Below are 115343 nucleotides of genomic sequence, written 5' to 3' on the forward strand. Positions count from 1 at the left end.
TATTGAGCGTATTGGTCATATGAGAATGCACCCCACTCGCTCCGTGATGGTGATGACCAGCCCCCATGCCTCCGCCCAGCGTTTCATAATAAGCAAAGGTTCGTTGGCGTTCTGGGTCCCATCCCCCGATGGTCACATTGTTCATGGTCCCCTGACTGGCTGCCGGAACGCGATCGGGACAGGCCTGCGCCAGTGCACCAATGAGCACATCGACAATCCGTTGTGCGGTTTCGACATTGCCTGCGGCCACGGCCGCTGGACGTATGGCCTTGATGACCGAACCTTCGGGAGCCAGTACGGTCACCGGTGCCATGCACCCACTATTTCCTGGAATATCCAATCCCAATAAACAACGAAGGACATAGGCGGTTGCGGACACCGTAATCGCATACACGGCATTCACGCTCCCTTTGCATTGTGGAGCAGACCCCTCAAAATCAACCACCATTTCTTCGCCCTGAATTGTGATGGCAACAGCAATCTTAATAGGGTCGGAGTCGATCCCATCATTATCCAGATAGTCCTCATAGCGATACGTTCCATCAGGCAATGTGACAATTAATTTTCTGGTCATTCGTTCACTGTACGTAAGGAGACCTTCCATGTGCATTGAGACAACCTCTTGGCCGTACCGTTCGACAAGGGATTGAAGCCGTTCGATCCCCGTGCGATTGGCAGCTAATTGCGCGTGCAAATCTCCAGCACGCTCAATTGGAGTGCGTACATTCGCCAAAAAGAAGTCCCACAAGCCTTGATTACGTTGTCCCGCTGAAACAAGTTTGACCGCCGGAATGATGATCCCTTCCTGATAGAGTTCTCGAGACAACGGCATAGACCCTGGCGACATGCCGCCAACATCGGAATGATGCGCACGATTCGCAACAAATCCAAGCAGAACCTCCTGCCCATCGGAAACAGAAAACACCGGCGACACCAGCGTGATATCCGGCAAATGGGTCCCACCTTCATACGGATCATTAACAATGGCGACATCCCCTGAGGCAAACGTCAATCGCTTTAAGCAGGCCTGAACTGATAAGGGCATGGCCCCCAGATGCACAGGAATATGCTCAGCCTGGGCAATGAGGACCCCCTGGGCGTTAAACACGGCACAGGAGTAATCACAACGTTCTTTGATATTGGGAGAAAAAGCCGATCGTTTGAGCCGAACTCCCATTTCCTCAGCCACGGAGGCAAAGAGATGCTTAAACACCTCGAGTTGGATGGCATCGTTGCTCATGATGCTCCTGGTCCTATTTCAATGTGGACATTGCCATATTCATCTATTCGTGCCTGGTCTTTCATGCCCACCATGAGGGTCGTGTCATCTTGAATGAGCAAGGCTGGCCCTTTGATTTCATGGCCCGGCTGCAACTGCGCCCTGGCAAAATGCGGCGCAGTGACCGGCCCATCGGACAAGATAAATCGATGGGATCCAATGATCGCCTGAGAGGCATCTGAAGTTAGCACAAGGGGAAGGCGGGAAGGCGTAGGCGACTTGGTTCGACTGATTCCACGCACGCGCAGATTCACGATTTCTATGGCGGCATGATCTTGATGATATCCATAGCGTTGCTGGTGCAATGCTTCAAAGCTGGCGCAGTAGGAGGCTGAAAAGGGAACGGTCAATTCAAACGACTGCCCCAAATACCGAACATCCAGCTCACAGTTTATCTCTATATCCTCAGGTTTGACATGCTGAGACTTCAGGTCAGCCTCACATTTCTGAATCATTGGCGAAAATGATTTGTGCAATTCCTCATGAGACGGTTCATCGTCTCTCATTATAGTTTGAACGGCATCCACCCGCACATGGGCCGTCAGCATGCCATACGCGGATAACGTTGAGGCCGAAGGAGGGACCAGCACTCGACGAATTCCTATGCCTCTAGCCAAGTCACAGGCATGTACCCCACCAGCACCGCCGAACGAGACCAACACATAGTCTCTAGGATCATGCCCGCGTTCCATGGAGATGACGCGAATGGCTCGTTCCATCTGAGTATTCACCACCTGCACGATGCCCAAAGCCGCAACTTCCAACTCAGAACATCCGGCAATGGGGTTTATCGCCAGGCCTACCGTCAATCCTTTCATCGCATTGATTGAAGCTTGAACATCAAGCGGTAACTCGCCACCCAACAACCCTGTGGGTGGCAATCGACCTAATAGCAGATTAGCGTCAGTCACTGTTGGAATCTGTCCTCTTCGCCCATAACATGCTGGACCGGGATCTGCTCCTGCACTTTCAGGTCCCACACGAAGCGCACCCCCCTCATCAATTCGCGCCAAGGATCCACCGCCGGCTCCGACGGTATGAATATCAATCACGGGAACCCGAATGGGAAATCCCCCAACTTCCGTTTCCGATGTAGTTTCCAAATCTCCATCCACGAGAGATACATCCGTAGAGGTGCCGCCCATATCAAAGGTGATCAATTTGTCATGTCCAGCCAATTTGGCCACATGCAGGGCTCCTACAACACCACCGGCCGGACCGGAAAGAATCGAGCGTACACCTTGTTCACGGGCTTGGGCAGCCTGAATCCGCCCGCCATTGGATTGCATAATGTGAAACGAATGGACACTCAATTTGTCCTCAAGCTCGCCGAGGTACTGATCCAGCACCGGAGAAACATAGGCATTAACGACCGTAGTCGAGGCCCGTTCGTATTCGCGAAACTCCGGAAGCAATTCGTGCGAGGGCGTCACAAAAAATCCGGCTCGCCGAAGCCGTTCAGCGACTTGTTGCTCATGAATAGGATGCGCAAAAGAAAACAGACAACTGACGGCAACAGATTGGATATGGTTGACGTTGAGAAACTCTACAAGGGGAGGAATTTCGGTTTCATTGAGTGGAATGAGAACGTGGCCTTGATGGTCCACTCGCTCTGAAATTTCAAAACACTGCTCCGAAGGAACGAGTGGTTCTACCCCTCCACTGAACCAATCATATAAGGCTCGCCGATTTTGACGTCCCAAACGAAGCATATCTCGAAATCCCTTGGTCGTCACAAAGGCCGTCCTTGCGCCCTTTCGTTCGAGTAACGCGTTGGTCGCCACGGTGGATCCATGGATAATCGTCAGTGGCAACTCACTGGTAATTCGTGCTAAGCCTTGCAACACCGAAGTTGCGGGATTCGAAGGAGTCGAAAGAATTTTAAAGGTGGCGACCTGGTCCACGGTTTGGTCGAACACCACAAAATCCGTAAATGTTCCGCCGATGTCGATACCGATATATAATCGCTGTGGGTGATTGCCTGCAGGCATGATTCGTTCTTCCTAACGAAATTCGCAGACAAGAGCAAGAAGGGACGGACTCGCAGGCACTTTAGTTTTGAACAAATTTACAGGAAGTTCAGGTGTGGAGTCGAGGGGAAAATGGCTAACCCTTTACCTCTCCACTAAGGGAAACGATGCGAGGGCCACCAGGCGCATTGTCCCAAATGGTCAATTGGGCATGATGGGGGCGAGATTCAGATCCGGCAAAACGAATATGCAGGGAACACAGATTTCCCGTGGCTAAGGTCATTCCCGAACATGCGCCATCTTGGATGGAGAACGATTGAGAATCCGGGCCTTCGAGTACCACATCATAAATCTTTAAGGCACCTAACCCCACATTGGAAACGGTAAGTAGTTTTTCGGATTCATCAGAGGATAGCACAGTACTCGCAAATTGCACGGCATCCGTACTCAGATTGATCGAAGGAATCATCGCCTTCCCACTGAGGAGCACAGACACATCATCGGAATCACCATTGGTGGTCACGACATCGGGCAGACCATCGCCATTGAAATCTTCCACGCCCACCGAAGTGGGGGTTGCCCCAACGGCAAAATGGCCGGCTGACTGAAAAGAACCATCCCCTCTTCCCAAAAATATGGATGCGCTATTGGATGCGCGATTCGAGGCGATTAAATCCCAGTTCCCGTCGGCATTGAGATCATGAAAGGCGAGGGACATGGGACTAAATCCAACATCCAAATTTGCCGGCTTTGTGTATTTCCCTGGGGCTTCCTGTAGGAGTACTTTCAAACTGTCGGTAAACAAGCTCGCGGCTATCAGATCGAGATGCCCATCAGCGTCAAGATCTACCTGCGTCACAGCACTCAGGGTAAACCCTACTTCAATATCTTGACTGCGGACGAAATCTCCCTGGCCTTGGTTTTTCAAGACCGACACCATACCATTTGGTGTGCGCCAACTCGGTTGGCTCCAAGTCACCGTTAATTCAGGAAGACCATCGCCATCTAGATCAGCAATCGACACGCCGGTTGGAAACAATCCATGCTGATCTTGGACTTCATACTGTTTCGCCGCACTCAATCGCCCCTGCCCATCGTTCAACATCACGGATAGACTATACGGTGGATAATTCCCAAATCGGCCACTATTTGTGGCCACCACATCAGCATCGCCATCACCATCGACATCCCCAACACTCACAAAGGTGGGACCTTTGCCTGAGGGATAAAACACAGGTGGCTCGAAAAATCCATTGCCTTTTCCAAACAACACCAGAATTCCATCAGACCCAGTCTCAGCAACGATCAAATCTAATTTTCCATCTTGATTGAACTCACCTGAGGTGAGAAACATGGGACTCCGACCCACACCAAAGGAAATGCCTGAGCGAAACGTGCCATTGCCATTGCCAAACAACATGGTGACATCATCCGACCCACTATTGACCGTGGCGATATCCTGCCACCCATCGGTATTAAAATCTCCGACAGTCAAGGCCTCTGGATTCTTGCCAACATCTGCCGGCAATACGGGAGTCAATACCAGGTTTTGTGCACCCGCCGGCCCTGAAACCAAAAGAGCGACACTGACCCACAACGTCAATCTCAATCTTTGTCGGAGTTGGTCCAAACTGTGTTTCATTCAATTTCCTCTAACTTCCGTTGAGTGTCTGATCATCTCCAAACACCTTCGTCATGGCGATTTCTACTTCATCCAGGGCCGACATTCCCCGGTTTCGAATATGGGCCGACCAAGAGGGAGCATTTCGCAAGGCATTGAACACGGCCTTGATGATTTCTGGCTTAATACGGGTTTCCCAATCATTTTCCCAAGCATGGGCATCTTCTTCCCCATTATACTCCTCAGGGAATTGGGCTTCTAATTGGAACCGAAGATTGAACGTTTTTTCTTCTTGGTACATAGGGAACCTTTCCGTAAATTTTTGTTCACGTCCCACTCACGAACATATATTGTCAGATGAAGACGTACTTTTTTATAATGGGGCACGCTGATTAAGAAAGAATTCTGCTACTTAAAGGAGCACATCCACCATGCCACTATACGAATACATTTGTAAGGAATGTTCGCATCATTTTGAACTGATTGTCCATGGGTCTACGATTCCCGCCTGTCCACAATGCCAAACACAAAACCTCGACAAACAACTCTCGGCGTTTGCCGTCAGTGGGGGGGATGGAAATTTTGGGTTTGAGGGAGATCCAGGAGGCTGTGGAACCTGTGGCGACCCCAGAGGACCTGGAGCCTGCTCAATGGATTAGGAGAATACAGGATACCTAGTAATGGGTCAGTAGCGAAGGCAGGGACCTTTTCCTAAAAATGGTCAAAGGCTTTGCCTGGAGTAGCCCCTACTGACTAATATCTTTAGCGCGACGCTGAAAATATCCTGACCGTACAGCACCATACAAATCAACTGTTGACTCTTCAACCCCTTCAAACGTTTCGAGATTGAGAGACCGCTCATTTACGGTATCTTCCACGTTTAACCCAAGGTTTGGGAAAAACGGAATAAAGTAATTGAGGGGGTTTACTGCGATATCTCCGGCATAACCTACCGCATCACGAACCGTTAATGGCGGCAAAAACGGAAGTACCAGAAAGGGACCGGAGTTCATACCATATATCGCCAACGTTTGCCCTGTATCCTCGCTCGGAGGCGCCTCCGTATCAAAGACATATTTCGCGACATCAAACAGACCGGCGACCCCGATGGTCGAGTTAATCAAAAACCGTTTTGTTTCAATACCCGCACGGCCATACTTCCCTTGAAACAGGCTGTTTAAAAATCTCGTCATATAGCCCATGTTGTGAAAGGCATTTGCCATGGACCCCTGAACGTCCGGGGGCACGATGGCATTATATCCCCGAGCGACCGGCTTGAGGAAATAACGATCTACATCATAGTTGAATTGAAAAACATTGGCATTGAAGGATTCCCAGGGATCATGCACCACTATTTGAGGCCCCTCATCAAAGGGGTCCCTGTAGGTTTCAACGGAAGAACCTTCCACCACCGTCTCTGCCATTACCGGAATTCCTTCGTCTCCAACATATGGGGTGTCAGTCGAGGAGCTTGAAGGAGAGGGTTTTTCTTGGCTTGTCACTGAGGGGGAACTAGAATCCATGACTTCATTGTCCGTCCCAAAATATTGCAGGTTCGAATCGAGACTGGGGCTGGGAGGCAACGGAGGCTGCCCAATTGGAAAGGTCCCTGCAGTTCCGATCTGCGCACTCACGTTGGCCACAGGCAACCAACCCTGAATCGAAAAGAACACCCCGATGACAAGAAAGGTCCTCATCGAGAAAGACAGGGATCTCCAAAATTTCTGGTGAAACGTGGCCATGAATTCCTCCCTCATTCCATACAACCAGTTGGGCAAATTCGAGTGCTAGAAGGCAAAAACGCCGAAAACCGGACGAACTTTACCAAAAACAGATAGGTCTGGCTACTGTAGATGTTTCAGGAAGGTAATAGCAAAAACGGGCTACTCTGAGCTACCGAGCATATCATCTACCAAGGGCCGATTGAGATCTTCACACCCGATACAAATCGTATCAAAGAGAGCCTCGTGGTCGGCAACATAATTCTTTTCATCAACTAAGTTTTCCTCGTGAACTTCTTGATAGCAGGTCTCACACAATATCATGAGGCCTCGCATCACAGAAACAGTTTTCCGGCTTTGACTTCCCGCCATAAGTCACCTCTCATTTTCAATATACGTAAGTTTAGATACGTAAATATGAAAAAACCTGTCGATCTCATGAAACATGTCTCCCCGATACGTTTTTCTCGTCCCGCATTACGTTTTACGACCACCCCCGTTGTTGGGCCAGTAAAAAATCCTCGGTTTCGAGGTCAATACCACAATCTGGACATTCATAGGGCTGGTCGGGGGGAGGAATCGATAATTCCGTATTCTGGATACGTCCCTGGCAAACATGGTAATAATGTCCTCCAGAATGCTCGGAATCCAGTGGATCATTTTCAAACTTTAATATCATAATGACACTCCCTACGGTTAGTCTCTTAACAAGACCGTTTATAACAAGCGAAAGAAATCTTTCGCAATCTCGGCAAAGCACCAATTCATGAAACCCTTCAACCTCAAAGCCCCAGGACTCAATGAATTGGGGTTAGTCCTATTGTTCCTTATGGCCTTAGACAATACAGCCTTCTCATTTGCGACTCTCCCTTCTCCTTTAACGCCGATCAACCTCACTCCTGTTGTGACCAAGAACCTGGAGCAACCCGTCTTTCTCACCCATGATGGAGATCATAGCCACCGCCTGTTCATTGTGGAACAAGCCGGCAAAATTCTCATTCTCCAGAATGGAACGCTTCTGCCTACTCCGTTTCTCGATATCACTGACCGCGTGAATTTTGGTGGAGAACGTGGACTTCTCGGGCTAGCCTTTCACCCACACTTTCAAAAAAATGGTCGTTTTTTTGTGAACTATTCCAGATCCGCTGACGGAGCCACCGTCATCTCGGAATTCCACACTATCGACAAACCCAATCAGGTAAATTCCACGGAACGAGTTCTTTTAACCATCCCACAACCCTACAGTAACCATAATGGTGGAATGATTGACTTTGGTCCTGATAAATTTCTCTATATCGCCACCGGAGATGGAGGCGCCGGTGGAGACCCGGAAAATCGAGGACAAAATTTTCAAACCTTATTAGGGAAAATCCTTCGAATCGATATATCCCCCGAAGGGTCCTATTCCATCCCCAAAGACAACCCGTTCGTCGACCAGCCTAAGGGGAAGGAAATTTTTGCTTTGGGATTTCGGAATCCCTGGCGGTTTTCGTTTGACCGCACCACAGGAGATCTCTGGGTCGCGGATGTTGGGCAGAATCGTTGGGAAGAAATTGACCGTGTGGAAAAAGGAAAAAACTACGGATGGCGAATCATGGAGGGCGCCCATTGCTTCAACCCCTCGCAAGGCTGCTCCCAACGAGGACTCGTTCTTCCGGTAGCCGAATATGCCCATGAATCTGGGAGATGCTCGATCACTGGCGGGTACGTCTACCGTGGCCAGAAAATTCCAACCTTAGCAGGCACCTATATTTTTGGGGACTATTGTAGCGGGGAAATCTTGGGCTTGGTGGATCACCAAGTCACCGTCTTACTTTCGACGGGACTCAACATTTCTTCATTTGGAGAAGATGCAGAAGGAGAATTATATGCCGTTGACCACCGGGGAGGTATATATCAGATTACTCCCAGACTACTCACGAAGTAATTCGGTGCTCATGCAGAAACGGCCAGTTATGAATATGCGTTATCCCTCTCCGATGAGAGTAAAGCGACCTTCTTGAAAAGCTCGATTTCATCCAGAACTTTTCCTACCCCTAATACCACCGACGTCAGGGGATCATCCACCGTAATAATAGGCAGATTCGTTTCTTCTTGAAATCGTGTTGCCAAGCCCGGAAGCAAAGATCCACCGCCGGTAATCACCACCCCCCGATCGATAATATCTCCCGCCAATTCTGGCGGGGTATTTTCCAACGACGTTCGAAGCGCGTTGATAATTGCGTGAATCGGTTCTTCTAACGCCTCGCGAATTTCCGAATCGTTCACGACAACCGTGCGAGGGATTCCGGAAATCATATCACGCCCCTTCACCATCATGGTTTTTCGTTCTTCCAGGGGATAAGCCGACCCGACTTCCATTTTGACTTTCTCGGCCATATGATCGCCAATCAATAAATTATATCGACGTTTGATATACCCCATAATGGCGTCATCCATTTGGTCGCCGGCCACTTTGACGGATTCACTACACACGATACCGCCCAAGGAAATAACAGCGATATCCGTCGTCCCGCCACCAATATCCACCACCATGTTCCCCGACGGCTCCGTAATCGGCAGTCCCGCGCCAATGGCGGCAGCCACAGGTTCTTCAATCAAATAGACTTCGCGAGCCCCGGCATGGGTCGCGGATTCTCGAACGGCTCGTTGCTCGACCTCGGTAATTCGCGAGGGCACGCCAATAATACATCGTGGCCGGACAAACGAATTACGATTGTGTGCCTTGGTAATAAAATACTTCAGCATCTTTTCGGTCATGGCAAAGTCGGCAATCACCCCTTCTTTAATTGGGCGAATCGCGACAATATTTCCTGGAGTTCGGCCAACCATCCGCTTGGCTTCAACCCCAACCGCTAAGACAGAATTGGTTTGTTTTTCTATGGCGACCACCGAAGGTTCGCTTAAGATAATCCCTCGCCCACGAACGTACACGAGCGTCGTCGCGGTTCCGAGATCAATGGCCAAATCACTTGAAAACCAGCCTAACAGGTCACCAGCAAAGCCCACGGTTGCTCCTTTGGAAAATGGGGTTCGTTTTTTTTCCTAGTTGTATTGAAAGCCGACAAATTCGAAAAAGACTCAAGAAAAATACCGGGTTCATAGCCTCTGGCGCCTTCGGGCACCATGAAACCCATTCTCGCCGAATTTCCAATTAAGTCAAGGAGGAAATTCGGGATTGAGGGAATTCTCCTCCTCGTACCTTGTCGTCAACCTCGGGAATTGACTTCCTGTTCCTCGTATAAAAAAAGAGGACGAATGATTTTCTGTTGACGGAATTATCATATCTTGATATTCCCCATACACGTGAATAAAAAAATCGTATTTTATCTGTTAGCACTGGCCATCGTCGCGGCCTACCTCGCGCTGGTTGGCTCTATTCGGTGGGGAGATGACATTCCTCCCACCATTACCCTAGAGCGTCCTCTGGAACTTGTCGGTCCCACCACACCCCTGAAGATACACATTGAAGATGAGGGAACCGGGCTTCAAGAGATTTCCGTTCGGCTTGTTCAAAATCTGGAAACTTTCACGTTAGCCGAAGAACGCTTTCCTTCCCATGGCGCCTTGTCTTTGGAGGGTGGCACGCAGCATAGTTACAACCTGGATATTATCCCATTTGGTGATGACCGCCTTCCTAAACGCCGTGGCGTGGCTTCACTGGTTATTACCGCAAGAGATTATTCTTGGCGTGGATTCTTTGAGGGAAACTGGACACAGGTTAATCAAGACTTTACCGTTAAATTTACGCCTCCAAAATTAGGGGTACTCTCCCCACCATTACCCATTGCCCAAGGTGGAGCTGGCGTAGTGTTCTTCCGGGTTTCCGACGATGCCAAACATTTTGGGGTCCAAATCGGGGAGGCCTTTTTTCCTGGCTATTCCATACCTGGGGATGAATTTAATTATTTTTCGCTGATCGTCTTTCCCCACGACCTTCCAGCCAAAACACCCGTTCAGCTTATCGCAGATGATGGGCTCGGGAACAATGCCACCCAAGACATTGCCATCAAGATCCTGCCGAAAAAATGGCGGTCCCGAAATATCAACATTTCCGATCGATTTATTCAACAGACCGTCCTCCCGATAATTGCCAACACCGAGGGACTAGAGGACCGTGGCGACCCCCTTGAAAACTTCCTGCAAGTGAATAATGGTTTACGGACCACCAATGCGAACCAGCTTAAAGAGTTGGCCACTTCCAGCAAACCTGAATTCATGTGGAATGGGGGGTTTGTGCAATTGTCCAACTCCCAAGTCGAGGCCGCATTCGCCGATCATCGCAGGTATGTGTATCAAGGAAAAGTCGTGGACACCCAATACCATTTGGGATTTGACCTTGCCGTCACCAGGCAATATCCCGTCGAAGCCGCCAATGATGGCATGGTCGTCATGGCCGACTACTTCGGCATTTATGGCAACACCATTGTCATTGACCACGGGTATGGACTGCAATCATTGTATGCCCATTTGTCCTCATTTGATGTCAAAAAGGGAGATTATGTCCGCAAAGGACAAATGATTGCCCGCTCAGGAATGACCGGATTGGCAGCCGGCGATCACCTGCATTTCAGCTTGCTAGTACATGGCATCCAGACCAATCCTATTGAGTGGTGGGACCCGGCCTGGGTGCAATCACACATCAGTGAACATCTGCGAAAAAATGATCCTGTCGATCCCGCGAAGTTACTCCCAGGGCAGCTTCCCCCTTCGCCCTTTCCCTATGCGCCCCCGCCCAAATTTTAGAAAAGCCGGGTCATGGCACGAAAACCTCGCACACCCAAAGATGGAAACACCGTGAGTGAACACGTCACCACGGTCCCGCTCGACGAAACCACGCGACAGCGATACCTGAACTATGCCCTGTCCGTCATCACCTCACGCGCGCTGCCTGACGTGAGGGATGGCCTCAAGCCCGTCCAACGCCGAATTTTATTTTCGATGTTTCACAACCATCGGCTTGTGCCGGAACGCCCGCCGATCAAAAGCGCCAAAGTGGTCGGATCGGTCATCGGTGAATGGCATCCCCATGGCGACTCGGCAGTCTACGATGCCATGGCGCGAATGGCTCAATGGTGGTCACTTCGCGCTCCACTGGTTGATGGACATGGCAACTTCGGAAGTTTGGATGGCGATCCTCCAGCCGCCTATCGTTACACCGAGGCTAAACTCACACCAATTGCCATTGAACTCCTGAGCGAACTCAACAAAGACACAGTTAATTTTCAGGCTAACTATGATGGCAAGGATGAAGAGCCGCTTGTCCTGCCGTCTCGATTTCCCAATCTCCTAGTCAACGGCTCCACCGGCATTGCCGTGGGCATGGCCACCAACATTCCCCCACATAATCTAAGCGAAGTCATTGAAGGCGCCATTGCCTTGATAGATGATCGCAACCTTTCAGTTTCTGATTTAATGAAATCGATCAAAGGTCCAGACTTTCCCACGGGCGGCGAAATCCTTAACAATCGCACCGAGCTACGGGAGATTTATGAAACCGGCCAAGGATCCATCCGCTTGCGTGGAGAATATACAGTTCAAGAAAAAGCCAATGGCCAAGCTGAGATATTGCTGACATCGATACCCTTTGCCGTGGATAAATCCACCATCCTTGAACGCATCGGCGAACTCATCGTAACCAGAAAAGTGCCGCAACTGGTCGATGTCCGAGATGAATCCACCACCGATGTCCGCATTGTCCTCGAAGTTCAAAAAGGGGCAGACCCACAATTGGCCATGGCCTATTTGTTTAAGAATACGCCGCTTCAAAATAATTTCTCCGTCAACCTTACCTGTTTGATCCCCACGACAGGAACGACGACCACCCGTCCACAATGTTTGAACCTGAAAGATTTCCTCGAACAATTCATCGACTTTCGCTTTGAAACCGTCAAGCGTCGATTTTCGTATGACCTGCGCATTTTGGAACAACGCATTCATATTCTGGCAGGCTTCAAAACTATCTTTGATGCGTTAGACCAAGTTCTTAAAATTATTCGGCAAAGCGAGGGCAAGGCAGACTCGGCGGAAAAACTCAAACGCCGGTTTAATCTTGATGACATCCAAACGAACGCCATTTTGGAAACGCCGATTTACAAACTCTCCCGCACCGAAATCAAAAAAATGTTGAATGAATTGGCAGACAAAAAGAAACAAGCCAAAGATCTGCAAACGCTTCTGGCTTCAAAAACCAAACTCTGGAACGAAGTCAAAAAAGAATTGGAAGAGGTGTCCAGTACATATGGCGACAAACGGAGGAGCAAAATCGGTCGCCGCCAAACCGAGGAATTGGAATTTGATCCCGAAGCCTATATCGTCAAGGAAGATGCGGTCATTACCATTTCTACCGACGGCTGGATTCGTCGCGTGGGCATGGTGAAGGATTTATCCAAAGCCCGGCTTCGCGAAGGCGACGCTCTCTTAGCCGCCCTCATCGGCAGCACGGTCGATACCATCGTCTGCTTTTCGAATTTTGGGAGCGCGTACACCCTTCGTATCGGAGACATCCCCCCTGCGCGAAGCGGCTACGGTGACCCCGCACAAAAACTGTTTAAGTTTAAGGACGGGGAACGTATCATCGCCGCCCTGAGCTTAGATCCTCGGTTCTATATCATTCCCCAAGAACTCAAGAAAAAGAAAGCCCCAGTCCTCCCACTCTTTGATGGCGCGGCTACAGGACCAGACGAACCGGTATCCCTGGGGCAAGTCATCGGCGTTTCCTCTACCGGAATGGGTGTGCGTTTCGACTTGGCACCCTTCAAGGAGCCGTCCACACGACTCGGCCGAAAATTCATGAAGGTGCGTGAGAGGGAAGAAGTCGTGCATGTCGAAGCCATCAGCCTCACCTCAAAAACACCCATCCTCAGTGTGGTGTCGCAAAAAGGCCGCGTGCTGTTGTGCAAGGCCGAGGAAGTAGGCGTGCTCTCCGGCCCGGGCCGGGGCGTGACTGTGATGAAACTCGATTCTTCCGATCGTCTCTTGGCATCTCGCCTGCTTTATGAAAAAGACGATCAACTCATCGCCCTTAAACAAGAAGGCGCAAAACTCCCCATTTCCATCAGAAAGTATCAACCTGTGGGCCGCGGCGGGAAAGGGCATGCCCTGTTCAAACGCGGCAGCCTCAAAGGCGTCCAAACCTTACCCGTCGAACTTCCCGTCCTTGACTCAGAGAATGGTAAGAACGGCAAATGAGTCAGTATCCGACTTTTAATTTTCCCGATATTTCTATTTTTGATTCTTGATTTGGTTTAGCGGGGCCAAAACCCGCATAAATACACCCTCTCCTTGACAACCATCACAAAGTCGCTACATTACCTCCCCGGGAAACAGCCGCTTGAAAAAAAATTCTCATGAAACATTTTCAAAGACCTGTAAGGAACGTACATGGCCAAGAAGTATGACGCGAGTGACATAGTTGTTCTCGAAGGCATTGAGCCGGTGCGGAAGCGGCCGGCGATGTATATCGGCGGGACGGACAAGACTGGACTGCACCACCTCGTGTGGGAAATTTTGGATAACGGAATCGATGAGGTCATTAACGGATACGCCACCACCATTATGGTTGAACTCGATAAAAATCGGAATGGGATTCGCCTCACGGATAATGGGCGCGGCATCCCCGTCGACCTGCACAAGAAACACAAAAAGTCTGCTTTGGAAATTATTATGACTACGCTGCACGCGGGCGGGAAATTTGAAACCGGTAGCTATATTCATTCCGGTGGATTACATGGAGTCGGCGCATCAGTGGTGAATGCCCTCTCGGTCCACCTAGAGGTTACTGTGAAACGCGACGGTCGGGAATGGACACAATCCTACAAGGCGGGCAAACCTCAAGGCTCGGTGAAAAAGGGAGCCGCCGTGCGTGGTACCGGCACATCGGTATATTTTCGTCCTGACCCCGCCATTTTTGGAAAGCACACGGCGTTTGACCCAACACTTTTAAAAGATACCCTCGAAGCCAAATCCTATCTGCACAAAGGTCTCAAAATTACGTTTAAAGATGGGACCACTGGAGAAACTCACCACTTCGTGCATGAACAAGGCATTGAGGAATACCTGACCAAACTCGTCAAAGACCGTGGCAAACGACCGACGGCGGACTTTGTGTTTTATTTGGATAAAAAATTACAAAACAACGTGGGTAATGGAGACGGCTTTGCCATGGAAGTCGCTTTGCAATGGACGGATGAACCGGCGGAATTCATTCGGAGCTATGTGAATGGTGTGGCCACGGTAAGCGGCGGAACCCATGAGTTGGGGTTGCGCGCAGGAATCGTCAAAGCGGTACGCAATTATATGGACACGCACAATCTCACGCCAAAGGGCCTCAGCATCCAAGCGGAAGATATTCGTGAAGGCTTGGCTGTCGTCTTGAGTGTGCTGATTTTGAATCCTCAATTCCAGGGCCAAACCAAAGAACGCCTCAATAACCCTGAAGTACAGAGCCTCGTGGACAATACGATTCGACCGGCGTTAGAAAATTTTTTAAACGTGAATAAAACGATTGCTGAAACACTCGTCGGACGCATGATTCTTGCGGCGCGCGCGCGCGAGGCCTCACGGGAAGCGTCAAAAGCCGTGATGCGGAAGTCTGCCGTGAGCCATCGACTAAACTTGCCAGGAAAACTCACCGATTGCCAAAGCACAGACCCCGGCATCAGCGAATTGTTTGTGGTCGAAGGAGACTCCGCCGGAGGCACCGCCAAACAAGGCCGCGATTTAAAAACCCAAGCGATTTTCCCCATCAGAGGAAAAGTCCTGAACACTGAAGAACTCACACTCGGCAAAGTCGTCGAAAATAAAGAACTCGCGGATTTGGTCAAAGTCCTGGGCTGTGGGATTGGGAAAGACTTTGATCTGAAGAAACTACGCTATCACAAAATAGTGTTGCTCATGGATGCGGATATCGATGGCTATCACATCAGCACCTTACTCCTCACGTTCTTTTTCCGGCATATGTCAGAATTGATCAAACATGGCCACGTGTTTATTGCCCAACCACCGTTGTATCGCATCGACATCGGCAAGGAAGTGCTTTGGGCAGGGTCGGATGAAGAAAAGGAACGTGTTCTTTCTGAGGCTCGCTCCAACGCCAAACCAACTATTAGTCGATTCAAAGGACTCGGTGAAATGTTCCCTCAACAATTGAAAGAAACCACACTCAACCCCGCTACCCGCCGACTCCTCAAAGTTGAGCTTCAAGATGAACTCCACACTGACCGCACCTTCCACGACCTCATGGGCAAACGCACAGAGGCACGCTACGAATTTTTGATGGCCAATGCCACGCTCGCGGACAACCTCGACGTATAGTCTCCGTCAGTGTTCAATTGGTTTTATAGTTAATTTTATATGCAAGGGGCACCCCCCTAAGTTAATCTTGGATTCTCGATTAAAAATGTCGGGAATGACAAACCTCACCTACTTCTCTCTTTGTCAGCCTAGCCTATGGCCTGTAGAATCTCACATCTATGGAACCCATTGAAATTGTCAAACAGTATCATGAGCAAACCAAGCATGAGTTTAATCGCTATGCGAGATCTCTTGGCTACATGGATTGGGCAAACCAGCCTGACCCCTTCCGACGATATGAAGGCGCAGCACTTTTTAAGCTCCCATTGCTCACTGCGGATGACGCCCCAGTGGCTCCTTCTTATGAATCGCTCTATTCACCAGAAACGATTTCTCCTCAGCCTTTAAATCTGAACAGCCTTTCCCGATTGTTTGAATACAGCCTCTCGCTTACGGCATGGAAAGAATATGGTGGAAATCGCTGGGCCTTACGCAGCAATCCTTCCAGCGGTAATTTGCATCCGACGGAAGGCTATCTACTGATTCGAGACGAGAAAAATCTTTCGTTGGAACCAGGGCTGTATCACTATGCACCCAAAGAACATGGCCTTGAATATCGAATGCGGGCATCGAATGAGTGTCTTGAGGAATTGCTCCAGCCGTTTCCACCGCAAACCTTTCTCATCGGGCTCAGTTCAATTCATTGGCGTGAAGCCTGGAAGTATGGCGAGCGCGCGTTTCGTTACTGCCAACATGACATCGGCCATGCCATTGGAACACTGCGCATCGCCGCAGCTACATTAGGCTGGCGCGTCTTTTTGCTTTCTGGTCTTGATGATCCTACGGTCGGGAGGCTTCTCGGATTGAATCGGTTGGATGAATTTGAGCGAGCCGAACCGGAACTGCCTGAACTGATTTGTGTGGTCTGCCCTACACTCGATCCTCATCTAGAATTAATGCCGCTGACCCTTAATGAATCCGCTGTCGAGAACTGTGTGCAAGACGACTGGCAGGGCAAAGCCAATCGGTTGAGTCGTGACAATCCGATTCCGTGGGAAATTATTGATGAGGTCACGAAGGCTTCGTGGAAATATGCTTCAGAACAAAGCCTTCTCCCTCTCCCCCCCTCCTTTCACACCACAGAGCCTACTAGCAATACTGAGCGCCCCCAAGTTTCGGCACACCAAATCGTTCATCAGCGACGCAGTGCTGTAGCATTTGATGGCGTGACATCGATTTCTGCGGACCAGTTTTTTTCGATGCTCGACCGAGTATTTCCCAACTCAGACCGACTCATTTCTCAACGACCCATGCCGTGGGATTCAATTCCTTGGGATCCCACCATTCACCTTGCCCTCTTTGTGCATCGAGTGGATGGCTTGGCTCCAGGAATGTACTTGTTTCTTCGACATGCCAATCCGACACTCAAAGATACCTTTCGGGAATCCATGCACGAGCAGTTCGAATGGACCACTCCAGAAAATTGTCCAACCCATCTTCCGCTCTATTTGTTAGAAGAAGGCAATGCCCAACGCATCGCCATCCAATTGAGCTGCACGCAAGAGATTGCTGGCGCCAGCGCGTTTTCTTTGGGCATGATTGCTGAGTTCGATCCTTCATTAGAAAAACATGGACCGTGGTTTTATAAACGCTTGTTTTGGGAATCCGGGCTTATTGGACAAGTGCTCTACTTAGAGGCCGAAGCTGTGGGTGTTCGTGCCACCGGCATCGGCTGTTTTTTTGACGATCCCGTCCATCGAGTCCTTGGGTGGTATCCCAAAACCCAATTTCAATCCTTGTACCACTTTACCGTTGGTGGCCCTGTAGAGGATCATCGTCTCACAACATTGCCACCCTATGACGATCAAGACCCCTAATTACCCTTGCCGCTCTGTTCAAATGGGCATTTCTAGGCCATTCCAAAAATTCGAAATCCGAATATCGAAATCCTAAAATAGTAGGAATGACCAAAATTGAAAATTTGAATTTAGAATTTTGGATTTGTTTCGAAATTCGACATTCGAGTTTCCAATTGACTCTGCCCAGGGTTTAGGAATCTCTTGCAGTCACCCCCTGGAATAGGATAGGGTATTTTCCTAACCAGTTTGAGTGGGCGTGTCCACGTCATTTCCAAGACGACCCTAGGCCGGTCAATCGGAACGCTCAATACCAGAACACAATGATGCATGCTGTACAACATAAAAGGAGGCAACCATGAATCCACTCGACTCGATCCCTGGAACGATCACGGCAGGGTTCGTGCTAACGGTCGTGTTATATTTTGTCGTCAAAATGCTCGTCTGATTCACGACGCTATATTATTGATTTGATTCCAACGAAAGAGGATACGATATGGAAAGCTTGTTAGCATGGGGACACTATCTCACGGGCATCACGTGGATCGGAATTTTGTACTATTTTAATTTTATCCAAGTGCCATTTCTGGGGAAGGTCACCCCAGAAACGAAAGGCGAAGCCTTCAAACATTTAGTTCCTAACGCACTTTGGTGGTTTCGTTGGGGGGCTCTGGGGACCTGGCTATTTGGCGCGATTCTTTTAATGAACCAAGGCCGCTTTGGGTCCGCCTTTGCATTACAAGGCCAAGATGCTGTGATTGGCATGGGCGCGTGGTTAGGAACCATTATGCTTTTCAATGTTTGGGGAATTATTTGGCCCAATCAGAAAAAAGTGCTGGGTATCAAAGAAGCCACAGCCGATGAGAAAAAAGCCGCTGGACGCGTCGCGCTGATGGCGTCTCGCACCAACACCATGCTCTCCATTCCTATGCTGTTTTTCATGGCCAACTCTGGGCATGCTTCAGGGCTATTTTAACTAAGCCATACCGCTGAAAGGGGCCGGAGCAATTCCGGCCCCTTTTCTTCTTTTTATTTTTTAACAGCCTCACCAATGTCGTTGCGTTCCCACACCAAACCCTTGACCTTTTTTAGGCTGCCTGTTAAATAGTAATTATTCCTAACAAGGAACATTATGACTATTTCGCAGGAAGACATTCGGACACGATTTAAATCGCATGGCTTGAAGGTGACCCCGCAACGGGCTGCGATTTACAAGGCTCTCGCTGAGACCACAAGCCATCCGACTGCCGAAACTCTTTTTCAGCAGGTCTCCAAAGACTATCCGATGATTTCGCCAAATACCGTGTACTATACCCTCTCCACGTTAAAAGGCGCGGGATTAGTCAAAGAGGTAAATTATTGGCACGACGGCGCTCGATTCGATGCCAACGTCACGCCTCACCATCATTTGATTTGCTTGGGTTGCCGCGCCATTTTCGACATTGAGGATCGAGTGTTAAATCAAATCCAACACAAAGCGAAGCTTCCCAAACACTTTCAGGTTTTGAGTCATCAAGTGGAATTTTATGGATACTGTGCCTCATGCCAAAAGGCACAGCTCCCACACAAGAAGTAAGTTCACTCGTTATCGTCACTATCTTTTACAAGGAGGATCCTATGGGCGGTCTTAAAGGAACCAAAAGCCATGACAATCTCAAAGCGGCATTTGCCGGTGAATCTCAAGCGAACCGACGGTATCTGTATTTCGCGCGTCGGGCGGACATCGAAGGTTACCCTGATGTCGGCGGATTATTTCGTGATACATCAGAAGCCGAAACTGGCCATGCGTTTGGCCATTTAGATTTTCTTAAGGAAGTCGGTGATCCCGCCACTGATGTTCCGATTGGCAACACCGAAGCCAACCTTAAAGCGGCGATTGAAGGGGAAACCTACGAATACACGCAGATGTATCCTGGAATGGCTAAAACCGCACGGGAAGAAGGATTCGAGGAATTAGCCGAATGGTTTGAAACCTTGGCCAAGGCCGAGCGGTCCCATGCCAACCGGTTCACCAAAGGATTGGACTCGTTGAAAAACGCGTAATCGTTTTTGTTAGGTGAAGCGGAGCAGCGATGCTGCTCCGCTTCTCTTTTTTCCTTTTCTTCACTTAAAGCTTGAAGGCATTGTGAAAGGCATACATCTTATCTCTACGGATTGGACGCGTTCGGACCTCGAACAAGAAACCAATCGTATTTTTGACATCTGCGATGGATGCCGCCGATGTTTTAACCTGTGCCCATCATTCAATACGCTCCTTGATCGGATTGACGAATACCAGAGTGACATTTCGAAAATCACTGCGGCTGACTACGAACAAGTTGAGAAGGAATGCTATTACTGCAAGCTCTGCTTTAATCATTGTCCGTATACGCCCCCTCATGAATATGAGATCGACTTTCCCCGCCTGATGGCAGCCTGGAAAAAGCAACGGGTTCAGGAGCAGGGCGCTTCCTGGCGCGATCGACTGCTAATCAAGACCGACTTGATTGGCCGACTCGGGGGAATGACCGCCTCGCTCACGAATTGGGCACTTTCAACCCCCTGGCTGCGCGGATTGATCGAAACCATGATCGGGCTTCATCGTGAGCGACAGGTTCTATTTTTTTCCAAGGAAAGTTTCCCTCAATGGTGGAGAAAACGGACTGCCACTACCTCCCAATCTTCAGCCGCACGTAAAGTCGTCCTCTTTCCCAGTTGCATGGTGAATTACCAAGCCACCGATATTGGGAAAGCCACTGTGCAGGTCTTAGAAAAAAATGGCGTAGAAGTCGTAGTCCCCGAAGGACAACGGTGCTGCAGCATGCCCTCCTTCGATATCGGCGACACCGATACCATGGTGCAGACGGCTCAACACCACTTAAAGATTTTTCAACCGTATCTTGAGCAGGGCTATGACTTGGTAGTTCCCACCCCCAGTTGCAGCTTAATGTTTAAACGGGAATATCCCTATTTGGTCTCGTCCCCAGCGATGACCAAGCTTGCGGAACGGACCTTTGATATCTGTGAGTATTTGATGTTTCTCAAAAAAGATGGGACCCTTTCGCTTGAATTCACGCAAACCAAGCAACGTATCGCGTATCAAGTACCTTGCCATTTGCGCGATCAAAACATCGGGTTTAAATCCAAAGAACTCATGGAGCTCACCGGGGCTCAGGTTGAACTCATTGAGAAATGTTCAGGACATGACGGCTCCTGGGGAGCCAAAACAGAATTTTTTGACCTGTCCATGAAAATCGCGAAAAAAGCAGTCCGGCCTATTCTCAACAGCGAACCAAATCTGGTAGCTTCGGATTGCCCGCTTTCGGCGCTCCAGCTTGATCAGGCCGGCGCAACACCTCCCAGTATCAAAAGCCCAACCCAACATCCCATTCAGATCGTTCGGGATGCCTACGGGTTACCCTCATGAAACCGCTGACTCAATCCGACCTTCTATCCCATGCTGACTATGAGGCTCAGCGCCCGACTTATCGGCAACAAATTATTGCTTTGAAGAAGCGGCGGCGCATTGAAGTTGGCCCCCTCGTGACGTTGCTTTTTGAAAACCGGGAAACTCTCAAATCTCAGATTCAAGAGATGGTGCGTGCGGAACGTATCTTTGAGGAGTCCAAAATTCAGGATGAACTGGATGTATACAACGCCATTCTGCCTCAACCTGGAGAATTGAGTGCCACGCTTATGATTGAAATTACCGAGGACGATCGTATCAAGACCGTTCTCGATTCCTTTCAAGGATTCGACCGCTCAGAGAGCCTCTCCATCAGAGTAGACAATGAAGCAGTGTATGCACAATTTGAAGCCGGGCATAGCAAAGAGGACAAAATCAGCGCGGTTCATTTTATTCGTTTTTCAGTTCCTCCAGCCTTTACCCAACTCCTTCAAAACCCTAGGGCGAATGTCTCCATTCAGGTCGCCCATGAGCACTACGTCGCTGAGGCCAAAGTACCGGAGGAAATGAAAGACGAATGGCTAAAAGACCTTGCGTCCTGATTTTTCTACGTTTTTTCACGAATTTTCCTATAAAAAATTGACAACCACCCAGGGGGTGGTTATCATTGATTCTCATAGGGGTTTTCCCTCGATTTGACTTGAAAAGAGGGAAAGAGACTGAGGAATTCACTCACACATATTGAGCGGAGGAAATTATGGTTACCATCACACCCACAGCTGAAGAAAAGATTAAAGAATTGGTGTCTGAAGAGTCGGAAGAAGAAATTATTGGGCTGCGGATCTACGTGAAAGGCGGAGGTTGCAGTGGCTATCAATATGGCATGTCATTCGAATCAAAAATGGATGAGGACGACACGGTCATTGAAAAAGGCGGCGTGAAAGTCATTGTCGATTCTCAAAGCGCTCCCATGCTCAATGGCGCGGAAGTGGATTATGTAGACAGCCTTCAGGGTTCCGGCTTTGCGATTAAAAACCCCCAAGCCAAAAGCACCTGCGGTTGCGGCAGTTCATTCAGCACCTAAACGAACCACATCGATTATATTCGAAAAGGGCCGGGTCTCTTGCCGTCAAATTGGCAAAATTCCTGGCCCTTTTTCTTTGACACCCATTTCTTCTCATGACCACATCCACACTGACCAAACGGATAGAGTTTTCCGCCTCCCATTTTTATCGGAATCCCGCATGGGACACCGAAAAGAATTTGAAAACGTTTGGCCCATGCTATCAAGAACATGGCCATAATTATCTTCTTGAAGTCACCGTCGGCGGGCGGGTCGATTCCGTCACCGGGATGATTATTAACCTGTACGACTTGAAACAAATTGTAACTGACGTCTTGGAAGAATTCGATCACAAACACCTTAACCTCGACACCCCCTACTTTGATCATGTTATACCAACTACAGAAAATTTAGCCCTCGTGCTATGGCGAAAATTTCGTGCTCGCAAGGAAACACAAGATTTACGCTCGATTCGTCTTTTCGAAGGGGAAGATTTGTGGGCAGAACTCACGACACCAATGAATTCAGACGCTCCCACTTCCCTCGAGGATTATTCAGAGCCATCGGAAGCACAAATTAGCCGCCGCTATTCCTTGAATATCAATTCCTCAAATGATGTCATGCACACCCTAGGATCTCATCTCCTCATCGATTTGTCAGTCAGTGGAACGATTGATTCATCCACAGGAAGGGTCACTGATATTACCGTCATGGACAAATTGGTCAACACTCATCTCTTGCAACGTTTCAATGGGAAAGACGTATCCCAAGATCCAGCCTTTGAATCCAACCCAATCACACTTTCCACCCTGGCACAAACACTTTGGCCTTTGCTTGAACCAGTAGCTGGAGGCCAACTGACCAAAATTACCATTCAAAATCAACAGGACACCCGTGTGGAGTATACAGGGACTCCTGTCGTCGTATCCTAACCCTCCTTTACCTTCACTCATTTCGACCCTTGGGAAAAATCTGTAGTTTTAAGAAATATTGTATGCAGGGTTTCGCCCCTGCATGACGAGTCCCATTTGTTTCGGCAAAAGGGACCAAAACCATATTCGCCCGTGCGCGACCCTGCGGGTAAACTCCGCCCCCTTCCCAAATCAGGATGGCTCGGAAACTCGCTACGAGGTGCAAGGCCACCTCTCCACTCAAACAGTCTTCGCCAAAGAGGTAGGATTCGGCAAGCCGGCTCCGCCGCGCCCGAAGGCGGAGAAATATCTAAGAAAAAAATTAAGTAAACTAGATCCGTGAAAGGCAAATCCAATTAAAACTCAATAGCCAATGCGTAAGAGGCTATTACGAGGAAATGTCAGATTCCATTTAACACTATTGGGTGGGTATTCGTTTACATTTTCTGGCTTGATCTCACAGTTTTTGGTCTATCACCTAACGACAAAGCTAACCTGCCCGGCAGCACCGGGCCAGGTTGAATGCCTTGTTAGCGCGCGATTCTCGGTTTGAGTTCCCCTAAACGGAGTCGCTCCAAGTGTGACAAACGACCCTGAAGGTCGTCGGCGTTGAGGTAACCATCTCGGTACAGGGCGCGCAAGAAGTCGTCAGCAACAGAAGCACCTTTGCGATTATTGCAACGGCAACAAGCAGCGACGACATTGCGGTACGTGCTGTCGCCCTCTGGACGCGAGACAACATGCTCTACAACCCAGTTCTTGTCGTTGAGCCCAGCTAAACAGTAGAAGCAACGATTGTTTTCCCGCTCACGAAGGAGTGGACGGTTCTGAACAACATTGAAGAAATCCAATTCCTCGAGCGGAAGGGTTGTGGGATCGGGCTCAATCGAAAGAAGTCCTGGTATTTCACTCGGCAAAGAAGCTCGGACGCGAGTCCCCTCCCACTCAGTGCCTAGGACGCTGATGAATTGCTTGTCTTGGAGAGATTGCAGCTTTGTGTAGCAGACTTTGTCCGAGATGTACCTGCTCTTCCCTTGTCCCATGGCGATTACTTTACGCGCGGATTTAAAGCCGATTGTGACTTCCTCACGGCCCTCGAGGCGGCTATGGCGCACGATGTAAAGGTAGATCGACTGTTCGTAGGTGTCCAAGAGCAGTGCGGCATGATCATGGAACTCCTTCAGAAATTGCGCGGCGTCCATTCTGTCCTGGCCTTTTGTGTGGGATAACAATGTTTAGATGGATCCGCATAAGATGCGGATCTTTGTGTTCCTGTCCGAATAACACGCCTCGGGATTTCTCGTCGAGGGTTTGTGAATTCTCGTAATACTCAACGACTTTTACCGGACAATAATACTTGCTAATCTATGAGAAATGCCACTGTACCATTTATTGATATTAGTTTTTTAGGGGTTTGCATTTCACTGCGTTGGGCGCGGCTGGGCCAGCGGCCCGAATCCGACTATTCGGCGAGGACTGTTTGAGTGGAGAGGTGGCCTTGCACCTCGTAGCGAGTTTCCGAGCCATCCTGATTCGGGGCGGTGGACCAGGGACCCCGGAGAGCTTGCTTCTGAGCAGGATCGGAGGGGCCGAGCACAGGCAAGAATGGTTTTGGTCACTTTTGCCGAAACAAAAGTGACTCGCCGCGCGGGCGCGAAAGCCCGCATAATATAGACAATTCATCTTTGGCTAAAAGTCTGGGATTTAAAGAAGGCACGATAAGGTCGTGCAGCCAAATGGGAGGAAGAACCGTTACGGATTAGGAAAGTGCTCTTCAAAAAGAGCCGCAAGTTCCGACTCTTCAATCTTCCCTTCTCGCGTCAAGAGCAATTGACCATTGGAAAAGAAATGAGTGGTGGGATAGGTCTCAAAGGTGTGCTGTTTTTTTATTCCTCGACAACGGCCAGGAACGTGCATTTTGGCCTTGCCAATTTTAATATGCTCATGCTTGGCCGCTGCTGACTCTAAGATCGGATCATACTCAGCACAGGGCTGACACGACCCAATGCCATAGGCCACCATGGCCGCTGGGGCTTGAGTCATTTCTTCATAATTCTCATCAGAAACATTGATTACCGTTCCAGCCATTCTGCTTTACTCCATCGGAAGAAAGGGGATTCCCGTTTTCCAGGAATCCCCTTTTTCTGTTCAAATCATCGGATAGTTTAGTTCAATTTTTTCAGGGCTTCCAGGATTTCCTTGTCATCCCGTGCCGTCTTAATTTCTTGCACTTTCGCATAGGCCACCTTGCCATCTTTACCCACAATCACCGTGGCTCGTTTGGCACAATTAAGGGCATCGAAATAGAGGCCATAAGATTTACACACCGTACGATGCATATCCGCCAACAACCGGTGTTTCAAATCCAACGCATCGGCCCAGGCTTTATGCGAAAAAAAGCTATCCGTGCTAATTCCAAAAATTTCTGCATTGGCATCAGAAAAATTTGGAAAATCATCCGTCAGACATTTATTTTCCCCTTCACACACGGGGCTCCAGTCTAAAGGGTAAAACGCGAGCACAACGTTTTTCTTCCCTTTAAAAGAACTGAGGGTGACATCTTTTTGGTCCTGATCTTTTAACGTAAAATCTGGGGCAACATCACCTACTTTTATTTCTGGTGCAACATCGGACATGAAACGGCCTCCTTATGGAAAAATGGTTTAAATAATCTAACCTCGCTGATTTCAAGGGTTTTTTCGTATCATGCGGTCGGAATCTTTGTCAACCGGCAAAATGGTCGGAACCACACCGCACAACGAAACGAAACTACTCACATCAAGGTAAAGGAAAAATAAACTTTCCTCAAATTCCTTTCTTGTGTTTGTGGCAATCCAGGGTTATCGTATTCCTTAATAGGGTCAATTCATTACACGAAAATCCTCACAGATGTACAAAAGCCAACAGCTTTAACCCTGTAATCCATGAAACCATCGGAAATCCTGTCCCTCAACCCCCAATCCCGACGTTGGCCTCGGTTTCTCCTGATTGCCGTCCTTTCGATCACGGGACTTGGCATTGGAGGAACAATTGCCCTGGCGTGGTATGCGGCAACAGGCTTGCCGACGCTGGCGATCCTTCATGAATACCAACCCAGTCTCATCACGAAGGTGCATGCTGACAATGGCCAGGTCATGGGACAGTTTTATGTTGAACGGAGAATTTTGGCTCCCCTCAACGAAGTCCCTCAACATTTAATAAATGCCGTGATTGCGGTGGAAGATACCCGGTTTTTCGAACATCCAGGACTGGATATCTGGGGCATCTTTCGCGCCACCTGGACCAATCTCAAACGTGGGGGGAAATTCGAAGGGGCCAGTACTATTACCCAGCAATTGGCCCGTACTTTGTTTCTTTCTTCCGAGCGCACCTTTCGTCGAAAAATTCGGGAGTTAATCCTGGCCTTAAAAATGGAAGTGGTGTTGACGAAAGACCAAATTCTGGAAATGTATCTGAATCAAATTTACTTTGGGCATGGGGCGTACGGTATTGGGAGTGCGGCTCTTACCTATTTTGGGAAAGGCCTCTCGGAGCTGAACCTTCCGGAATCTGCTTTTTTGGCTGGATTGCCCAAAGCCCCAAGTACGTATTCCCCATATAAAAATTATGACCTCGCCAAAAAACGTCAAGAACATGTGCTGGGACGCATGGCCCAGGCCAATTTTATCTCCGCAGAAGTTGCTCAAGAAGCCATCGAAACCAAACTGACGTTTCAACGCCGATCCATCGAACGAGTCGCCCCGTATTTCTTGGAAGATGTCCGGCAACACCTGGTCAATGAGTATGGAGAATCCATGGTCTACAAGGGGGGGCTCCAAGTGTTCACCACCTTGAACATTGATATGCAACGCATGGCAGAAAATGCCATTCAGACCGGCTTACGGCAACTAGATAAACGCCAAGGATGGAGAGGTCCTCTTCGCCATGAAGATCCCCTGGCCATGCTTCCTGAAGATCCTCCCGACGAACTTCCTGAACCAGGCGAAATCCTTGAAGGTATTGTCACGAAGGTCGCCAAGGAAGAAGTCACGATTTTGGCCCGTGGCCTCGTTGGTAAAATCTTATTAAAAGATATGTTATGGGCGAAACGCCGCCTCGCTCAAGATGACCTCGTCACGGAAGCCAAAAATATCCCCATTACCTCGGCTAAGCAATTGTTGCGACCTGGAGATGTAATTGAAGTCACCATCAAATCCACGAAAAAAGACCAGCTGCAATTCAGCCTTGAACAAACTCCACTGGTCGAAGGCGCGATCATGGCTATCGACCCACGAACAGGAGCTATTCGTGCCATGGTGGGGGGATATGATTTTGAACGGAGCCAATTTAACCGAGCCCTCCTCTCGGTACGCCAACCTGGATCCGCCTTTAAGCCCATTATTTATGCCACCGCGCTCGATAGTGGAATGACCCCAGCGACGCTCGTGCTCGATGCCCCAGTGGTCTATGAACAGGAAGACCCTGGAAAAACCTGGAAGCCCGAAAATTATGAAAAACGATTCTTTGGCCCTATCACCTTGCGCGAGGCCTTGCGGCATTCCCGTAATGCAGCCACGGTACGGCTCCTCGAACAACTAGGCGTCCGTCGAGTGACGGAATTTTCGCGTAGCCTCGGAATCCGCAGCCCGCTGAGCCAAGACCTCTCCTTAGCCCTTGGATCTTCCGGCATCACCTTAGAAGAAATCACCGCTGCCTATGGCGTATTCGCCAATCAAGGACTAGCGCTCAAGCCCTACACCATTTCCATGGTTAAAGACCAGGACGAAAAAATTATTGAGCAGCATTTATTTAACCCTCAACAAGTGGTCTCTCCAGAAACGGCTTATTTGATTACTCACATGATGATGGATGTCATTCAAAGTGGCACAGGAAAACGCGCACGATCCATAGGCCGCCCCTTGGCTGGAAAAACCGGCACAACCAACAGCTACCGCGATGCCTGGTTTGTCGGATATGCGCCGAATTTGACTGTGGGGGTTTGGGTGGGATTCGATGGAGTGGAAACGTTAGGAAAAATAGAATCAGGTGCACATGCCGCCTTGCCTATTTGGACTCAATTTGTCGGGGAGGCGCTTCAATCCTTACCGGTTCAAACCTTTGCCATTCCCGATGGCATTCAATTTGCCGAAATAGACCAAGCCACGGGCACTTTGGTCAGTGAACCCACAAAAACCACGACGACCGAAGTATTTGCCGAAGGAACGGTGCCTCAACGTCCTGCACGCACCACAGCCGATCCATTAGATTTCTATGAGTTTGATCAACTCGATGAAGGTGGGGCCACCCAATAAGCGGAATTTCTACACTCAACTACTATGAGTCCTGGTACTCCTCGTGCCACGCCATTTGTATCGCTTCAAGTTTTTTTTCGTTTGACCCCTTGGGGTCGTCCTTGAATTCTGGCCAAGCCACAATCCACGTATGCATGTCCGTAAATCGAACCGTCAGAGGGTCCAAGTCTGGATGCTCTTCATGTAACCGAATCGCGATATCTTCCACCGAATCCCACATTAAATCTTCGGTCATCACAGTCTCCTAAAAACAGGATAATTCCCTTAATCCGTCACTTCAGAAAGTTTTTTGCTTTGCAGCGCTTCTTTGAGCGTGGAATCCATTAACTCTTCAGCAAGATGATGTGTGACTTTTTCCACCTCAGCGATCTTGGCTCGAATCACTCGGTGGTCATCTTGGTCTTTGACCTTCCGAAGCTCATCAAGCACTTGGTGAATAGTTTGAACCTCTTCTAATTTAATGAGATCCGTTCCTCGTTTTAATGCTTTTTCCGTGGCAACAAGGATGGCGTCAGCCTCGGTTCTTGCCTCAATGACCTGTCGAGCTTTGATATCCTCGGCAGCAAACTGGAATGATTCTCGAATCATTCCTTCAACTTCATTATCGGTCAGGCCATGGGAGGGTTTCACTTGCACGGTTTGCGATTCTCTTGTGCGAATATCCGCTGCCGTCACATTCAGAATACCGTTGGCATCAATGAGAAACGTCACCTCAACTCGGGGAACAGCCGCAGGCAAGGGAGGCACCTTGAGTTGAAACCGAGCCAGGCTCCGGTTATCTTTCACCAGTTCGCGTTCGCCCTGCAAAATATGGATGTCCACGGAGGTTTGACCATCCACATAGGTGGTAAACATTTCCTTCGCACTCGTAGGAATAGTCGTATTCCTTCGAATTAACGTGCTCATCACCCCGCCCATAGTTTCAATACCCAAAGACAATGGGGTGACATCAAGCAAGAGCATGTCCTTGTTGTCCCCAGCGAGAATACCTGCTTGGACCGCCGCTCCCAGCGCCACTACCTCATCGGGATTCATTTCGCAATGCGGGGTAGTCCCAAACAGGTCTTCGACTAAGCGGCTCACCAGAGGCATGCGCGTACTGCCACCCACTAACACCACTTCATCCACATCCTGAGCTTGTAATCCAGCATCTTGCAACGCCAATCGACAAGGAGTCAGCGTTTGCTGCACCAAATCCAGCACAAGAGCTTCCAATTCATCTCGAGACCATTCCCGAGTATAGGCTCCCTTTCCCTCAGGGAGGGGAAGGGACATCGCGACCCTATCTTCCGTCGACAAAAGAATCTTGACACGCTCGGACTCAAGACGAACGGTCTGCATGAGATCTGGAAACTCTTCAACCTTCAGCCCATACTTAGCTTCAATATCCTTCATCACACCTTCGACAATCCGTCGATCTATATCATCCCCACCGAGATGGGTATTCCCGTTCGTGGCCAGAACTTCAAATATGCCGTCTTTGAGTTTAAGAAGTGAAATGTCAAAGGTTCCACCGCCAAGATCGTAGACCGCAATCACTCCTTGAGTTTTCTTTTGCAACCCATAAGCAAGAGACGCGGCGGTCGGCTCATTAATTATTCTCAGCACTTCAAGTCCGGCAATGAGCCCCGCATCCTTCGTCGCTTGGCGCTGGCTATCATTGAAATACGCTGGAACCGTAATGACGGCTTTGGTAATGTCCTCGCCCAAATGGGCTTCCGCACGCAATTTTAATTCCTTCAAAATCATGGCAGAAACTTGAGGAGGAGAATAGGTCTTGTCTCCCACCTGAATACGAATTACTCCGCCTTTTTCTTGAAGCTTATAAGGAAAATATTTTAGCTCCTCCGATACATCCGCCAATGCCTTGCCCATGAAACGTTTCACGGAATAAATCGTCCTGGAAGGGTCGCGAACTAAATGTTCCTTGGCCGGCTCTCCCACAAGTATGCCGTTATCCGTCAGGCCCACAATTGAAGGGACTTTGACGCCACCATGCTTCCCTGAAATTACGCGGGGCACATCTCCATCCATATAAGCCACCAATGAATTGGTGGTTCCCAGGTCTATTCCGACAATTGTTGCCATAGGTTTCCTATCAATGTCTTAATGGTCGTTAACTCGTGGCAGAAACAAGATCATTTACGATATTGCGAATATATGTACGATTGGAAAGAATTTCCTGCATCTCTTTGAGTACCGCGGATTTCTTGTCACGAATTTCGGCTGAATCCTCCGAAAGGCCCTGCAGCTTATCCCAGTCATCAAATTTTTCGAACAGCCGAGCCTTGAGTTGCTGCTGCCGAGTTTCCAACGTCTCCCGTTCGGCCTGAAGTTTTACCCGCAATTCACGCCCTCGCTCCGACTCGGCACCTTCGGACATCGAACGGTATTCTTCCAAGTCTTCCTGGAGTTCCAGAATCTCATCAAATAAATCAGCTGGTGGGGCGGAGCGAATATCCTTGGCCGAACCGGCTTCTAATCGGATCAGATATTCTGCACGCTGAAGTGGATCTTTGAGAGTGCGATACGCCGTATTGAGCAAGGCGGTATTTCCAAGGCTGACGGCTTTCTCGGCTTCATCTTTATTGGCATAGAAATCAGGATGAAAGGTGCGACTCAAGGAATAAAACATTTCCTCTAAGGATTTTTCATCAATGTTGAGTAAACGAGGAAGATTCATGCAGGTAAAATAGTCCAACTCTTTTGACAGAGGCTGCACTTTGACACAACGTCCACAAAAATATTCTCCGCACACTTCAGACTGGCAATGCCAGCACATACTACGCGCCATAGGCAGTTCGCGGGACGCTGGCTTCAATGTGGTCGGTTCCATACTCATGAGCGGCTCTCGCAAAACGGGCACGGTCCGACTGCACCATGCCCGTTCCATCGAATCGTTGTTATTTTCCCCTTACTTGGGGATTGACGTTACGCCGAGAAAGATTCTCCACATCCACAGGTTTTGGTTGCATTCGGATTGATGAATTTAAAACCTCCACTGACCAAATCTTTTTGATAATCGAGTTGCATGCCTTCAAGGTAAATCGCACTTTTGGCATCCACAATAATTTTCACACCATCCTTTTCGCAAATGGTATCGAATTCACCAATTTTGTCATCGAAGTTAATGGTGTAACTGAGGCCAGAACATCCGCCACCTTTCACACCCAAACGAAGACCTCCTTCCGTGAGATCTTGAACATCCATCAGGCGTCTAACCTCTTGAACGGCGGCATCCGTCAAGGTGATGATCGGGGTTTCAGTGGTTTGTGTCGTTTCAGTGGTTTGTGTCGAATCCATATTTCTGCTCCCTTACTCCAAACTCAGGCATTCATGAACCCGAAGAGGTTGCTGCTTCCTCGGGTGCGGTTTCCGTACCTGTTTTCTTCTTGTAGTCATTTAAGGCGGCCTTAATCGCATCTTCCGCCAACACAGAACAGTGGATTTTCACTGGCGGTAGATTAAGTTCCTGCACAATTTCCGTATTCTTGATTTGACCGGCCTGATCAACCGTTTTCCCTTTTAACCATTCCGTGGCCAGACTCGAACTCGCAATCGCCGACCCACAACCAAAGGTTTTAAACTTTGCATCGACAATGGTGTCATTTTCTACTTTGATTTGGAGCTTCATAACATCACCACATTCTGGTGCACCCACAATTCCTGTGCCCACGCCATCTTCTTCTTTTTTAAAGCTCCCCATATTACGGGGATTGTTGTAGTGATCAATCACTTTTTCACTGTATGCCATGATTCAATCCTCCCTCTCCAAAACATTATAAACATCAAATCGTTACATTCCGAGGCCTTTTATTTTTGTTAATGCGCGGCCCATTGGACCGACTTTAAGTCAATGCCTTCCTTGGCCATTTCATATAATGGCGACATTTCTCGCAGATGATTCACCGCTTTTAACATTCGATCAATGGTATATTCCACTTCTTCCGCTGTGGTAAATCGCCCAAGGCCAAATCGAATGGAAGAATGCGCTAAGTCCGACCCCACCCCAAGCGCCCGAAGTACATAAGAAGGTTCCAGGGTTGCTGACGTGCATGCTGATCCTGAGGATAGGGCAATTTCCTTAACCCCCATGAGTAAAGCCTCTCCCTCGACATAGGCAAAGCTAATATTAAGATTTCCCGGCAATCGCTCAGTGGGATGGCCATTGAGATACACTTCTTCCATAGCACTCATGATTCCATCTTGCAGACGATCGCGAAGTGCCTTTATTCTAATCGTCTCTTCTTCCATTTCTTGGGAACATAATTCAATCGCTCTTCCAAAACCCACAATCAGAGGGACAGGCAGAGTTCCAGACCTCATGCCCCGCTCATGCCCCCCCCCATCAATCAGTGGAACTATGCGAACACGAGGGGCTTTACGCCGAACATACAAGGCCCCAATACCTTTGGGGCCATAAATTTTATGCCCTGTAAATGACATAAGATCAATTCCTGTTTCTTGAACATCAACAGGAATTTTTCCCACGGCCTGCGTGGCATCGCAATGAAACAGTACGCCCTTTTCCTTGGCAATTTTACCAATTTCCTTAACTGGGTGGATGGTACCGATTTCATTATTCGCAAACATGATTGAGATTAAAATCGTCTTGTCAGTAATGGCATTGCGAACATCTTCAGGATTAATCATCCCGGCTTTATCTACAGGAAGATAGGTGACCTTGAATCCCTTCTTTTCGAGGGCTTTGGCCGTATCAATGACGGCTCGATGCTCAGTCGAGCTGGTAATGATATGATCGCCTTTTTCTTTATACATTTCGGCCACACCCTTGAGCGCCAAATTATTTGATTCTGTGGCACCGCTGGTAAACACGATTTCTTTTGAATCGGAATTAATAACCTTGGCAATTTGCTTGCGCGCATGGTCTACTCCCTCTTCCGCATCCCACCCAAAGGAATGGTTTCGACTGGCCGCATTGCCATATTTTTCTGTAAAAAATGGAACCATCGCCTCGACCACTCGAGGATCACAACGAGTAGTTGAATTGTTGTCCATATAGATAGGTAACTTCATGAGTTCACTCCTTGTGGCTTTAAAGATTCGACGATGATTAAAGGCGATTCGTCTAGCAACATATCTTCAATCGACATGCCATTTAGTAAGGCATAAATACTTTCTTGAATTTTGAGCAAGGGGGTTCGAATGTTACAGCGATCCATTTGGTCACAGGACGACTGGTCTTTTTCGTGGTAACAGTCAGTAATGCCTAATGGTCCTTCGATGGCTTCTAATACCTGAGCGATGGTGATGTCCTTAGCCTCTCGGCCCAATACATACCCCCCTTTTGGTCCATTGTGATGACTTTCAATAATTTGTTGCCGCGCCAAAGTTTGAAGAACCTTGGCTAATAATTCCACGGGCATGAAATGTTCTTCCGCAATTTCCTTGGTATTCACGACGCGTGGCTGCACCTCCCCGCCACCTTGGACGGACGCCATATACTGTAATGCCAAGAGAGCATAATCAGCTTTTTTCGAAAACTTCAGCACTCACCAACCTCTACGATAAGAATAATCACAGACATAAAAAGTCTCCGACCAAATATATCGGCAATAATAGCATTGACTTTCACATCTAGTCAAGAGTAATTTAGTCGGAGATAAAAAAAGTCGTCGATTCTGAATGTAAAATATAAACTATTGAAAATAAACTATTTTTGTAACCTATGTACCATGTTCATTTGAGCAAAGATTAAGGAGAAACTAATGGGTGGAAGCAATCCCTACATAGAACAGTTCGAGGCTAAAGTCGCAACCGAGGCATATACCGTGACCTTTAAATGCCATGATCAAAATACTGTCGTGAATGTAGATCCAAGTAGAATCCCGTACGGTCCAACTGGGCAACCAGGAAGCATCCTAGACATTGCCATGGGAGCTGGAATCGATGTGGAACATGCCTGTGGGGGAGTATGCGCTTGTTCCACCTGTCATGTAATTGTGAAAGAAGGCTTGGATACCTGTAATGAAGCCACTGACGATGAGTTGGATCAATTAGATGAAGCACCGGCCATTACGCTGCAATCTCGCCTTGCCTGCCAATGCGTCCCTGACGGGTCACAAAATTTGCTTGTGGAAATCCCGGAATGGAATAAAAACCTCGTAAAAGAAAGTCATTAATATATAAATATTTTTCTGTAAATTCGTCTCTTTTTCTAAAACAAAAGGCCATGAGATAGTGACTATCTCATGGCCTTTTGAATTTGGCTCCTCGGGCAAGACTCGAACTTGCGACCAATCGGTTAACAGCCGATCGCTCTACCAACTGAGCTACCGAGGAACAGAATGGCTAAGAATATCTCTATACTTAAATAGGCTAATGCTTAAGAAACCCATAATATACCGAGCTCGCCATAGGATCAATAGGAGGAAAGGGGAAAAATCAATTTCAGGAAAAGGCTGGAAACACGGTATTCCAGAAATTAAAACTGAAAGTCATCAGAATCTTCCTCACCCTCTTCGGCTTCCGCAGCCCCACCTTCAGACAGTGCTACATAATGACGGGCCCAGGATAAATAAATATTCCCGCTGTCTTTCATAGCATCTGCACCCATGGTTAACTTTTTCGATACGTCCGGATCTCCACCGGTAAGCTGAATTTCTTGAGCGCGACTTTCCAACATTTGATGGAATAGGCCCATTTGCTCGCTAATACCATTCATAAGTTGCCTGAGGTCTTGGCTCATTATAGTATCTACCACCTTTCTAACACCTTACACTTCACTTGGCCGCCAGGCTTACATAACAAAGCCCTGCGACAATTGAAAAAATCAATGGCGCAGGGCTTTAGACCTTATCTAACGTATTCGCCGCTTAACCTTGATAGGCCTGCCCTAATTCAGCAGCTTCACCAGCTTTGTTCATAAGAATACCATCGGCACCGACGGCGAGCATTTCAATCGCTTCGTGTTTAGCCGCATCACATACTACCTTACACAGCTCGCAGCCCTTACATCGATTAATGACGACCTCTGCCACCATTCTTTCAGTATTGAGATCTAAACAATTGGCTTCCGGGCAATACATAATACACAACCGGCAGCCCTTTTTAGCTACGCACTTTTCTTCGGTTACTTGCGCTACATTATACATGAATGACTACCTTTTCCCATTATTTATGCCGCTGCGACGGCCAGTTCAACATTATTTTTCGCTGCCCATTCACTGCCCATCTCGTAGGCACGTATGACAGTGTCTAAATTTTTCTTTAACAGCATTTCTTTTTTGGCAAACTTCTTTTTGATGGCTTCATCTAACGTCGCCGTTCCACCTGAAGCTACAAACTTTTTCCCAAACCGTTCTTGAAGTGCGCCATCTAACGCTTCCAAAGATACACATTTCGTGATTCCCGCCACAGACCCAATCATAGTCATATTGGTCGAAAGCTCGGTTCCCGCGACTTCCAAAGCGACCTGAGTCCCAGCAATATAAAACACCGAAACGTTCAAATCTTTTAATGTCTTCACATCTTCATCTGAAAGAAGCGGCATGTCAGAGTTAATGATTACGACTCCGCCTTCTTTAATTCCTGAGTAAAACGGCATGGTGTAGCTTTTCCCTAACGTAATCACCTGCGGATGGAACACCTCAATCACATCAGGAAACACCAGCTCCCCACGATCATAAATTCGTTTCACACCGATCCGACAATAACTCTCGGCTGGTGCCATACGCTTTTCAGCACCAAAAAATGGATTAGAGATCGCATACTTCCCGTCACGGGAGGCGGCCATCGCCATCACATGGGCTGCGGTCACCGCACCTTGCCCTCCAAGGCCTGACATTCGAATATTGATTCTAGTCTTAATCATAATGTTCCTCCTGGACCAACCTGACGACTGGTTAAGCTTTTGCCGCTGCCAGCTGTCTTTTCGCCTCAGCCTTTCGCTCTTTTTCTTTGGCCGCCATTTCGGTCAACAGCTCTTTGGCTTGATCACTAATATATTCTCTGTATGCAAAGCGTTCAGTCGGTTTTTCGGAATCCCGCATTTCTTGGAGACCTTCCATGCTGTTTTTCCCAATTTCCAAAATGCAGGGGGTATACAGCTGTAGATAGGTCGGACCAATTTCGCGAGCCACATGAATCGCGTTTTTAATGACTTTTTCTACAAGGTTTGGTTTGCTGACCGTACAATTCACCACATAGTGGCAGCCCGACTCACGAGCAATTTCTGGCAACCGGACCTTCTCAAATGTCTTGCCCACTGGCGCCATTTTGGCCACAAACCCTTTTTGCATCAATCCACTTTCTTGGCCACCAGTATTGGCATACAGCTCATTATCAAAACATATGGTGGTAAATTTTTCTTGGCGGAACCAAGCCTGCAATGTCATATCGAGCCCAATGTCCACAGTTGCCCCATCACCAGCCAAAACCACAACATCCTTGGTTCGACCAGGAAACCGCACAGTCAGGGCACGCTTGAGTCCAGAAGCAATGGCGTTTTGGTTCCCAAACAGTGAGTGAATATTATGCACGCCTACATGGGGAAATACTAAACTAGTACAGCCCGTAGACCCCACCATGACTGTATCTTCTGGTGCGGGAAGAGAGGCCAAAATATAGCGAAACGCCATGGACTCTGGACAACCAGCACACAATGAATGTTCTTCAATTAGCTCCTTAGAAGTCCCGATATCCTTCCATCCGCGAGTCTCATTTCCATAGGTCGCCCGCTCTACTAAATCTTGATATTCCGATGGCATAATCTCAAACATTTCCGGAGCTATTTTAATTCGCTCTTTACTCATATCGGCCTCCTCTATTTATCTTAACTTTCAGTAATTTATCTAAGTATCGAATAACATTGTGGCATTAAGGTTCAGCTTCCCCGACCAGCCAACGCCGCCGTTTTAATGCCGAGAAGACTTTTAATATCAGCCGCAATAATCTCTGGAGGCAGAGTCATACCGCCACACACGTGGGGGCCTGCATACACTCTTTCACTATTCGTAATAGTTGACTTAATTTCTCTTGCCATCCAGCCAGTAACATTAAACTCTGGCACAATAATATGCTTCGCGTTCTTGGTGACCTCTCGAATTTCCTCTCCTGGCCAAGGACGCAATGATTTAATTTTCACGATCCCAACATCAATTCCCTCCTCTTCCAGGAGGATCTTCGCCTCGCGCCCTTGTGATACGGCCGTCCCCGAAGAGACGATGAGGATATCCGCATCCGGGTTGTCGACTTCAATCAAACCATCAAGCCACCGAACAGTATGTTTGCGAGAGCGTTCAACAGCCGCCCACACTTCTTGCTGCCAACTGGCATGGGTCGCATAGCTGATGTAGTTACTTTTCATGACAAACGGATCACGCATCATCCGAACCGGAGGACATTCCATATCCATACATGGCACTGGGGATCGATATGGATCATAGGGTGGGAGGCACATTTCAGCTGGAGTGAGATTCACCATATCTTTGGTATGCGTCACGAAAAATCCATCGCAACACAAGGCCAACGGCAAATGCACATCTGGCTCCTCAGAAACAATGTATCCTTTCAAAATCCAATCATAAAAGTCTTGGGCAGTTTCAGCATGCCACACCAACATGCCGGTATTTAAAAGGTAGGAAATTTCTAAGGTATCTGGCTGAATGGACAATGGTGAGTTAATTCCACGACAAGTGACAATCATCTGAATAGGGAGTCGTGCACCAGCCCACATCGGAAAGTTTTCCATCGCACGCATCGTTCCGGGACCAGCTGTGGTGGTAAACACACGAGCGCCACCAAAAGCCGCACCCGCGCATTGCGACATCACCGCGAATTCACTTTCTCCTCGGAAGTAATCACCGATAAATCCCTCTGCGAACAACTCCCCAATGAGGGCCGCCGCTTCACTTTGTGGTGTGATTGGATAGGCAATCATAATGTCACAATTGGCTCGACGAAGAGCTTCCTTAATAACCTCACTGCCCGTAAAGAAACAGGGGGTACGTTCGGCATCGTGCATCATCTGCCATGGATCGGTAATGGTTTGACCGGCTTTATTTTTTGTTCCTACTAACGATTGAGTTGCCATGATTGCGCCTCCTTCAAGTTAGGGCTAATGGCTTTGACGTATTGTAATACGTATTTTGGTGTATTAATATGCGGAACTTGCCTTACCCCCCGCATTTTGAATCTCCTAGCTTAACATTTGGGGGGCTCGACTGACCCCTTCAATTTCTTTACCCAATCAGCAAGTTTCAAGATCTTTTCGGCCGTTGCATCACGAAACGAGAGCATTGCGTCCTCATGGCCAGCCTGAGCACACATGGCAATCGTATAGCAATCTGTGCCTCCCCGAATGATTTTGAGCGATAAATTGGCTTGATGACAATGTACGCCTACAAACATGCAGGCATCAATTTTATTGTGCCAAATTGTGAGATTGGGATGGTTAGGATTAATTTCGATTTCAGGATTAATTTTTGGATACTTGGGACGATAGTCCGGCATAGGAATCAGCATGGCCTGCTGGGTAGAAGTGACCGACGATTTAAGCGTCTCATACAGATGCCTAATAGCCGTAGCTTTATGAGCCGCTTTTTCATTCCATGCCCATAGGACAAGGGGGCCGGGAAAAATTGTTGGAACTTTTGCAGATAAGAATTGACGAGCCGCAGCCTCCATCGCCTCGTCTTCATTCACGATTTTTCCATGAATATGTGCTTGACCTGGATCTGGCAACCGAATTCCCATACTGGCTGCCGCCGGTGGGAGAAAGTGTTCAGGGCCACGTAAAACCTGATATGTTGTCGACATTAGTAAACTCTCCGCATTCCGGTTGGTATTATATCTGCGATAACTTGCTTACATTCAAAGTACGCCGTCCACTCACTTTATGCTGGTCCGTGACTTTTCGCAACCATGAAAAAGGCCCAATAACACAAATATTTAGGCTAAAGCTCTAGAGAGGGATGAGCCTTTTGGCCCAGAATCCCACATAAATCTTTTAAGATTGATTACTATAGGAATTTCCTCTAGATCCTGTCAATTTTTGGCGACTCTTCCCAAACAACTTTAACCGCACTATAGCTTCCTACAGTTTTTTCCTGCCTAAAAGTTTTAATTTGCCCCTTTACCCTCCCCCACCGATCACGGAACTCCTAAGCAATATTAAAGGTAGTCGCCTAAAGTTACCTAACCAATGGGCCCTGCAGTAAAGTCTATATCGAACGACTCCGAGACAAAGGATTGTGGGCACCCCCAAATTCCACCTTTCCTTTCTCACTCAAATTCATAGCCCTAACCTTCTCAAGGGAAAGGGTTTGGTTCCATTTTTCATTTCTATGGCTTCTTATTTTAGGTCAATTTCCCGACCCACGCCTAATTTGCTGAAACCTGCAACCTCCAGAAATATTTCTCCATGGACCATTTTTTTGTTTGTCATAATAAATTCAATACCCTTAGATCCTTTAGCCTTTGGGGCCATTCAACCTGATCAAGTTGTGATTGTAGCCAATGAGAACGATCTCGATGGCATGGATGTGGCTAGGTATTATGCCAAACAAAGAGGAATCCCCCTTTCCAACCTTGTTAGATTGAATTTGCCTTATGAGGAAACCATAAGTCGGGAGGATTTTGAAGAATATCTGACAAAGCCACTTAAGGTCGCTTTGGAATCCAGGGGTCTTGCTTCCACGACAAGAGTTCTCGTGACAACGTTTGGGGTGCCTCTCCGCGTAAATGCCCCACTCCCAAACGATGAGGTACACGAATGGCAAGCGGACGCCACGGAATGGTACGACGCTGCAATCGAGTTTGCCCACACCATCGATACCGCACTTAGCCGCACCCTTTTAAATTTTCAAAAAGGGGCTCCTCCATCTCCCTCGCTCTCGTCAGCATTTTCGGCCTCAAACCCCGTCAAAGCCGAACAGATTCTCAGGCATATTGATCACGCCATAGCCACGATCACCTCCGAAATTCAAACGCCTTCCTCCCCGAAAAAGCCCATGGATCAACACTTGGATTTTTTCAAATACTTACTTCAACTCGATGGTCTATCCGCATACACCAAATACCCGAATTTCAAAATGCCAACACACAGCCAGTTGACTCCTGATCAGCTAAAAACGCACATTCAACTCGCCCGTCTAGCTCTATCCATATTAGTCCACACACCATCGACCCAAAACCGGAAGGTATCCTATCAATTGGCGCAACGGTTTTTTGGCATTCGCGGCGTGTTTCAATTGGCCGCGAGCGAACAACAAAACCTTGTCACAAAAGACACAGAAGCCAGCGTCGACAGTGAGCTGAGTATTTTATGGTTTGGGCAGGACCAGTATTCCTTAAACGGTAGAATACCCAATCCCTTTTATGCCTGGTACCCGTCCAATACCAAATCCACCAAGAAGGATAAAGACTTTCAATTTCCCGTGCTCATGGTCAGTCGAATCGATGCGCCAACTCCAAAATTGTCCAAGCTCATGATTGACCGCGCCATTATGGCTGAACAAACGGGCGTGTCGGGAAAAGCCTATTTCGATGCCAGAGGCATGAAGTCCGATGGCCCTCTGAGCTACGGAGACTACGATCAAAGCCTGAGAAATTTATCGGCCTTCATGAGAAACCAGACGTCTTATCGCGTAATTTTAGAAAACACTCAAAAACGTTTTCAGGAAAAAGGCGAGGCCCCTCAAGTTGGATTGTATGCCGGGTGGTATCAGTATCGGGAATATGAAGACGCTTTTTCGTTCAACCCTGGAGCCATTGGCTACCACATCGCCTCTGGCGAGGCGATCAGCATTCATAACCCTCAGGAGAAAGGGTGGTGTAAAAATGCCCTTGAACGCGGCATTACTGTTACGATTGGACCGACGGGCGAACCCTATGTCGATGCCTTTCCAAAACCCTCAGAATTTTTTGGCTTGATGTTAACCGGCCGGTATACCTTAGTTGAAGCGTACTACCTCTCCACTCGTCATTTGAGTTGGCGTATGGTTTTGTTTGGTGATCCACTCTATAATCCATGGAAAGGACAGGCATTAGCCGCACTGCCTGATTTGCAGAAATATATTCCCGAATTCAAAGCTCTCAGGGCCTTGCCTCCTTCACCCTCAGACCATTTATTTCCTCACCCCATTCAATTGGCCCAGAAACGTCGCAGCCAACAGGATGCCTTGCTGAGCCAGATTCCAGCTCTTCTCAACACCAACCCCTAAACAAAATATTTTCAAACACCAGTGGAGAAAACGATAACAGGAAGGGCAGCTTTAAACATACCCTCTGGATATTACCCAACATAGTTTTTGGAGCAGGCGAAATCTGGAATGATGAATGAAGGATTTTAGGAAATGATGGCCGGGCCTCTGTCTGGTACAGAAGGCCCGGCAAAAAAGAGAGAAAATCAATACTTGTAGCTATCCACCTTAAACGGTCCATCCACAGGCACATTAATATAGTCAGCCTGAGTTTTTGTGAGTTTCGTAATGACGCCACCAAATCCACGGACCATATGAGCGGCCACTTCTTCATCAAGCTTTTTCGGCAATACTTCCAACGTGACCGTCGCCCCAGGAGTATCGGCAAATTTCTTTTCGTAAAGATGAATTTGAGCCAAAACTTGATTGGTAAATGATCCATCCATCACCCGGGAAGGATGGCCGGTGCCATTGCCGAGATTTACCAATCGCCCTTCTGACAATAGAATCAAATGATCATTCTGACCACGGTTGCGATAAATTTTGTGGACCTGAGGTTTCACTTCTTCCCATTCCCAATTTTCCCGCATGTACACAGTATCGATTTCATTATCAAAATGCCCAATATTGCAAACGACCGCCCCATTTTTCAGTGACCGCAACATTGCTGAATCGCATACATTCAAATTCCCTGTCGTGGTGACGAGCAAGTCGGTTTTGCTTAACAATTCCACATTTATATTTTCGACTCGTCCAGTGTTAATTCCGTCATTGTAGGGAGACACGACTTCAAACCCATCCATACAGGCCTGCATGGCACAAATGGGATCGATTTCAGAAATCTTCACAATCATCCCTTCCTGACGGAGAGATTGCGCTGACCCCTTTCCCACATCACCATACCCGATCACCAGGGCTTTTTTCCCGGACAAGAGATGATCGGTCCCCCGTTTGATGGCATCGCTCAAACTGTGCCGACACCCATATTTGTTATCATTTTTTGATTTGGTCACCGAATCGTTAACGTTAATGGCCGGAACCCGTAAGGTGCCTTTTTGAAGCATCTCCTGCAGGCGATGGACCCCCGTGGTGGTTTCCTCCGTGATCCCATGGATTTTGTCCAACATCGATGGATATTTTTGGTGAAGCATCATGGTCAAATCCCCGCCATCATCCAACACCATATTGGCATCCCACGGTTGCCCGTCCTTTAAAATGGTTTGCTCAATACACCAGTCATACTCCTCAAGTGTTTCCCCTTTCCAGGCATACACAGGAATACCTCGCGCCGCGATGGCCGCTGCTGCATGATCTTGGGTCGAAAAAATATTACAGGACGCCCATCGCACCTCAGCACCCAATTCAATCAACGTTTCAATAAGCACGGCAGTTTGGATGGTCATATGAATACATCCAAGAATTTTTGCACCCTTCAGAGGCTGAGAATTTCGGAATTTATCCCGAAGCGCCATCAAGGCTGGCATTTCCGTTTCAGCAATCTGAATCTCCTTGCGTCCATAGTCCGCAAGATTAATATCCGCGACTTTATAATCAGTCACGTTTGTCCCAACTTTCGTGGCAGTGCTCATAACATAAACCTCATCGTGAAAAGTACATAAAAGATCGATCGTGAAAATTATTTGCCAGCGTCTCGCCTCAATACGGATGCAAGATCCGTTTTCTCCCAGGTAAACCCAGGCCCAGTCCGGCCGAAATGCCCATAGGCCGCGGTCTCTTTATAGATGGGTCGTCGAAGTTTCAGATGATCAATAATTCCTTTCGGCGTCATGGGAAAATGCTTTCGGACCAATCGATCAAGCAAGGTGGTATCCACCTTTTCGGTACCTTTGGCATCGACTAAAACAGAGACTGGCTCTGGAACTCCAATGGCATAAGCCAATTGGACTTCACACTTTTCAGCGAGCTTGGCCGCAATGATGTTTTTCGCAATGTAGCGGGCCATATACGAGGCTGATCGGTCAACTTTGCTGGGATCTTTTCCGGAAAAGGCTCCGCCACCATGACTTCCGACTCCACCATAAGTATCCACAATAATTTTCCTACCGGTTAATCCTGTATCCCCCATGGGCCCCCCCATCACAAAACGGCCCGTGGGGTTAATGTGAAACTTTACTTTCTTGGGGTCAAAAATGGATTTGGGCATCATCGGCATGATGACTTTTTCTTTAATATCTTTTTCGATTTTTTTCGATGTCACATTGTCACTATGCTGGGTGGACACGACCACTGTGTCGACCTTGACTGGTTTTCCATTTTTATATTCTACTGTGACCTGAGCTTTCCCATCGGGACGCACCCAAGGCAAAATGTTCTTTTTCCGAACCTCGGCTAACCGTTTTGTCAATCGATGCGCTAACACAATCGGCATGGGCATGAGTTCTGCCGTTTCATTGGAAGCATATCCAAACATCAAACCCTGATCGCCAGCTCCCCCCGTATCCACCCCCATCGCGATATCCCCCGATTGCGCATCGATAGAAGTCACGACCGAGCAAGTCCGAAAATCAAATCCCCAGGTAGCATCGGCATATCCAACATCACGAATCGTCGCCCGGATGATGTCAGGAATTTCCACATATGCCTTGGTGGAAATTTCTCCAGCCACAAACGCCAACCCGGTGGTCACAAGAGTCTCGCATGCGACCCGACAGTTTTTATCCTTGGCCATTATGGCATCTAAAATGCCATCAGAAATTTGGTCGGCAATTTTGTCAGGATGTCCTTCGGTGACTGACTCAGACGTAAATAGAAAATTCTTTTGGCTCATATACCCATCCCTTCGTTGTAAAAGCAAAAAGGTCCCCTTCCCCTGTATGCCTGAGATCAGAGGAGGAAGCCCATAACGGTGAAAGTTGGCAAAAGGTGTTCAACGAAAAAACATATTACTGGAGGAAAACTCAACTGGCATTTACACAATTTAGAATTTAGATAGAGTTTAGGTCATTAAACATCCTCGAATTTTACTTCAGCATTTTCCTTATTAAAAGCAAAAATATCAAAAAAAAGTATAATTACCTAGTTGTTTTACCAGGACATTCTGTGTTGGGTTTTAGCAATTATTGGGCAATATAGACAAATACCGAAATTTGAACTGTTAATGACACCTTAATACTTAACGATTTCTGATCCTTCCTAGTATTCAAAAAACAAATGGGTAAATAAGTTTACCACCTTGAACATACGTCACATCAAAGTCCCAACAGATAATCACATCGAAAAGAAGATATGCCTCACCCTCGCCTTGTTTAATTTTTAAAATACATACTTCATTGTAATGTCACTTTTTTAGTCCATTGGACTAACCCAGGAGACACACGGACTTCGACGTATTTAATTCAAGATCATCGGGTTGCATTCGCCAAAGAGCAGGTGCTAAGATCCGCGCTTACTTCCTGGGCTCTAGGTGTACCCTATTGGGGTTTACTTAGGTAGGAAGACGAATTAACGACAAACCTAAACATGTGACTTGGAAACGTCATGCTTCGCAAGGAGGCGTTTGATGTATAAAACTATATACATCCCGGTTGACAATTCAGACCATTCCAATATGGCCGTCGATCTGGGTGTGAGTCTTGCCAAAGAATTTGGGTCAAAAATCGTTGGAAGCCATGTGTATGCGGCAAAAATGCATGACAAACGATTTAAGCAAATGGAAGCCGGTCTTCCAGAAGAATACCATGATGAGAAAGAACTGGATCGCCAACGGCAAATCCATGATTCCTTAATCACCCGTGGCCTCCAAATCATTACCGACTCCTACCTCGACTACATCGACCAGAAATGTTCTGAAGCCAATTTGCCCCTGGAACGTCGCTCCCTTGAAGGACGCAATTGGAAAGTCCTGGCCGAAGATATCAATACGAATAACTATGATCTCACCATTATGGGTGGACTGGGAGTGGGAGCCGTCAAAGATTCGGTGATTGGCAGTAATACCGAACGTGTATTGAGGCGTGTTCGGAATTCAGACATGTTTATCGTGAAAGACCTGAAGCCCATGAATGGGGGGAAAATCGTAGTCGCCGTTGATGGTAGTCCCTACTCGTTTGGCGGCCTCAAAACCGGATTGGCCTTAGGGAAAGCCTTAAATAAACCCGTTGAAGCCATTTCAGCCTTCGACCCCTACTTTCACTATGCCGCATTCCACAGTATTTCAGGAGTGTTAAATGAAGAGGCCGGTAAAGTCTTTCGGTTCAAAGAACAAGAAAAGCTTCATGAAGAAGTCATTGATAGCGGTTTAGCCAAGATCTACCAATCGCATCTGGATATTTCCCGAGAAGTGGCACAAGAAGAAGGGTTCGATATTAAAACAACGTTGCTTGATGGGAAGGCATTCGAAAAAGTCCTGCAATACGTGCGAAAGGAGCAACCCTGGCTTCTCATTGTTGGCCGTATCGGTGTACATAGCGACGATGACATGGACATTGGAAGCAACACGGAAAATCTTCTGAGAGCCACAGGATGTAATGTCCTCATCTCCAATCAAAAGTTTGTTCCTCCCATTGACACCCAGGCGGAATACACCATGGCATGGACTGAAGAAGCCTTGTTCCGAATGGAAAAGATACCCGTCTTTGCTAGAGGAGTCGCCAAAACCGCCATTCATCGTTATGCCATTGAAAAGGGACACACTATCATTAGCAATTCTGTCGTGGATGAGGCCGTCGGAGATATTCTTCCCAAGGGTGCCATGGATGCCATGAAAGCTTTGGGAGGACAATTGGATGAGGCCGGAATCGATCGCAACAAGATGCAAGCGGATGATGCCGTTGCCACCGACCTCATGGGGTCAACCCTGAGTGGAATGGTCAATCAAGTGGTGGAAGAAAAGCCAGCCACAATCTCGCCGGCCTTGAGTCCCGGCAACCAATCCTATATTGATCGTATGTCCCGTCAATATTATGTATGTAATGGATGCGGGTATATTGGGAAAGGCGCCGAGCCAGTTAAATGCCCCGTGTGTGGCGGGGATGGGAAAGATTTCAAGGCCGTGGATAAAACGATTTTTGATGCTGCAGCCAAAGCTGAAGGGGGATTAGAAACGCAAGTGGCGTATGATGATATCCCCATGCAATGGACCAAAGATGCCAAAGAAGCCATTCGGGCAGTCCCTGCCGGATTCCAACGTCGCCGAGCCAAGGCAAAAATTGAAAAAACAGCTCGTAAGCTTGGAATGACCACCATTACCCTCGAATACGCTGGCACCATGATTCAGGAAGCCGCAGATGAGGAATACACGCCAATTTTTGCAAATAAAGCGCCAGAGGCGGATTCAAAAACATCTTCAGGTGCGAACGGAGAGAATAAACTCATGGAAGAATCATCCCCCTATACATGGGACCCAGAGGCCCTGAAACGCCTAGAACGCGCGCCCGAAGGGTTTATGAGAGATTGCACCAAGGCACTCATCATTAAGCATGCCGAAAAAATGGGCACGACCATGATTACGCTGGATGTGGCAAACGAAGGAATTGAGCAGGCCAAACATACGATGGAAGAAGCCATGAAGTCCGGGAACGTCAAGGATATCATCGCCAAACTCACTGGCGCCGGCGCCCAGTAAGGGAGCCAGCCACTTATGGGTAAATCACTTCCAGTTTTCAATTTTGATCAACTTGGCCAAAAGCTTGGCTTATTAAAAAGTCAGGTAACCTCCTTTTCTACGGCCTCGGCCCCAAATGATGGGCGAACAGTCGATGACTTCAAACCCTACCTTGTCGCCTTAAATCTGACCAAGCGCTGCAATCTTAAATGCGAACATTGCTACCTCGATGCTACCACCAAGGCCGGGGGCGGCTCTGATGAACTTTCCACTGAAGAATGCTTCCGTTTAATTGATCAAATTGCCGAGGTCAACAAAGGCTGCTTGTTAGTGATTACCGGCGGCGAGCCACTCGTTCGACCTGACATCTTGGATATTGCTCGCCATGCCGTAAGCCTGGGATTCATGGTGGTCTTTGGAACCAATGGGATGCTGATCAATGATAAGCTAGCCAAGGAATTGGTGGAAATCGGCGTCATGGGCATGGGCATTAGCATAGACTCCCTTGATCCTCAAACACACAACGCCTTCCGGGGAGTACCCGGAGCTTGGGAAGCAGCAGTGGCAGGCATTGAAGCCTGTAAGCGCAATGGCCTTCAATTCCAAGTGCATTTCAGTGCGCAACCCATGAATTATAAGGAGTTGCCGGATGTCATCGACTGGGCGCATGAACTGGGTGCACGTGTGTTGAACGTGTTTTTCATGGTCTGCACCGGTCGTGGTGAAGAACTCACCGATATTTCGCCTGAGCAATATGAAGAAGTCTTGAGTTTCTTAATTGACTCCCAAGACAAATACCAAGATATGCTTGTTCGAGCACGTTGCGCTCCCCATTTCAAGCGGCTGGCCTATGAGAAAGATCCTAACTCTCCCATCACGAAAGCCCAAGGCTATATGGGTGGAGGATGTTTGGCAGGAACCAACTACGCGCGGGTGACGCCCAATGGCGATCTCACACCTTGCCCTTACATGCCGCTTTCCGCTGGAAATATTCGCGATACCAGCTTTGTCGATTTGTGGGAAAAATCTGAGGTATTTGATTCTTTCCGATACCCTCACTTAAAGGGGAAATGCGGAGATTGTGAGTATAGCGAAATCTGTGGCGGCTGCCGTGCACGACCCTACGTGGACCACGGCGACCATATGGACGAAGATGAATGGTGTCTCTATACCCCCAAGGGCGGAGAAAAAATCCAAGTCGCATTTAATACACAAGAGGAAACGTCCATCGAATGGGATTCCGCAGCAGAGACCCGGCTCAACCGGATTCCCTATTTCCTCCGTGCCATGGTGAAAAAAGGTGTGGAACGCCATGCCAGTGAAAACAATATCCCCATCATCACCATTGAATTGATGGAAGAACTTCGGCAAAAACGATTCGGAAATGAAAAGCCAGTCTTCAAGTTCTAATGGACGCCCTCCAAGACGTTTTTCTCGATCTCAATAAAGTCATTCCGATTCTCAATCACTGGCTGCATCTGCTATCCGCCATCGTTTGGATTGGCGGACTGGCATTTTTGGTCATGGCAGTTACCCCAGGCCTTAAAACCGCCGTTCCCAGGGAATACATCAAGCCAATTTGCGATACGTTTTATAAGCAATACCGCAAAGTAGTCGGCATGCTCTTAATCGTAATTTTGTTCACCGGGGGACTCAATCTTCATTACGTCAGTGAACTGATGATCAGGCAAACCGGCGAAGGCATTTCGCACAATGCCCACTATTTGACCATCTTTTTTATCAAGCTATCCTTGGTATTAGGAATTCTCACCCTGTACCTCTATACCGTGATCTTCCGCATCGAACCTACTGGAGAAGAAACCGCCGAAGAAAAAGAGGAACAACGGATAGAACCCATCCCCTTTCAGCGAGGAGCCTTGTGGATGGGAGTCTTTATCATTCTCTGCGCCGCTGCCTTGAAACATCTTCATTACTAATCGGCTCCCGCCTTCAACCCTCACCACAACGGCTATTTCAATTCTCGCCGACTCTCTCTGCTCACGAGAGAAATCCGACTCTCAAACATGGAGATCCGAAATAAACAAAAATGACTTTGAAGGACAATTCGAACCTTGAATTTAGAATGTGTTCCCAGATTCGGATTTGAATTTCACACTTTCTTGTCCACACCTAGTACACCGTGATACTGTCTCAATCCGTCAAGTAGCGGCATCACATACCCCAGCAACCTTTTCCACTCCATGCGCAAGAAACGCTCTAAATCCATTCATCAACCCGCTTTACCGGGAATATCAGAAGCCCAGGTTCCCATTGTGGCCATCATTGGACGACCCAATGTTGGCAAATCGACATTTTTTAATCGAGTCCTCGGAACCCGAAGTGCTATTGTCGATGACATGCCGGGTGTCACTCGTGATCGCATCACTGCAGAATGCACCTATCAAGGCCGACGACTTCAGCTCGTCGACACAGGCGGTTTGGACCTCAGCACTTCAGAGAGCATGGGCCAACTTATTCGCGTCCAATCCCAAACCGCCATTGCCGAAGCCGATATCTTGGTGGTCATCATGGACGGACGGGCGGGACTCACCCCGCTTGACCAAGAAATAGCCACACTCCTTCGAGATGTAAACAAACCCACGTTTTACGCCATCAACAAAATAGACACACCCCAAGCCGAACCCTTGCTCGCAGACTTTTACCAATTAGGCAAGGATCAGCTATTTCCCATTTCTGCTGAGCATGGTACCGGAGTGGATGAATTGCTCGAAGCATTTTTGCCACTGCTCCCAGTAGATCCCGACGATGGCGAACGCGTACCATTCCCACGGGTCGCCGTGGTGGGTCGTCCGAATGTCGGCAAATCTACCTTGATCAATACCCTGTTTGGCGCAGAACGCGTGGTCGTCAGTGATATTCCTGGCACCACCCGTGATCCCGTGGATACACATATCGAGTATCAGGGCACACCCATCATCTTTACGGATACCGCTGGTATACGGCGTCGCGGAAAAATTGAACGAGGCATCGAAGGGTATAGCTTGGCTAGGACACTTAAAGCCCTCGGCCGCTCCGACATCGCCATTTTGATTTTAGACGGAGTCGAAGGCGCCACTGAACAAGACACTAAAATTGCCGGACTATTGTTGAAGCAAGGACGCGGCTGCGTCTTGTTTATTAACAAATGGGATCTTCGACAAGATGACCCAACCGCGCAAACCCAATTTTCCAAAGAACTGCATCGCCGTTTTCCATTTTTCACGTTTGTGCCCACCATTTTCGGGTCGGCACTCAAGGGATCATCAATAGATCCCCTTTTATCCACAATCCAGAGCGTGATGGAAGCCTTTTGTTATCGCGTGCCCACGGCCCGGCTCAATCAATTTCTCCAAAAGGCCCTCGAAGATAATCCCCTTCCAAGCAAGCGGCGCAGCCCCTTGAAGTCCATGTTTATGACTCAAGTCGCCACGAAGCCACCGACCTTTGCCTTGTTTGTCGGGAAATCTGTGGAAGTCCAGACGTTTTACCTTCGATTTCTGGAAAATCGATTGAGGGACACCTTCGGATTCGAAGGGACACCGATTAGAATATTGGTGAGGCAGAGATAATTGACAATCTAGAAGCGGCAGTTTGGGGTCAAACTTTCTCGCTAGATTATTTGCAAGAATTATTTCTAGCAGGGTTTCGCCCCTGCATGACGAGGTCCTTTTGTTTCGGCAAAAGGACCCAAAACCATTTCCGCCCGTCTGCGGCCTTCCAGAGAATGGAGGAAAACCTCTCCATTCTCTTCCAGGTCCCTCCGCCTACGCCCCGAATAAGATGGCGAGAGAACTCGCTGCGCTCAAACAGCTCTCGCCAAAAAGTCGATTCGGGCCTCCGGCTCCGCCGCAGCCAAAGGCGGGAGACACTTAAGAAACACATCTAAAAATGGAAGCGTCCCCTTTTCTGCAAGCTGTGTACTCGGAACCCCTGAAATTTCTCAGGCAGAGTTTGCCACAGCATAAATCACCCTTGGTTACGCCACTGCCAGGGTGGGACCGGATAGTCGGTACCCCATAATCCAACTCGCTTAGATCTCGCCCATCTCTCGAGTCGAGTCAGCTGATGTTGCCTCACCGTCGGTAGATGACCATAGTACTTCCGCATGACCCAAGCGTGTCCCAGCATGACCATACGCTCATTAACGTTAATCCACTCAGATCTATGCTCACACTGTACATATATCGTCGCGAGCGTACGTCCGTGTTTGTCAATACCATGTTCCTCTATGAGCACATTCCGACCACCGATCAGCTTGATGATTCCAGCCTTCGCGATATTGCCCCAATGTTGCCCATCTTCCGAGCAGTCAATGGCGTATAAGCGAATACGCATTTCCCTCCGCGACTTCGATACGATTACGGTGTCGCCGTCAATGATGTATCGCACCCTAAATTTTGGCAGATCGCTTGCTGTTATTTCGCAATATTGAGTCGCATGTTCATCTTCACCAGTATATGAAAAGAGTGCGATCAGTACTGCTATTAGGACTACTGCAAAAAGAGCGAGCAGACTGATTTCCACAGTATTCTCCGTGCGCTAACGCGGGATAACCTCGTTAAATGGCACAGGCAACCTAACAATGCTTAGATGGACCCGTGTAAGAGGACGGGTCTTGGAGATTCTGTCCGGATAACACGCATCGAGTCTTCTGAACAATACGCCAGAATCGTTGTATATTCAATTTGTTACGCCCACAATTCCAGTTATTTTGGCATCTTATGAAGATCAGGATAATGCCACCTATTTGAATAAACTCACAAAAAATTAAATTAATCCGTCCCCTTTTCTCTTACTTCTTTGCTTCAAAAACTCACCTTACCATTTTCTTCGATTGTCATTCAGGTCTTTGCCTTTCTCCTGCGTTGGGCGCGGCTGGGCCGCCGCACCGAATCCTACCTCTCGGCGCGGACTGTCTGAACGGAGAGGAGGCTTTAACCTCGGAGTGAGTTTCCGCGTCATCTTGATTCGGGGTGGCGGCCCAGTTCCCCGTTGTTCTGCGCACAGGCAAGAATGGTTTTGCCTCCTTTTGCCGAAACAAAAGGAGGTCGTCTGCAGGGGCGAAACCCTGCATATACAAATAAGGATAATGAGAGTGGGCGGAGTAGAATTGGATTTGGAAATTAGAGGTAAATCTGGTGAGGGGCGGATAAGCATTTTCCCCAAAGATGGGGTTCACGATTTACCCATCACGCATATGCGCAATCTGAGAAAAATATTCCACGAACGCCCGGATGCCGCCAGAGGCTTGGGCCCAATCAAAGAATTCATTGGGCGCATGGTAGCCATGCTCTGGCAAACTGAGACCCATGAAAAGAATCGGCACCTTCCAGGCTCGCTCCATGAGCTTCACTGCCCCGATTGAGCCACCTTCCCGAACAAAGGATGGGGTTATGCTGAACCCAACGTGCACCGCCTTTCGCAAGGCCTCCGCATAGGGACCACTCGTAATCCCCTGAAATGGCTCAAGTTGTTCATCGCACTCCACGTGAATGTCAGGATTATGTTTTTTAATAAAAGCCTGAAGCTGCGAGAAAATTTTTTGAGGCTGTTGATTAGGCACGAGTCTCATGCTGATTTTGAGTCTGCCACATGGTGGCACAGCGGTTTTGACTCCAGGGCCACTATACCCACCCACAAGGCCGTGCACTTCGAACGTGGGCGCAGCCCAAATTCTTTTCACAAGGTTGGCCCGATCCTCGGTCCGAATCGATCGCAATCCATAGGCTTTTTTAAATCTGGCCACCTCAAACCCTGACGATAAAAACTCCTTCATATCACGAGGAGAAGGAGGCACGACGTGATCGTAAAACCCAGGGATTTTTACCCGACCCGTTTGAGCATCTACACAGGCATGGACAGCCTCGCATAATTCGGCAAGTGGGTTTCTCGCCCCACCCCCGGTTAAACCTGAATGAACATCGGTCGTACCAGTACGCAAGGTCAGTTGAGCCGCAAGCAATCCGCGAAGCCCTGTCGGCACGGCAGGGCGTTGGCGCGAGACCCAGATCGTATCGGAAATCAAGACGGAGTCTGGACGAGGCACTAGTGTTTTTTGATCCAAGGCATCTTGAAAATTCGGGCTCCCGATTTCTTCTTCCAGTTCCCACAGAAACCGAATGTTTAAGGGTACGCCCTGCTCAACCGCATACCGAGCAGCAAACAGCGCTGTTAACGCCGGACCTTTATCATCCGTGGTTCCTCGACCTCGATAACGATTACCTTCCTTACAAAACTGAAATGGTTCTTGCCGCCACTCCGGTTCCTGTGCTGGCTGCACATCCAGATGGTTATATATCGTCAGAGTGGGATACTGTTTACCAACCTGCCAGCCGCCAGACACCGCTGGGTACCCACCCGTTTTGACGAGACGAGCCTGGGCCCCAAAGCTTTTCAGAGATTGCATCCCAAGAGTGGCCATTCGATTAATATCTTTGACCCGGTCAGGGTCAGAACTAATGGATGGTGTTTCCACCATCTGAGACAAGAGGTCTTCAAAGTGAGACCGTGATGATCGGATATAGGATTCCAAATGCGCGTTTCGTTTCGTCATGGATAACTCTTATCCTATAGTCAACATTTCTACTATCCAAAGTAAAAAGGAACTGGGGAAAAACTCAGAACAAATATGGCAATCGCCAACCATCCAACCCACACCCGTCCTCGACCTAATTCGGCGGAAGGATCAATAACAGGTGGGTGAGCAATTCCCACCAACACCGTCAATCCCGCCCACAACAACCATCCGGGCCATCCCCAAATACCCAGCACCACTAAGATTGGAAGCACTGCATATGCCAACGTCCGTTGACGCCGTCCGAATAAGGCAAAGGCCACATGCCCTCCATCGAGCTGCCCTACTGGCAACAGATTTAAGGCGGTAACAAAGAGACCAAACCAGGCCGCGAACCCAACAGGGTGCAACACAATATCATAAGTTTCGGGAATAGGACCAAAGACTAACCATGCGAAAAACTGAAGAAGCAGAGGCTCTCCCAATTGTAGCCCATACAAACCCAGTTTGGGCACCACCGTGGACAGCGACAATCCGATAATCAAAGCCACCACCGCCACCACAAATCCTGCAATAGGCCCCGCCACTCCGATATCAAATAAAGCCCGACGATTCATGATGGGCGAGCGCATCCGAATAATAGCCCCAAACGTTCCAATGAATTGGGGAGGCCCTGGAATGAACATGGGAAGGGATGCTGGAACCCGATGGATCCGCGAAAGCCAAAAGTGGCCAAATTCATGAGTCACAAGAATTCCCAGAAGTGTGGCGGCAAATGGCCACCCTTGAAACAAATTCTCGGGATACCGTATTAAAAAATCCCAGGCGCCTTTCACTGGGTGAGTATTGACCTGATAAGCCCCAGCCCAAAGAGTGGTAAAAACCGTGACGACAAAAAGAAGAATCGGGAGGTAGAGAATTGAAAAGATGCTTGGGGCCTCAGGAACATGGGCCTCCCATTCCGGAGGCCATTCATAAGTGTCGGAAGGTAAATCTTCTTGAGGATTTTCTTCTGGGCGATCACCAATTCTGCCGGGGGGAACTTTGTGGTCATCCATGAACGTTTTGATTCTGAGCGAGGCAGGAGATAATCATCCAAATGGATTATGAATTTTTTCTTCTTTTACCGTGGTCGCGGGACCATGTCCAGGCAGCAATACCGTCTCGTCAGGAAGCTGTAACACGCATCCACGCACAGATTGCAAATGCTCCGGGTAAAGGGAGAAGGGGTTCGATCGTCCAATCGACCCAGCAAAGAGCGTATCACCCACAAAGCAAATCTTATGATCGACGAGGGACACCTGGAAACAGAACCCGCCGGGGGTATGCCCAGGCGTCGCCAAGCAGGTTACCGTAAGGGAACCCACAGAAATTTTTTGCCCGTTATGCGGGACAACAAGCTTCTCTTTCTCTGGTTTCCAGGGTAACAATGGAAAATCACCATTCCCCAAATACACAGGAACCGGCCATTCCTTCAAAATGCTATCGAGCCCACCGGCATGATCGGTATGTCCATGGGTTAAACACACTCCAACGAGCTTGAACCCTCGGCTTTTTACTTCGGCCAACATGGCCTTGGCATTGTACGCCGTATCAATAAAGACTGCCTCTTTGGTTCCGGCATCGAAAAGCACATAGCCTTTAACCTCATAACCGCCAATTTCTCCCCTCACGGTAATAACGGCGGTTTCAAGCCAGCTCGGCGATGGAATGGGTTCCCACAGCTCAATCGCAACAGCATTCAACGCCCTGGATTTTAAGGACAATACGTTGGCGGTAGCCTCAACCTCAGCGGCCGAAGGCATGCGCACACCTTTTTCAAGACTTTCCCAATCGGTGCGCGACAAGGTAGCGTGTTCCGACACCTGCTCCACCGAATACGCAAGTCCGGATCTGGCTTTTTTCACAATATCGCAAAATTCGTCTTCAAGCGGCATAGGTTATTCCTTGAATTCCTCTTGTCTCCTTAAAAACCTGAATTCGGTCGCACCGCCTAATTCATCATAGGAGATTTTGCCAGGCTTGCACCATCACCGAGTCAATATCAATCAACACCACCGATTGCAAGAATTCTGGCTGGAATCGGCGAATTTCTTCAATCATTTCGCGCGCGCATTCTTGCGGGGAGACTTTTCCAACGCCTGTCCCCAAACCCGGAAGGGCCAGGGATTGAAACCCTTGTTCATCAGCAAGAACCAAGGCGGCCCGGGTCGCTGCACCCACATTCGTTGGTGGAATTCGCATGGCAGGCTCCGGCATTGTTGGCGCATGGATGATCCCGCGAAACTTCGTACGCCCACCAGAGGTGAGCACGGCCATCCCCACCGGAATAGGGGCTTGTTTCCGAGCTTCTTCCTCCACTTGGAACCCGGCCTCACGACGAATGACTCCGGCCACCCCGCCGCCCATCAAGCCATGACTATTTGCCGCATTCACGATCACTTGCGTCTCAGCATCGAGAATACTCCCTTGCATGACCTTGATGTCTAACGACCGTGCAGCTTCATGAACCATGGAAACTCCGTCGCTCCTCATTTCGATTGGGCATAAAAAAAGCCCATGGTCCTCACCTTACCATGAGCCTCAAAATCTCGCTACTCTTCGCCTGCGCCCAATATACTCATTGGGCCGCACAACGAAAATTTAGTCTATTCGTAGGGCATTTACCCTGTCCACCGTTTGGCGAGAGATGACAGATTCCATGAAAAGGATCCCCCCTCCGCACCTGTACCAACCGGTTCTAACCATCGATTTTGGAAACCAGAGGTCACCTCTTCTGGAGCCACTGCCGGGCTCATGAGAAACCCCTGGATGGCATCGCACCCACGTTCGTGTAAAAAGTCCCATTGGGCCTGCGTTTCTACCCCCTCGGCCGTGACTTTCATATGTAACCCGTGTGCGAGGGCAATCATCCCGCTGGCGATAGCCGAATCGCCTTCATTGGAGGGTATATCCCCAACAAATGACCGATCAATTTTTAGGGTATCGATAGGAAAACATTTTAAGTAACTGAGTGATGAATAGCCCGTTCCAAAATCATCAATTGAAATTTTGATTCCCAAGGCCTTCAGCTCTTTCAACCGATTGGTCGAAGCGCCATTGCTTTCAAAGAGCAAACTCTCCGTCAATTCGAGCTCGAGGAATTGAGGGTCTAATCTGCTTTCCGCAAGGATACTGGCCACTTTCCCCACAAATAATTTCTGTCGGAATTGCCGAGCTGATAAATTCACACTCACACTCGTCAGAGGAAGCCCGGATTCCTGCCATTCTTTGTTTTGTCGACATGCTGTGGACAACACCCACTCACCAATTGGCACGATCATTCCATTTTCTTCAGCCATAGGAATAAATTCGTCTGGCAAAATAATGCCCCGTTCAGGATGACACCATCGCAACAACGCCTCGAGAGAAATCACTCGTCCACTTTTCATATCAATCAGCGGCTGATAGTGCAGAAGAAATTCTTCACGATCCAGCGCATGGCGCAGCCGCGTTTCCATGGCCAGATGTTGCGAAGCCTTTCCATTGGATTCCATGGTGGTCGTATAAAATCGATAGGCATTTCTTCCTTGTCGCTTCGCTCGGTACATGGCCATATCCGCATTCTTAATCAGCGTCTCGGGATCTTTCCCATATTGAGGATAAATGGCAATCCCGATACTTGGTGTCACAAACAGTTCCTGGTCTTGAACCATGACTGGTTGTGCCACAATTTGGAGAAGTTCTTGCGCAACATTGGAGGCGTCCTGTACCGTCCCAATGTCTTCGAGGATCACGGTAAATTCATCGCCGCCCAATCTGGCAACCGTGTCACTTTTTCGCATGCGGGAACGAAGGCGCTCGGCAATTACCTTCAATACCTGATCACCGCCATCATGCCCTAAGGAATCATTAATCACCTTAAATCGATCAAGATCAAGGAACATGAGCGCCACATGCTTCCCATTTCGTTCAGCACGCGCCAACGCAAGTGACAACAGTTCCTTGAAAAGACTGCGATTCGCCAATCCTGTTAGCGAATCATATTGAGCCAAATACGCCATTCGTTCCTCGGCACGTTTACGCTCGATGGCATAGCAAATGGATCGCTCCAACAAGTTCGAATTTATTTGCTCTTTAACCAAGGAGTCCGCTGCTCCGGCCTTAATAGCTTCTGTATCTATACCATGATCAGGTTCCTCGGTGAGCATGATAAGGGGAGCCGTACACCCGTTGTAAATTGCTTCACGAATCAAATCGAGCCCCGACCGTTCTCCCAACTTATAATCCAACAAGTACACGTCATGAGCATTACGTCGAATTGTCTCAAGTGCGGCCTCATACCCAGATACCCATTCCAGGACAAACTTCGGGTCTCGAGCATCCTCCAATAATTTTTTAGTCGAAATGCAATCCTCTTCTCGTTGATTAACCAGAAGCACTCGCACTTGGCTGTTCTCCATTTCAGCCCCCTTCGCTCGTTGGCTTTTCCCAACCTTCTTCAAAACCAAAGGTCTCTTACACTCAAATGCTAATATGACATGCCAAAAACCACAACAGACATCACTTTGCGTCTTAGGAGAATTTGTGAGCAAGATTAATACCGAACTATTCTGCCTTCACCTCAAATGTACAAAAAGAGGGCTATTATTCCATAAGCCATTGAAAAATTAGGAAAAATAAGTTCAAAGAGTAAGAATTGAAAGGAGGAAATTTTTTCCTTTTCGACGTCAAAAAACTGACATGTCGGAAATATTGACACCACTTTGCCTATTTTCCTGATACCAAAAGGATCTAGGCTGATAAGGAAAACAGGGATAACACCCGGACTCTAAGTTTTCGGGCCGAAGTAGATGGGAGTCTAAGGTATAACAATAAACAGTGGAATATTTTTGTGGAGAGGAATTAAACCCGAGGAGCATCTTGTTCTGATGGGTCCCAGCCCCCTTGTGGGCCGCTCACCGAAGGAAAAAGAGCCGACATGCTCCGGTGAGGGTGCCAGGCCGCACCGGGTGGGGCATGGTCACGCTCGAAGGACATAGACACAAGGAGTGGAACATGTCGGGGCCCTGAATCGAATTCAACCTTTTTGGTTATACCCTGACACCTCGTTGTTTATCCGAGGAACAAAATGGGACAATGCTCCTGGGCTCAGACAGAATTTACCCTTCTGCCAGGTAATATCCGGGAAGTACAAACACAAGTAAGATGATGAAAAATTCTTCATTATTGGATTGAAACAAAGAGGCAAGATTTGGAGCGTCTCCCATTAATGTACTCTCTGCTACAGCCGATGAAAGAATAATTCCCTTTGCTTTGCCTAGCCTAATCTGGTTATCGGCAACCCCTATGGGCACTTGCTAAACCCAAGGATTTTCACTATTTCAGCCCAAAGTAACTCCAAACCAGGTGACAACATTCCACGGTTTCTCCGAAAAAATTGGGAACTTTTTTGAATTTTTTCTCAATGCCTATTATTTGACCTTGTTTTTCCTGAGTATTTAAAAGATTATGAAACAAGATTCCATTATTTATTGACATAGTCGGCCGACAAACCAAACGTACGCGGAACCGAAAGCCAGCCCCTTCAAACCAACATGCATATCGCCCAAGTCTTAAAACAGCATCAACCAGCCATCAGCTTTGAGTTTTTTCCACCGAAAACTGAAGCGGCCTCCCAGGAATTGTTTCAGACGATTTCACAACTTGTCCCCCTCAAGCCTGCATATGTAAGTGTAACATACGGGGCAGGAGGTTCCACGCGAACCTTAACGCACGATTTAGTAGTCAAGCTTCGCGAAGAAACCAACCTGACAATCGTTTCGCATTTGACATGTGTAGGATCCGGCCAGGAGGAAATTCGCCAGATTCTTCAAACGTATCAGGATCGAGGGATAAAAAATATCATGGCGCTGCGAGGGGATCCACCTCAAACGACTCACATAGACCTCGCACCCCATCAGGATTTCCACCATGCAGTGGAATTGGTCCGTTTCATCAAAAAACATTTCCCTTCCATGGGAGTTGGGGTGGCTGGGTTTCCGGAAGGGCACCCGGATACACCTAACCGCCTTAAGGAAATCGATTACTTAAAGAATAAAATCGACGCTGGGGCGGATTATATTTGCACCCAGTTATTTTTTGACAATCGTGATTTTTACGATTTCCGTGAACGATGTGAGCTGGCACATATTAACGTCCCGATTATCGCTGGGATCATGCCTATCACCTCGAAGAAGGGTATGACTCGCATGTCTGAACTCGCGCTTGGGGCACGGTTTCCAGCCAAATTACTCCGAGCCATGAATGAAACAGCTTTGCCTGGAGAAGCCGAACAAATTGGTATTCATTGGGCTACAGAGCAGGTTTTGGATTTACTTGACCACGAAGTCCAAGGAATTCATTTCTATACCCTGAATAAATCCAAAGCCTCCCTTCAAATATATGACGCACTGGGCATTCAAAATTTCGACATGCTACGAAAGTAACGGCTTATCCTAATCTGTGCTGTCTTTTCAATAAGTACCCTCTTGTTTCTCCTTTTCATCCTTGCGCAACCCCTCAAACATATAATTCCGGAAATAAATACGCCGACTCATTTTGGGGTGATAAAGTTTCTATTGGATATTCCGAATAGGCAGTATGAGCTGATGATATACCAGCATCGAGCTCGGAGGATTCCGAAACTTCCTTATTATCCAAATTCTATTACCATTCTTACAAAAACAAATTTTTCTATTTGTTGGTGAGAGGAACTCTTTTCATGAAGGACAAGACAATTCAATCAATATTTCTCGTAGACGACGATGCCGTGTCCAGAAAAAAATTGGTTCGGATTTTCCAGCGTCTGGGATTTGGACAAATTCGAGAGGCAGAGCAGGGCGATGAAGCCCTTAAACTTCTGAAAGAACAACCTGCCGATTTAGTCATGGCCGATTGGCATATGCCAGGCCTTACGGGCTTGGACCTCCTCAAAGCCATTCGGGGGGAAGCATCCCTCAAAGATACTCTTGTCTATTTAGTGACAGTGGAATCTCGACAGGCACAGATCGTAGCAGCCATTCAGGCAGGAGCCCAGGGATACATCATGAAACCCTTTTCCCAGGAAAGCATCATACAGAAACTAGGACACCTTTTTCCTGAAGACATGAAACCTGCTGAATTAAAGCCTGAGGGTCAAGCCAATGAAAATCAATCCACGCCCACCGCTCCAGTAGGGTGATCGTCAAAGCAAGAACTTCTTTCATTGTTTTCATGTACAAATGGCATCCTAAGCACTTTCCTGTAGATCAGAGTGAAAGGATCACCTGAGCAAATCTCAGGAACCTTGTTCATCTCACCCTTCCAGCATTCCAAACCTTTTTAAAATCCGTGTGCTTCCAAGATCATTTCGAGATCTCCTTCAACAGGTATATTTCTGCTGTTTCATTTCCCCAGAATCCTTTTGGTGCATGATGTTGGCCTTTATCCAGTGCACACAAAAAAAGAATCTCTTCCTTTCTTAGCATCTGCCGATATAACAACCATGACCCCTTCTCCGCCCAAAACGGAGAGCAAGCCCTTGGAGATTACACCATAAAAGGAGCATGCAATCATGGACACTAGTGGCATTCCCCTCAATGTGTCGACTGAATCACTTGGTAGCTCCGCCTTTCAGGTAAATCAAGGTCTGGGAACACCTATTGAACAATCTCAACCAGTTCCTGCAGACGGGCCTCTAGCCCGCACTGACTCCGTAACGATCTCTTCTCAAGCCTTAAAACTTTCAAAACAACCGCACAATCAGGATCCCAAGTAATATCGCTTACCAACCATCCATTTTAAATTTTCCCCTTTGTAGGTTTGGGGAAGGCAATACAAAAGCGCTTAGTCAAGATCTTGGCAGGTCTTAAGTAGCCCCCCAAAAATCCCGAAGGGACAAAAAGAGGGTAAGGAGACATTGAAAATTTGAATTCACCACCCCTCGGCACTAGTCCAAAACAAGAATTTTTGCGTGAAGCTCACCAAAAAAAGGGATTGTATGGAGAACGCACAGGAAAACTCTGATCGACGACATTATGAAAAACGGGGAGTTGCCGTGCCGGCAGAAATTCAAGGGCGAGGGCCTGGGGATTCCGCCTTGGCCACACTCCACAAACAATTGGTCAAACGATACGGGGAAGGATGGGAGGTGGATTCCGTCTATCCCGGAGCCATCTGCGACAACGCCGAAGGGATTGATATGGAAGAAGGACACATGGTTATTTTCAAACGTCGAAGACAATTGCGAGATGAGTAACTTTTCTCCCCTAAAGAATTACATCCCCATCCATTGCGACCTATGATTCGGTTTGTCACCCTCGTTTCTACGAAATCTCCAGCCTGTTCAGCGTTATCGTCATCCCCTCAAGCGGCAGACCTGCCATCAGATTCCATTTGAGTTCTGGCCAAAGTCAACCGATAAATTCTTTATGCCTGTACCTCTCTTTACTATTAAGCTCGATTGCATGCCCTACGATCAACTTCGGTTGTTAGATGCCTGGGAAGCATGGGATGTGCCGTTGGAACAACAACGGGAATGGGTCATCCAATTATTTGGGAACCAATATGTCCATGACATGGAAGAGTTTCTTTCGAATCAGGCCATTTCCACACAAAAAGAAGGCCATCCAAACTCCCCACATCCTTCAGACAGCCCCCTAGATAGTCTCCCCGAAGATAGCCCAGGCACACAATAGCCTCCTCGGGCTCTGAGGCAAATTGATTCCCTCGAACCCCTCATTTTTCTTTTTCAATTTTACTCCACGAATCCCGTAAAGCTACAGTCCGGTTAAACACCAAGCGGCCCTCTGACGAATCTACGCTATCCGCACAAAAATATCCCTGCCGCTCAAATTGGAAATGTTGATCCGCTTTTGCCTGGCCCAGGCTGGGTTCCACATAGCATTGAGATAACCGCTCCATGGAATGGGGATTCAAATGATCCCGATAATCCTTACCCCCTTTGTCATTTCCAGGGTCCGGAACAAGGAAGAGATGATCATAAAGACGAACCTCGGCCTGAATGGCGTGCTCGGCGGAAACCCAATGCAAGGTTCCCTTTACTTTTCGCGAAGCCTGAGGCCCACCGCTTCGAGTTTCGGGGTCATAGGTGCAATGCACCTCTTGAATCTCCCCCGTCGCACTATCTTTGATCACCTGAGTACATTTAATGATATATGCATATCGAAGCCGAACCTCCTGTCCTGGGGCCAAACGAAAAAACTTTTTGGGTGGATCCTCCCGGAAATCATCCTGCTCAATATACAAAACCCTGGAAAAGGGAACGGTGCGCTTCCCCATAGTAGGATCTTCAGGATTATTCACTGCCATCAATTCTTCAACCTGTCCTTCTGGATAATTTTCAATCACCAATCGTAGCGGGCGTAGCACCGCCATGACTCGCATGGCGCGTCTATTCAAATCCTCACGGATGAAATGCTCAAGCAATTTCATTTCAGTCGTGCTGTCCCGCTTCGCCACACCGATATGGTCACAAAAGGCTCGAATGGATTCCGGAGTATACCCTCGTCTTCGAAGTCCCATCAGGGTGGGCAAACGTGGATCATCCCATCCTGAAACATGGCCCTCTTCCACCAATTCTAATAATTTGCGTTTACTCATAAGCGTATAGGTGAGATTCAATCGAGCAAATTCAATTTGTTGCGAATGCCGCTCGACCTGACAGGCATTAAGGACCCAATCGTACAAAGGTCGATGATCTTCAAACTCCAAGGTACATAACGAATGTGTAATGCTTTCGATGGAATCAGATAGTGGATGAGCAAAGTCGTAATTGGGATACATACACCATGCATCTCCGGTTCGATGATGATGAGCACGGCGAATACGATACAAAATCGGATCTCGAAGATTAATATTGGGGGAGGCCATATCAATTTTTGCCCGGAGTACATGCGCGCCATCGGGAAACTCGCCAGCGCGCATTCGGGCAAACAAGTCGAGATTTTCTTCAATCGAACGGGTGCGAAACGGACTGGGCGTTCCCGGCTCCGTTAACGTGCCCCGATGTTCTCGAATTTGGTCGGCATTCAAGCTGTCCACATAGGCTTGACCTTGTTTGATTAAGAACACCGCGTAATCATACAAGCGCTCGAAATAATCCGAGGCGTAGTACAAACGACTACCCCAATCAAACCCGAGCCATTGAACATCCGCTTGAATGGATGCGACATATTCCACATTCTCTTTGGTGGGATTGGTGTCATCAAACCGTAAATTGCAGAGGCCACCTGGAAACTCTTCCGCTACCCCAAAATTCAGACACATGGATTTGGCATGTCCAATATGGAGATAGCCGTTTGGTTCCGGGGGAAACCGAGTTCTTACCTCGGCATCGAACTTTTTGGTCTCAACATCATGAGCGACGATGGTACGAATAAAATCTTTTGGGGAATCCGCTTTCAATTCTTCCATGGAATTCACACCTCAGCCGACTGGTCAAGACTTACTCGACCACTGTCATCAGATAATATTTACCGATTTCTTTAAATAAAAGTTGTTCACTTTAATGCAGCACTGTGAATTCGGCAATCTTACTTTAGGAAATTACTCAAGAGGCCAAAGCCAGGCTGCCCCTCGGACTCCGCTCGAATCGCCAAACCGTGGGGTTTCCAAACGAGTATCCACACGATCGGAAAAGACCCAAGCCCCCCACAAGGTCGGAACGGTATGATACCAACGATCAATATTCGACATTCCTCCCCCCAACACAATCACCTCTGGATCAAAGATATTGATAACACTCGCCAAACCTCGCGCCAGCCGGTGTTCGTATCGCTCCAAGGTCTTCAGGCATTCAAAGTCATGCCCCAGCGCACGTGAATAGATTTCTTGAGGTGTCACATGCTCTCCTGTTCGCTGAAAATGATCGTTGATCATCCCCGGCCCAGACAGGAAGGTTTCTAGGCACCCGCGCAAACCACAGTAACACTCAGGCCCTGGGCGTTCATCATCTTTAGGCCAAGGGAGCGGGTTATGCCCCCATTCCCCAGCAATGGCATTCGGACCAACAATGGGCCGGCCTTCCCAACACAATCCCCCACCAACCCCTGTGCCCAAAATCACCCCAAAGACGGATCGGGCTCCCTGAGCCGCCCCATCAGTCGACTCAGATACCACAAAACAATCCGCATCATTGGCTGCTTTAATCGTGCGATTCAGGCATCGCGCTAAATCGTGTTGAAAAGGGTGTCCTGTGAGCCATGTGGAATTGGCATTTTTTACCAAGCCGGTAGCTGGCGATATCGTTCCGGGAATACCAACTCCCACGGTCGCGGTGACGCCAAAATCTCGTTCCAATTCCTCGACCAGTTCATCAATCAAGACAAGGGTCGCCTCGTAGTTTCCCTGCGGTGAATCCCTTCGGCGCCGCGCGAGTTCCTCTCCCGTTGAATCCAAGAGAATGGCTTCGATTTTTGTCCCTCCGACATCGACTCCGATACGCATGGGATCTTCACAAGAGGGTTACTGTGCCGTGAGAGTAAGATTGGTGCGAATCGATTGGCCTTCCGCTTCAGAGGTCAGATTGGGCTCAACCAGAAAAATACGTTCTTCCGGAATATTTTCTTGCTCCACCAAGTGATCCCGAATACTTTTCGCGCGGTCTTGCCCGAGAAGCCGCAATTCATCATCCGAAACTTGGATGGTTTTGAGCAATCGCAACCGCATCTTCTCCGTGGTAGGCATATTTTCGTTGAAACCTGGCTTGGGAGTAGTACCTGGCCCACTTCCTTTTAAGGATTCCTCCGAAACACCGGGAGCATTCTTTGTGGACGCATTATCCGTCACTGACTCCTTGCCCAGTTCTTCACCAAACTTCTCCATATACAGCTTCTTGAGCAATCGCTCTTGATCCAACGAAGAAAGTGCCACTTCCGTTGCCGACGGCAATTCGCCCTTGGCCGATGTAGCCAATTCCTGTTGTCGAAGTTGTATGATTTGGTCTTCAAGTTTTGCTGCAGAAAGAGCTGGACCATCTAGGGTCGGTTCCACACTGCTAGTAATTTCCAGTCGCAACCCTGGACGCTCCGAAAGAGCCATGGCCAACGTTGAAAGTTTTTCATTTTCCCGTTCAGTCAAAATCGCCTGCCCAGGAGAAAATTGAACAAAGGATAAATCCTCGCCGCTCCCTCCTAACAAACCGCCAACTAGGGAAAACGGAGAAGTCGCGGCTTTGGTGATAAGATTGACTAAGGTTTGCAGTACCAATTGACCGTAACTGAACTCTGGATCATTTAAGTCACCACGTACGGGCAAATCAATATCAATGCGCCCGTCACGATCCTTGAGTAATGCCACCGCCAAAGGAACCGGCAATGAAGGTGCATCGGGACTACCCGTCGCCTCTCCCAAGGCCAATTGTTCGACTTGTACCTTATTCTCACCAATCAAGACGTTTTCTGACAGACTATAATCCAAATCTAAGGATAATTTTCCCTTATCAATAGGATACCCAATATATTTCCCGGCATAGGGAGACACCGTGGTGAGATCCAGATTTTGAAATAGCACTTTGACGTCCGTGTACAGATCTTCTTGTAAAGGATTGACTTGCCCTTGAATCTTCAGTGAAGCGACGTCATCGACTCGTCCTTCTAGCGACACGTTAGCTTTCGATAATTCCTGAGAAGAAAGTCCCTGAATTGTTCCCGTCAGGCTTTGGATCCCCGTCACAACCTGAGGATCAATTGCCTGATCCATAAAATCCACACCAGCATTTTGAATTCGGACGGTATTGATCGTAATCAACGGCGAAGGCGTCGCCGCCTTATTCTCAGAAGTTAAGGATTTTCCGTCCATTGTCTTCCCCTCTTCCTTAGATGACCCAGCTGCGGGCTCCACCGGAGAGAACAATCGCTCCACATTCAGCGTACCTTCAGAATTCTTCACCACTTTGGCATAGGGAAGGGTCACCATTACTTCTTCCAATGATACACGGGGAGGCTGGGATTCCACGGCCATACCTTGGAACGCAAGTTGTTCCCATTTCAAAAATTCTTCCGACGCCACAGGATCAACAAGAGCCACATCACCAATGGTGATATCCCCTGAAAAACTCACATTTGCGTCTTGTCCCGATTGGGACGTAAAGGTCGTACGTCCCTTCAACCCGAGCGATCCACGCACCAATTGAAATTGGCCATACGGCTCCAAATAAGGTTGAAAAGGCGCAAACGATACTCCAGACAGTGCAAGCGTCAAATCCCCTCTAGGCGGATCCGGCGTCACTTGTCCGCTGACGGACAATTTCCCGGACTGGTTGAAGGTAAGGCCCAATTCTAGAGCAATCGGTTTCTGTAAATCCGTAGTCACATTTTGCGCCTGTAGACTCAACCCTTTGATATTGAGAGGCACCCGCTTTGACGGTTGCCGATCCTCAAATCGTACGGCGTATTCCTCCAGAGAAATAGTTTTAATCGTGGCTGACCACGGCGGGCCTTCCGAATCAACATTCTGGGGAGAACTGGTTTCCACTTCTTCGGGAACTTCAGAATTCTCTTGGCTCGCAAATAAATTTTGGAAATTCACGGTCCCATCCGGGTTGATCCACCCTTGGACATCGGCGCCACGGGATTGAATCGAATCGATAAACACCTGCCGTGCCCCGACATCGGCCTCAATTCCCCTAATGGAAAACGAAGGCACCACGATGAGCTCATCAGTATGTCCTTTTTGACGAAGAGCAAAATTTCGCAAGGTCATCGTGCCCTTATTCAACACCACTCCCACTGGATCTTGGGCCATATCCACATCATAGATCACTTGCAAGTCTAGGAGCCCTTGAGAAATTTCAAAACGAAATTGGTCTTCAACATATTCCCAAAGGGATCCCGCTCTCAGACTGGAGATTTCCACCTGACCTTGGGAGCGAAGAGGATCCATGGACACATTACCCTGCCATTGCACACGTTCTCCCTCGCTCAACTCAGCCGCCAGAAAGTAGGAATTTTGATTCCCGGGACGCGTACTAAAATTTCTCAAGGTCACTTGAAGCGGTACGATGTCAGCAATAAATGTGGGAGATTTTGATTCATCACGAAACTCCAGAGCCCCTTGTTCGATGGACAAGAGGCCAATGTCTACCAAGAATGGCTTCTCGTCTGCGGAAAGACTGGTTGATGACTCCTGCTCTGGAGCCGAGGGCTCACCGGAAATTCCCCCGACCTCCGCAAGATTCAGCCGTCCATCTTTCAGGATTTTCACCAACCCAAAAGGGAGGCTCAGGCGAATGATATCAAATCGATAGGCATCAGAAAGGAGGGAAGTGGCCTCGAAGTTCACAAACAATTGTTCAAAACCCACGAGAGGCGAGCCATCGGTATCACGAATTTCAAATCCTTCGAGCTTGAGATTGAAGGCAAAGGGATCAAAACTCATATCCCGCAACATCACAGGACGTTCAAGAATCTTTGAAACCTCCGGAACTCCATATTTCTTTACTGCCCAGGGCACACCAAGAAATCCTATCGCGGCATAGAGCCCCACCAGCCCGAGAGCAATAAGCACCAGGATTCTGAGAATTTTAAAGATCCGCATCGCGCTCTGTTATAGCAGGTTTACGCTGTCTCTGGAAATCATGGCCGAGGAGAATGGGCAGAGGAATATTTGGGGGAACTAAAAAGAAAAATACACCATCATCTGACAACCAGCTTGGCAACAGTCCAGATCGTTGAACGGGGAAGACTGAATGGAAATCTCAATCAAAAATGACGGTCTTTTTGCCATATACTAACACTCGATGCTCGATGTGATTCCGCACGGCCCTGGCCAGAACGAAGGTTTCCAGATCTCGTCCTTTCCTAACCAAATCATCGATCGTATCTCGATGGCCAATGCGCATGACGTCCTGCTCAATGATGGGGCCTTCATCAAGATCCTGTGTGGCATAATGCGCGGTCGCCCCAATGATTTTCACCCCCCGCTCATAGGCTTGGTGATAGGGCTTTGCGCCAATAAACGCCGGCAAAAAAGAATGATGAATATTGATGACGGGACATCCCACGGTATCTAAAAAGTTATTGCTCAAAATCTGCATATACCTGGCCATGACCACGACATCCACCTGATGCCGATGCAACACTTCCAGCACTTGTTGTTCCTGTTCAGGTTTTTTTCCGGGTGTCACGGGAAAATGGCAATAGGGCACTTCAAAACGATCAGCCCAAAACTGGCATTCGGAATGATTCGAAATGATCATGGGAATATCGACGGCCAATTCCCCTCGACGCTGCCGTTGCAATAGATCGACTAAGCAATGTTCGTATTTGGACACCATCAAGGCCATGCGTGGCCGGGAATCTGAAAAATGCAGGGTCGAGGTCATCCCAAAAATTTTGGCAATGGGAGCAAACGAGGCGTGAATGTCCTCACGAGAAAGTTGAAAGTGCGCTAGATCAAAAACCATACGCATCAAGAAATCACCCGTCTCACGATCGGTGTGGTGGTCGGAGTCCACGATGTTTCCCCCGAAGTCATGGAGGAAACTCGCCACTCGCGCCACAATCCCCTTTTGATCTTGGCAACGAACCAACAATATTCCGAACGGTTTGGTGCTCACAAACGTCTCCTGGTCTCTCTCATATATTGGGCAGTATTATAGGAAATCCTCCATCGAGTGTATATGTCCAAGCAGACCTCGCATCCATCGATTCTTTCAACGCTCGCTAGGGGCAAATCGACACAGCGAAAGATATTTACAGTTTCGATGGCCTTCCACGGAATACGCGTTCTCTCCCCGTAGGGCTTATGATTCATTGACACTACACCGGCTAAGGTATAGGGTAAATCCATGACGTATGAATCCTCGTTGACATTCCCATCCCTCGCGCTTTTCCATTTCCTCACAGCGCGTCTGATTCCGCTGTCCGCGCCGCGCTACGCCTAACCTTTTCTCAACAGTCTCCGCCGCTTTCGGTGTTGATTGGAACGCTGGTCGTCAGACCAGGTTCTTGAAGAGGCCATTCCCGACCTTCACGGTCAAACAAAGAGGTGCATTATGTATCCATTTGAAGTCCTCTTAGGGCTCATGCTTCTATTTTGGACTATAACCATGTGGGTGACCTTTCCCCTCGAACTTCCATTTAAAGAAGTACCGCCTACGCCTCTATAACGAGCGGGAGTACCTCAATTGGTAGTTGGCAGGTTCATTGGACGAGAGAAGTCGACCTCTGAACCTTCCGCACCAGAGTGGTACTCGCCGTAAATCTCAAAAGAGCAGAGCGACATTTTGAAAAAATGACACACCAAGCGCATTCCATGAAAAAGCCACTAGCTTTTGACAAAACGAGAGAGGTTCAAAAATGATAAATCTGAGTTCAGGATTAGAAGCAGGAATAGCCGCTGCCGGCCTAATTTTCATGCTAGGATTAGCCGTTTGGCTCATGTTTCGGCGTGAAACAGGTGGGGAGGATTCACTGTTCTTGAAGATGATCGATCCCTTTGATGACGAAACTGAATCACCGACACCCAAACCGCTGCTCTTGCCATCCAATCCAGGCAAGGCCTTAACGAATCTTTCACCAACAATGAGCCACGGCATTGAGAATTTGAATCAGAACATGAGACTGGCTCCATTGGAACACCACGTAAAGTAGTGAAGGCTTACCTAATTCTCATGATTATTAGCAAAAAACTGCGTGGAGCCCTGTCAGACCTTAGCAGCAGACGGCATTCGACATCGGCACCTCGCCTACGCCTAAGAAGTATTTTGGAAGGACGCGTCCTCGTGATTCCCACGAGGTTCATGTCAAGTATGGCTGTATTTCACAACAAAGGAGATTGAACCATGAAACATAATCTTTTTATCAATCGCACCATTCTGTTCGCATTTTTACTGGTGTTTCCGCTGATCCTGCCAATTGGGTCTCAGGCTGCGGAGCGAGGAGAAGGATCGAGAGCCTTACAAGACGAAGGGCTCAAACAAATTGCGGTAGAAAGTGTCCAAGATACACTTAAACTCTGCCTAAGCCGAATCCCCGCAGATGCGAGTAACGGTCAGCTGATGTTGGCCAAACAAAACTGCCAACAGGTCGAAGTCGAACGGCAGAGAAAACAATTATCATTCTAGAGGCTTAACTCCACATATCCTTCCATGGGATTCAGGCAGAACGGAGGAGAAAGCAAAAACTTTTCCGTACTGTCGGCCATGGAAGGATGTCTTGGGACCTGTGCGGAAGTTCTTTCGTTTCCACCGCACGGTTTCAGTCGATTGAATGGGGAAGGTCACTAGAGGAAGGCACATGAAAAAATCAGTCGGCGTATATATGTTCGTGGGTATGATCTGCTTGATAGCCCCTGGCTGCAATACTTCTGAATCTGAGCCCTCTGATGAATCTTCGTCGGCTGAAAAAGGTACAGCTTTGAAGAACCAAGAAATTGTCGACACGAGACACGCACCCGTTGAAGAAGATCTCAATGGCTATGTCAAAACCGTAGAAAGTCAATTGGACCAGTTACATGTCAAACATGTGAACCTCGTGGCCCGCGTTCAGCAGATGAAATTGCAATCTGAACCCCGGGCAGCGTTTAACACCACTCTAGATGAACTCATCAAGAAAAGAAAAGAGGTTCACATTCATATCGAGGCACTGAAAACTGCAAAGAGGAAAGACTGGTCCGCACTTCAATTAGGCATGAATCATGAGTTAGAGGATTTGTCTCGTTTATATGATACAGCTCTCGCCCAGTTTGCTGGGTAGACATCCGTGGGTCTATGAAATCCAAATAATCCCGAAGGTCCTTTTTCATTCCCGCCTCCGGATAGATTCATTTTCCTCGATTTAACAGAATTTTCTGGATGGCAATCTAGCTGGCCTTGCTGGTTTATTCCACAGGAGAGAGTCTTCACGAGCCATCTTCATGCCAGGATTGGTCCTGCCTATCAGTCCTGGCATGAAGACGGAACCATGGGGAGAGATTTCATTAACGGGTTAGGTTGTGACAAACCCAGCGACATAACAGGGGAGATGATGGATACACATACCGAAACCAAAAAACCAACTTCGGTGAGCCGTTGGTCAATATTTGATCGGACCGTTAATGGGGTGATGATCAATCTGATGGAAACCCTCGATGGAATGGGATACATCGCCACGGGCTTCAGCTTCCTCGTGATCGGCATGGTGGTCTTTGTGCATTCCTGGTACGCCTTTGCCCTTGTGGTTGGAACAAATGCGGTTTCTGCGGTGCTGGCATTGGTTCATGATCTCTTGCTCGTCATTATTTTGTTAGAACTATTCCGCACCATCATCAACTTTCTCAAAACCAAGGTGATTACCCTAGAACCATTTTTATACATCTGCGTGATTGCCTCGACCCGACGCATTCTGACGATTGGAGCCGAGATCGCCTATATGGAAGATGTGAGTGAGGTAGTATTTAACCGGTATCTCCTCGATCTTGGAGCGAATGTGCTAGTGATTGTCGCATTAGTCATCGCCGTATACCTTGCCCGTCGGATTTCTCCCCCGATTTCCATTTCGGAACGAGGAGAGACTTCTGCCACGGAACCGATTGCGATCAAAAATTGACGTTCCAACAGATTCGGCGGCGGCCATGATTTATCGCCATGACAGACAAGCTCTAAAGCATTTGCTCTGAGTTCCAGCACAATTCGGTTACTACCCCACTTTGGATTTTTACCTTAGGAACCTCCACCTCAGCCTAAACAGTGAATGAACATGGCCATCGACCGGTTACTGGCTAATGTTTTGAAAGCACGGAGCGGGATTTTTTGGCAACCACCGAGCAATAAGCCTATGCTGCGCTGATTGTCAGAGCTCACGGAAGGAGCACGTCATAGTTATCAAAAATTTCGTATTTTCAGCACGTTCACAGAATGCGCTGCGTAATGCGCAGGATACCGAGTTGCTGCGCTCGGAGATTCTTAGCATCGAGCAACTGAAGCGGCACGCGGTCAGCCTTGCTGCCCAACATAGAATAGATCCGCGTCCGGGGCCGGACCGGTTATTGTCTCGACTCGCAGACAATGAGAGCGTTCTGCTGGCAGCATATGATGTCGTGACAGCCGCGGCTACGCCGGGAGAACGGATCGGACCGGCAGAAACCTGGTTGCTCGATAATTTCTATCTCATCGAGCAGCAGATCGTCCAGGCGCGTCGACATTTACCTCGGGGGTACAGCCGGCAATTACCGCGATTGGCTGATGGCCTATCAGCCGGATTTCCGCGAATCTACAACCTGGCGTTGGAATTGATCTCCCATATGGACGGTCGTGTCGACAGCGATAACGCCACTCAATTCGTCGCCGCCTACCAGACCGCTGAACCTTTACAACTCGGCGAATTGTGGGCATTCCCGATCATGCTGCAATTGGCTCTATTGGAAAACCTTCGCCGCATTGGGTTGCGTATTGCCCGTCGGCGCGAGGAGCGTGACGCAGCCATCGCTTGGGCAACCCGTATGCACACGACGGCCGAGAGTGAGCCGAAAAAGCTTGTTCAGTTGCTCGCCGAGTTTGCCAATGCGGATGTACCTCTGACCGCACCGTTTGTGGAGGAGTTTTACGCAAGACTTGAGGCTCTGGGGCCTCCTATGGCGTTTATCCAAACCTGGGTCGAGCAGAAACTACTCGAACAGGGGGTAACCGCCACTCAATTGTCGGAAGCAGCTGGCAGAACGGCTGCGACTAATCAGATCTCCTTCGCCAACAGTATCGGAAGTCTGCATTTCATCGGTGCCCTAGACTGGAGAAATTTCGTCGAGTCGCTCAGTGTCGTCGAACAGACATTGCGTGAAGACCCGACAGAGATGCATTCCATCCAGGATTTTTCGACACGAGATCGGTACCGTCATGTCATCGAAGACGTGGCGAGGAGCAGTTCGCGCAGTGAGTTAGCGGTAGCACGCGAAGCCATTGTTCTTGCACAGGCTGCTGCGGCACGATTGAGTACCCATGACCGCACCGCCCATGTCGGATATTACCTGATTGATCAGGGACGGCCCCTACTGGAGCGTGCTGTCGGCTGCGGTGTGTCGTGGAAATTTCGTGCCAATCAAGCAAGCCTCCAATTCCGTCTGTTCCTGTACCTCGGCCCCATCTTGTTACTCACTGCCTTGGTCACATCCATTGTGCTGTTTTCTTTCGACGGGTTCGACCTGGGAAATTGGCAGTTCTGGTTTTTGGGGATGGCCGGGATCATCGGTGGATCGGCGATGGCCGTCTCGCTGGTGAACCTACTAGTCACTCTTCTCTTGACGCCTCGGGCATTACCTCGATTAGATTTTCCTCAGGGCATTCCATTCGTTCACCGCACGATGGTCGTAGTGCCCACTTTACTGAGCAGGCCGCAAGAGATTGATGATCTTCTCGAAGCCTTGGAGATCCGCTATTTAGGTAATCGGGATCCCCATCTGTTCTTTGCCTTGCTGACGGATTTCCGTGACGCGCCTGAGCGTACCTTACCGGATGATGACGCCTTGCTCGCCCGCGCACGCGAAGGTATCCAGGCCCTCAACGAGACCTACCGCGAGGACCGCCCGTGCATCTTCTATTTGTTTCACCGACCCAGGGTGTGGAATCCATACGAACGGGTGTGGATGGGATATGAGCGCAAACGCGGAAAACTGGAGCAGTTTAATGCCTTGCTGCGGGGAGGGGAGCAAACCGCATTCTCGGATATAGTCGGTGATTCGTCTATCCTGGATTCGATCCAGTATGTCATCACCTTGGATACCGACACGCAATTGCCCCGCGACACAGCACGCACACTGATAGGAAACCTCGCGCATCCTCTCAATCGGCCGGTGTACGATCCGGACAAGGGTCGCATCGTCGAAGGCTACGCGATCCTGCAACCACGTACGTCGATCAGCCTGACAAGCGCAGGCCAATCCCAGTTTGCAAAACTGTTCGCTGGAGAGTCAGGCATCGATCCCTACACCCGCGAGGTCTCGGATGTCTATCAGGATATTTTCGGGGAGGGGTCGTTCATCGGCAAAGGGATCTATGATGTGGACGCGTTTCGTCAGGCGGTCGATGGACGCTTTCCGGAGAATCTCATTCTCAGTCACGACTTACTGGAAAGCGGGTATGCGCGTTCGGCATTGGTGACCGATGTCGACATCATTGAAGAACACCCGGCTAGTTATGCCATAGAGGCCAGCCGGCGACACCGGTGGATACGCGGCGACTGGCAAATTGCCGGCTGGCTGCTCCCGCATGTGCCAGGACCGCCCCGTTCAAACCAATCGATCGAGCCAAATGGATCGAAAGCGAAGCGGCAACCGAACCCGCTCACACCCTTATCGGTGTGGAAAATTTTCGACAACTTGCGACGCAGTCTCGTGCCGCCGTCACTGCTGGCCTTGCTGGCAGGTGGTTGGCTGTTTGCCCAGGGATCGGCGTGGATCTGGACCCTGCTGGTTGCCAGTGTGGTGTTCTTGCCCCCCTTGCTGGGAACCGCCATCGAGTTCATTCGTAAGCCTGAAGAACGTGATTGGCTTGTACACCTAATCCTAAAAAGCAAATCTGCAGGCGGGCCGATCATGCTCGCGTTGCTGACTCTGGTTTTTTTGCCCTACGACACCCTGATAAGCCTGAATGCGATTCTAGGCTCTGGTATGCGAATGCTGTTCACTCGACGTGGATTGTTGATCTGGCATATGCGATCGTATGCCACTCGCAACGCGCGCCACACGCTAGCCGGTTTTTATATAGAGATGTGGATCGCGCCTGTTCTGGCTGTCGTACTAGCCTTCGCATTGGGGTGGGGCAACCGGTCAGAGGAGTGGCTCTTCTGTGCGCCCCTCTTGTTGCTCTGGCTGGCGTCGCCTGGCGTCGCCTGGCGGATCAGCATGCCGATCATGTCTCCCACACCGGGCTTGACTGTTGATCAACTAGCGTTCTTGCGTGCGTCCGCCCGCCGCACGTGGCGCTTCTTCGCGAAGTTTGTCGGTCCGCAGGACCACTGGCTGCCACCCGATAACTTCCAGGAATATCCGGCTGCGGGCATCGCCTCCCGCACCTCACCTACGAACATGGGCATGTCGCTACTGGCGAACCTGGCTGCGTACGATTTCGGTTACCTTTCTGCCGGTGAATTCCTGCGACGTACCGATCACACATTGGCGACGATGGAAAAGTTGGAACGCTACCGCGGGCATTTTTACAATTGGTACGACACACGCACGCTGAAACCGCTTCGTCCCCTTTATGTTTCTTCGGTGGACAGCGGCAACCTCGCCGGTAGCTTACTCACGTTGCAAGCGGGACTGGCTGAGTTGAAAGATCAGCCGGTGCTGTCTTCGTGCCCGTTTCGGGGGCTGCAGGACACCTTGCAGGTACTGGCGGACCACGTGCCCTCCTTACCAGCCCCGGATCTTGCCAAGAAGATCAAGCTTCTTCAGGACAATCTTCACACACTGACGCTGAATGGGGAGCCAACGACATTGGCTGCCGCCGATAGGCTGCTGGATGAGATTCACCGCACTGCCGGGGAGCTGGTGTCTTGGCTCCCAGCAGATAGTGATATCGATGGCGAACTGTATCACTGGGCACAGGCATTCGATCAGCAATCCCGCGCCCTGAGAGAGGACCTGAGATGGTTGGTGCCCGAGCCGCAATACGTCAGCAACATTCCGACACTAGCGGAATTGGCCAGAGAGAGAGCCCTAGGCACTGAAACGCTGTCGTCAGCCGGGAAAGCCCCGTCGCCTGTGTCCCATTATACGGGCGCGGTGGAGCGACTCAAAATCATTGACGATTTGGTGGAGCGTTGCCGCGAACTGGCGGTGATGGATTTCGAATTCCTCTACGATTCGTCGTGCGGTTTGCTGAATATTGGATACGATGTAGGCGAACGACGCCGAGATCCATCCTGGTACGACCTGCTCGCATCAGAAGCACGCCTAGCCAGTTTCCTACTGATCGCGCAGGGACAGGTACCGCAGAAACATTGGTTCTTACTCGGCCGCCAGCTGACAAGTTATGGGGGCGACGTCAGTTTGATCTCTTGGAGCGGATCGATGTTCGAGTATCTCATGCCGCAACTCATCATGCCGAGCCACGAGAACACCTTGTTGGGGAAGACTTGCAAGGCTGCAGTGTCTCGCCAGATCGAATATGGACGACAACGCATGGTGCCCTGGGGCATTTCCGAGTCCTGCTATAACGCGACCGATATGCACCACGTCTACCAATATCGGGCATTCGGCGTACCCGGGCTGGGTTTCAAGCGCGGGCTGGGAGACGACCTGGTCATCGCGCCTTACGCCAGCGCCCTGGCGCTGACAGTGATGCCCCGGGAAGCCTGCCGCAACTTACAGACGCTGGCAGCCAATGGGTTCCGAGGCATGTATGGGTTCTACGAGGCGGTGGATTACACACCATCGCGCGTGCCGCGGGGTAAAGATCACGCCATCGTGCGCACATTCATGGCGCATCATCAAGGCATGAGCCTTTTAGCCTTTGCGCATGTCCTGCTCGACCGGCCAATGCAGCGCAGATTCATGTCGGCTCCCCTCGTGCAAGCAACGGAATTATTGCTCCAGGAGCGTGTGCCGAAGAAAGGAGCGACGTTGCACCCCCACGCGGCCGAAGTGAGCGCCGCCGCACGCCCACCAGCGGTGGAAGCAGCCTCGATCATGCGAGTATTTACCGACCCGAACACGCCGACACCTGAAGTTCACCTGTTGTCCAACGGCCGATACCACGTCATGGCAACCAATTCCGGTGGAGGCTACAGCCAATGGGGTGACCTGGCCATCACTCGTTGGCGAGAGGACGCAACTTCCGACTGCTGGGGCACGTTCATTTATTTGCGCGACCGTGACTCGGGACGGTTTTGGTCAACCGCGTATCAACCGACTTTGCGCAAGGCCGATCACTATGAGGCAATTTTCGTGCAAGCGCGCGCGGAATTCCGGCGGCGCGATCAGGGGATCGAAGCGCACACCGAGATCACCGTGTCACCGGAAGACGACGTCGAAATTCGGCGTGTCACACTCACCAACCTGTCATCCCGTACCCGTCATATCGAGATAACGAGTTACGCAGAGGTCGTGCTTGCTCCCTTCAATGCCGACCTGGCCCATCGCTCATTCAGCAATCTGTTCGTGCAAACTGAAATTCTACCAGACCGGCAGGCGATCCTCTGCAGGCGGCGCAGCCGCACTCCGGGAGAGCAGGGCATGTGGATGTTTCATCTGTTGGCCGCACCTGGCGCGAGGGCTGACGAGCCGTCATACGAGACGGACCGGGCTCAATTCCTCGGACGGGGTCGAACCGCGTTCAACCCGGTGGTATTGGATAGGCGTGCGAGCCCATCCACGTTGTCGAACACGGATGGGTCGGTGCTCGATCCCATCGTGGCGATCCGCCGCACCGTTACGTTGTCACCGGACGAATCGGCGAACGTACAGATCATCTCAGGGATCGCAGGCACGCGCGAGGCCGCATTGGAATTGCTGGAGAAATATTGCGACCGGCACTTTGTTGAACGCGCCTTTGAAATGGCATGGTTTCAAAGTCAGGAGGTGCTGCGTTACCTCAACAACGCCACCGAAGCCGAGGCTCAAGTCTATGGCCGCCTGGCGACTTCCGTCATTTTCGCCAGTGCCTGGCGCCGTGCCACACCCAGCGTCATTGCCCGTAACCAGCTTGGCCAGTCCGGGTTGTGGCGCTTCGTCGTCTCGGGCGATCTGCCGATCGTCTTGCTACGCGTCGGCGACCGGAGCCGCATTGACTTGGTCAAACAAGTGCTGCAAGCCCATGCATATTGGCGGATGAAGGGCTTGACTACAGACCTGGTGATCGTGAACGAAGATTTCTCGGGCTACCGGGCGATTCTCCAAGACCAGATCATGGGGCTGATCAATGCAGGTCCCGAAGCACAAGTCATCGACAGACCGGGGGGGGTCTTCGTACGGCGCGCCGAAGAACTGTCCGAGGAGGACCGGGTCCTGTTCCAGACGGTTGCACGCGTCATACTCACCGATTCCGCCGAGACATTGCTCGAGCAGGTGGAACGCCCCCTGCCGGTTGAGCGTCTGCCGGACCGTCTGAAGCCATTGTTGGAACCGGCAGCGGAACCGTCCCAGCCGTTGGCAGCACGCGAACGGCTTTTCTTTAACGGCCTGGGGGGCTTTACACCCGACGGGCGCGAATACGTCATTACCCTTGAACCGGGTCAGAGTACGCCGGCGCCCTGGGTCAATGTCATTGCCAGCCCGCACATTGGCACGGTCGTCAGCGAGAGCGGGAGCGCGTATACCTGGGTGGAAAACGCTCACGAGTTTCGGCTGACCACATGGCACAATGACCCGCTTGGCGACGGCAGCGGCGAGGCGCTCTACATTCGCGACGAGGAAACAGGCGCGTTCTGGTCACCGACGCCATTACCCACCCACGGTCGATCCGGATATGTGTGCCGACACGGGTTCGGCTACAGCATATTCGAACATGACGAAGCCGGGATCTCCTCGGAACTGTTCACCTACGTGGCCATGGACGCACCGGTAAAGTTTGCGGTGGTCAAGCTGCGCAATCATTCGAAGCGCTCGCGGCGATTGTCACTGACCGGGTATTGGGAGCTTGTGCTCGGCGAGTGGCGTCACACCAATCTGATGCATATTGTGACCGAAATCGATCCGCACAGCGGAGCGCTGTTTGCCCGCAATGCGTATAGCCGGGAATGTGCCAATCGGGTGGTCTTCGGGCAGATCAGCGAACGAGAGCATACGGTGACCGGAAACCGTACAGAGTTCATCGGACGCAATGGCTCGTTGGCTAGCCCGGCGGCAATGGGTCGCACGCGTTTGTCCGGCAAGACCGGTGCGGGCCTTGATCCATGCGGAGCGATACAGGCAAAGATTGAACTGGCTGATGGAGAGGAACGCGAGATCGTATTTGTCTTTGGGGCGGCCCACAACAATGACGAAGCCCGGCATTTCATCCAGCGATTCAGCGGACCAGCTGGTGCAACCCAGGCATTAGAAGGGGTGTGGGAACACTGGAACCGCACCCTGGGCGTGGTACATGTAGAAACTCCAGACCCGGCTTTAAATGTGCTGGCGAACGGCTGGCTGGTCTACCAGACATTGTCCTGCAGGTTCTGGGGCCGTAGCGGGTATTATCAGTCCGGCGGAGCCTACGGATTCCGCGATCAATTGCAGGACACTATGGCGCTGATCCATGCCACACCGTGGCTTGCACGCGAGCAGTTGCTGCGTTGTGCCGATCGCCAGTTCCTACAGGGTGACGTGCAACATTGGTGGCATCCGCCCAACGGACAAGGCGTGCGTACACATTTCTCCGATGACTATCTGTGGCTCCCGTATGCCGCCTGTCGGTATGTGCTGGCGACCGGCGATACGGGAGTCCTCGACGAGTCGGTACATTTCCTGGAGGGCCGCGAGTTGAAACCGGAAGAAGAGGCTTACTACGACCAGCCCCAACGTTCGACTGAAGTAGCCAGCCTCTATGAACATTGCGTGCGTGCGATCAAACACGGGTTGCGATTCGGCGAACATCAATTACCGCTGATGGGCTGCGGCGACTGGAACGATGGGATGAATCTTGTCGGTCGTGACGGCAAGGGGGAGAGCGTGTGGTTGGCGTGGTTCCTCTACGAAAACCTTGAGCTGTTTGCCAGCCTGGCTCGTGGCCGAGGCGATAAGGCTTTTGCCGACATGTGCATCGGGCAGGCTTTAGTGCTGCGCAAGAATATTGAGGCCAATGCCTGGGATGGGGGTTGGTACCGGAGGGCCTATTTCGATGATGGCACTCCCTTGGGCTCATCCCAAAATGAGGAATGCCAAATTGATTCGATCAGCCAGAGTTGGGCCGTCATTTCGGGGGGCGGTGATCCTCTCCGAATTCAACAGGCGATGGCGGCCGTAGATACACGCTTAATACGACGCGATGCTCGAATAATCCAACTGCTTGCCCCGCCCTTCGATACATCAGACCTTGAGCCCGGGTATATCAAAGGTTACGTACCCGGAGTTCGGGAGAACGGGGGCCAATATACCCACGCCGCGATATGGACCACGATGGCGTTTGCCATGATGGGGGACAGGGAACGGGCATGGGAAATGTTCGCCATGCTCAATCCTATCAATCACGGGAGTCAGCCGGAGGAAATCGAACGCTACAAGGTCGAGCCGTACGTCATGTGCGCCGATATTTACGGGGCACCGCCACACACAAGCCGTGGCGGATGGACGTGGTACACTGGAGCCGCAGGTTGGATGTATCGGCTGACCGTGGAAACACTCCTGGGCCTGCAACTGGAAGTGGACCATTTGCGCATAGCACCGTGTGTCCCGGCTCATTGGGAGTCGTACAAAATCCACTATCGTTTTCGCGAGACCTTCTACCACATCACCATCAAGCGCGTTGGTGAAAAGTCAGAGCAGGTGATTCGCGTGACGGTGGATGGTGCCGTCGTCGATGTCGTTAGCAACGATGGGACAGCACGACCACAAGGCATGATTCCCCTGACAGACGACCGCCAGGAGCATTACGTCGAGGTTGAGCTGAGCTAACGGTTTTTAATGGAACCGTGAAACCGTTAAAGATTGCTTAACCGACTTTCGTTGTTGAATTGCCCAAGCGACTCAAAAATGAGAAGATGAAAGGTGAGGAAATGGCCTTCCCCACCTCAACTTTGGCAAGTTGAATGCGCGGAAAAAAGAAAAGGGCTAGGAAATTCCTCCTCTAGCACTAAAATTTTCGTTGGTTGCGTGGGCTCGATTTGGTCAGTATGTTAGGTAACACCATGATATTTTTAATGACGGACTCGAGATTCCTTTCTGAGCAAAATGAAAGTATTTCAATGATTTCGATAAATTAATCGCGATCAACCTTTGATCTGTTGCTGGTCGATATTCTCCCCAAACCAACAACCTCAACCGATTGACCGATCAAGCAGAAAGATCTAGTCTCGGCATCGTTAACGTTTGACCCGACTCGGCCCTATGCTCACCCTCACCTCATACCAAGACAGGGAAACTATCCATGAACTTTTTGTCGACATGGCCCGGAAGCAAACACCCCAACAAAAAAAAGGCATTCAGGCCAAAAACAAAATTCAAATCATCGACATTTGTCCTCTCACCGGAAAAAGAAAAAGCTTTCCCGAATTCCATGGATGAAATCAGGCGTCAGGCTATCACGATGTCAAGCACTGGGTTTGGACCAAGCACCATATCATCTATTATTTCCAAACCGGGGAAAAACAGAAAAATCAAGTAACGCTGATTCGCCAATCACCTTGCCAGAGTGCCCTCGCCCAGGCTTCTTGCCAAAATCAATCGTCCCTTCCCCCTAGAAACAAAAAAATGGCCCACCAGGTTTGAACCCAGTGGGCCTTAATCTCACACAGGCTTAGGTTTAAGTTGTCAATTCACAGGCACCTTGATGCCTCATTACCCCGTGAATGCCTCACCCAATTGTGTTAGAAAAATTGAGTGAAGGGTCAATTCGCTGGCCAAACCAGGCTGAGGTCACAAATTAACAACCTGCCTATGGGCAAAAAAATTCTGTCAATTACCCAATCAACTCGGTGTCACGTTTTTTGCGCAGGGGCCTTTCTGCCCCTCGCCAACTTCATATTCGACTTTCTGGCCTTCATCTAGCGTGGCATAGCCCGAGGTTTTGACTTCAGAATGGTGTACGAATAAATCCTTCCCACCATCGTCAGGAGTGATAAACCCATACCCTTTGTTTGAATTGAACCATTTTACTGTCCCCGTACTCATACCGTACTTCTCCTTGTTAAATTAAAATAAAAGACATCGCAGCACACTTATTGTCGACACAAACCTTTCGTAGAGTGAGCCAGAGACTGACCTTGTTCCAAGGCTTGAGGCTTCCAGGATTTTTTCAGGATTCTGGATGAAGGGCAGGTCTTTAATTGGGTCATTCGCATAAAGGGTTAAGGCAGGAGCCGTGCCGCAACTCGTATCTTAACTGAGAGTCGTACACGGTCTTTACGGGTTTTGCAACATTTCGAGATCTAGAGAATAGGAATTCCTGGCGTTCACCTTAAAAATGGCAGCCAAATCTAGGTGATGATGATGGTTATTTTTACCTAAGTAACCAACACTTTGGATTTTCGAATTGCAAACGAAATCAGTCCCACCATAATACTAAATTCTTTGGTAATATCGAGATTGAATCAGTGTTGTTCAACCTGTGATTCTTTATCGAACACTGTCACGCTCACCTAATAGCCATCGGCGAAACATCTATTAACCGTCGCATGGGCGGCCTTCATGGCTGAGGCCAGTGGCAGGACACTTTCTTTTGGTAACTCCGCAGCTGACACATGCCCAACCATCGCTTCTACCAGACAACTTGTGAGAAGGCCAAGTTTTGTCCGAATACCCTGCGTGTACCTTATCCCTATCCTCCGTATGAGTAAAAAATTATGATGTGCATTCTTCGCCCATCCGAAATTCCAATTAAATTTCCACACTATTGCACTCCGGCAGACTCTAGAACCTTTACAATTTCGCTAAATCCTTTTTGCCGAGCATGCTCCAAGGGCGTGACTCCTTGGTTATCGGCAATATGGACATCCGCTCCGGCATCCACCAGTATCTGCACAATCTTTTGATGGCGCGGACCACCATCACTCAACACAATGGCTTCTAATAATGCCGTCCATCCCAGGTGATTCACATGATTGATATCGACCTTCGTATTCACTAACAATTTGACCATGTCCACATGGCCGCGTTCAGCGGCGGGGATGAGTGGGGTACCTCCAAAGCGGTTATACAAACTGAAATCTGGCTTGGCCTGTAGGATCAACCTCATAATGTCTACCGTGCCTTCGGCTCCTGCCAACAACAACGGACTATCTTTTTTGTCATCCTGCACATTCACATCCGCTCCAGCCTTGAGTAACACTTTTGCACTTTCAAAATAATGCCCCTCAACGGCGACAAGTAAGGCCGTCCGCCCTCGGGCATCCTGAGCGTTGACATTGATCCCTTGCTTCACCAAATTCCTTATAGTGGCTAGATCGTCTTGGGCTACAGCCTCGAGCAAGCGTTGTTCTTCGGCGTTCATAAACATTGTGGGTTTTGCGAAACTCAGGATGGTCACAAGAACTCCTAGCCCGAGTAGTGAAGAAAAGAAAACTATTTTCATCCGTTGGGCACGTCTCATAATTCAGTGATCCTTTATCACGATAAAGCAAGGAAAATAGACATTAAACTGGTGTGCTATTCACCTGCCCTGTTCGTCAGTGACATCATAAAACGAGTGGCTTGGTGGGAGACAGAGCTAACTTAGGATTTTCTTCCCAGTTACTTCCTGGCACATCGATATAGAGCTCCACTTCGTTTCCATCCGGGTCATGAAGATAGAGGCTTTGACTCACGGTATGGTCGCTCATGCCGGAAATAGGGATGTCGTTACGCTCGAGTTCCTTTTTGGCGGATCGCAGTTCCTCCAAACTTTCTCCAATCTTTATGCCGATATGGTAGAGCCCACGCCGAACTCCGTCAGGAGGACCAGGAGCATCACCCACTTCGATCAAGAGCAACTCATGATGCGTCCGACCGGAGGTCAACCCTGCGGCTTTCCCGTTAAACGCTTGGCCAATTTCCGTGAAGCCCAAAAGGTCCCGATAAAATTTGAGCGACCGTTCCAAATCTTTGACATAAAAAACCACATGTCCCAAATACTGTACTTTCATGGTGTTTCCTTTCTCCCCAGATTGCTCAGATCATTTCGTGACCCGCATGAAGGTCAACGGGTTTGGCAAATCTTCCCTAAAGCCGTTGGTCTATCACGTTCAGGTCACCTTGCACCCCTCTATCTTTGAATGTGAACTGGCGCTCAAAAAGCGTCTAATCTTTATCCGGCCTCCACGGAAAGGGTCCCATCCATTCATCAAGGAGGATACGCCAGGCGTTCATCGGCAGCCATTCCTTATACATCGCCCAATCTTTATATTTGGGAAGCTGCACGACATTCGGAACCATCATTGGATTCGTACCCTTCTTAAATTCTGCAAAAATAGCCCCCCGTAAGTCTTGCATGAATTGTAAATACTTCGTTACGTCCTGCTTGGTTCCACCTAACAACGGAGTGGGGTTATGGCTGTGAGAATAGACAGCTTTATCGAAATCCATTTGCTCAATGACTCTTAACGATCGCTCCCATTCTTTTATGTTGAAATCTGGCACAATAGTAAACATGACTCGATTCGGGACAACGAGGTCGGCGATATAGGCAATTTTTTCTTGAGGCAAGAGAAACACGGTCATGCCAAGCCCGTGATTCATGCCTAAGTAGTGCAATTCAACGTTAGTGCCACCAAGGGTGATATCTTTTCGATTTCCTTCCCAACTTTCGTCGGGAACCACCATGTCTGGGCCAGGGTTCGCCTTCATCCACGTATAGGCTTCCTCATGGGCGATCAACGTTGCACCAGCATCACGAAACACTTTTCCGCCACTGGAATGATCCCAATGGTTGTGGCTGTGCAGGAGATACCGAATGGGTTGACCTGTTATAGCCTTGATGGCTTTGATCATACCCGCTGCATGTTGGGAGCTAACGGATTCAATGGCGATGACGCCGTCCTCGGTCACCATAAACATGGAAAAATAGCCATTGGCTGGGTTCCCATAGCTATACACTCCAGGCGCGATCTTTGCCGTGTTGGGAGGAAGATCTTTTGCAAGGGCTATGTTGGATATGAGGAGGGTCATGACAAGCATACCAATGAAATGTTTCATATGATGAACTCCTTTACTCAACAGGTGATTTCGAAAAAAAACGAACGATTCATCAAGCGTAAATAGTTGGCCTTAGAGTTCATTTCGAGGGGGAGGCCATACTTTTCGGTTTCGAATTCTCCGATGGTCTCGCGGTGACCTCTTCCACAATGGCCTTGGTCTGGCATCCTGAGGCAATCAACAATCCACCATTTTGATGAACCTGTTGCAACACCACCTTGCCGTTCTCATCGATCGAGGTGACGGCATTCAAAACCACGCGGATGGTGTCCCTTTCTTTTGATCCCCGAATGGATTGCCAATATGCTTTTAATTCTTGCACCCACGGACCAACCAATCGACCTTCGAGTCTGATGGTTGGCCCGGACGGGTGTTCTTCAAAAGTGATGCGAAGCATACGTGTCTTCCAAATCTGAGGGTTAGGCCGCAGACGTTGCCAATTTCCGATTGACGACATCCTTCTCGGTCGAAGACTCGCTCAGTTTCTGCGCAATCACTCCATCAACCGACCACTTGCCACCGCCATTGGCCACCAATGCCAAGGCCATACCGATCACCAACAGGTGAAACTCGAATCCTTCACCGGCTTGTTGCCCGAACCAGTTCATGAAAAAACCATGAGGCCAGTGCACCATCGCGATGGCACCTAACATAATGACGCCGAGGCTTGCAGCTGAAAACCGTGTGAAGAACCCAGCGGCCAGCGCGAGGGCGCCGATAGATTCCCCGATGATGACTAGAAACGCGATGAGCCAGGGCAGTCCCGCTTGTTGTGTGAAGAACCCCATGGTGCCCTCGAATCCATTCCCGCCAAACCAGCCCAGTAGTTTTTGTGCACCATGCGGGAAAATAACCAAGGCCAACATGACTCGAATGATGAATCCCGACCACCGATCGTCTGTTTGAAAAAATTGTTTCATGACTCTTCTCCTTATTGAAAAAATTGTTTGAGTTCTCCCTAGAACAGCTTTCACCTTTTTAATACCGCAAAGGCCATACCATTATTATTTTTCAAATTTACTTTTATAAGTAATTGAAATTAAACGTAAAATTTAATTGTTTCTGGAGTGGAGGAATGGAGGAGACGAAAACATGTGACGATATTTCGTCATATGACGAAGTGACGAAACCTAAAGAGATCTGGAAATATTCAATTTTTTCATCTTGGAGTGTAAAGTCGTTCGCTTCATACCAAGGCGCTGTGCGGCTCCATCCGGTCCACCAATGACCCATTTGGAATCCTGAAGCACCTTGAGGATGTGCGCGCGTTCAGCTGAGTTGAGGGTGGCGTTCGAGGGAAGAGATTTTTGACGTGTCTGTTTGAGGGCCCCTAAGTCCACCACAAGTTCCGATCCTTGAGACAGAATCACCGCCCGTTCGATGAGATTTTCCAATTCCCGAACATTTCCCGGCCAATGGTATTGGGAAAGGTGATCCATGGTTTTTTGAGGAATCGTTTCGATGGGTTTTTTCATGCGGGAGGCATAACGCTGCGTAAAATACCGAACGAGAATAGGAATGTCTTCTGGCCTCTCTCGAAGAGCAGGAACGGTAATCGGAAACACGTTCAATCGGTAATACAAATCACTTCGAAATTGATTGGCCCCGACCATGCTTTCCAGATCACGGTTGGTCGCGGCAATGAGCCGAACATCTACCTTGATCGTTTTTGTGCTTCCCAATCGTTCAAATTCTTGTTCCTGCAACACGCGTAATAATTTCGATTGAAGCTCTAAGGAGATCTCCCCAATCTCATCTAAAAAAATACTCCCTTCATGCGCCAATTCAAAACGTCCGACTTTCTGACTAATGGCGCCGGTGAATGCTCCTTTCTCGTGGCCAAAGAGTTCGCTTTCCAATAACCCTGTAGGAATCGCAGCACAGTTGAGTTTAACGAAGGAACGTTCTTTGCGTGTACTCAACTGGTGCAGAGCCCTTGCGATCAATTCTTTTCCTGTCCCAGTTTCCCCGAGAATGAGAACCGTGGAACTTGTTGGTGCCACGATCTCCAATTGCTGAAGCACACGTTTTAGCGCAACACTTTCCCCAATAATATCTTCAAAGTTATGCTCCGTCCTGATTTCTTCCTCAAGGTAGAGCTTCTCCTTGGCCAGACGATTTTTTAGATTGTTGACTTCTTGAAACCTCAGAGCATTGTCAATGGCCAACGCAATCTGCGTGGCGACTTGAGTCAGCAGAGTGACTTCATGTTTCGGAAAAGCGTGTTTCTTGCGACTGCCAACATTTAATGTGCCAATGATTTGATTCGGTGAGGAAAGGGGAATCGCACAAACAGCCTGAATCCCTTCTTGTTTCAAGACTTTGATGAAATCTGATTGATACCCGCGCAAGGCCACAACGTCGGCAACCACAGGCCTATTTTCTTTGAAGGCCTGACCAGCTGGGGTGTCATCCATTTCAGTTTCTAACCCCTCTTGTAAAAGCCCCTTTCCACTGGGGAAGTCTAAAATATGCGTGCGCATGCGATGGGATTGAGGGTCATGCAAGGCAAGGCTGGTATAGCCGTGTTGCAGGTTTTTTCTGAGGCTCTGACTGATCTTTTCAAATAGGCTTCGCAAATCCAAAGATGAGATGACCGTATTGTTGACTTCCAAAAGGAGACTCAGTCGATCTCGTTCCCGAATGAGTTCTTGATGGTGAAGAACATTATCAACAGCGACGGCAACCTGTTTAGCGACATGATGCAAGAACTCTAAATGAGATTCCTGATACGTACCTTGTTGTCTGCTCGCGAAAACAATGGACCCCACTTGGCGTAAGGACGAAGTCAAAGGCAGCACACACAGTGCCACCACTCCATCCTCTTGCATCAAAGGAAAGGCTTCAGGGTAACGATGATCCTGAGAAATATCCGCTACCAGAAAAGCTTTTTGGGTTTGAAACACCGTTCCTGCGGGGTGCGCATCCAACTGCCACTTTTTTCCGCCCTGAATGTCCCCGGCCACGTTCGCCTGAATGATGAAGTCTTCAATCAATTGAGATTCTGGATCAAACAACAAGAGTGCGAGAAAATCTACCTGTACAATCCCGGGCAGAACTTGGGCCAAGCGACGAAAAAGGGCAAACAAATCCTGATCCTTGGAAATGGTCTCTGAAATCTCCAAAAGGGTTTTGTATTTACGTTGGTCTTTCGAGTGGGATCCAAGAGTATCTTTGTTCGCCATGGATTCTTTCCGAAAAGGGCTAGGGATGGAATGGTATCCTAACGATAAGTGAAAAGAGAGTAAATCATCTTACAATTCTGGATGATCAAATTTCATTATAGGTTAGAAACAAAACGACTCTTGACGGGTAGGGACTAAATCTACTGCAAGAATTTTTTTGGGAACAGTTGTGAAAGAGAGGCTTATAGAGTTGGCGAGGACAACAAATTAGATTCTTATGAATCGAAAATTCGATGGCGGTTTAAGGTCTTCTGATAACTCTTAAACTTTGGTGAGGAAAATTGATGGCTGGGGGAGAAGGATTCGAACCCTCACAGTCCCTAAAAAATCGACCAAATGTGATTAAGCATTTCCAGATGTTAATAAATGGCTTCATGGCCTCATCCACACTACGCTACAAAAAAGGCTAAACCGACTCACAGATTCCAATTAGATGAAAATTCAACTCACAAAATTCCCAAATTTATGCCCAAAAGGCATGACTTAATTGTAGTGTAGGTTTCAAAGTCAAAGAATTCGCTTGAAACCAAAATCCTAGGAATTTTTAGTGAAGGTAATTATGTAATTTGTATTAATTTTTTTGTCTAATTTACTTCTGGCAAATGACTCTATATACTTTTCCTAATGAAAAATTTTAGATGTACCGTAATTAGGTTTTAATATACGGGAAATTTCGACAGAAAAAGGGTTATTGTGAAACCGGGGTAGCCCCTTTCAACGGCTTTTCATCTAGCATTTACCCACGCCGTCCAAACTCTCCGTTTCTATTTTATGGGCTGGACCAACTGGAACAAGGCCCCTTCTATATCACGAGAGAAATCCAGCATCCCTCTTATTCCTATCGTCTGAGTAGAAAAAGAAGTCATCTTTTAAAAAAAGGGCATCACAAGAAAGCCCAATTTTTTCTATTTTCTTATTCTATTACTTATCGGGAGCAGTTAAGTATAGGCACGTGCTTATACCCAGATTACTCCATGTTGGGTCAATCAGTTGGAATTTAAGGTAAGACCACGATCGATGAAAAACTTTAAAACCACACAAGAGCTTCTGACAGAAAACCTTGCTCTTAGGAAACAAATAACTAGATTAGAATATCTGAGGGAGGAGTTTCAATTCACTGAACTGACATACCGCCAGATCTTGGATGCCATCAATGACATGGTGTTGGTAAAAGGACCAGGGTCGAAAATTATGTGGGCCAATAAAGCCTTTCGTGACTATTACGGAATGACCAATTCAGAACTCCAGAATATGATTGATGCACCCTTTAATGACCCAGATTATACGGAACAATACCTCAAAGATGATGAGTTCGTGTTTACCACGGGAAAAGTCCTTAATATTCCATGTGAACCGGTGACTAACTGCAATGGAAACATTCGGTATTTTCATACGGTCAAGTCGCCTATCCTCGATCCAAATGGAAAAGTAGCTCGACTAGTCGCGGTCTGTCGGGACATTACTAAGGAAAGGCATACCAAGGCCCTCATTCGGGAAGGAGAACGACGGTGGCAAGCTATTTTTGATCAGGCCCCTACAGGCATTGCTATTTTGGACTCCCTCAGTGGACAGTTCCAACATATCAACAAACGGTATTGCGACATTGTTGGTTTCCCCCTAGAGGAAATGCTTGCACTTTCCTTTAAAGACATCACTTATCCTGATGATCTTCCACCAGACCTGGAAAATATGCAGAAACTCTTGTCAGGAAAGATCCGGACCTTTCAGATGGAGAAACGCTATATTAGAAAAGATGGAGCCCTTATTTGGGTCAATTTAACTTGCGTCCCGTTATGGTTGGATGAGAACGATCCTCGACAGCATATCGCCATCGTAGAAGATATCACCGAGCGGAAAAAATATGAGGCAATGCTAATCGACCAACAAGGCAAACTGAAAAGATGGGCGGTCTTAGCCTCCAAAGCCCAAGAGCGGGAACGTCAACGAATTGCCCTTGGTCTTCACGATGAAATTGGGCAAATCCTGGCCACCCTAAAACTCCGGCTGAGAAATTCGAGAGAACAAAAGGACGTTTTGATTACAGTCGGTCAAATTAAGGATATCAACCATCTTCTTGATGAGGCCATTCGGGCTACACGCTCACTCACCTTCGAATTGGGATCACCCATCCTTTACAATCTGGGCCTCTTGGCGGCGCTGCAAAGTCTGGTCGAAAAAACAAGCGAACGACATCCCGACATTCAGTTCATCGTCGAGATTTGCCAAGAGCCCCCGAATCTTGAAATGGAGATCGCCACCATCATTTATCGTGCCATTCAGGAACTCCTGAGAAACATTGAAAAGCACGCCCATCCTCAAACAGTGACCCTGAGGGTTACCAAAGATAAAAATTACCTTTGCATTACCGTGGAAGATGATGGAGCGGGGTTTCCGGTTGTCCAAACCTTGGGAGAGAATCTTTCCCTTAAGAAATTTGGTCTCTTCAGCATTAACGAACAACTCAAGAGTATTGGAGGAGCCTTTGAGATTCAATCTATTCAGGGAAAGGGCACGCAAGCGATAATTCTTGCGCCCTTGTAAGTCAAAGTAAAAAAAATTGCGGGAGGAGAGGAAATGTCAGGCCGGGGTTTTCAGAAATTTTAAAAGGAAAGACGCAACTTCATGACTTTACGTATCATCCTCGTCGATGACCACCAGCTCTTTCGGGATGGCTTGCATTCGTTATTTGAACAGCAGGAGGGATTCGCTATCGTTGGGGAAGCCAAAGACGGGCGAAATGCTCTTCGGTTGGTCCAGGAAATACGGCCCGACGTCCTCATCATGGATGCCTCGATGCCGGGGATGAATGGGATTGAGGCAACCCGCCAAATAAAGGCTGATTATCCCGAAGTCAAGGTGTTAGTTGTTTCCATGCATGAGGACAGGCGTTTTGTGGTGGCCGCATTGGAAGCAGGGGCTGACGGATATCTGGTCAAGGATTGTCCGTGGGAAGAGTTTATTCAAGCCGTCCATGCCGTGCAAGCAAATTATTCTTACCTGTGTCCACAGGTCGCCGGATATATCGCCGATGCGTATCGGAAACCCCAAGCGTCTTCAGGCACCACCGGTCTCTTGCCCCTAACAGGAAGAGAACGTGAGGTCCTGCAGCTGCTTGCCGAAGGCCAGACCACAGAGCACATCGCCACCCTCCTTCACATAAGCAACAAAACTGTACATACCCATCGGAACCACATCATGAACAAACTTCACATTGACAATCTTGCTGATCTCACCAAGTATGCAATTCGGGAAGGCTTAACTACCCTGGAATAATAGCCCAGTGGGCCACCACTCCTAAGCTTGGCCTGACCCCTGTCTCACTTTTTTTTCAAATTCTTCAAACTCAAATCCCTGCTCCCAAGATTCGACGAATCATCCTCTACGTATTTTCATCTGGACACCGTAATCCCAGGAAATATTTTACGTAGATTTTTTTAATCAAAATGCCCTTGAAGGCTATGGACAATATAAGAAATTAACACCCTATAAATCAGAATATGTCCGATTGACCCCACCTTCTGCTTTGGCGTTATTATCAGCGAAATTTTTAAACGACTCAAAAGATTGGGGTTTCATTCATAATGAGTGGTTTTATTCAGGACCTCCGACCAAAAAATCCAAGAGGGAGATATATGGGCAACCTAGATTGGGAGGCTATCAATTATGAACATGGAGACAAGATTGGCGTCATTCCTGGAACAAATGCAGGGACGGGAATGTTGCGACCAATGCGTGATGGAAAAGGTCACTCGGCAGGAAGCCGATTCCTTAGAACTTATGGATATTCGAGAATCGGCATGGGTGTTAGCGGAATCGTCTGATTTTCATCGTTCACTGGGCAAATGCTCGTTTTGCAAAGAAGTAAAAATAGTGACAAGAGTTTGTTAAATTTTCCGTTTATTCAAAATTTGTTTTACCTGACATTCACAAAGATCGAAGCATGTTGACAAAGATGAATTCAATCCCATGAATCATGACCCTCCCCCATCAACAATCATATAATTTTCATTCCCATTTTTTTGGGAGAAAGGATGGTGCAGTCATGGGAGAACGCTCAGCAGGAATGTTTAGTGGAAAACCGTGCAACGGCCGTGTGCTGATTATGGATGACGAGCCTGACATCAGAAAAGTAGTCCGTGTCAACCTGGAAAAGGCCGGCTATGAGGTGATGGAAGCCGAAGATGGGGAAAAGGCCATCGAAGAAATTCACCGTGATGAAAACCCCATCCTGATGGATGCGATTATCTGCGACATCCGCATGCCAAAAATTAATGGTGTCGAAGCCATCAACTATTTTCAAACGCAATTTCCCCGAGTGCCCCTTATTGTAATGACCGGTCATCCAGATGTTGAAATGGCCTCGTCATTTCTCCAAAGCGGGGTGACGGATTATCTGGTGAAGCCCGTCGACTCTGAAAAGTTGCGCGCTGTCGTCGCCAAAGCCGTCGAGTCCAAGGATAACAGTTTTGTGTAAATAAACGTTCGAAATCCTGTTTTCTCCAATCGGTCTTAAACAGCGGGGGGCCGGTATTATTTACCTAATTAAATGAATCGAGGAAGGTTCTTTCCAAAGGAACCTTCCCGCCCCCCTTTATTCATTGCATTTGAATTATTGATGAAAGAGGTGGGTATGATTGATCAATCAATTATTCGGGTCCTTGTTCTTGGAGGGGGACAAGGCGGCACAGCATTATTAGAACTCTTCTTTCAACTTCCCCACATTCAGATTGTTGGCATTGTCGATACCAATCCGCATGCCCCGGGTTTACTAAAAGCCAAACAGTTACACATTCCCGTGTTCAGCAATTATATGCAGCTGAATAATCAAAAGGATGTTGACCTCATCGTTGATGTTACCGGGGACCCTGAGGTGTCCAAGTTTTTGCGTCAACAAAGAAATCCTACAACGGAAATCCTGGATGGTGCCACCGCGAAACTCTTCTGGGAAATCCTTGGGCATGAGAAGCAAATGGAGGGGTGTTTATTGCAAACGGAAAAGCTGGCCTCCATTGGTACCTTCGTCTCCAGTATTGCCCATGATGTGAATAATCCACTCTACATGATCCTCGGGCATGGGCAAAATATTGCTGAGGACACTGAAGAGCAATCGACAAAAGAATCGGCTCAATGCATTGTCGCGGCGACCAAACGCATTACAAAAATCTGTCGAGGTCTGACATTGTATTCCCGCGCACCCTCTCCTGAAAAAATGGAAATGGTCCATGTGAATTCACAACTTGATGAGGCATGGAATATTGCCAGTTTTGCAGCCAATCACCAAGATGTGATCATTGAGAAACACTACGACTGCAGTGCCGCTATTCAGGCCAATCAGGATGATATTCTTCAGGTGTTGGTAAATTTAATAGTGAATGCCCTTCATGCAATGGAAGGAGTAGGAGTATTGACGTTGGCTTCTGTGTGCCAGAATGGGTCGGTCACTCTTCACATCGCGGATACCGGATCGGGAATCCCTGAGAATCATTTACCCAATCTTTTCCTTCCATTTTTTACGACCAAGCCCAAAGGGATGGGAACAGGGTTGGGCCTTTATTCCGCCAAATCCATCACGGAAAAATACGGGGGACAGATTTGTGTGGAGAGCGAGGTTGGAAAAGGCACGGCCTTTTCACTTCAATTTCCTGCAATTGAACACGCCCCAACGTAATCAACTGTTGTAGAGCTCCCAAAAGGGAGGGCCACATATGGCCGGGACGTCCAGACAAGGCGGATTCACCAAAAAGCTCATTCTCTCGATGCTCTTGGTAGGACTTCTGCCTCTGCTTATTGGTTTGTCGTTGGCATTTTATTTTGGCATGCGAGAAATTCGCGAAGTGAATGGCGCCAATTTTCAGGCCCTTGCCGTGGAAACTGCCCGAAGGTTGGACCTTGTGGTAGTCGACGAACAAACAAGGAACCAACAAATTGCCAAATTACCGGTAATTATTCAGGAACTGGAGAACCTTCGAGACCAAATCCAGCAGTTATCTCCTGAACAAGTTCAAGCTCGTCTTTCCAAGGAAGATGCCGCATGGAAGTCGCAAGATTCAACCTTTCAAGCCACAATAATTGAACATCCGCTCACCCAGACTCTCATCCGCAGCGTTCTTGGGACCAACACTGGGTTTTCATCAACTTCTTCTATGGTGGCACGGTCTGCCACTCGGGTGCTCTATGTGACCGATATCCTCGGCCGAGTGGTGGCGACGACCAATGCGAATGTGTCCTACCTCCATCAACAGTCAGACTGGTGGAAAGGGGCCTTTCACACTGGGGTAGGGAAACCCTATATCAGCAATTTAGAATTTGACGATTTATTGCGTACGTACACGTTTTCCATCGCGGTGCCGGTAATGGATAGTATTCGATACCGGGCCGTCGGCGTGTTACACCGCGTCTATGATGCCAAAGAATTTTTCGCACCATCTATTGATGTGATTCATTTTGGGAAAACGGGCCATGTGATGCTGATGGATAGTGATGGCCGTGTGATTAGCTGTCCAATTCTCAACACTGGTGAAAAAATTGCCGACTCCCAATTAATTCCCTTGGTCACACCTCTTATCCCAGGATGGACCTTGGGCACCACCGACGGACATGGCGGCCAGGACCAGTCGATTATTGGATTCTCGGCCTTGCCAACAATGTCCAGGGTCATGATGGATTCGACAGGAAAGCCGTGGCATTTGTTTGTCTGGCAGTCTTCAGAAGAGCTGTTTGCGCCCGTATATAACCTACGCATTTGGATCGTTTCCTTTGGCCTTATTTCTTCGGTTCTGTTATTGATCCTTGGGGTTTTGGTGTCGAGACAAGTCGTCCGTCCCCTTCGTGATTTACAAAGTGCCGCCCAACGCATTGCCAATCGGGAGATGACAGATCCGATTACCATTAAGACCGGCGATGAAATCGAGGATCTGGCAGAAGAGATTAATCACATGAATATGCAACTCCAGGCAGCGTTTTCCGGATTACTCAGCGAAGTCGAGACGAAGACACAGGAAGTCAAGTATCTCCGTGAATCCACTACTCAGATCCTCGAAGGAATTCCCGACCCGGTCATCATGGTAGATGAGCATCTCGATGTGAAGTATATGAATCAGGCTTTTATGCATGCGGCTGGACTTACAAATGGCTGGGGTGACAATCAAAATTTATTGCAATTGATTTCCCCGAGCTCACAAGAACAGCAGCAACTCCGCCAGGAGGTTCATAACTTGTTGGACCTTTCTCCCACTGATACTTCAGCGAACGGGGATGGAGAGACGCGTATGGCGAAACAAATTAATGATCCGCTCCTCCAACATAACACCGATTCGCCTTCGGCCCACGAACACCTTCTCACCATCGAAAACCGGATTTTCCGGTACGACTGGTTCCCTGTCGGTCTTCGTCCAGGAGAAAATCCCAAATATGGAATTTTGTTACGAGATACGACTGACGAAAAACGGCTCCAGGATCAACTCATAAACAGTGAAAAGTCGACCAGTTTGGGGGTTCTCTGTTCAGGCATTGGCCATGAACTCAACAACCCATTGGTCGGTGTCATTGGATTGGCCGAAGCCATTCAAGATGAGGAAGATGTACAAAAGGCTAAAAGTCATGCCAAAGCCATTGTTCAGCAGGGCCAACGCATGGCCAAAGTGATACGAGATCTGGTCGGACAAATCAGGAATCAGGAAGCAGCGATTCCAACGGCTCTTGATCTCAATGTGCATTTAGACCTGATTGTGCAATACATGAACGTCAAAGGGGACTATCCCGAGGTCACTATTCGGAAGGAGTACCACGATCTTCCTCCATTTTACGGGCAAACCGACGAAATACGCCTTCTATTTTTTCATGTGATCAAGAATGCGATCCAAGCCATGGAAGGGAAAGGTCTGCTCACCTTAAGAACTCATACCTCGGATTCAGGCAATATTGAAATACGGATTGAAGACACGGGTATCGGTATTTCACCAAATCTTCTGGCTAAGGTGTTTGACCCCTTTTTCACGACTAAGTTTCAAGGAGAGGGTAGCGGGCTTGGGTTAACCATTGTACAGAGGATTGTACAAAAATATGGAGGCCGGGTGGGATTGGAAAGTGTAGAAGGTCAAGGAACGCAATGCAGCATCATCCTCCCGGGCGAAAACCAGGCTCATAATAAGGAGGAGGAGGAGAAGGGAAATCTTGCATGAAAAATCCACGAGTCGGCATGTTCGGATTGGTCTTTCTGTTTACATGCTGGATGAATGCTTTCACAAGTGATGCAAAACGTACGGAACACATCCCCGGCATTCCCCCTGATGTGGTGGCGTCGTATATTCATTCCATCATCCAAGCTGATCGAACCATTTATTCGTCCTTCATTGTCAATCGCCTTCATGAAAATAAAATATTGGATGCAAACGAAGCATGGGAACAAACGAATTCTCTTCTTCTTCCTGCCCAATTCCTTCAAAAATCTGGAAGATTAGTGGCTGAGCATGGGACCGGAATTCGATTTCGATTGATCAGCTTATGGCCCATCTATGAACGAAATGGTCCTGTAACTGACTTTGAACGAAAGGGATTGAAAGCTGTAGAAAATAACCCAGATCAGCCGTATTCAGGAGTCATTCAAAGTGGGAAGATTTCCTTTTTTCAAGCCATCTATGCTGATCAAGCAGTGACAGCATCCTGTGTCAATTGTCATAATACCCACCCACTCAGTCCCAAACGAAATTTCAAACTGAATGACGTCATGGGAGCTATTGTCATTACCATCCCCTTACCAGACAAATGATAGAGAGGGCATGGAATACACAATCAGAACATACATGAGATCATCAACCTGAAAAGTTGTCACATTCCTTACTGGGTATTGCCACCCTCCTTGGTGATGGTCAACTAAGGGGGAAGGGCTGAGGCAAGATAATTTCACAGAAAAGGAGATTCTCTTAAATCCTGAAATCTAAACTGGGATGAGTCATGCTATCACCCCTTACTCTGAGCACTTTCCAGAAGAAATTCACAGTGGAAGTTTAGTTTGACCAGGGTGTGACACCTTGAAGACAGGAAGCCCGCGCCCTTTCACAAATGAAGCCTCGCAACTTATTGGCTTCCAAGAAGCCAATTGATGGCTGGCCTTACTGGACGATTTTCGAACTTTTCGGATCAACGCTACTGGTCTCAACCTCAGTGAATTTGTTGCCGCTTAAGGGTATTTTGAAGCATATGGCGTTAGGTGATTGGCAAAGAAGTGTTCCAACCTTTGTAATAGAGAACAGGCATCCTTTTTAACAAGACATCATTCCTACATACCTTCCCTCCAATAGCCTTCTGGCCCGCTGATTAAGAGTCCAAAGCATCCCAACCCAGCGCAGCCTAGCGCAACCCAAGACACCGAAAGTTCAGAGGGTAAACATGAACCAAGGCAATCCTGAAGTAGCTTGGTGTGCCTACGGTTGGCACCAAGTTGGCACCAAAGTACCCGATGGTTCCGCCACAATCTTTCCCTGAATTATCCCCCTGCAACCCGCTGACAGTTACGACATGCCGCAAAATTGTTAAACCAGGAATTGGGCGAGGTCTCGACACCCCCTCGGGAAGCGGATCGAGCACGGGTTTGACTTTCGGGGCTATCACTTTAGCCCGACGGGGCTGACCGTCGCCCGGACGACGGTCGAACGGTTCGTCGCACGCGCCACCCCACTTTTCGAGCAAGAGCCGGGGGAGGCGTTCACCTCCGCCCGGTTCGGGTTGTACGTTCAGCGATGGGTCAGATGGGGGCGTTCAGCGAGTTGTGGGGATATTCATTTCCACTGGACCCATCCCTTGGTGTTCTACATATCGATCGTGTCCCAATAACCGGACGGTAAGGACCGCCGGTTATACCAGAACCCCAGCGACGCGCTGTACTGGTCTTCCTTGTTCCCGTTGAGCACTATGTTAGGGAATGCGCCGCCGGGGGTATGGGTGCGGGAGAGTTTTCTTTACATTGAAGGTTCCCATTGACGAGGGTATTGGAGCCGATTACCCCACCCCCGGAGTTCTTGAACGTTTGCATATCGCCATTGGAGACTGTGTCACTTAGTATAAACAAAATCCCATTCTCCTCTAGTTGCATGTTTCCGTTCATAATGGTCGTACTAGTGATTGATACGCCCTTTGTTCCTTTCACTCGGTTCACAAAGCGTTTTGGATAGGTGGCAATTGCCGAAGGCCTCGCTCAAATAGTGGGAGAGGTATCTGTCGGTCCTCTACTCCGCAAGCTGCAGCTGACCAACTGGTTACGGATATGCCCCAGGCTCAAACTTTGCCACCACAGTTCATATCGAAGGGTTGTATGTTCATATAAATTTTGACAATTGAGGGAATTAGAGAATGCATTTTGAAACTTACCTTTAATTTTAGAAACAGGAAAATTCGGAGGGTTACCGATTGCAGTGTAATCGAGTTGGAAGGTTTTCTGTTAATTCGTGTTGAAGGGGCAATTAATATTTCTTCCATCGGCCTTTTCTTTAGGAACAAGCCGGCATCCTTTTAAGAACTGCTTTGAAGCTGTCATTAAAGCCAAAACTTTTTGTCGCCCATTCTCCGGATAAGACGAAGAAGCTTTTATTGAACGCTCATTCTCTCTTATTTTATCGAGAGTTTGCTTACGTGCTGCGTGAAAATCACCTGTACGAAGATAATTTCTTAGCATTTGGATATTTAACAAGATCTTAAAAGTCCGGTCATATCCTTGATAAGGGGTTTCCAAATAAGGAGAGACCTTTATAGCTTTTTCATAATCATTTAGTACATTTTCAAATCGCTCTTGTTCGACGACCAAACGAAGTGTATTGTTCGCCTCTTTTGTTAGGATTGTAGTACTCTCCTCCTTAGGTTCAAGTTTTAAAGCCCCAAGACCTAAATGGCTCTCAGCCAAATATGTATGACTAATTCCATCGGTCCTATTGTCCCTCCAATTCTTCTGCGCTAAATATTGGTTCAGGTAATCGATACTTTTTTCATAGCGTTCCAAGTAATAACTTGTCATGCCGGCCAACAAGTGAACCAGTCCCTGCAGTCCCTCAGGGAGTTTAGGTATTTCTAGAACGACATTTTTATATTCGCCGCTCTTGGTGAGATGATCAGTTATTATGCCTTTCAATTGATTGGTTTGTTTGTCATATTCTGAGGCAATAAAATTCATGTTATCCTCAAAATTGACCTCAATTTTTGCGAGATTCCCGTTTTTATCAGAGGTTAAAACATCAATTTTTTTTTGGTGGGAAAGGTATTCTGCGTAATCTGATGTTAGGGCCATTAGGGGGAAATTTAATCGGGCATACTCCCTATATTGTGATACCTTGACCGAGGAATGGCTCAAGTGGAAACTAACGACGTATTGGTCTCCAAAGGATAAAATTTCTCCCCACACAATTAAGGGAACTTTATATTGGCGAGCAACCTCTTCAGCCCCAATGTGCAAATCCCGATTCACCTTCTTTACGAGTTCCGAGTCCGGAATTCGAACTACTCCGATTTCATGGGGGAGTAGTTTAATCAAATTTAAGCTGAGATCGACTGCTAGACGTGATCCCATATCAGGATGGTCTACAGCGTGAAAATGCATGATTCCTATAGCTGGCCGCAGCTTATCTTGATCTATGAGTTCAGCAACTGGGTTGAGTCTAGGCGTGGCGGGAATAGCGGGTGAGTTTGAAAAACTACTAAAGGTCATAATTATCCCCAGAAAAGCCAAAATCTTTAAGAGATAAAATGAAGAAAATTTCCTATTCACTAAAGGACCTCAGTTAGATGGTGTGTTTTCAATATTATGAATATAACTACATATTGCGTCATCAATATTCTGATTATTGTTATTTTTCGGACAATTTTGATTCATTTTATACTGTCCCGCCCTTCTGAAAAAATGCTCGGCGAAGATTGGTTCGTTGAAACCGTATTCACGTACCCCGAGTGCATACAACGTTGTTTTAAGGTAAGTGCGCCTAATTTCTTGAATATCATCCTGAAAGTCACGTAATTCCACTTGTACAGATACGTAAGGGTCGTTGAGAAGACCTTTATATTCACCCAAAAAGATCCGCGAATTGAATTTTATATTATTCCCTTTGCCGGATGACCCTAAACCAAAAATCAATTCAATTGCCCCATGAAGTCTTTGCAACCCTAGTAAATATTGAGGATCTAATGTAGGCAGATTATTTGAATCGACACGAACGTTAGCCTTAGATTGCGTACCACTTAAACAATCAGAGTCTTTTATTCCTTGGTCACTGCAAATGGTTTGTAATTCACTTCTTATTGCTGCATCCAAGTGGTGCAGAAGGACGTATGACAATGAGGTCTGATCGGCATTGGGTGAGGCATGAGGGTATATCAAAATAGTATTTGCATACAATTGCTCTTGGGCATGTTGTTTTATTTTGGTAAAAGAGTGATGTTTCACATTTTTACCGGGACGGATAATTTTAGAATGGGTCCCATCCACATTTTCACAGGGGAATACCCCACAAGCACTCCACTCTGGAACCAATTCATCACCTATACCGGCATGAGCGTGTAAAGAAATACACCGATCGAGACCAGCGGATTCATAGCACTTAATGATCACACGTGTTACCCATTCTCGTAAAAACCGGGTAATTACGTTGCTAGCCAATTCCATATCGGCAATTTGAACATTCAAGATGCTAACCCAATTGGCTTCTGGCACACCAAAATGAGGGGTGCCATATGTAAGGATCTTTTTTATTGGATGAAGAACATACTCCTGATCTTCTGAAATGAGGTGCAAAACTGCACCAACAATAACGAGTCCACCCATACTGTGCCCAACAGGAAGAATGTTTGAATAACGTTTTGTATCGGCGAATAACTTGAGTTCAGCAGCCAAATATCGCCCTGTTTGGGGAATGTCATTTTTCGAATCCCACAACTCTGTAGGATAGCCGAATAACAAAATGTTATGCCCTTTCATTTCAGGGTCAGAGCACAAAAGACTAACTAGTTGGGTCCATGCGGATCTATTTGTGGAATTAAAACCATGGACAAAAAGCAAAAGGCTACGGTTCCTTGGATTGTCTCGAACATAAATGCGTTTCGGGGTTCTATCGGAGTGGTGAGAGGTATCCTGGCTTAAGAAGCAATTTGTTTCGGCAAAACTCGGTGAAACTCCCAAGAAAAATGCTAATAAGAAGATCATTGAATTGAATATCATGGTAGGTTTAATTTTTACTTAAAATATGGCTCGCGAAAAATTTTTTTCGCAGTTTCTCATCACTAGTTTTATTGAGCCCTTCTTTAAAAGGGTAAAACCATGGTGATCTGAGAAAACGGAACAACTTTAATATTGAAATTTTACCTTATTTAATCACCCAAAGTCATTCTTAAAGGAAGGTCTTTGTCACTGACAATAACTTCACAATTGGGGTTTCTGGGGTCTGAAATAGGGCTTCAGGAAAGGCATTTACGGAGCATAAAAATAGGCGAATTTGATTGAGAAAGGTATTGGTGTCGAAGCTGGGACTGTGATGGAGGGAATTGCTCAACTCATTGATAACTTGGGCAATCTCCCGCTCCCTACCTGCATATTCTAAGATTGCCTCTTTGCCAGATTTTGCCTTTCTTCGCCTGAATTCGCACGAATTTGTCTGTATGTCTACCACCTATTTAACACCTGGAAAATCGTTTAGAAATGAGGGGGGGGTATCTTCGGTCAGGGGGGTGGCTGTTTAGGGAACCCGACGACTTGCCATACATACCCCTCTCCCGAAACCTCTCGGCATTATAGCTTTGGTGCTTTCCCAAAAAATAGGAGATGACGTGCCCCCTTTATACCACCCAATGGTCTATGTTAGAGGCTTGAGTAAAAACGGATCGACCATGCGACGTCTTGACTTATCCATCAAACAATCCATAAGGAAGCTTGGATCTTAGACTTCTCAATCTAAGATACAGCCTAAGGATGGGGAATCCCTGGAGTCGCCCAAACGCCTTGATATAAGGAGGCTCTTCGCGAAGATGTGGAGGAACTCTGGTAGTAGAAAAGACGAGGAGACCTTTGAATGCCAAAGGGTGCTGATGGCGTATCAGCTGCTCCAATTTTTAACACAAATTTGGAACAGAGAGAAAAAAGTGAAGCGGAAATCCGATATTTCTTCTTGAAAGGATTAGAGCAGGAAAGAGGGAATTTGCGAACGGAAAGTTCGATTCCTGGTTGGTTTTACATTGCTAACCATTCAATATTATTGATGAAATTTGATGGCTGGGGGAGAAGGATTCGAACCCTCACAGCCAGAACCAGAATCTGACGTCCTACCCTTAGACGATCCCCCAAACCTTGGAAAAGCTTAATCTAGCCCTCTGTTTCAGTCAAGAAAGCCTTCACCTGCCAGCCCCTAGGACCAATTAGGATGTTTTTCTTTGGAGAACCTGTTCAATACGGGCCAGCGTCCGGTCTTTGCCCAACAATTGCATCACCTCATGAATGCCGGGGCTAAAGGTTCGTCCGGTAAGGGCCACCCGAAGGGGTTGGGCAAATTTTCCCATTTTCAGACCATCCTCTTCCAACACGGATTGGATCACGGGGTCGACGTCCTCTTTGGAAAGGCTACTGAGTCCACTGAGCCGTTCGGCAAACTTTTTTAGGCTTGGCGTTATCGCCGGCGTAAGAAATTTCGTGGCTGCCTCCTCATCCATGGTGACTGGTTCGGTCACAAATGGCATGACCCAATCGGCCATCTCAATCAGAGTCTTGGCCCGTTCCCGAACATGCGGAATGACGGCCACTAACCCACCCTGAGGTTGGACCGGTCCGTTGGGATCATACCCGTGTTGGGTCAACAACGGGACCAGCAATTCCGCAAGATGCCGAGGGTCTGCTTGTTTAATATGTTCGGCATTCAACCAAAGGAGTTTTTCGGGATTAAACACTGCTGCGGAAGCCTGGACATGCTTCAACGAAAACTTTTCGATCATTTCCTGGATCGTAAAAATTTCTTGATCGCCATGGGACCAGCCAAGCCGAACCAAATAATTCACCAAGGCCTCCGGCAAATACCCCATGTCCCGATACGCCAATACTGATGTGGCGCCATGGCGTTTGGAAAGACGGGCTTTATCCGAACCAAGGATCATCGGCAAATGCGCGAATTGGGGTACTTGATAACCCAGGGCCTCAAACATGGGTACTTGCCTGGGGGTGTTATTGACATGATCATCACCGCGAATGACATGGGTGATACCCATGAGCGCATCATCAATCACAACCGAAAAATTATAGGTGGGATAGTTGTTGGAACGAAGAATAATCAAATCATCGAGCACGGCATTGTCGAAAACAATTTTCCCTTTAATCAGATCATCAACGATCGTCTGCCCTTCCTGCGGCGATTTAAATCGCATGGCTGCAGGCTCCTTCGGAGAGGCAATACCTTTCTCGCGGCATCGCCCATCGTATTTGATCGACTCCCCTTTGGCCTGAGCCTCCTTTCGACGGGCTTCCAAGTCTTCGGGGGTGCACACACACCAATACGCTTTCCCTTGTTGAAGAAGTTCCTGCGCTTTCCCTCGATAGAGGTCCAGTCGATCGGTTTGACGAAACGGACCTTCGTCCCAATCCAGCCCAGTCCAACGCATACCCTGAAGAATTGCATCAATAGCCTCATCCGTAGATCGGTCTCGATCCGTATCCTCAATCCGCAACACAAAGGTCCCCCCGTGATGCCGGGCAAACAACCAATTAAATAAGGCGGTTCGTACTCCGCCAATATGCAGATAGCCTGTAGGGCTAGGCGCAAAGCGCACTCGAACATCCGTCATGCTGATTCACCCTTTACTTTGAAGAATATTGTGTTGGGAGTTGGGACCCATTCTTTCATTACTCTCCCTGGCCATCAAAAACGGAATAGGAGGAATTCTTCCTCAGGTTCAACATCTGATGGAGAACCTCCGAGCTACTGCATTCTTCTAACAAAGATCCATGCATCCATGCCACTCATTTTCCTTAAATATAGGCGATTCCCTCTTCTTGACCGAGGTACCCCTACATGATAGATTCAAATCCATTAAGTCTGTTTTCTCAATAACCGACAATTATCAGTGGAGTGGGGCTGTGGCGCAGTTGGGAGCGCGCGTGAATGGCATTCACGAGGTCGCCGGTTCAATCCCGGCCAGCTCCACCAAACATTCCAAAGGTTGTATCATCCAACGGTAATCCTGCCTTTATCCCGCATTCAGTTTTCATTCCTTTTCGTGTGTTGTTCCTGAATGTCGCAACCATCAAGGCCGTGCCAGGATCGATCGTCTCATAAGCCATGATTCATATTGAAGCTCTGACCAAAGAATATCCAACCAAAACCCTGTTTAATGGAGCCTCGGCCCATCTGCGTCCGGAGACACGTGTTGGGTTAGTAGGACGAAACGGAACTGGCAAAACCACCCTGCTCCGAATGATAATCGGCCAAGATACTGCAGACGAGGGCTCCATCCGACAACGGCCCTGGCTCCGTATTGGCTATCTGCCGCAAGAGCTGGATACTCCGACGAACCTGACGGTTCTCCAGGCCGCCCACAAAGATCAATACCCTGAGCATGAGGCCAAACGAATCCTCTCTGGACTAGGATTTGGAGAAGGAGATTGGCATCGAACGTTGGCCACTTATTCCGGCGGCTATCGGATGCGCGTGGCACTTGGGCATCTGCTGCTTTCTCATCCCGATGTGTTGATGCTCGACGAGCCCACAAACCATTTGGATAAACCGACCCAAGCGTGGTTTGAGTCGTTTCTCATGAATTCCAACATGACCATGCTCATCATTAGCCATGATACGGCCTTTCTGGACCGCGTCGTGACGCATATTTGGGAAATTCGCGATGCACAGCTGCAGGAGTTCCGTGGAAATTATTCCACATTTCAAAAGCTCCGACTCCAACTCGACACCCAACAATCTGCCGCGGCCCAACGACAAGCCAAAGAAGTCGCCCGCGTCCAAAAGTTTGTGGATCGATTCCGATACAAAGCCAATAAAGCCAAGCAGGTTCAATCCCGGATCAAGCAATTAGAAAAGGTCAAATTGATTGAAGGCAAGCGGGATACCAAGCGCCTTCGCTTTCGTTTTCCCGAGCCCAAGCCCAGCGGAAAACTGGTCCTTACCCTGGACGGCATCCGAAAACAATACGGCGAAAAAGTCGTCTATAAAAACTTAGACTTTTCCGTAGAACGAGGACAGCGCGTTGCCCTGGTCGGCGAAAACGGCGCTGGCAAAACCACGTTACTGAAAATTTTATCCGGTGTGTTGCCGTTCGAAGCTGGCAAGCGCACTGAGGGTCATGGTGTTTCGATCCATTATTTTGCACAACATCAGGCAGAAATCCTCAATCCCGAACATAGCATTTTGGAATCCTTGGCCGAAGCCGCGCCACAGGCCGAAATGAATTATCTGCGCGGCATCGCCGGTGTGTTTCTCTTCTCTGGCGATGATCAGAAAAAACCCATCAAGGCATTAAGCGGTGGAGAGCGCAATCGCGTGGCCTTGGCTCGGATGCTCGTCGAACCTGCAAATACCCTCCTGCTTGATGAGCCGACCAATCATTTAGACCCGATCTCTGTCGACGTCCTCACCGACGCCATGACTGATTTTCCCGGCACTATCGTGTTTATCTCACATGACCCGGTATTTTTGAGTCGGGTTTCCACGCGAGTGGTGGAAATTGAAGAAGGCGTCCCCACAGACTACATTGGCGATTACGAATACTATCTGTGGAAACAATCCAAAGAACTCGAAGAACTTCAAAAACAAGAAGAAGCCAAATCTGAGGCGCAACCCAAGAAAAAAAATCGCAAAGAAAAAACGAACGGGGCTGCACCCGTCGAATCACCTTCTCGCGAAAAATCACCTAACCGTCGAGACCTGACAAAATCCATCAACCGGTTGGAAAGACAAGTCGCTCAAGCTGAAGAAGAGATTGCTGGGTTAGAAGAACAGATCAACGAGCGAGCTACAGAATTGGCCGCGCCTGATTTATATAAAGACTTCGCTCGCTGGAACGACTTGCATCAAGAGCACGAACGTTGGAAGCACAACCTCGAAATCATGACGAACAAATGGTCTGACCTTTCCTCCCAACTGGAAATCAAAAAACAACAGATGGAACAGGTGGGATAGAATAATGAATAAAACCCCGTTGTCAGTATTTCGTATCTCGTATTTCGTATATGATTCCATCACGAGATACGAATAACGAAATACGAACGACGCATCTTCCCCCTATCGTTCCTCATCTGCAAAATCCTCACCCTTCCCTTTCTTCTTCGTATCCAAATGAGGCCGATAGTACCGTCGTCCTTCCAAGGAAGGCGGAAGATGGGCTTGTTCACCCTGTGCCTCGGGATCATCATGAACATATCGGTAGTCTTTGCCATACCCACTCTCTTTCATCAGAGAGGTCACGGCATTGCGAAGGTGCAACGGGACCGGCAAATTGCCAAATTGTTTAGCATCGGCCAGCGCTTCTTTTAACCCGACATACGAGGCATTGCTCTTGGGAGAGGACGCCATATAAGTGGTGCCATGGGCCAAATTGATTTGTGCTTCAGGTAACCCGACTTGTACCACTGCCTGAAAAATCGCCGTCGCGACTGTGATGGCCATGGGTTGAGCATTGCCGATATCTTCTGAGGCAAAGATGACCATTCGTCGGGCGATGAATTTCGGATCTTCTCCCCCCTCCAGCATTCGGGCTAACCAATACAATGCGCCATGAGGATCAGAGTCTCGCAGACTCTTGATATATGCTGAAATGAGGTTGTAATGCTCCTCCCCGTCTTTGTCATATCGAATGGACTTCTTTTGAAGAATATGTTTGAGTTTATGTTGATCCAGCACTTGAGGATTTCTGTTCTTGGTCGCCACCTGCCTGACCGCATATTCCAAAGCCGTGAGCATTGAGCGCGCATCCCCGTTGCCATAGTGGATTAACCCCATTCGCGCTTCACTGCTCAACGTCACATTGTACTTTCCTAAGCCTCGCTCCTGATCTTTCATCACCCGATCGATAATGGTTCCCATAGCCAGATCATCCAAGGAATGAAGCTCCACCACCAATGAACGAGACAGCAACGGAGCAATCACCTCAAAAGACGGATTTTGAGTCGTGGCGCCAATCAGGGTAATATCCCCCCGTTCCACATAGGGCAGAAACGCATCCTGTTGCGCTTTGTTAAATCGATGGATTTCATCGACAAAGAGAATCGTTCGCTGACCGGACATGCGTCGACGTTGCACCGCTTCTTTAATGATGATTCGAAGTTCGGGCACACCACTCACCACTGCAGAAAATGGGACAAAAGCTGCCTGTGAATGTCGGGCAATCAGGTTTGCCAACGTCGTTTTACCAGACCCCGGCGGGCCCCAAAGAATGAGCGAGGGCACTTGATCGGATTCAATGGCCTGTCTCAACGCTTGGTTTTCAGACAGCAGGTGTTCTTGCCCTAAAAATTCTGACAATGATTGAGGCCGAAACCGCTCGGCAAGAGGGCCAACAGACAAGGAAATAGGGTCGTGCGTAGGTTGTGTGGAATCTTGAAACAAATCAGGTTGTTGGGAGTGATCACTCAAAGACATAAGGCCTCGACAAATGCTAAACGACGAGTCACAGATACGTCGAAGAATCTTCTTATGCTATATCGATAGGGAGAAATCCTGCAAACCGTCGTTTAATCCATTGTATCGCCAGAAGGAGAAACGAAGGAGGGCGCTGTGAAAGTACACATCAACAAAATCGATCTCGCCTATTCAGATGAAGGACAGGGGCAGCCGGTTGTATTTCTTCATGCCTTTCCCTTAAACCGAACCATGTGGAACCTGCAGGCCGACGCGCTGAAAAATCAATTTCGAGTCATAACTGTAGATTTACGAGGCCATGGGGAATCCGATGCTCCCATGTGGCGTTATACCTTGGAACAATTTGCCGATGACATCATTTCCTTACTCCAACACCTCCAGATCCCCAGGGCCACATTCGTCGGACTGTCTATGGGCGGGTATATCCTGTTTGCGTTGTATCGAAAATATCCCAAGTTTGTGCGAGCTCTGGTGCTCGCCGATACCCGCGCTCAAGCCGACACGCCGGAAGGCAAAGCCACGCGATTTTCCATGGCACAAGTGGCCTATAGGCGTGGCTCATCGGCCATTGCCGAACTCATGCTGCCCAAACTCTTAAGTCCCTCCGGAATGGAACACAACCACGAGTTGGTGGGCCAACTAAAAACCATGATCGTCGGCAATCAAATTTCAGGAATCGTTGGTGATCTCATGGCCATGGAAGAACGCCCTGATGCCACGCCGCTGGCCCAGACCATCGAGGTGCCGACGCTGGTCATCGTCGGGGAACAAGACATTCCCTCCCCTCCTGAAGAAGTGGAACACATGGCCAACCACATCCCGGGAGCGACCTTCATTCGGATTCCCAAAGCCGGACATCTGTCCAACATGGAAAACCCCCAGGCATTCAATGCGGCATTGCAGCACTTTTTGGAACAGAGTTAAACGAGAAAGCCGGTTACTCTCCTGTGTATAGTGTTGAAGGGATACTCATGGACTACCATATTATGGCTAACGGGAAAAGCATACTCTCAAGGGCTATAATGAGGAACGGCAACTCTTGGCATGGGAATTGGGTGGGAATCGAAGATCCAATTGTCTCGTACCTCGAATATCTTGGAAACGAAACAATCCATAACAGGCGGGAAAACTTTTTAAGGGTTGAAGCCTCCGCTATGACACCTGACTTGATCTCCAAGAGCCTCATGGACATGGGAAAGGATGTCATCAGGGCTATAGGGAGCCGTCACAATCGCGAAGACACCTTCCCGTTGAAGGGCAGGCGTTTCATGGGCTTCCCAAGGAAGAATGAGCGCGATGACGGGAATATTGTTCAGAGGGGCACAGCTCTTCATATATCTCAACAAGTCCATACCACTAACCCGGGGCGCTCCTAATTCAGTTATGACAAGGTCGATAGATGTTTCCTCAAGGACAGCCATAGCCTGCGCCCCACCGCTGGCCAACTTCACGACATACTCCCTATTCTCAAGGGCCTCACAGAGAGACATTTGGGACACCCACCCATCACTCACGAGGAGAACTCGCTTCGGATATTGTGGGGTCTCGGTCATGGGTAACAATTGGAAGCCTCGTCAATTGCCTGGTCAGTGATCCGCAATAGAGCTTTCTGAAAGAATGTCCTTAACGGTCTCCAGAAATTTTTCAAGAGCAAAGGGTTTTTCAAGGACTTGAGTTGCACCAAATTTTTTGGCCATGTGGAGGACATCAATTGAGTCAGCGAAATAGCCACCGGACATCGCAAGAGTTTTGATGCTGGGAAAGGCGTCATGCAATTCCCTGATGGTTTCCAGCCCATCCTTCTTGGGCATGAATACATCGATGATGACAAGCTGGATTTCCTGCATTCGGCATAGGGACATTCCCTTGTCACCGTCTTCGGCCTCAAACACGGTATACCCTTCATTGAGCAATAATTCTTTTAAAAGCAACCGAATTTGTTCGTCATCATCAATGATTAGTAAAGATTCCATATTGGAGACAGCACCCCATTTATATTGAAAAAATTGTTTGCAACCACTATCAGCTAAATCTGATGCAGGAATATCCAAATCCTTATTCCGTGCTTGGTCTCCTCCCCTACGCCTGCTTCACGTGACCCATATTGGATTCAACTTCAGGGTGAAAGTTCTTTTTGATTTTTTGCCACCTACTCATCCTGGTGATCAAGGGGCTTGGTCTTAAAGGATTTTGACCCTATGACTTGGTCCACGGCCTCAAGCAAAAATTGAAAATCAAACGGTTTAATAATCGTTTGATAGACACCAATCTTTCTGGCAATATTCTGAATGTTCGGATCGGGATTCCCCGTCATCAGGATGATGGGAATATCAGAAAAGTTCTTTCGCTTTTTCACTTCTTCGATTAACCCTAATCCGTTTCTCCCCGGCATATCATGGTCGGTTAACAAGAGATCAAAAGGGCGAGTGGACAACAATGTGAGGGCTTGGTCTACGGTCCTGGCTGACTCGCATACATGACCAGCACTGTCCAGGTTCGCACACATGGTCTCAAGAAATATTGGTTCATCATCGACCACCAATATGTCACCCATGCTTTACCTCACGAGAAAAAACTGTCAACCCCATGTCTTTCCCTCTATCATCGCTTTTACCTTGCCTTATTTGGATCGGAAGAACACTGAAATTACGATTGAGAATTGAGGATAACGGTAGTCCCTTTTTATCCTACAAGGGATAGGTTTTAGGTTATGGATAATCCGACCAGGAAATATCAATCATAAATATTTTTTTCGGGTGAGCAAGGCTTGTAGGAGTGAAAAATCTAGAGATTTGTCCAAAACATCATCGGCTCCGGCCTGTTTAAAAACCTGCTCATGTTCAGGTGTAAACACATTAGACAGAATAATGACCCGGGCCTGAGGTTGAATCCTCTTGAGATGTTGAATCGATTGTGTCGCCGGGCTCTTGAGAATATCCTGATCAATGATGCCTACTTCATAGGATAATTCAGGAAGTTGAGCAACTACCTCCCCCCAGATTGAAGCTTCACCGACAATCTGGATATTGGGAATTTCCCTAAGCAGTTCAATAAATTTCCCTCGGATAGTCCAGGAGGGATCAGCAATAAACACACGCAAGAAGTTTGTCCTTTGTCAAATGCAACCCATAACTTTAAAGAAGAAGTTACGTTTTACTAAAATATATGGGTTGGGGGTGTCCGATAACCCGGAAAACATTTGTAGGACTAATCAGATCCTTGCGTAAGGTTTTGGCCGATAATGAAAGTGGGCGAAAACAAGGGAGGGAAAAAGAGGAAGGGAGGGTACAGAAAAATTCTACAGAAGGGATACAAAATGGGAATGGCGGTGAATTACTTTTCTAGGTGATGATCAATCACATAGCGTATCAGTTCCGGGGTCGTGCGGAGATTTAATTTCTCTAAAATGCGGGCTCGATAGGTACTAATGGTTTTGACGCTGAGACATAACTGTTCCGCAATTTCCCCAGCCTGCATTCCCTTGCCAATTAAACGAAGGACTTCTAATTCCCGGTCTGATAAACGATCATGGGGCGTGTCCGACACTTCCCCAGCGAGATTGTCGGCTAGTTTTTCACCAACTGAGGCTGAAACATATTTTCCGCCCTGCAGAACTTTTTGGATGGCCCGGACTAATTCTTCAGGAGCACTTTCTTTGGTGAGATAGCTCGAGGCTCCGGCTTTAATGGCTCTCAACGCGTATTGCTCCTCTGAATACAGGCTTAAAATAATCACAGGGACACTGGCTCGTTTCAGTTTGATTTCCTTTAACACATCCATGCCATTCTTATCAGGAAGGTTAATATCCAGGATCACTATTTCATACTCTCCTTGATCGATCAGAAGACAGGCCTCGCTTCCAGACTTGACTTCCACAACGGACGATCCAGGGAAATCCTGTTCCAGAATTTCCTTGATTCCACGGCGAACAATGGCATGATCATCAACAATAAGAAACTTCATTCTAGTTCTCGTTTGATGATTGGGAAGGAATCTTACGATCAATCCTTACCTTCACCTCAGTACCCTTTGCAGGGCTGCCAGAGATTTGAAACTGCCCCCCCACACTGATGGCCCGCTCTTTCATCCCGAGGATGCCTAACGAACGCGAATTAGTAATTTGCTCGGTCGTGATACCTGATCCATTATCCCTCAAAATTAGCACCAAGGCCTCATCGGTATTCGCCAACACGACCTCCACCCGGGAAGCCCGGGAATGTCTCAAGGCATTGGTCAGGAATTCCTGGGAAATTCGGTACAGAGCTGTGGCAACCTCCCCCCCAATATCCTCACCCTCGTCACGAACCGCTTGTTCAATGTTCACAACACACTGAATGCCTGTCCGTTGGTGAAATTCCCGGAACTCACTTTCTAACGCCTCGACCAACCCGAGATCATCAAGAACTGCAGGTCGAAGCGAGCTGGCAATCCTCCGGACTGATTGAATGATACTCACCACCGTGGATGACATGGAATGAAACTTGGTGAGGATATCCTGTTTGCTAAGAAAATCACTCGTCTTATCCAATTGTTTCATCATCCATGTCAGATCGAAATTTAAACCAGTTAACGCCTGGCCGAATTCGTCGTGGAGCTCCCGAGCAATTCGTTTTCGTTCCTGTTCTTGAGCCGAGGATAATTGTCCAGTTAAATCACGCAATTGGGCCAATGTTCTGGCATTCTCATTTTCTGCCCTCATCCGTTCCAATTCGGCTGCGGCCCTAGCACCAAAAATGTTCAAAATGGATTGTGCACGAGCGACATCGGAAAGGTTATCGTCATTTACGATACATAGATGACCAATGGGTTTTCCTTCTGATCCCTTCAGAGATATGCCCAGATAGGCCTCCGCATTAATGTCTTGAAGATCTGTATCAGCCGGAAACAAGCCACGCACGCCTTTTGGGTAATAGACCAATCCCTCTTTCAGTACCTCCTGGCAAGGGGTACCGGAAACATCGTATTGAAAGGAATCCCCCATTAATTTTTCATTCCAGCAACCAAGCGACCGTAACCGAGGAGGATTTTCCAGAATGAGTTCGGTAACTAGAGCAAAGCGAACGCCAAGGGCGAGGGCGATTTGCTCAATCAACACATCGAAAAAAGCTTCTCCCACCTGGGACGCAGTACCCTGTACAAGCGTTCGAAAGGTTCCCTCTATCTGTTTTTGTTCAGAAATGTCTTGGGTCAGACCCATAATTTTTTCCACCCTTCCGCCGGAATCCAGAATGGGAACGAAAGAGGCTTGAAAACAGGCTCTAGCGCTTGTCCAAAATTCGAAGGTGCAGGAAGTTCCCTGTAATGCTTGATCGAGTAGCGCCCCAATTCTTCCCTGATCTTGTTCCCCCACAAAATCCAAATAGGGTCTCCCCAATACATCCTTTTCATTATCGAGTCGCAACATGCGAAGTCCTGCCCGATTCATCGACACCAATGCGCCATCAAGATTGATTTCATGGATACAATAGGGGGAATGCTCCACCAATGTTCGATAACGCTCTTCGCTTTCCCTCAATGCTTCTTCGGCTAATTTACTTTCTGTAAGATTCTCATGGGCCACGACCACCCGGATGGGACCCTGCCCCGGGAAACGTGTCACCTTGACGACAAACCATCGCCGTTCAGTGGGTGAATGACATGGGTAGACCCAGGAAAAGTTCTGTTGCAACCCCTGTATCACCGATCGAATGCCTCGGGCTACTGTCCATGCCTCTTCAGAGCAGTCTCCCGTGGCCTGTTCGCACACCTGCAAGTAGTTATCTCCAACCGTAAACTGCTTGGAAAGAAGGCCGTTTCCTAGACCAAACTGTTTCCAACTTTCGTTGATGGTGAGGATGGTGCCTACTTCGTCAAGCACGCAGATATGGGCCGACAAAGCATCCATCGTGGAATAGGCAAACCGTTCGGACTCTTGTAGGGCCCTTTGGGCTTGTTTATGTTCTGTAATATCACGGGCCACCGCGACGAGCATGGCGACCTGGTCATTTTCCCCAAAAATGGGAGACTTGATTGTCTGAAACAGTCGGATTTCCCCGTCATGACGAGTCACGTGTTCCTCTTGAATGAATTGGGTCTGTCCTGTCTCAAATACCCTCTGATCATCTTCAAGATACTGTTCTGTATTGTGGGGATCATTGAAGGGGGCATCCATCAGATCCTTTAGCTCCGCATTCGTCATTCCATAATATGATTGAAAGGCTTTATTCGCCCATAAAATCCTTGACAAGGGATCTTTTACGAGTACCAAATCGGTCGTCGCATCTAAGATCTGTTGAGTCATGTTCTCAGTTTCTCGGAGCGTCATCTCGACTCGCTTGCGACTAGTGATATCCCGCCACACCGATCGGCTTTGGATGATGCGTCCTTGTTCATCACGAATAGAAGACACGTTCAGCAGCACGTCGATTGTGGTTCCATCTTTCCTCTTCAACTGCAGTTCGGCATCCCTGACCTCTCCTGTGGAAGAGAAGGTGTGAAAAGCCTGTCGCGCGTCTTCCAACGAATCGGGGTGATATAGGTCAAAGACTGGCCTGTCCACGATTTCCTGCTTGGTATAGCCCGTGGAGGAAACTAACGTTTGGTTACATTGAAGAACCCGCCCAGTTTTGGCATCGACCGAGACAAACATATCAGGAGCATTTTCATAGAGGTCCTGATATCGGATCTCCGACGCACGAAGCGCCTCCCCCTTGGCGACTTGTTCATTAATAAATGTTCGAAGGTACAACACAGCCGTAAAGGCTAAACCACTTACCAGGAGCCCGGGAATTTCTTCAGGGTTGGAAAATAACACCACCGTCCAATTTTCTGTCTCTACCACAAGAGCCAAACCCTGTCGCAGTGCCATGAAGGCCAGGAAAAGACTAAACAACCCCATACGCCAATCTTTGAGTCGTCGCACCAGGGTAATGGATACGACCAAGGCCACAAGACAGATGCCTGTCGATATCAGAAGGGTCAAACTCACTAGATCTCCCCAACGGTTAAATAAGACAACGGGGAACACCACCTCAATTTTTCCTGGAATCTTTCAAATTTAAGTGTTTCTTTTTGACTCTGTTTTTTGACCTTTCCCTTTAGGTTAAAAATCACCTGGAATAGTGACGATTCTATTGGGACATTCTCCTAATCCTGATCTTCAATCAGATTTGGTGTCAAGCAAAATAGCCTCAATAGGCACATTCATTTG

General features: G+C 48.4%; 94 protein-coding genes and 3 tRNA genes (1 of these 97 running past the window's edge). 40 read left to right on the top strand and 57 right to left on the bottom strand.

What is annotated here, in order from left to right:
- The 4 genes from PPG34_RS07220 to PPG34_RS07235 form a co-directional block, all read right to left on the bottom strand.
- A protein-coding gene (locus PPG34_RS07220; RefSeq protein ID WP_313832501.1) for a hydantoinase B/oxoprolinase family protein crosses the window boundary here: on the bottom strand, positions 1–1240 show its 5' portion. The gene continues 338 nt to the left of window position 1, outside the view; the window shows 1240 of its 1578 coding nt (coding positions 1–1240); it begins with the start codon at positions 1238–1240; the stop codon falls past the left edge of the window.
- Positions 1237–3270: a hydantoinase/oxoprolinase family protein gene (locus PPG34_RS07225; RefSeq protein ID WP_313832502.1), complete on the bottom strand. Its 2034-nt coding sequence runs from the start codon at positions 3268–3270 to the stop codon at positions 1237–1239. The genes PPG34_RS07220 and PPG34_RS07225 overlap by 4 nt, the downstream gene beginning before the upstream one ends.
- A 115-nt stretch (positions 3271–3385) precedes the next feature.
- Complete coding sequence (locus PPG34_RS07230) at positions 3386–4891, bottom strand: FG-GAP-like repeat-containing protein (RefSeq protein ID WP_313832503.1); 1506 nt, start codon at positions 4889–4891, stop codon at positions 3386–3388.
- Between the two features lie 10 nt (positions 4892–4901).
- Complete coding sequence (locus PPG34_RS07235; protein WP_313832504.1) at positions 4902–5171, bottom strand: hypothetical protein; 270 nt, start codon at positions 5169–5171, stop codon at positions 4902–4904.
- A 130-nt stretch (positions 5172–5301) separates the two neighbouring features.
- On the opposite strand from PPG34_RS07235, the gene PPG34_RS07240 reads away from it, so the two are divergent.
- Complete coding sequence (locus tag PPG34_RS07240; protein ID WP_313832505.1) at positions 5302–5529, top strand: FmdB family zinc ribbon protein; 228 nt, start codon at positions 5302–5304, stop codon at positions 5527–5529.
- 87 nt (positions 5530–5616) lie between these two features.
- Here PPG34_RS07240 and PPG34_RS07245 read toward each other — a convergent pair whose 3' ends face one another.
- From PPG34_RS07245 to PPG34_RS07255, 3 genes are all read right to left on the bottom strand, one after another.
- Positions 5617–6612: an MlaA family lipoprotein gene (locus PPG34_RS07245; RefSeq protein WP_313832506.1), complete on the bottom strand. Its 996-nt coding sequence runs from the start codon at positions 6610–6612 to the stop codon at positions 5617–5619.
- A 141-nt stretch (positions 6613–6753) separates the two neighbouring features.
- Positions 6754–6963 carry a hypothetical protein gene (locus PPG34_RS07250; RefSeq protein ID WP_313832507.1) on the bottom strand — a complete coding sequence of 70 codons (210 nt, stop codon included), beginning with the start codon at positions 6961–6963 and terminating at the stop codon, positions 6754–6756.
- Positions 6964–7075: 112 nt separating this feature from the next.
- Positions 7076–7270 (bottom strand): hypothetical protein, encoded by a 195-nt coding sequence (locus tag PPG34_RS07255; RefSeq protein ID WP_313832508.1) that lies wholly within the window; start codon positions 7268–7270, stop codon positions 7076–7078.
- An 87-nt stretch (positions 7271–7357) separates the two neighbouring features.
- On the opposite strand from PPG34_RS07255, the gene PPG34_RS07260 reads away from it, so the two are divergent.
- Positions 7358–8518 (top strand): PQQ-dependent sugar dehydrogenase, encoded by a 1161-nt coding sequence (locus tag PPG34_RS07260; RefSeq protein WP_313832509.1) that lies wholly within the window; start codon positions 7358–7360, stop codon positions 8516–8518.
- Positions 8519–8544: 26 nt separating this feature from the next.
- Here PPG34_RS07260 and mreB read toward each other — a convergent pair whose 3' ends face one another.
- On the bottom strand, positions 8545–9600 hold the full coding sequence (mreB, locus tag PPG34_RS07265) for a rod shape-determining protein (RefSeq protein ID WP_313832510.1): 1056 nt from the start codon (positions 9598–9600) through the stop codon (positions 8545–8547).
- A 297-nt stretch (positions 9601–9897) separates the two neighbouring features.
- Here mreB and PPG34_RS07270 point away from each other — a divergent pair, with 297 nt between their 5' ends.
- The 11 genes from PPG34_RS07270 (at position 9898) to PPG34_RS07320 (ending at position 23121) form a co-directional block, all read left to right on the top strand.
- The gene (locus tag PPG34_RS07270; protein WP_313832511.1) at positions 9898–11337 is read left to right on the top strand and encodes a M23 family metallopeptidase; all 1440 of its coding nucleotides are present in this window, start codon (positions 9898–9900) and stop codon (positions 11335–11337) included.
- A gap of 12 nt (positions 11338–11349) precedes the next feature.
- On the top strand, positions 11350–13782 hold the full coding sequence (locus tag PPG34_RS07275) for a DNA gyrase/topoisomerase IV subunit A (protein ID WP_313832512.1): 2433 nt from the start codon (positions 11350–11352) through the stop codon (positions 13780–13782).
- Positions 13783–13974: 192 nt separating this feature from the next.
- Positions 13975–15906 carry a DNA gyrase/topoisomerase IV subunit B gene (locus PPG34_RS07280; protein WP_313832514.1) on the top strand — a complete coding sequence of 644 codons (1932 nt, stop codon included), beginning with the start codon at positions 13975–13977 and terminating at the stop codon, positions 15904–15906.
- A gap of 158 nt (positions 15907–16064) precedes the next feature.
- A complete protein-coding gene (locus tag PPG34_RS07285) occupies positions 16065–17762 on the top strand; it encodes a SagB/ThcOx family dehydrogenase (protein WP_313832515.1) in 1698 nt (565 codons plus the stop codon).
- Positions 17763–18237: 475 nt separating this feature from the next.
- A complete protein-coding gene (locus PPG34_RS07290; RefSeq protein WP_313832516.1) occupies positions 18238–18717 on the top strand; it encodes a urate hydroxylase PuuD in 480 nt (159 codons plus the stop codon).
- A 156-nt stretch (positions 18718–18873) separates the two neighbouring features.
- Positions 18874–19317: a Fur family transcriptional regulator gene (locus PPG34_RS07295; RefSeq protein ID WP_313832517.1), complete on the top strand. Its 444-nt coding sequence runs from the start codon at positions 18874–18876 to the stop codon at positions 19315–19317.
- Between the two features lie 41 nt (positions 19318–19358).
- The gene (locus PPG34_RS07300) at positions 19359–19784 is read left to right on the top strand and encodes a rubrerythrin family protein (RefSeq protein ID WP_313832518.1); all 426 of its coding nucleotides are present in this window, start codon (positions 19359–19361) and stop codon (positions 19782–19784) included.
- 13 nt (positions 19785–19797) lie between these two features.
- Complete coding sequence (locus PPG34_RS07305) at positions 19798–21147, top strand: heterodisulfide reductase-related iron-sulfur binding cluster (RefSeq protein WP_313832519.1); 1350 nt, start codon at positions 19798–19800, stop codon at positions 21145–21147.
- Entirely contained in the window at positions 21144–21728 is a 585-nt protein-coding gene (locus PPG34_RS07310; protein WP_313832520.1) for a DUF3501 family protein, read from the top strand. The genes PPG34_RS07305 and PPG34_RS07310 overlap by 4 nt, the downstream gene beginning before the upstream one ends.
- A 155-nt stretch (positions 21729–21883) precedes the next feature.
- Positions 21884–22210 (top strand): iron-sulfur cluster insertion protein ErpA, encoded by a 327-nt coding sequence (gene erpA / locus PPG34_RS07315; RefSeq protein WP_313832521.1) that lies wholly within the window; start codon positions 21884–21886, stop codon positions 22208–22210.
- 95 nt (positions 22211–22305) lie between these two features.
- Positions 22306–23121, top strand: a complete 816-nt coding sequence (locus tag PPG34_RS07320) for a 6-pyruvoyl trahydropterin synthase family protein (RefSeq protein ID WP_313832522.1) — start codon at positions 22306–22308, stop codon at positions 23119–23121.
- Positions 23122–23630: 509 nt separating this feature from the next.
- Here PPG34_RS07320 and PPG34_RS07325 read toward each other — a convergent pair.
- The 3 genes from PPG34_RS07325 to PPG34_RS07335 form a co-directional block, all read right to left on the bottom strand.
- Entirely contained in the window at positions 23631–24302 is a 672-nt protein-coding gene (locus PPG34_RS07325) for an HNH endonuclease (RefSeq protein ID WP_313832523.1), read from the bottom strand.
- A 550-nt stretch (positions 24303–24852) separates the two neighbouring features.
- The gene (locus PPG34_RS07330; protein ID WP_313832524.1) at positions 24853–25188 is read right to left on the bottom strand and encodes a thioredoxin family protein; all 336 of its coding nucleotides are present in this window, start codon (positions 25186–25188) and stop codon (positions 24853–24855) included.
- 77 nt (positions 25189–25265) lie between these two features.
- Entirely contained in the window at positions 25266–25736 is a 471-nt protein-coding gene (locus PPG34_RS07335; RefSeq protein ID WP_313832525.1) for a redoxin domain-containing protein, read from the bottom strand.
- A 288-nt stretch (positions 25737–26024) separates the two neighbouring features.
- Here PPG34_RS07335 and PPG34_RS07340 point away from each other — a divergent pair, with 288 nt between their 5' ends.
- Complete coding sequence (locus PPG34_RS07340; protein WP_313832526.1) at positions 26025–28391, top strand: penicillin-binding protein 1A; 2367 nt, start codon at positions 26025–26027, stop codon at positions 28389–28391.
- A gap of 22 nt (positions 28392–28413) precedes the next feature.
- Here PPG34_RS07340 and iscX read toward each other — a convergent pair whose 3' ends face one another.
- The 7 genes from iscX to PPG34_RS07375 all read right to left on the bottom strand — a co-directional run bounded on the left by iscX (position 28414) and on the right by PPG34_RS07375 (position 33904).
- Positions 28414–28626 (bottom strand): Fe-S cluster assembly protein IscX, encoded by a 213-nt coding sequence (gene iscX / locus PPG34_RS07345; RefSeq protein ID WP_420888065.1) that lies wholly within the window; start codon positions 28624–28626, stop codon positions 28414–28416.
- A 29-nt stretch (positions 28627–28655) separates the two neighbouring features.
- Positions 28656–30479 (bottom strand): molecular chaperone DnaK, encoded by a 1824-nt coding sequence (gene dnaK, locus PPG34_RS07350; protein WP_313832527.1) that lies wholly within the window; start codon positions 30477–30479, stop codon positions 28656–28658.
- A 28-nt stretch (positions 30480–30507) separates the two neighbouring features.
- Positions 30508–31284: a Fe-S protein assembly co-chaperone HscB gene (hscB, locus tag PPG34_RS07355; protein WP_313832528.1), complete on the bottom strand. Its 777-nt coding sequence runs from the start codon at positions 31282–31284 to the stop codon at positions 30508–30510.
- Between the two features lie 38 nt (positions 31285–31322).
- Positions 31323–31694 carry a HesB/IscA family protein gene (locus tag PPG34_RS07360; RefSeq protein ID WP_313832530.1) on the bottom strand — a complete coding sequence of 124 codons (372 nt, stop codon included), beginning with the start codon at positions 31692–31694 and terminating at the stop codon, positions 31323–31325.
- A gap of 31 nt (positions 31695–31725) precedes the next feature.
- Complete coding sequence (gene iscU / locus PPG34_RS07365; protein ID WP_313832531.1) at positions 31726–32145, bottom strand: Fe-S cluster assembly scaffold IscU; 420 nt, start codon at positions 32143–32145, stop codon at positions 31726–31728.
- Between the two features lie 68 nt (positions 32146–32213).
- Complete coding sequence (locus tag PPG34_RS07370) at positions 32214–33428, bottom strand: IscS subfamily cysteine desulfurase (RefSeq protein WP_313832532.1); 1215 nt, start codon at positions 33426–33428, stop codon at positions 32214–32216.
- Positions 33425–33904: an RrF2 family transcriptional regulator gene (locus PPG34_RS07375; protein ID WP_313832533.1), complete on the bottom strand. Its 480-nt coding sequence runs from the start codon at positions 33902–33904 to the stop codon at positions 33425–33427. The genes PPG34_RS07370 and PPG34_RS07375 overlap by 4 nt, the downstream gene beginning before the upstream one ends.
- Positions 33905–34120: 216 nt before the next feature.
- On the opposite strand from PPG34_RS07375, the gene PPG34_RS07380 reads away from it, so the two are divergent.
- Positions 34121–34534: a 2Fe-2S iron-sulfur cluster-binding protein gene (locus tag PPG34_RS07380; RefSeq protein WP_313832534.1), complete on the top strand. Its 414-nt coding sequence runs from the start codon at positions 34121–34123 to the stop codon at positions 34532–34534.
- An 84-nt stretch (positions 34535–34618) separates the two neighbouring features.
- On the opposite strand, the gene PPG34_RS07385 is transcribed toward PPG34_RS07380, so the two are convergent.
- The 7 genes from PPG34_RS07385 to PPG34_RS07415 form a co-directional block, all read right to left on the bottom strand.
- Positions 34619–34694, bottom strand: a tRNA-Asn gene (locus tag PPG34_RS07385).
- Between the two features lie 142 nt (positions 34695–34836).
- On the bottom strand, positions 34837–35100 hold the full coding sequence (locus tag PPG34_RS07390; protein ID WP_313832536.1) for a hypothetical protein: 264 nt from the start codon (positions 35098–35100) through the stop codon (positions 34837–34839).
- 127 nt (positions 35101–35227) lie between these two features.
- Positions 35228–35506 (bottom strand): pyruvate ferredoxin oxidoreductase, encoded by a 279-nt coding sequence (locus PPG34_RS07395; RefSeq protein WP_313832537.1) that lies wholly within the window; start codon positions 35504–35506, stop codon positions 35228–35230.
- A 23-nt stretch (positions 35507–35529) separates the two neighbouring features.
- On the bottom strand, positions 35530–36225 hold the full coding sequence (locus PPG34_RS07400; RefSeq protein WP_313832538.1) for a 2-oxoacid:acceptor oxidoreductase family protein: 696 nt from the start codon (positions 36223–36225) through the stop codon (positions 35530–35532).
- Positions 36226–36256: 31 nt separating this feature from the next.
- Positions 36257–37165: a thiamine pyrophosphate-dependent enzyme gene (locus PPG34_RS07405; RefSeq protein ID WP_313832539.1), complete on the bottom strand. Its 909-nt coding sequence runs from the start codon at positions 37163–37165 to the stop codon at positions 36257–36259.
- A 71-nt stretch (positions 37166–37236) separates the two neighbouring features.
- Positions 37237–38445, bottom strand: a complete 1209-nt coding sequence (locus PPG34_RS07410) for a transketolase C-terminal domain-containing protein (protein ID WP_313832541.1) — start codon at positions 38443–38445, stop codon at positions 37237–37239.
- A gap of 110 nt (positions 38446–38555) precedes the next feature.
- Positions 38556–39170, bottom strand: a complete 615-nt coding sequence (locus tag PPG34_RS07415; RefSeq protein ID WP_313832542.1) for a carbon monoxide dehydrogenase beta subunit family protein — start codon at positions 39168–39170, stop codon at positions 38556–38558.
- A gap of 617 nt (positions 39171–39787) precedes the next feature.
- Here PPG34_RS07415 and PPG34_RS07420 point away from each other — a divergent pair.
- The gene (locus PPG34_RS07420; protein ID WP_313832544.1) at positions 39788–41575 is read left to right on the top strand and encodes a TIGR03790 family protein; all 1788 of its coding nucleotides are present in this window, start codon (positions 39788–39790) and stop codon (positions 41573–41575) included.
- A 185-nt stretch (positions 41576–41760) separates the two neighbouring features.
- Here PPG34_RS07420 and ahcY read toward each other — a convergent pair whose 3' ends face one another.
- Positions 41761–43143, bottom strand: a complete 1383-nt coding sequence (ahcY, locus tag PPG34_RS07425; RefSeq protein WP_313832546.1) for an adenosylhomocysteinase — start codon at positions 43141–43143, stop codon at positions 41761–41763.
- Positions 43144–43190: 47 nt separating this feature from the next.
- Positions 43191–44342, bottom strand: a complete 1152-nt coding sequence (metK, locus tag PPG34_RS07430; protein ID WP_313832547.1) for a methionine adenosyltransferase — start codon at positions 44340–44342, stop codon at positions 43191–43193.
- 732 nt (positions 44343–45074) lie between these two features.
- On the opposite strand from metK, the gene PPG34_RS07435 reads away from it, so the two are divergent.
- The 4 genes from PPG34_RS07435 to der all read left to right on the top strand — a co-directional run bounded on the left by PPG34_RS07435 (position 45075) and on the right by der (position 50686).
- Positions 45075–47138, top strand: a complete 2064-nt coding sequence (locus PPG34_RS07435; protein ID WP_313832548.1) for a universal stress protein — start codon at positions 45075–45077, stop codon at positions 47136–47138.
- A 15-nt stretch (positions 47139–47153) separates the two neighbouring features.
- Entirely contained in the window at positions 47154–48527 is a 1374-nt protein-coding gene (locus tag PPG34_RS07440; protein WP_313832550.1) for a radical SAM/SPASM domain-containing protein, read from the top strand.
- The gene (locus PPG34_RS07445) at positions 48527–49054 is read left to right on the top strand and encodes a hypothetical protein (RefSeq protein ID WP_313832551.1); all 528 of its coding nucleotides are present in this window, start codon (positions 48527–48529) and stop codon (positions 49052–49054) included. The genes PPG34_RS07440 and PPG34_RS07445 overlap by 1 nt, the downstream gene beginning before the upstream one ends.
- A gap of 264 nt (positions 49055–49318) precedes the next feature.
- Positions 49319–50686, top strand: coding sequence for a ribosome biogenesis GTPase Der (der, locus tag PPG34_RS07450; protein ID WP_313832553.1), 1368 nt, complete (start codon positions 49319–49321; stop codon positions 50684–50686).
- Between the two features lie 397 nt (positions 50687–51083).
- On the opposite strand, the gene PPG34_RS07455 is transcribed toward der, so the two are convergent.
- The 6 genes from PPG34_RS07455 to PPG34_RS07480 all read right to left on the bottom strand — a co-directional run bounded on the left by PPG34_RS07455 (position 51084) and on the right by PPG34_RS07480 (position 58073).
- Positions 51084–51452, bottom strand: coding sequence for a thermonuclease family protein (locus PPG34_RS07455; RefSeq protein WP_313832554.1), 369 nt, complete (start codon positions 51450–51452; stop codon positions 51084–51086).
- 847 nt (positions 51453–52299) lie between these two features.
- Positions 52300–53670: a M20/M25/M40 family metallo-hydrolase gene (locus tag PPG34_RS07460; RefSeq protein WP_313832556.1), complete on the bottom strand. Its 1371-nt coding sequence runs from the start codon at positions 53668–53670 to the stop codon at positions 52300–52302.
- 32 nt (positions 53671–53702) lie between these two features.
- Positions 53703–54689, bottom strand: coding sequence for a site-2 protease family protein (locus PPG34_RS07465; RefSeq protein WP_313832557.1), 987 nt, complete (start codon positions 54687–54689; stop codon positions 53703–53705).
- Positions 54690–54722: 33 nt separating this feature from the next.
- The gene (locus tag PPG34_RS07470; RefSeq protein WP_313832558.1) at positions 54723–55568 is read right to left on the bottom strand and encodes an MBL fold metallo-hydrolase; all 846 of its coding nucleotides are present in this window, start codon (positions 55566–55568) and stop codon (positions 54723–54725) included.
- A 64-nt stretch (positions 55569–55632) separates the two neighbouring features.
- Positions 55633–56145 (bottom strand): macro domain-containing protein, encoded by a 513-nt coding sequence (locus PPG34_RS07475; RefSeq protein ID WP_313832559.1) that lies wholly within the window; start codon positions 56143–56145, stop codon positions 55633–55635.
- A gap of 149 nt (positions 56146–56294) precedes the next feature.
- Complete coding sequence (locus PPG34_RS07480; protein ID WP_313832560.1) at positions 56295–58073, bottom strand: two-component system response regulator; 1779 nt, start codon at positions 58071–58073, stop codon at positions 56295–56297.
- Positions 58074–59207: 1134 nt separating this feature from the next.
- On the opposite strand from PPG34_RS07480, the gene metF reads away from it, so the two are divergent.
- The 5 genes from metF (at position 59208) to PPG34_RS07505 (ending at position 62327) form a co-directional block, all read left to right on the top strand.
- Complete coding sequence (metF, locus tag PPG34_RS07485; RefSeq protein WP_313832561.1) at positions 59208–60098, top strand: methylenetetrahydrofolate reductase [NAD(P)H]; 891 nt, start codon at positions 59208–59210, stop codon at positions 60096–60098.
- Between the two features lie 275 nt (positions 60099–60373).
- Complete coding sequence (locus tag PPG34_RS07490) at positions 60374–60832, top strand: response regulator (protein ID WP_313832563.1); 459 nt, start codon at positions 60374–60376, stop codon at positions 60830–60832.
- A 372-nt stretch (positions 60833–61204) separates the two neighbouring features.
- Positions 61205–61408 (top strand): hypothetical protein, encoded by a 204-nt coding sequence (locus PPG34_RS07495; RefSeq protein ID WP_313832565.1) that lies wholly within the window; start codon positions 61205–61207, stop codon positions 61406–61408.
- 222 nt (positions 61409–61630) lie between these two features.
- Positions 61631–61888 carry a hypothetical protein gene (locus PPG34_RS07500; protein ID WP_313832566.1) on the top strand — a complete coding sequence of 86 codons (258 nt, stop codon included), beginning with the start codon at positions 61631–61633 and terminating at the stop codon, positions 61886–61888.
- A 172-nt stretch (positions 61889–62060) separates the two neighbouring features.
- Complete coding sequence (locus PPG34_RS07505) at positions 62061–62327, top strand: hypothetical protein (protein WP_313832567.1); 267 nt, start codon at positions 62061–62063, stop codon at positions 62325–62327.
- 40 nt (positions 62328–62367) lie between these two features.
- On the opposite strand, the gene PPG34_RS07510 is transcribed toward PPG34_RS07505, so the two are convergent.
- The 4 genes from PPG34_RS07510 to purU all read right to left on the bottom strand — a co-directional run bounded on the left by PPG34_RS07510 (position 62368) and on the right by purU (position 69208).
- Positions 62368–64065 (bottom strand): glutamine--tRNA ligase/YqeY domain fusion protein, encoded by a 1698-nt coding sequence (locus PPG34_RS07510; protein WP_313832568.1) that lies wholly within the window; start codon positions 64063–64065, stop codon positions 62368–62370.
- A 132-nt stretch (positions 64066–64197) separates the two neighbouring features.
- Positions 64198–65097 carry an ROK family protein gene (locus tag PPG34_RS07515; RefSeq protein ID WP_313832570.1) on the bottom strand — a complete coding sequence of 300 codons (900 nt, stop codon included), beginning with the start codon at positions 65095–65097 and terminating at the stop codon, positions 64198–64200.
- 18 nt (positions 65098–65115) lie between these two features.
- Complete coding sequence (locus tag PPG34_RS07520; protein ID WP_313832571.1) at positions 65116–68187, bottom strand: DUF748 domain-containing protein; 3072 nt, start codon at positions 68185–68187, stop codon at positions 65116–65118.
- A 160-nt stretch (positions 68188–68347) separates the two neighbouring features.
- Entirely contained in the window at positions 68348–69208 is an 861-nt protein-coding gene (gene purU, locus PPG34_RS07525; protein ID WP_313832572.1) for a formyltetrahydrofolate deformylase, read from the bottom strand.
- Positions 69209–69950: 742 nt separating this feature from the next.
- On the opposite strand from purU, the gene PPG34_RS07530 reads away from it, so the two are divergent.
- The 5 genes from PPG34_RS07530 to PPG34_RS07550 all read left to right on the top strand — a co-directional run bounded on the left by PPG34_RS07530 (position 69951) and on the right by PPG34_RS07550 (position 81156).
- The gene (locus PPG34_RS07530) at positions 69951–70244 is read left to right on the top strand and encodes a hypothetical protein (RefSeq protein ID WP_313832574.1); all 294 of its coding nucleotides are present in this window, start codon (positions 69951–69953) and stop codon (positions 70242–70244) included.
- A 191-nt stretch (positions 70245–70435) separates the two neighbouring features.
- Complete coding sequence (locus PPG34_RS07535) at positions 70436–70717, top strand: hypothetical protein (RefSeq protein WP_313832575.1); 282 nt, start codon at positions 70436–70438, stop codon at positions 70715–70717.
- Positions 70718–70889: 172 nt separating this feature from the next.
- The gene (locus tag PPG34_RS07540; protein ID WP_313832576.1) at positions 70890–71348 is read left to right on the top strand and encodes a sll1863 family stress response protein; all 459 of its coding nucleotides are present in this window, start codon (positions 70890–70892) and stop codon (positions 71346–71348) included.
- 267 nt (positions 71349–71615) lie between these two features.
- Complete coding sequence (locus PPG34_RS07545; RefSeq protein ID WP_313832577.1) at positions 71616–72179, top strand: phosphate-starvation-inducible PsiE family protein; 564 nt, start codon at positions 71616–71618, stop codon at positions 72177–72179.
- A 337-nt stretch (positions 72180–72516) separates the two neighbouring features.
- Positions 72517–81156 carry a glycoside hydrolase family 94 protein gene (locus tag PPG34_RS07550; RefSeq protein ID WP_313832578.1) on the top strand — a complete coding sequence of 2880 codons (8640 nt, stop codon included), beginning with the start codon at positions 72517–72519 and terminating at the stop codon, positions 81154–81156.
- Between the two features lie 1011 nt (positions 81157–82167).
- On the opposite strand, the gene PPG34_RS07555 is transcribed toward PPG34_RS07550, so the two are convergent.
- The 7 genes from PPG34_RS07555 to PPG34_RS07585 all read right to left on the bottom strand — a co-directional run bounded on the left by PPG34_RS07555 (position 82168) and on the right by PPG34_RS07585 (position 88553).
- Complete coding sequence (locus PPG34_RS07555; protein ID WP_313832579.1) at positions 82168–82371, bottom strand: cold-shock protein; 204 nt, start codon at positions 82369–82371, stop codon at positions 82168–82170.
- Positions 82372–83089: 718 nt separating this feature from the next.
- A complete protein-coding gene (locus tag PPG34_RS07560) occupies positions 83090–83788 on the bottom strand; it encodes an ankyrin repeat domain-containing protein (RefSeq protein WP_313832580.1) in 699 nt (232 codons plus the stop codon).
- Between the two features lie 85 nt (positions 83789–83873).
- On the bottom strand, positions 83874–84320 hold the full coding sequence (locus PPG34_RS07565) for a VOC family protein (protein ID WP_313832581.1): 447 nt from the start codon (positions 84318–84320) through the stop codon (positions 83874–83876).
- A 154-nt stretch (positions 84321–84474) separates the two neighbouring features.
- Positions 84475–85368, bottom strand: coding sequence for an MBL fold metallo-hydrolase (locus tag PPG34_RS07570; RefSeq protein WP_313832582.1), 894 nt, complete (start codon positions 85366–85368; stop codon positions 84475–84477).
- A gap of 79 nt (positions 85369–85447) precedes the next feature.
- Positions 85448–85765 carry a hypothetical protein gene (locus PPG34_RS07575; RefSeq protein WP_313832584.1) on the bottom strand — a complete coding sequence of 106 codons (318 nt, stop codon included), beginning with the start codon at positions 85763–85765 and terminating at the stop codon, positions 85448–85450.
- 22 nt (positions 85766–85787) lie between these two features.
- Positions 85788–86288 (bottom strand): DoxX family protein, encoded by a 501-nt coding sequence (locus tag PPG34_RS07580; protein WP_313832585.1) that lies wholly within the window; start codon positions 86286–86288, stop codon positions 85788–85790.
- 210 nt (positions 86289–86498) lie between these two features.
- Positions 86499–88553 carry a sigma 54-interacting transcriptional regulator gene (locus PPG34_RS07585; RefSeq protein ID WP_313832586.1) on the bottom strand — a complete coding sequence of 685 codons (2055 nt, stop codon included), beginning with the start codon at positions 88551–88553 and terminating at the stop codon, positions 86499–86501.
- Between the two features lie 1017 nt (positions 88554–89570).
- On the opposite strand from PPG34_RS07585, the gene PPG34_RS07590 reads away from it, so the two are divergent.
- The 7 genes from PPG34_RS07590 to PPG34_RS07620 all read left to right on the top strand — a co-directional run bounded on the left by PPG34_RS07590 (position 89571) and on the right by PPG34_RS07620 (position 97320).
- Complete coding sequence (locus tag PPG34_RS07590) at positions 89571–91094, top strand: PAS domain-containing sensor histidine kinase (RefSeq protein ID WP_313832587.1); 1524 nt, start codon at positions 89571–89573, stop codon at positions 91092–91094.
- An 81-nt stretch (positions 91095–91175) separates the two neighbouring features.
- Positions 91176–91826, top strand: coding sequence for a response regulator transcription factor (locus PPG34_RS07595; protein WP_313832588.1), 651 nt, complete (start codon positions 91176–91178; stop codon positions 91824–91826).
- Between the two features lie 390 nt (positions 91827–92216).
- Complete coding sequence (locus PPG34_RS07600; protein WP_313832589.1) at positions 92217–92441, top strand: hypothetical protein; 225 nt, start codon at positions 92217–92219, stop codon at positions 92439–92441.
- A 154-nt stretch (positions 92442–92595) separates the two neighbouring features.
- Positions 92596–93027 (top strand): response regulator, encoded by a 432-nt coding sequence (locus PPG34_RS07605; protein WP_313832590.1) that lies wholly within the window; start codon positions 92596–92598, stop codon positions 93025–93027.
- 156 nt (positions 93028–93183) lie between these two features.
- Positions 93184–94221 carry a sensor histidine kinase gene (locus PPG34_RS07610; RefSeq protein WP_313832591.1) on the top strand — a complete coding sequence of 346 codons (1038 nt, stop codon included), beginning with the start codon at positions 93184–93186 and terminating at the stop codon, positions 94219–94221.
- 37 nt (positions 94222–94258) lie between these two features.
- Entirely contained in the window at positions 94259–96733 is a 2475-nt protein-coding gene (locus PPG34_RS07615) for an ATP-binding protein (protein ID WP_313832592.1), read from the top strand.
- Positions 96730–97320, top strand: a complete 591-nt coding sequence (locus PPG34_RS07620; protein WP_313832593.1) for a Tll0287-like domain-containing protein — start codon at positions 96730–96732, stop codon at positions 97318–97320. Before PPG34_RS07615 ends, PPG34_RS07620 begins: the two co-directional genes overlap by 4 nt.
- A 581-nt stretch (positions 97321–97901) precedes the next feature.
- Here the strand turns inward: PPG34_RS07620 and PPG34_RS07625 are convergent.
- From PPG34_RS07625 to gltX, 5 genes are all read right to left on the bottom strand, one after another.
- Entirely contained in the window at positions 97902–98240 is a 339-nt protein-coding gene (locus tag PPG34_RS07625) for a hypothetical protein (RefSeq protein WP_313832594.1), read from the bottom strand.
- A gap of 748 nt (positions 98241–98988) precedes the next feature.
- Complete coding sequence (locus PPG34_RS07630; RefSeq protein WP_313832595.1) at positions 98989–100245, bottom strand: hypothetical protein; 1257 nt, start codon at positions 100243–100245, stop codon at positions 98989–98991.
- A gap of 69 nt (positions 100246–100314) precedes the next feature.
- Positions 100315–101748, bottom strand: coding sequence for an esterase/lipase family protein (locus PPG34_RS07635; RefSeq protein WP_313832596.1), 1434 nt, complete (start codon positions 101746–101748; stop codon positions 100315–100317).
- A 1044-nt stretch (positions 101749–102792) separates the two neighbouring features.
- A tRNA-Gln gene (locus PPG34_RS07640) sits at positions 102793–102866 on the bottom strand.
- A gap of 72 nt (positions 102867–102938) precedes the next feature.
- Positions 102939–104351, bottom strand: coding sequence for a glutamate--tRNA ligase (gene gltX, locus PPG34_RS07645; protein WP_313832597.1), 1413 nt, complete (start codon positions 104349–104351; stop codon positions 102939–102941).
- A gap of 286 nt (positions 104352–104637) precedes the next feature.
- Here gltX and PPG34_RS07650 point away from each other — a divergent pair.
- Positions 104638–104713: transfer RNA gene (locus PPG34_RS07650), tRNA-Ala, on the top strand.
- On the opposite strand, the gene PPG34_RS07655 is transcribed toward PPG34_RS07650, so the two are convergent.
- Positions 104692–104847 (bottom strand): hypothetical protein, encoded by a 156-nt coding sequence (locus PPG34_RS07655; RefSeq protein ID WP_313832598.1) that lies wholly within the window; start codon positions 104845–104847, stop codon positions 104692–104694. The genes PPG34_RS07650 and PPG34_RS07655 overlap by 22 nt on opposite strands.
- Here PPG34_RS07655 and PPG34_RS07660 point away from each other — a divergent pair.
- Positions 104846–106696, top strand: coding sequence for an ABC-F family ATP-binding cassette domain-containing protein (locus PPG34_RS07660; RefSeq protein ID WP_313832599.1), 1851 nt, complete (start codon positions 104846–104848; stop codon positions 106694–106696). The genes PPG34_RS07655 and PPG34_RS07660 overlap by 2 nt on opposite strands.
- Before the next feature lie 102 nt (positions 106697–106798).
- On the opposite strand, the gene PPG34_RS07665 is transcribed toward PPG34_RS07660, so the two are convergent.
- The gene (locus tag PPG34_RS07665; protein WP_313832600.1) at positions 106799–108148 is read right to left on the bottom strand and encodes a replication-associated recombination protein A; all 1350 of its coding nucleotides are present in this window, start codon (positions 108146–108148) and stop codon (positions 106799–106801) included.
- A gap of 141 nt (positions 108149–108289) precedes the next feature.
- Between PPG34_RS07665 and PPG34_RS07670 the strand changes: the two genes are divergently transcribed.
- Positions 108290–109078, top strand: a complete 789-nt coding sequence (locus tag PPG34_RS07670; protein WP_313832601.1) for an alpha/beta fold hydrolase — start codon at positions 108290–108292, stop codon at positions 109076–109078.
- 209 nt (positions 109079–109287) lie between these two features.
- On the opposite strand, the gene PPG34_RS07675 is transcribed toward PPG34_RS07670, so the two are convergent.
- The 6 genes from PPG34_RS07675 to PPG34_RS07700 form a co-directional block, all read right to left on the bottom strand.
- Complete coding sequence (locus PPG34_RS07675) at positions 109288–109707, bottom strand: response regulator (RefSeq protein WP_313832602.1); 420 nt, start codon at positions 109705–109707, stop codon at positions 109288–109290.
- A gap of 33 nt (positions 109708–109740) precedes the next feature.
- The gene (locus tag PPG34_RS07680) at positions 109741–110205 is read right to left on the bottom strand and encodes a response regulator (protein WP_313832603.1); all 465 of its coding nucleotides are present in this window, start codon (positions 110203–110205) and stop codon (positions 109741–109743) included.
- Positions 110206–110303: 98 nt separating this feature from the next.
- On the bottom strand, positions 110304–110708 hold the full coding sequence (locus PPG34_RS07685; protein ID WP_313832604.1) for a response regulator: 405 nt from the start codon (positions 110706–110708) through the stop codon (positions 110304–110306).
- Positions 110709–110891: 183 nt separating this feature from the next.
- The gene (locus PPG34_RS07690; protein WP_313834276.1) at positions 110892–111248 is read right to left on the bottom strand and encodes a response regulator; all 357 of its coding nucleotides are present in this window, start codon (positions 111246–111248) and stop codon (positions 110892–110894) included.
- A gap of 239 nt (positions 111249–111487) precedes the next feature.
- Positions 111488–112117 carry a response regulator gene (locus tag PPG34_RS07695; RefSeq protein ID WP_313832605.1) on the bottom strand — a complete coding sequence of 210 codons (630 nt, stop codon included), beginning with the start codon at positions 112115–112117 and terminating at the stop codon, positions 111488–111490.
- A gap of 1 nt (position 112118) precedes the next feature.
- Positions 112119–115121 (bottom strand): PAS domain-containing sensor histidine kinase, encoded by a 3003-nt coding sequence (locus PPG34_RS07700; protein WP_313832606.1) that lies wholly within the window; start codon positions 115119–115121, stop codon positions 112119–112121.
- Between the last annotated feature and the right edge of the window lie 222 nt (positions 115122–115343).

This window comes from Candidatus Nitronereus thalassa (assembly GCF_032191465.1).
Taxonomy (GTDB): domain Bacteria; phylum Nitrospirota; class Nitrospiria; order Nitrospirales; family UBA8639; genus Nitronereus; species Nitronereus thalassa.

Excerpts from the sequence above, each read along its gene's own strand:
- PPG34_RS07225 (WP_313832502.1), bottom strand. The coding sequence starts at position 3,270 with ATGCCTGCAGGCAATCACCCACAGCGATTATATATCGGTATCGACATC.
- PPG34_RS07230 (WP_313832503.1), bottom strand. The coding sequence starts at position 4,891 with ATGAAACACAGTTTGGACCAACTCCGACAAAGATTGAGATTGACGTTG.
- PPG34_RS07235 (WP_313832504.1), bottom strand. The coding sequence starts at position 5,171 with ATGTACCAAGAAGAAAAAACGTTCAATCTTCGGTTCCAATTAGAAGCC.
- PPG34_RS07240 (WP_313832505.1), top strand. The coding sequence starts at position 5,302 with ATGCCACTATACGAATACATTTGTAAGGAATGTTCGCATCATTTTGAA.
- PPG34_RS07245 (WP_313832506.1), bottom strand. The coding sequence starts at position 6,612 with ATGGCCACGTTTCACCAGAAATTTTGGAGATCCCTGTCTTTCTCGATG.
- PPG34_RS07250 (WP_313832507.1), bottom strand. The coding sequence starts at position 6,963 with ATGGCGGGAAGTCAAAGCCGGAAAACTGTTTCTGTGATGCGAGGCCTC.
- PPG34_RS07255 (WP_313832508.1), bottom strand. The coding sequence starts at position 7,270 with ATGATATTAAAGTTTGAAAATGATCCACTGGATTCCGAGCATTCTGGA.
- PPG34_RS07260 (WP_313832509.1), top strand. The coding sequence starts at position 7,358 with ATGAAACCCTTCAACCTCAAAGCCCCAGGACTCAATGAATTGGGGTTA.
- PPG34_RS07275 (WP_313832512.1), top strand. The coding sequence starts at position 11,350 with ATGGCACGAAAACCTCGCACACCCAAAGATGGAAACACCGTGAGTGAA.
- PPG34_RS07280 (WP_313832514.1), top strand. The coding sequence starts at position 13,975 with ATGGCCAAGAAGTATGACGCGAGTGACATAGTTGTTCTCGAAGGCATT.
- PPG34_RS07285 (WP_313832515.1), top strand. The coding sequence starts at position 16,065 with ATGGAACCCATTGAAATTGTCAAACAGTATCATGAGCAAACCAAGCAT.
- PPG34_RS07290 (WP_313832516.1), top strand. The coding sequence starts at position 18,238 with ATGGAAAGCTTGTTAGCATGGGGACACTATCTCACGGGCATCACGTGG.
- PPG34_RS07295 (WP_313832517.1), top strand. The coding sequence starts at position 18,874 with ATGACTATTTCGCAGGAAGACATTCGGACACGATTTAAATCGCATGGC.
- PPG34_RS07300 (WP_313832518.1), top strand. The coding sequence starts at position 19,359 with ATGGGCGGTCTTAAAGGAACCAAAAGCCATGACAATCTCAAAGCGGCA.
- PPG34_RS07310 (WP_313832520.1), top strand. The coding sequence starts at position 21,144 with ATGAAACCGCTGACTCAATCCGACCTTCTATCCCATGCTGACTATGAG.
- erpA (WP_313832521.1), top strand. The coding sequence starts at position 21,884 with ATGGTTACCATCACACCCACAGCTGAAGAAAAGATTAAAGAATTGGTG.
- PPG34_RS07320 (WP_313832522.1), top strand. The coding sequence starts at position 22,306 with ATGACCACATCCACACTGACCAAACGGATAGAGTTTTCCGCCTCCCAT.
- PPG34_RS07325 (WP_313832523.1), bottom strand. The coding sequence starts at position 24,302 with ATGGACGCCGCGCAATTTCTGAAGGAGTTCCATGATCATGCCGCACTG.
- PPG34_RS07330 (WP_313832524.1), bottom strand. The coding sequence starts at position 25,188 with ATGGCTGGAACGGTAATCAATGTTTCTGATGAGAATTATGAAGAAATG.
- PPG34_RS07335 (WP_313832525.1), bottom strand. The coding sequence starts at position 25,736 with ATGTCCGATGTTGCACCAGAAATAAAAGTAGGTGATGTTGCCCCAGAT.
- PPG34_RS07340 (WP_313832526.1), top strand. The coding sequence starts at position 26,025 with ATGAAACCATCGGAAATCCTGTCCCTCAACCCCCAATCCCGACGTTGG.
- iscX (WP_420888065.1), bottom strand. The coding sequence starts at position 28,626 with ATGACCGAAGATTTAATGTGGGATTCGGTGGAAGATATCGCGATTCGG.
- dnaK (WP_313832527.1), bottom strand. The coding sequence starts at position 30,479 with ATGGCAACAATTGTCGGAATAGACCTGGGAACCACCAATTCATTGGTG.
- hscB (WP_313832528.1), bottom strand. The coding sequence starts at position 31,284 with ATGGAACGGGCATGGTGCAGTCGGACCGTGCCCGTTTTGCGAGAGCCG.
- PPG34_RS07360 (WP_313832530.1), bottom strand. The coding sequence starts at position 31,694 with ATGGATTCGACACAAACCACTGAAACGACACAAACCACTGAAACCCCG.
- iscU (WP_313832531.1), bottom strand. The coding sequence starts at position 32,145 with ATGGCATACAGTGAAAAAGTGATTGATCACTACAACAATCCCCGTAAT.
- PPG34_RS07370 (WP_313832532.1), bottom strand. The coding sequence starts at position 33,428 with ATGAAGTTACCTATCTATATGGACAACAATTCAACTACTCGTTGTGAT.
- PPG34_RS07380 (WP_313832534.1), top strand. The coding sequence starts at position 34,121 with ATGGGTGGAAGCAATCCCTACATAGAACAGTTCGAGGCTAAAGTCGCA.
- PPG34_RS07390 (WP_313832536.1), bottom strand. The coding sequence starts at position 35,100 with ATGAGCCAAGACCTCAGGCAACTTATGAATGGTATTAGCGAGCAAATG.
- PPG34_RS07395 (WP_313832537.1), bottom strand. The coding sequence starts at position 35,506 with ATGTATAATGTAGCGCAAGTAACCGAAGAAAAGTGCGTAGCTAAAAAG.
- PPG34_RS07400 (WP_313832538.1), bottom strand. The coding sequence starts at position 36,225 with ATGATTAAGACTAGAATCAATATTCGAATGTCAGGCCTTGGAGGGCAA.
- PPG34_RS07405 (WP_313832539.1), bottom strand. The coding sequence starts at position 37,165 with ATGAGTAAAGAGCGAATTAAAATAGCTCCGGAAATGTTTGAGATTATG.
- PPG34_RS07410 (WP_313832541.1), bottom strand. The coding sequence starts at position 38,445 with ATGGCAACTCAATCGTTAGTAGGAACAAAAAATAAAGCCGGTCAAACC.
- PPG34_RS07415 (WP_313832542.1), bottom strand. The coding sequence starts at position 39,170 with ATGTCGACAACATATCAGGTTTTACGTGGCCCTGAACACTTTCTCCCA.
- ahcY (WP_313832546.1), bottom strand. The coding sequence starts at position 43,143 with ATGAGCACTGCCACGAAAGTTGGGACAAACGTGACTGATTATAAAGTC.
- metK (WP_313832547.1), bottom strand. The coding sequence starts at position 44,342 with ATGAGCCAAAAGAATTTTCTATTTACGTCTGAGTCAGTCACCGAAGGA.
- PPG34_RS07435 (WP_313832548.1), top strand. The coding sequence starts at position 45,075 with ATGTATAAAACTATATACATCCCGGTTGACAATTCAGACCATTCCAAT.
- PPG34_RS07440 (WP_313832550.1), top strand. The coding sequence starts at position 47,154 with ATGGGTAAATCACTTCCAGTTTTCAATTTTGATCAACTTGGCCAAAAG.
- PPG34_RS07445 (WP_313832551.1), top strand. The coding sequence starts at position 48,527 with ATGGACGCCCTCCAAGACGTTTTTCTCGATCTCAATAAAGTCATTCCG.
- der (WP_313832553.1), top strand. The coding sequence starts at position 49,319 with ATGCGCAAGAAACGCTCTAAATCCATTCATCAACCCGCTTTACCGGGA.
- PPG34_RS07455 (WP_313832554.1), bottom strand. The coding sequence starts at position 51,452 with ATGCGTATTCGCTTATACGCCATTGACTGCTCGGAAGATGGGCAACAT.
- PPG34_RS07460 (WP_313832556.1), bottom strand. The coding sequence starts at position 53,670 with ATGACGAAACGAAACGCGCATTTGGAATCCTATATCCGATCATCACGG.
- PPG34_RS07465 (WP_313832557.1), bottom strand. The coding sequence starts at position 54,689 with ATGGATGACCACAAAGTTCCCCCCGGCAGAATTGGTGATCGCCCAGAA.
- PPG34_RS07470 (WP_313832558.1), bottom strand. The coding sequence starts at position 55,568 with ATGCCGCTTGAAGACGAATTTTGCGATATTGTGAAAAAAGCCAGATCC.
- PPG34_RS07475 (WP_313832559.1), bottom strand. The coding sequence starts at position 56,145 with ATGGTTCATGAAGCTGCACGGTCGTTAGACATCAAGGTCATGCAAGGG.
- PPG34_RS07480 (WP_313832560.1), bottom strand. The coding sequence starts at position 58,073 with ATGGAGAACAGCCAAGTGCGAGTGCTTCTGGTTAATCAACGAGAAGAG.
- metF (WP_313832561.1), top strand. The coding sequence starts at position 59,208 with ATGCATATCGCCCAAGTCTTAAAACAGCATCAACCAGCCATCAGCTTT.
- PPG34_RS07490 (WP_313832563.1), top strand. The coding sequence starts at position 60,374 with ATGAAGGACAAGACAATTCAATCAATATTTCTCGTAGACGACGATGCC.
- PPG34_RS07495 (WP_313832565.1), top strand. The coding sequence starts at position 61,205 with ATGGACACTAGTGGCATTCCCCTCAATGTGTCGACTGAATCACTTGGT.
- PPG34_RS07500 (WP_313832566.1), top strand. The coding sequence starts at position 61,631 with ATGGAGAACGCACAGGAAAACTCTGATCGACGACATTATGAAAAACGG.
- PPG34_RS07505 (WP_313832567.1), top strand. The coding sequence starts at position 62,061 with ATGCCTGTACCTCTCTTTACTATTAAGCTCGATTGCATGCCCTACGAT.
- PPG34_RS07510 (WP_313832568.1), bottom strand. The coding sequence starts at position 64,065 with ATGGAAGAATTGAAAGCGGATTCCCCAAAAGATTTTATTCGTACCATC.
- PPG34_RS07515 (WP_313832570.1), bottom strand. The coding sequence starts at position 65,097 with ATGCGTATCGGAGTCGATGTCGGAGGGACAAAAATCGAAGCCATTCTC.
- PPG34_RS07520 (WP_313832571.1), bottom strand. The coding sequence starts at position 68,187 with ATGCGGATCTTTAAAATTCTCAGAATCCTGGTGCTTATTGCTCTCGGG.
- PPG34_RS07530 (WP_313832574.1), top strand. The coding sequence starts at position 69,951 with ATGATAAATCTGAGTTCAGGATTAGAAGCAGGAATAGCCGCTGCCGGC.
- PPG34_RS07535 (WP_313832575.1), top strand. The coding sequence starts at position 70,436 with ATGAAACATAATCTTTTTATCAATCGCACCATTCTGTTCGCATTTTTA.
- PPG34_RS07540 (WP_313832576.1), top strand. The coding sequence starts at position 70,890 with ATGAAAAAATCAGTCGGCGTATATATGTTCGTGGGTATGATCTGCTTG.
- PPG34_RS07545 (WP_313832577.1), top strand. The coding sequence starts at position 71,616 with ATGATGGATACACATACCGAAACCAAAAAACCAACTTCGGTGAGCCGT.
- PPG34_RS07555 (WP_313832579.1), bottom strand. The coding sequence starts at position 82,371 with ATGAGTACGGGGACAGTAAAATGGTTCAATTCAAACAAAGGGTATGGG.
- PPG34_RS07560 (WP_313832580.1), bottom strand. The coding sequence starts at position 83,788 with ATGAGACGTGCCCAACGGATGAAAATAGTTTTCTTTTCTTCACTACTC.
- PPG34_RS07565 (WP_313832581.1), bottom strand. The coding sequence starts at position 84,320 with ATGAAAGTACAGTATTTGGGACATGTGGTTTTTTATGTCAAAGATTTG.
- PPG34_RS07570 (WP_313832582.1), bottom strand. The coding sequence starts at position 85,368 with ATGAAACATTTCATTGGTATGCTTGTCATGACCCTCCTCATATCCAAC.
- PPG34_RS07575 (WP_313832584.1), bottom strand. The coding sequence starts at position 85,765 with ATGCTTCGCATCACTTTTGAAGAACACCCGTCCGGGCCAACCATCAGA.
- PPG34_RS07580 (WP_313832585.1), bottom strand. The coding sequence starts at position 86,288 with ATGAAACAATTTTTTCAAACAGACGATCGGTGGTCGGGATTCATCATT.
- PPG34_RS07585 (WP_313832586.1), bottom strand. The coding sequence starts at position 88,553 with ATGGCGAACAAAGATACTCTTGGATCCCACTCGAAAGACCAACGTAAA.
- PPG34_RS07590 (WP_313832587.1), top strand. The coding sequence starts at position 89,571 with ATGAAAAACTTTAAAACCACACAAGAGCTTCTGACAGAAAACCTTGCT.
- PPG34_RS07595 (WP_313832588.1), top strand. The coding sequence starts at position 91,176 with ATGACTTTACGTATCATCCTCGTCGATGACCACCAGCTCTTTCGGGAT.
- PPG34_RS07600 (WP_313832589.1), top strand. The coding sequence starts at position 92,217 with ATGAACATGGAGACAAGATTGGCGTCATTCCTGGAACAAATGCAGGGA.
- PPG34_RS07605 (WP_313832590.1), top strand. The coding sequence starts at position 92,596 with ATGGGAGAACGCTCAGCAGGAATGTTTAGTGGAAAACCGTGCAACGGC.
- PPG34_RS07610 (WP_313832591.1), top strand. The coding sequence starts at position 93,184 with ATGATTGATCAATCAATTATTCGGGTCCTTGTTCTTGGAGGGGGACAA.
- PPG34_RS07615 (WP_313832592.1), top strand. The coding sequence starts at position 94,259 with ATGGCCGGGACGTCCAGACAAGGCGGATTCACCAAAAAGCTCATTCTC.
- PPG34_RS07620 (WP_313832593.1), top strand. The coding sequence starts at position 96,730 with ATGAAAAATCCACGAGTCGGCATGTTCGGATTGGTCTTTCTGTTTACA.
- PPG34_RS07630 (WP_313832595.1), bottom strand. The coding sequence starts at position 100,245 with ATGACCTTTAGTAGTTTTTCAAACTCACCCGCTATTCCCGCCACGCCT.
- PPG34_RS07635 (WP_313832596.1), bottom strand. The coding sequence starts at position 101,748 with ATGATATTCAATTCAATGATCTTCTTATTAGCATTTTTCTTGGGAGTT.
- gltX (WP_313832597.1), bottom strand. The coding sequence starts at position 104,351 with ATGACGGATGTTCGAGTGCGCTTTGCGCCTAGCCCTACAGGCTATCTG.
- PPG34_RS07660 (WP_313832599.1), top strand. The coding sequence starts at position 104,846 with ATGATTCATATTGAAGCTCTGACCAAAGAATATCCAACCAAAACCCTG.
- PPG34_RS07655 (WP_313832598.1), bottom strand. The coding sequence starts at position 104,847 with ATGGCTTATGAGACGATCGATCCTGGCACGGCCTTGATGGTTGCGACA.
- PPG34_RS07675 (WP_313832602.1), bottom strand. The coding sequence starts at position 109,707 with ATGACCGAGACCCCACAATATCCGAAGCGAGTTCTCCTCGTGAGTGAT.
- PPG34_RS07685 (WP_313832604.1), bottom strand. The coding sequence starts at position 110,708 with ATGGGTGACATATTGGTGGTCGATGATGAACCAATATTTCTTGAGACC.
- PPG34_RS07695 (WP_313832605.1), bottom strand. The coding sequence starts at position 112,117 with ATGAAGTTTCTTATTGTTGATGATCATGCCATTGTTCGCCGTGGAATC.